A 115343-nucleotide genomic window follows, 5' to 3' on the forward strand; every position below is an offset into this window, starting at 1 on the left:
TCGGCTTTCTGCTGGCGCTGTGGTCCGGCTCCCGGGCGGTCAATGTCTTCATCGGCACCATCACCGTGATGTACGGGCTGGAGGGCTACCGCAATCCCGCGGTCACCCGGCTGCTGGCCTTCTGCCTCTACGTGGTGGCCCTGCTGGCCGGGGCGCTGGTGGTGCCGGCCCTGGTGGTGGGCCCGGAACTGGCGGTGCGGGTGCTGCCGTTCCTCCAGGACCCGCTGCGGGTCCTGTACTGGCCGCTGGTGCTGCTGATCTGTGTGGGCTTCCTGACCACCCTCTACCACGTCTCCGTACCGGTCCGCTCGCCCTGGCGGGAGGACGTCCCGGGCGCCCTGGTGGCCCTGGCGATCTGGGTGGCCTGCGCCTACGGGCTGCGGGTCTATCTGCGGACCACGGTGGAGGGGCAGAGCGTCTACGGCTCGCTGGCGGTGCCGGTGGCCATTCTGCTCTGGCTGGGTGTGTCCGCCTTCGCCGTGCTGGTGGGCGCCGCGCTGAACGCCGCCGTGGACCGGGTCTGGCCGACCGCCACCATCGCCGCCGCCCGTGCCGAGAACGACCGGGCCCGGGAGGCCGCGGCCAAGGCCATGCTGCGGGCGGTGGAGCAGCGCCGCAGCCGGGCGGAGAAATCCGGCGTCGCGGTCTCGGACTTCACCCAGGACGTGGTGCGGGTGGCGCGGAAGCTGGCCGGTACGCTGCGGCCGGGCGAGGTGCGCGCCCAGTTGCGCGCCGCCCGCAAGCGGCGGCGCGGCGAGGCCGGCAGGCGCCGGCGGGAGCGCCGCGGGAACGGCCCGGGGTCCCGGCGCGGGAGCAATCGGAAGGAGCGGTCCACGACGTGACATCCGGTCGTAATCTGGCCGCTGCCTGGGACGGAAGGTAGGCTGGGCACACTGCCGCCCATGCCGCTGTCAACTGCCCCCTACAGCGACCGTCTTGTCGGTGAGACGCGCGACAGCGGGCCGGGCCGGCCGCGAGGAGTGAGCGGTATTCAGCCCGCAGCGCCCCACCTGCCGGACTCACCCCAGGAGAAACGCCCGTGACCGAAGACGCGCCGACGGCCGACGCGAAGCCGCTGCCGGATACCGGCGGCACCGTTCCGCACTCCGCGCGGATATGGAACTACTGGCTCGGCGGCAAGGACAACTTCGAGACCGACCGGTTGGTGGGCGGCCGGTTCAGCGGTGCCTTCCCGGCGATTGCCGACGACGCCCCCGCGTACCGGCACTTCCCGGCCCGGGCGGGCATCCGGCAGTTCCCGGACCTCGGCGCGGGGCTGCCCACGGTGGGCAGCACCCATGAGCCGGAGCCGGGCCCGTTCCCGCCGGGGAATGCGCCTGCCCGCGGCGGAGCGGGGCGCACGGCATGAGCACACCGCAGGCGGTACGCATCACACCGGCGCCCGGGCCGGCGGCCACGCCGCTGGGCATGCCGTCCCGCGCGCCGGGCCCGACCGTGCCCCGCATGGTGCTGGGCGCCCAGTTGCGCCGCCTCCGGGAGACCTGCGGGGTCACCTGCGAGGAGGCCGGCGAGGTGATCCGTGCCTCGCACTCCAAGATCAGCCGCCTGGAGATGGGCCGCACCGGGTTCAAGCTCCGGGACGTGGAGGATCTGCTGACCCTCTACGGCGTCACCGAGGCGGCCGACCGCGACACCCTGGTGGCGCTCGCCGCCCAGGCCAACCGGCCCGGCTGGTGGCACGCCTACCACGATGTGGTGCCGCGTCATCTGCATCAGTATCTGGGCCTGGAGCAGGCGGCCGAGGTGATCCGCAGCTACCAGCTCCAGTTCGTGCCCGGCCTGCTGCAGACCGAGGACTACGCCCGCGCGGTGCTCCGGCTCGGCCCGGACGGCGGTCACCAGGGCCGCACCGAACGGCGCCTGGAGCTGCGCATGCAGCGCCAGGCGGTGCTGGAGGGCGGCGCCCCGCCCCGGCTGTGGACGGTGATCGACGAGGCCGCGCTGCGCCGCGCGATGGGCGGGCGGCAGGTGATGCGCGCCCAGCTCGCGCATCTCATCGAGATGTCCCGGCGGCCGAATGTGACCGTGCAGGTGATGCCGTTCGCCGCGGGCGGGCATCCGGCGCTGAGCGGGTCGCTGACCGTGCTCCGGCTGCCCGGCGGCGAACTGCCGGACGTGGTCTTCCTGGAGCACGCCATGGGCGGCCACTACCTCGACAAGGCGGCCGAGGTGGAGCGCCACCGGCACATCATGAACCAGGTGGTGGTCAAGTCCGCGCCGGCCACCGAGACGCGGCAGATGCTGGCCCGTATCCGCGCCGAGCTCTGACCGGCCGGCGCCTCACCACGCCCCGCACGCGGAGCGCGCGTATGACGCCGGGCGGGGCGCGGCCGGGAGACGGCCGGCGCCCCGCCCGCACCCGTATTCCGGGTCCGTCACACCCGGACGTGTGCCGGCGTGTGCGTGACCTCCTCTATCTCGCCCTCGGCCTTGTGCAGAAGCTGGTGTGCCAGGTCGTTGAGAAGCCTGGCCGCGGCTATCTCCTCGCCCACCCGGGGCTGGTCCGGGTCGTCCGGATGCCGGTCCGCGTGTCCGTGCGCCCGCAGTTCCCGGCCGTCCGGCAGCCGGAGCAGCGCCGCGGCGCGGGTCTCCGACCCGATCTCGTTGAATTCCAGCTCGATGTGCCATCCGACGACAGCGTTCATCATGCTCACCTCCCGGTCGCTACTTATAGGGTGCTACGTCCTGCTTCGCCCCGAAAGCGGGGATGGCACGCGGGCGGCGCGGGAAAACGGATTGCCCCGGCGGGAAGCGGGCGCCTAGGCTCCTGCCCGGTCCTGCGGGACCACGGAAGGTGAATGAAGCGAGAACGGAAGGAGGTGGGGGGTCATGACCGTCGTCCGCCCCGCGTGCGCCGTCCCCGCGCCGGTCGCCGGTGACCGCGCCCGTGCCCCGCGCGCCCCGCGCACCCCGCTTCTTCCGACCTCCGTGGCCCGCGGCTGAGCCTGCCGCGCGGCGTTCCGCGTCCTGCCGGGCGCCGGCGCCCGCGTGCCGGTCCGCCGGGGCCGCCCTCATCGAAGGGTTCACCCCAGTGACCGAGCACGCCCGCGACTCCCATCCGCTCCGGCCCTACGGCTGGGACGAGTACGCCGACGACGCCTTCGCCCCCTATGCCGGCCAGGGCGTGGTGCCCGGCCGGATCGTGCGGGTGCACCGCGCCCGCTGCGAGGTGGTCACCGCACACGGCCCGGTGCACGCCGGATGGCGCGCCGAGGACGCCGGCGACCCCACCCGGATTCCCTGCACCGGCGACTGGGCCGTCCTGGACCGGGACGCCGGCTGGTCGGTGCGGACGCTGCTGCCGCGCCGCACCGCCTTCCTCCGCTCCGGTTCCGGCACCTCCTCGCACGGCCAGGTGCTGGCCGCCAACATCGACCTGGCGCTGGTCGCCGTCTCGCTGGCCGAGGACCTGGTCCCCGGCCGCCTGGAGCGCTTCGTCTCCCTGGCCTGGGCGGGCGGCGCCCGGCCGGCCGTGGTGCTGACCAAGGCCGACCTGGCGCCGGACGCCCCGCACCTGCATGCCGAGGCCCGGTCGCTGGCCCCGGGCGCGGAGGTGTTCACGGTCAGCGCCTTCACCTCGGAGGGCCTGCCGGAACTGGCCGCCGCGCTGGCCGGGGTCACCTCGGTGCTGGTCGGGGTCTCGGGGGCCGGCAAGTCCACCCTGGTCAACGCGCTCACCGGCCGCACCGGGGAGGAGGCGCAGCGGGTCCGGGAGGTGCGCGGCACGGACGGCCGCGGCCGGCACACCACCACCACCCGCGATCTGCTGCCGCTGCCCGGCGGCGGGGTGCTGATCGACACCCCGGGGCTGCGCGGGGTGGGCCTGTGGGACGCGGGTGAGGGTGTGCACCGGGCCTTCGCCGACATCGAGGAACTGGCCGCCGGCTGCCGCTTCACCGACTGCGCGCACCGCACCGAGCCGGACTGCGCGGTCCTGGCCGCGGTGGCCGACGGCAGGCTCGGCGAACGGCGGCTGGAGAGCTACCGCAAGCTGCTGCGGGAGAACGCCCGGCTGGCGGCCCGTGCCGATGCGCGGCTGCGCGCCGGACAGCGCGCCGGGCAGAAGCTCCGGCACACCGCGATGCGGCAGGTCATGGACCAGAAGTACGGGCCCGGGCACCGGGGCCGCCGCCGCTGAGGCCCGGCTCCGCCGGTCCTTCCGCGGCGGAGCCGGCTGATCGCTCTGGGCGAACAGCCGGGCGGGCGGGGAACATCTTCCGCCCGCCGTGCATTGAGCATCGCAGACTCAAGTTAGCTGCGGATGGAGTGGTCATGACTGTTTCGCACGCCACGCTCACCCTACCGGTGCTGCCGCTCGACGGCGAAGTGGTGCTGCCCGGCATGGTGGTCTCCCTGGAGCTGTCCGACCGTGAGGTCCGCGCCGCCGTGGAAGCGGCGCAGGCCGCCGCCGGACCGGGCCGCAAGCCCGAGGTCCTGCTGGTCCCGAGAGTGGACGGCAGCTACCCCGGCATCGGCGTGCTGGCCCGCGTCGAGCAGGTCGGACGGCTGGCCGGCGGGGACCCCGGCGCCCTGGTCCGCGGCCTGCGCCGGGTCCGCATCGGCGCCGGCACCACCGGGCCGGGCGCCGCCCTGTGGGTGCGCGGCACGGTGGCCGAGGAAACCGTCCCCGACCCGCTGCCCGGCGCCCTGGCCGAGCTGGCCAAGGAGTACAAGGCCCTGGCCACCGACTGGCTGCGCAAGCGCGGCGCCTGGCAGGTCGTCGACCGCGTGCAGCAGATCGAGGACCTCGGCCTGCTCGCCGACAACGCCGGCTACTCGCCGTTCCTCTCCCTGGCCCAGCGGGTGAAGCTGCTGGAGACCACCGACCCGGCCGAGCGGCTGCGGCTGGCCACCGACCAGCTCAAGGAGCATCTCGCCGAGCAGGATGTCGCCGAGACGATCGCCAAGGACGTCCAGGACGGCGTGGAGAAGCAGCAGCGCGAGTTCCTGCTGCGCCGCCAGCTCGAAGCCGTCCGCAAGGAACTGGCCGAGCTGAACGGCGACCCGTCCGACGACGGCGAGGACTACCGGGCCCGGGTGGAGGCCGCCGCCCTGCCGGAGAAGGTCCGCGAGGCCGCGCTCAAGGAGGCCGGCAAGCTGGAGCGGTCCTCCGAGCAGTCCCCGGAGAGCGGCTGGATCAGGACCTGGCTGGACACCGTCCTGGAACTCCCCTGGAACACCGTCACCGAGGACGCCTACGACATCGCCGCCGCCAAGGCCGTGCTGGACGCCGACCACGCCGGTCTGGAGGACGTCAAGGACCGGATCGCCGAATATCTGGCGGTGCGCAAGCGGCGCGCCGAACGCGCCCCGGCCGCGGACGAGGGGAACGGCACCCGGCGCGACGGCGGCGCGGTACTGGCCCTGGTCGGCCCGCCGGGCGTCGGCAAGACCAGTCTCGGGCAGTCCGTGGCCCGGGCCATGGGCCGGAAGTTCGTCCGGGTGGCGCTCGGCGGCGTGCGCGACGAGGCCGAGATCCGGGGCCACCGGCGCACCTATGTCGGCGCCCTGCCCGGCCGCATCGTCCGGGCCGTCAAGGAGGCCGGTTCCATGAACCCGGTCATTCTGCTGGACGAGATCGACAAGGTCGGCAGCGACTTCCGCGGCGATCCGGCGGCGGCCCTGCTGGAGGTGCTGGACCCGGCCCAGAACCACACCTTCCGGGACCACTATCTGGAGGTGGAGCTGGACCTCAGCGATGTGGTCTTCCTGGCCACCGCCAACGCCATGGAGACCATCCCGCAGCCGCTGCTGGACCGGATGGAGCTGGTCCGGCTGGACGGCTACACCGAGGACGAGAAGGTCGCCATCGCCCGCGACCACCTGCTGCCCCGCCAGCTGCGCCGGGCCGGGCTGGCCGGCCCGTCCGGCGAGGGCACGGACGCGGACGGCGCCGGCGGGCCCGAGGTGCGGATGGCCGAGGCGGCGCTGCGCAAGCTGGCCGCCGAGTACACCCGGGAGGCCGGGGTGCGCTCCCTGGAACGGGCCATCGCCCGGGTGCTGCGCAAGGTCGCCGCCCGCAGCGAGCTGGGCGAGCAGCCGCTGCCGTACACCGTCACCGAGGAAAGCCTCCGCGACCTGCTGGGCCGGCCCCGGTTCGTGCCCGAGGCGGCCCAGGACCCGGCCGAGCGGCGCACCGCCGTGCCCGGGGTGTCCACCGGTCTGGCCGTCACCGGCACCGGCGGGGACGTGCTGTTCGTCGAGGCGTCGCTGGCCGATCCGGAGACCGGCGCCGCCGGGCTGACCCTGACCGGCCAGCTCGGCGAGGTGATGAAGGAGTCCGGCCAGATCGCCCTGTCCTATCTGCGCTCGCGCGGCGCCGAGCTGGAGCTGCCGGTCGGCGACCTCAAGGAGCGCGGCATCCATCTGCACGTCCCGGCGGGCGCGGTGCCCAAGGACGGGCCGAGCGCCGGCATCACCATGATCACCGCGCTGGCCTCCCTGCTCAGCGGGCGCCAGGTGCGGCCGGAGGTGGCGATGACCGGTGAGGTCTCGCTGACCGGCCGGGTGCTGCCGATCGGCGGGGTGAAGCAGAAACTGCTGGCCGCGCACCGGGCGGGGATCACCACCGTGATCATCCCCAAGCGCAACGAGCCGGATCTGGACGACGTCCCGCGGGAGGTGCTCCAGACGCTGCAGGTGCACCCGGTCACGGACGTCCGCCAGGTGCTGGAGCTGGCCCTGGAGCCCGCCCGCCGCAAGGTCGCGGTCGCCGCCCGAGCCGCCGCCTGAGCCGCCGCCTGAGCCGCCGCCCGCCCGGCCGCCGCCCCGCTTCCCCGGGGCGGCGGCCGGGCCGCGTGCCGCCCCGGCCGCCGCGGTGTCCGATTCCCGCCGGTCCGATGGCCGGGAAGCTGCCAGACTCGACCGGGTGATGGACGACAACACCAGGTACGAGGCGGTGCGCAGCCGGGACGGGCGCTTCGACGGGGTATTTTTCACCTGCGTCCTGTCCACCGGCATCTACTGCCGCCCGAGCTGCCCGGCGCGCACCCCGAAACGGGAGAATGTGCGCTTCCAGTCCTCGGCGGCGGCGGCCCAGGCGGCCGGCTTCCGGGCCTGCCGGCGGTGCCGCCCGGACGCGGTGCCCGGCTCGGCGGAGTGGAACGTCCGCGCCGACGCGGTGGGCCGGGCCATGCGGATGATCGCCGACGGGGTGGTGGACCGGGAGGGCGTCGCCGGGCTGGCGCGGCGGCTGGGCTACAGCGCCCGGCAGGTGCAGCGGCAGCTCACCGCCGAGCTGGGCGCGGGCGCCTCCGCGCTGGCCCGCGCCCAGCGGGCGCACACCGCCCGGCTGCTGCTCCAGACCACACAGCTGCCGATCACCGAGATCGCCTTCGCGGCCGGCTTCTCCAGCGTCCGCCAGTTCAACGACACCATGCGCGAGATCTACGCCCGCACCCCCCGTGAGCTGCGCCGGGAACACGCCTCCCGGACCCCCGTCCGCGCCGCCCGCGGTGCGGACGGCACCAGCACGCAGGGGCGGGTGGCGCTGCGGCTGGCCTACCGGGGGCCCTATGCGGCGCGGGAGATCTTCGACTTCCTGGCCCGGCGGGCCATCGCCGGGATCGAGGAGGTCACCGGCGAGCCGGGCGCCCGCACCTACCGCCGCACCCTGCGGCTGCCCTACGGCTGGGGCGTGACCGAGGTGGAGGAGCGCACTCCGCCCGGCGGCACCTGGCTGGACTGCCGGCTCACCCTCTCCGACCTGCGTGATCTGACCACCGCGGTGCAGCGCACCCGGCGCCTGTTCGATCTCGACGCCGATCCCGGCGCGGTCGCCGAACGCCTGGCCGCCGATCCGCTGGTCGGCCCGCTCGCCGCCCGCCGCCCCGGTCTGCGCTCGCCCGGTGCCGCCGAGCCCGGGGAACTGGCCGTGCGGGCCGTGCTCGGCCAGCAGGTCACCGTCTCCGCCGCCCGCACCCTCGGGGGCCTGCTGGTGGCGGCGCACGGCACCGCGCTGCCGGTGCGCGACGGCGGCCTGACACAGCTCTTCCCGGAGCCCGGGGAACTGGCCGAAGCCGCCCTGGCGGAGCTGCCCATGCCGGCCGCCCGGCGGGCCGCCGTGCGCACCCTGTGCGGCGCGCTGGCCGAGGGCGGTGTGGTGCTGGAACCCGGCGTGTGCCGGGACGAGACCGAGCGGGCGCTGCTGAACCTGCGCGGCATCGGTCCCTGGACCGCCGGCTACATCCGGATGCGCGCCCTGGGCGACCCGGACGTCTTCCTGTCCGGTGACGCCGGGGTCCGCCACGGCCTGCTGGCCGTGGCCGCGTCGGGCGCCTCCGATGCGGCGTGGCGTCCCTGGCGCAGCTACGCCGTGCACCACCTGTGGAACGCGCCCCCGGCCCCCGCACCGAACCGCGCACCGAACCCGGTGACGAACCCCGTGACTCACCCCATGACGGACCCCATGACGGACCCCATGACGAAGGAGCCCCGCCCATGACCACCCCGCTGCGGTACACCACGCACCCCAGCCCGCTCGGCGAGCTGCTGCTGGCCGGCCCCGAGCCCGGTGTGCTGGCGGGCGTCTGGTTCACCGGCCAGCGCTACGCCCCTCACGTCCGCCCCGACTGGCGCCGCGACGCCGCCGCCTTCCGCACGGCCGCCGGCCGGCTGGACGCCTATTTCGCGGGCGAGCTCAAGGAGTTCGGCCTGCCGTCCGCCGCCACCGGCACCGATTTCCAGCGGCGCGTCTGGGCCGCGCTGGACACCATCCCCTACGGCAGCACGGTCAGCTATGCCCGACTGGCCGTCATGGCCGGGCTGCCGGCCCGCGCCGCGCGGGCGGTGGGCGGGGCGGTCGGCCGCAATCCGCTCACCGTGGTCCGCCCCTGCCACCGGGTGATCGGCACCGGCGGGGCCCTGACCGGCTATGCCGGCGGCACCGAGCGCAAGCGCCGGCTGCTCACCCTGGAGGGCGTGCTGCGTCCGTCCGGCGGCTGAGCCGGAGCGGACAGGGCGGCGGCCCGGCGCCCCACCCCCGTCCGGGGTGGCGCCGGGCCGCCGCCCGATGCCCCTGGCCGGCCGCTGCCGGCCGGTCTCAGCCGAACTGCCGCTCTATGCGGGCCAGCTTCTCCTCCAGCGAGTCCAGCCGCGGTGCCTGGCTGTAGCCGCCGGCCGGGGAGGGGCCGGAGCCGAAGGAGGTGTCCGCCGTCGCGGCCCGCTGCCGCTCCACGGCCGCCCGGGCCGCCGCGCCCAGCCCCGATTCCAGCGCGGCCGGCTCGCCGCCGCCGGCCGGCTGCGCGCCGCCCGCCAGCTCCATCCGCTGCTGCCGTCCGCGCCCGAACAGCCGGTTCTGCCGGCGCAGCGCCGCGATCCGGGCCCGTTCGAGCTGGCGCTTCTCCCGCTCCCGCGACTTGGCGTCTTCCTTCTTGCGCTTCTCCTCGCGGACCTCGTCCACCGCCTCGTCCAGGGTGCGGACGTTCTCCAGCAGCATCAGCGACCAGGCGTTGTAGGTCTCACGCGGGGCGCGCAGCCAGCGCACGAACCGTATCTGCGGCAGCGGCCTGGGCACCAGGCCCTGCTCCCGCAGGGCGGCGCGGCGGGTCTGCTTCAGCGCCCGGTCGAACAGCACGGCCGCGGCCAGCGACATGCCCGCGAAGAACTGCGGCGCACCGGCGTGGCCGACACCGCGCGGCGCATGCACCCAGTTGAACCAGGCGGCGGCACCGGCGAAGACCCACACCAGCGTCCGGGAGGCGAGCGAGGCGTCGCCCTGGCTGGCCTCGCGCACCGCCATCACGGCGCAGAACATGGCGGCGCCGTCCAGACCGAACGGCACCAGGTACTCCCAGCCGCCGGTCAGGCCGAGGTTCTCGCGGCCGAAGCCCACCAGGCCGCGGAAGGACAGGGCGGCGGCCACGCCCGCACAGCAGAAGAGGAGGGCGTAGGCGGCGGTGGCATAGACCCGTTCCTTGCGGCGGCGTCTCTCCTCCATCCGCTCCCAGGAGTCCTCGCCCTCGTCATCGGTCTTCGCCTTCCGGCCGCGGGCCAGCAAGGCCACGGCCACGAGTGCACCGCCCAGCAGCACGGCGGCGGCCAGCACCCAGTTGAACTCTATGTCCGTCAGCGTCATCTCGGGATGTCCCCTGTCCGGCCAGCGCCGTAACTGTCCGTAACTGTTTGTGGTCTTTCGGCCGTGGTCTGTGGATCTGCGGAGCATCTTCGCCGAACGGCTTGCGTCATCCTGGTGATTCGGGCGAATGTCCCGCGAACGAGTGGTGTGCAGGGGATAGTAGAAGACTTTGTCGCGAAACTCCTAACGGATGCGGTTAAGTTGATCGATCCGTTGGCTGTCGCAGGTGCGCGGGCAGGTCGAACAGGTCTCGGCCGGCCGGAGCGTGTAGAAGAGACAGCAGGTCACCCGGTCCCGGGTGACGCCGTGTGACACCCCGTCGGAGCCGGTGAGTTCACGGAAACCGGCCCGGCCCGTATACGGCGCGGTGACGCCCGGCAGCAGCCGGCCGGCCGCGGCCACCGCCTCCCGTTCCCGGCCCAGAAGCTGCCCGAAGTACCACAGGCTGCCCGCCAGTTCATCGGTGGCCAGGCCCCACAGCGCGCGCCGGCCGCGCCGCAGATACGGACGGAACGCCTCCAGCAGCGGCTCCAGCAGGCCGGCCGCGGCGTCCCGCACGGCATCCCGCAGGGCCTCCTCGCCGGACACCGGCAGGGCCTTCGGCAACGCGCCCGCCGGGTCCCCGGGCAGGCAGTGGAAGGCGAGCCCGGGGCGGACCGTCACCCGGCCCCGTTCCGGGTGGACGGAGAGATCGGCGACGGTGATCCGGGGCACCCGGCGCAGCAGGAACCAGGGCACGGTGAACAGCGAGGCGGCCGGCCAGGCGTAGCGGTGCAGGGCGAAACCGGCCGCCACATCGGGGCGGGCCGGGGCGCCGTAGTCACGGTGGGCGCGCTCCTGCTCCCGGGCCAGGAATCCCTCCAGCGCCGCGCCGCCCGAGGCCAGTTCGTCCGCCCGCAGCCAGCCGTCGCCGTGGCGCGGGGCGCGCTCGGCGATCCGCAGGCCCGGCACCAGCGCGCCGGCCGTGTCGTACGCGGCGGTCAGCGGGGAGTCCGCGGGCGGGCCGGCGGGCAAGGCGGCGGGCGGGGCGGGGGCAGGCGTGGTCATCGGGCCACCGATCCTTGATCGTTAGCAGGCAAGCCTTACCTTACCTCCCCTCCGGGTCCGGCTATCGGGGGGTTTGATCTCGCGGCGGCAGGCCCTATGGTGCTCTGGGGCGGCGACGAGAGGGGCAGGAGGGGACAGGAACGGACGGATGGAACACACCCATATGGACGCGGCCATACGGTTCCCGGTGCGGACACCCCCGGCCACCGCGCCGTCCCGGCTGACCCCGCTGGCCACCGCCGCCACCGCAGTCCCCCCGGCCGCCACTCCGGCCGCGCCGGAGCCCGCCGCCGGGCCCGTCCGCTCCCTCCCCGCCCGGCACTCCGTCCGGGCCCAGATCCTTGAGGCGCTGCGGGGCGCGCTCGCCTCCGGCGAGCTGAAGCCGGGCGAGGTCTACTCGGCCCCGGTGCTGGCCGAGCGCTACGGCGTCTCACCGACCCCGGTGCGCGAGGCCATGCAGCAGCTCGCCAGCGAGGGGGCGGTCGAGGCGGTCCCCAACCGGGGCTTCCGGGTGGCCGGCATCAGCGCCCGTGACCTGGCCGAACTCGCCGAGGTACGGGCCGCGCTGGAGGTCCCGGCGGTGGGGCGGCTGGCCGGCGCGGTCCCGGAGGACGGCATCGCCGAGCTGCGGCTGCTGGCCCAGGACGCGGCCGAGGCCGCGGGCTACGGCTGCCGGGTCCGCTACGGGGAGGCGGATCTGCTCTTCCACCGGGCGCTGCTGGAGCTCAGCGGCAACCGGCAGTTGGTCACCGTCGCCACCGACCTGTTCCGGCGCGCCCAGCGTCCGGTCCCCGGCCGCCGGCCCCCGGGCACCGCCGAACTGCTGGCCGACGCGCTGGAGCATGTCGCCCTGATCGACGCCCTCGCCGCGGGTGACGCCGACACCGCCGCCCGCCTCACCCGCGAACACATCCGCTGACGGCGGACCCGCGCACCGCGCCCCACCGCGCCCCGCCGTGCCCGGCGCGGCGGCCATGGCACCGGCCGCCCTTCTCGCGGCGTGGCCGCCAGGCCCCGGCCGCGGGACCGGGCCGCCCGGGGTATCGGCCGGGAGGGCGCGCGGCAGCCGCGGGATGCGGCGGCCCGGCCGCCGGCGGCCTACGCGGCCAGGGCGGGGGCGAGCCAGTGCGGGACGTTGCCCAGGGTGCGGAAGAGCCGGCCGGCCTCCTCGCGCAGCCGCTGCGCCTCCGGCTCGGGCAGCGTCTCCGCCAGCGCGGTCAGCGCCGGCGCCAGTCCGACCAGAAACCCGGTCTGCTCCCGCAGCCGCAGCGACTCGGCGAAACTGTGCCGGGCCTCGGCCAGTTCGCCGTTGCGCAGCGCCAGCCCGCCCAGATGCCGCCAGGTGTAGGAGGCCAGCAGCAGATCGCCGCCGGCCAGCGCCGCCACATGGGCCCGGCGGTAGGCCGCCTCCGCGGCCTGCGGGCTGCCGCCCACATGCTCGGCCATCAGGCCGCGCCGGAAGTCCAGCCGGGCCCGCCACGGGCCCGCCGGGTCGAGCAGTGCCGCCGCCCGCCCCAGCGCCGCCCGCGCCTCGTCCGCGCGGTCCCGCACCTTCAGCCGGGTCGCGGCGTACGCCAGATAGCCCCGCCCGCAGGCGGCGGCCCCCCGTTCCTCGTCGTCCAGCGGCAGCGATTCCGCGGCACGCAGCGCCTCCTCCGCCCGTTCCCATCCCTCGGAGGTGAACAGGCAGCGTTCGACCAGCACTTCGGTGCGCAGCAGCGCCGCGCCGTGATCCCGGCCCGCGGCCGGTGCCAGCAGTTCCGCCGCCTCGTCCCAGCAGCCACGGGCCCGCAGCCGCCATACGGAGGCCGCCCGCGGGTCGTGGCCGTCCGGTCCTTCCGCACCACCCGGTCCGTGCGGACGGACGGTACGGGGTATGGCGGTCTCCGCCACGGTGCCCTCCTGTAGGCGCCTCGTCGAGCCATGGGAACCAAGGTCACTTTCTGCCGATGCATCTCAGCATGAACAGCACGGCCCGGCCAAGAGCCCTGCGTGAATGTATTCACAAGTGCGCGTGCCGGGTTGCCGCCGGCCGCCCGTCGTCCGGACAGCCCGTCTGAGGTGCCATGCCCCGGCGGCCCGGCCACCATGCGGGAGGGGGAGCCCTCCGGCCCGCTTCACCTCCCGCACGGCGAAAGGCAGCACAGATGTTCACGCAGACCGGGGAGAGACACACCACGGGGTCCGGCCGGGGCCCGGTGCTGCCGGAGGAGCCGGCCGGGGCGGTCCCGGTGCGGGCGGCGCTGCTGATCCTCGGTGTGCTGGCGCTCCAGCTCGGCTTCATCCTCTCCTGGACCGGGGCCCTCCACCGCCCCGAGCCCCGGCACATCCCGATCGCCGTGGTGGCGCCGGAGCAGATCAGAGCGCAGACGGCGGAACGGCTCGACGCGCTGCCGGGCGCACCGCTGGACACCGGGCACCGGGCCGCGGACCAGCGGGAGGCCCGCGCCCGGATCGAGAACCGGGAGATCGCGGGCGCCCTGATCGTGGACCCGGCCGCCACCACGGACACCCTGCTGCTGGCCTCCGGCGGCGGCGCCGTGCTCGCCGAGGCGCTCCGGGCGGCGGTCACCGGGGCCGCGGAGGCGGCCGGACGTGAGCTCCGGGTGGCGGATGTGGTCCCGGCCCGGGGCGGGGACAGCCGTGGGCCGGCACCGTTCTGCCTGGTGGCGGGGTGGTGCGTGGGCGGCTGTCTGGGTGCCGCGGCGCTGGCGGCCGGGGCCGGCGGCCGGCCCGCCGGTCCGCGGCGGGCCGGGCCCCGGCTGCTGGCGCTGGCGGCGTACGCGGTGGCCGGCGGGACCGGCGGCGCGCTGCTCGCCGGGCCGCTGCTGGGGGCGGTGCCGGGCGGTCTGCCGGCCCTGTCCGCGCTGGGCGCGCTGGTGGTGTTCGCCACCGGGGCGGCGACCCTGGCGCTCCACGGGCTGTTCGGCACGGCGGGCCTGGGACTGGCCGCCCTGCTGGTGGCGGTGCTGGGCGGTCCGAGCGCGGGCGGCCTCGCTCCGGGGCCGCTGCTGCCGCCGTTCTGGCAGGACATCGGCCCGGCGCTGATTCCGGGCGCCGGCGTCTGGTCGGTGCGGTCCGTCGCCTACTTCGACGGCCGGGCCATGGGCGGCCCGCTGCTGGTGCTGGCGCTGTGGGCGGTGGCCGGCACGCTGGTCGCCCTGCTGGCCGGGTCCGCCCGCCTCCGGGCCGCCGGCCGTGACCCCCTGGCCCGTGCCGTCCACGGCTGAGTCCCGCGCGGCCCGCGGTGGGCGGCGCCCTCGCCGGGCGGGGCGGCGTTCAGGTCAGGCGCAGGGCGAGGAAGAAGTCGACGCGGTCCTCCAGGCGGGTCAGGTCGCGGGCGGTGAGCTCCTCGATGCGGCCGATCCGGTAGCGCAGGGTGTTCACATGGACGTGCAGCCGCCCGGCGCAGCGGGTCCAGGAGCCGTCGCAGGCCAGGAACGCCTCCAGGGTGGGCATCAGTTCGGCCCGGTGGCGGCGGTCGTAGTCGCGCAGCGGGTCCAGCAGCCGGGCGGTGAACACCCGCCGCACCTCCTCCGGAACGAACGGCAGCAGCAGTACATGGGAGGCGAGTTCCTCGTCCCCCGCCCCGGCCACCCGCTCGCCGCGGGCCGCCGCCAGCCGCCGGGCGTGCCGGGCCTCCTCCAGCGCGCCCCGCAGTCCCTCGGCCGGGCCCACCGCCGCCGAGACCCCCACGGTCAGCCGTCCGTCCGGCGCCAGCCCCGCCTCCAGCGCGGCGCGCACCGGCTCCAGCAGGGCGCCGGCCCGCACCGGCGGCGCGCCCCCGGCCAGCGGCACCAGCGCCACCGCCTCCCCGGCGCCGTGCCCCACCGCCGCCCCTTCCGGCAGCAGCTCCTCCAGCAGCGACCGGGCCCCGGCGGCCGTCCCGGACGGTGCGTCCGGCCACTCCAGCCGGGCGCACACCACCTGCCAGGCCGACGGCCGGGACGGCGCCAGCACCCGCAGCCGGGCCGCCACCTCGGCCGCCGCCGCGCCCGCCGCCACCAGTTCCAGCACCTCCTGCGCCAGCCGCCGCCCCACCGTCCGGTCCGCCTCGGCGCGCAGCCGCTCGGCGGCGATCAGGCCGGCCACCCCGGTCAGCAGCGTGAGCCGCTGGGCGGGCCAGCCGGCCGGGTCGGAGGCCACCGCCAGCAGCCAGTCGGACAGCGCCGGGCGTTGTCGCACGTCGCCCGTTTCGCCGCGCACCGGCAGCAGCGCGTACACGGTGCCGTCCGGGCCGTCCGCCGGGACGCGCACCCGGTGGGGTCCCGGGCGTCCGGAGCGGGCCGTGGCGAGATGCCGCGCCAGCAGTTCGGCCGCCGCGCCGCGCGGCAGCGGCTCCGGCCCCGAGGCGGCGACCACCCGGCCGGACGGCGCCAGCAGCCAGGCCCGCAGATCGAGATCGGTGCCGAGGAGTTCCAGCACCGCCCGCGGGCCGCCGCCCGCCGGTCCGGCCGCCACCAGCCGCCGGTGCCGCTCCACGATGGCCGCCAGATCACCGGACCGTTCCCGGGAGACCCGGCGCACCACATACTCGGTGATCGCCGCGAAGCTCACCGCCTCGTCCACCGCGAACAGCGGCAGCCCGCTGCGGGCGCAGGCCGCCGCCAGATCGGGCGGCACCGCGCCCAGCTCCGCCTCACCCGCGGCCAGGCCCGCCACCCCCGCCCGGGCCAGGACGCGGACAAAGGGCTCGGAGTCGGCCGGGGAGCGGCGCCAGGCCAGGCCGGTCAGCACGAGTTCGCCGCCGGAGAGATAGCGGCTGGGATCGCGCAGATCGGTGGTCATCACCCCGCGCACCGGGCGGTCCAGCGCCTCCCTGTCACCGTGCAGCAGCCGCAGACCGAGACCGTCGGCGGCGAGCAGATCGTGCAGTCGCATGGGTGGTGGCACTCCGGTGCGGCGGGACGGGGGGCGAGCGGGACGGGCCGGGTGAGCGGGACGGACGGGGTGAGCGGGCTGAGGTGCCGCGACGCGCCGCGGCATGGAGGAACAGCCGGGGGCGGGGCGGCCGGTCATGCTCCCCTTTGGAGGAAACCACAACAACGGGCGCCGCCCGTAACCGGGGCTTCGGGCCTTCGGTGACTGTCCCGCGCCCCTGAGCGTCGCGTCTACTGGTAGGACAGCGGTCGGCCCGGCCCCGCTCCCGCACCCGGCCGTGCCACCCGGTCGCATCATCAGCCACGCCGGCGGGACGCCCGCCGCGCGCCAGACGGGAAGAGCACCGCGTATGGAATTCCTGCGCCCGGAATCCTGGGACGAGGCGCTGGCCGTCAAGGCCGAGCACCCCGCCGCCGTGCCGATCGCCGGCGGCACCGACGTCATGGTGGAGATCAACTTCGGCCGCCGCCGTCCCGGGCATCTGCTGGACCTGGGCCGGATCGCCGAGCTGTACACCTGGCAGCACCGGCCGGACGGCACCGTCCGGCTCGGGGCCGCCGTGCCGTACAGCCGGATCGTCTCCGGACTGGGCGCCGAACTCCCCGCCCTGGCCATGGCCGCCCGCACCGTGGGCTCCCCGCAGATCCGCAACCGCGGCAGCGTCGGCGGCAATCTCGGCGCGGCCTCCCCGGCCGGGGACGCCCATCCGGCGCTGCTCGCCGCGGGCGCCGAGGTGGAGGCCGAGTCGGTGCGCGGCCGGCGGCTGATCCCGGTGGAGGAGTTCTTCACCGGCGTCAAGCGCAATGCCCTGGCCCCGGACGAGCTGATCCGCGCCGTGCGCATCGCCCGGGCCACCGGTCCCCAGCAGTTCTCCAAGGCCGGCACCCGCAACGCCATGGTGATCGCGGTCTGCTCCTTCGCCGTGGCGCTGCATCCCGGCCGCCGCACGGTGCGCACCGGCATCGGCTCGGCCGCGCCCACCCCGGTGCGGGCCCGGGCCGCCGAGGACTTCCTGGCGGCGGCGCTGGCCGGCGGCGGCCACTGGGACGAGCCCGGCCGCCCGCTCGGCCCGGAGACGCTGCGGGAGTTCGGCGACCTGGCCGCGGCGGCCTGCGATCCCATCGACGACGTCCGTGCCACCGCGCGCTACCGCCGCCACGCGGTGGCCGTGATGGCGCGCCGCACCCTGGCCTGGAGCTGGCGGGCACACCGGGCGGCCGGGGCCGGGGAGGCGCCCGGGCCGGACAGCGCGATCGGACGAGACGACGACGAAGGAGACCTGGCGTGCGTGTGAGCTTCACCGTCAACGGCCGCCCGCAGCGGGCGGACAACGTCTGGGAGGGCGAGAGCCTGCTCCATGTGCTGCGCGAGCGGCTCGGCCTGCCCGGTTCGAAGAACGCCTGCGAGCAGGGCGAATGCGGCTCCTGCACGGTCCGGCTGGACGGCGTGCCGGTGTGCGCCTGCCTGGTCGCGGCCGGCCAGGCGGAGGGCCGCGAGGTGCTCACCGTGGAAGGGCTGGCGGAGTACGCCCGGCAGCGTGACCGGGCGCGGCCCGGGCCGGGCGGGCAGCCGCCGGGCACGGCACCCGGGCAGGCACCGGAGGAAGCACCCGCCGGGGAGGCGGGGGAGGCATCCGGGGAGGCATCCGCCCTGGCCCCCGTGCAGCAGGCGTTCCTGGACGCGGGCGCGGTGCAGTGCGGCTTCTGCACCCCAGGACTGCTGGTCGCCGCCGACGAACTGCTGGAGCGCAATCCGCAGCCCGCCGACGCCGATATCCGGGAGGCGCTGGCCGGCAACCTGTGCCGCTGCACCGGCTACGAGACCATCCTGGACGCCGTCCGGCTGGCCGCCGCCCGGACCACCCCCGCCGCCGCCCCGGCGGCGGCCGGCGACGGAACCGGGGAGCGGCCGTGCTGACCGGCGGCAGCGGGCCGGCCGGCGGCGGGCAGACCCCCGTGCGCACCGCGCCCGTCCGGGTGCCGACCCGGCTGACCCAGGGCTCGGACCCGGCCGCCCGCGGCGGCATCGGCGAATCCACCCCGCGCCCCGACGGCACCCTGAAGGTCACCGGCGAGTTCGCCTACTCCTCCGACCTGTGGCACGAGGACATGCTGTGGGGCGCCACCCTGCGCAGCCCGCACGCCCACGCCGGGATCCGCTCGCTGGACATCGCGGAGGCGCTGCGGGTCCCCGGGGTGCACGCCGTCCTCACCCATGACGACCTGCCCACCCCGGTCACCACCTACGGCCTGGAGATCTCCGACACGCCGGTGCTGGCCCGGGACCGGGTCCGTCACCACGGCGAGCCGGTCGCCCTGGTCGCCGCCGACCATCCCGAGACCGCCCGCCGCGCCGCCGCCCGTATCCGGGTCGAGTACGCCGCACTGCCGGTGGTGCACGACGAGGCCAGTGCGCTCGCCCCCGGCGCGCCGCTGCTCCATCCGGACCGCACCGACCACTACGCCCGCCGGGTCCCGCACCCCAACATCCTGCACCGCCAGCCGGTGCTGCGCGGCGATGTGGCCGCGGCCCGCGCCCGGGCCGATGTGATCGTCACCGGCGAGTACCGGATCGGCATGCAGGACCAGGCGTTTCTGGGCCCCGAGTCCGGCCTCGCCGTCCCGGCCGCCGACGGCGGCGTGGACCTCTACCTCGCCACCCAGTGGCTGCACGCCGATCTGCGGCAGATGGCTCCCGTGCTGGGCCTTCCCGAGGACCGGATCCGGCTGACGCTCTCCGGGGTCGGCGGCGCCTTCGGGGGCCGCGAGGACCTCTCCATGCAGATCCACGCCTGCCTGCTGGCCCTGCACACCGGCCGGCCGGTGAAGATGGTCTACCACCGCGAGGAGTCCTTCTTCGGCCATGTCCACCGCCACCCGGCCCGGCTGCGCTATGAGCACGGCGCCACCCGGGACGGCCGGCTCACCCATATGACCTGCCGGATCGTGCTGGACGGCGGCGCCTACGCGTCCACCTCGGCCGCCGTGGTGGGCAACGCCGCCTCGCTCTCCCTGGGCCCCTACGCCGTCGACAACGTCGAGATCGAGGCACTGGCCCTGTACACCAACAACCCGCCCTGCGGCGCCATGCGGGGCTTCGGCGCGGTCCAGGCCTGCTTCGCCTACGAGGCCCAGATGGACCGGGTGGCCGCCGCGCTCGGCCTGCATCCGGTGGAGTTCCGGCAGCGCAACGCCCTTTCCCGGGGCGCCCTGATGCCCACCGGGCAGCGGGTGGACGCCCCGGCCCCGGTGGCGGAGCTGCTGCGCCGGGTCCGCGACCGGCCGCTGCCGCCGGAACGCCCCTGGCAGACCGCCTCCGGCGGCGGGGAGGACGGCACCGGCGGCGTCGATCTGCGGGAGCTGCCCGGCGGGGTGTCCAACACCACACACGGCGAGGGCGTGGTGCGCGGCGTCGGTTATGCCGTGGGCATCAAGAACGTCGGCTTCTCGGAGGGCTTCGACGACTACTCCACGGCACGGGTCCGGCTGGAGGTGGCCGGCGGCGAGCCGGTCGCCGTGGTGCACACCGCCATGGCGGAGGTGGGGCAGGGCGGCGTCACCGTGCACGCCCAGATCGCCCGCACCGAACTCGGCGTCACCCAGGTGGCGCTGCACCCGGCCGACACCCGGGTCGGCTCGGCCGGCTCCACCTCGGCCTCCCGCCAGACCTATGTCACCGGCGGCGCCATCCGGCATGTCTGCGGCCTGGTGCGCGAACGGGTGCTGGAGCTGGGCCGGGAACGGTTCGGGGCCGCGCATCCCGGCTGGGCGGGCGACGGGCTGCGGCTGGCGGGGGGCAAGGTGGTCACGGCCGGCGGCGAGGTGCTGGCCGCGCTGGCCGATGTGCTGGGCGGGGAGGCGATCGAGCGGGAGAGCGAGTGGCGCCACCGGCCCACCCGGCCGTTCGACCCGCACACCGGGCAGGGCGACGGCCACGTCCAGTACTCCTTCGCCGCGCACCGCGCGGTGGTGGAGGTGGACACCGAGCTGGGCCTGGTCAAACTGGTGGAGCTGGCGTGCGCGCAGGACGTGGGCAGGGCGCTCAACCCGCTCTCGGTGACCGGCCAGATCCAGGGCGGCACGGTGCAGGGCATGGGGCTGGCGGTGATGGAGGAGATCCGCACCGACGCACAGGGCCTGGTGCGCAATCCGTCCTTCACCGACTATCTGATCCCGACCGTGCTGGACACCCCGGCGATCCCGGTGGAGATGCTGGAACTGGCGGACGAGCACGCCCCGTACGGACTGCGCGGGGTGGGCGAGGCGCCCACCCTGTCGGCCGGGCCGGCCGTGGTGGCGGCCATCCGGCAGGCCACCGGCCTGGCACTGCACCGGGTGCCGGTCCGCCCCGAGCACCTGACCGGCACGGACTGACGGCGGCGACGGCAGCGCGGCCGGCGCCGGAACCCACGGAACCCACGGAACCCATCACGGAGCAGGGGAGCAGGGTCATGCTGGACATCGCCGCCGAACTTGACCGGTGGTGCCGGGAGGGACGCGCCTTCGCGCTGGCGACGGTGGTGTCGGCCGGCGGCAGCGCGCCCCGGCAGCCCGGCGCGGCCCTGGCCGTGGACGCCGCCGGCACGGCCGTGGGCGGTGTCTCCGGCGGCTGCGTGGAGGGCGCGGTCTACGAGCTGTGCCGGCGCTCCCTGGAGCGGGGCACGGTGCAGCGCGAACGCTTCGGCTACGGCGACGCCGAGGGCCTGGCCATCGGTCTGACCTGCGGCGGCACCATCGAGGTGCTGGTCACGCCGTACCCCGCCGAGTCCTCTTGCGCCCGCGTCCTCGCCGCCGCCGCGGCGGGCGCCGCCGCCGGCCGGGCCGGCGCCTTCGTGCTGGCCACCGGCGGCCCGGCCGGGCTGCCCGGCCGGGCCCTGTACGTACCGGCGGACGCACCGCATCTGGGCACCCTCGGCGGGCCGCCGGAGCTGGACCGGGAGGCCGCCGCACAGGCCCGTGCCGAACTGGCGGCCGGCCGCACCGGCCCGGTGACCGTGGGCGCGGGGGGCGCGGCGGGCAGCCGCTGCGGCGAGCCGGTCACCCTGCTGGTGGAGAGCAGCCTGCCGCCGCCGCGCATGCTGGTCTTCGGCGCCGTGGACTTCGCCGCGGCACTCACCCGGGCCGGCCGCTTCCTGGGCCACCGGGTCACCGTCTGCGACGCCCGGCCGGTGTTCGCCACCGCGGACCGCTTCCCCGAGGCCGACGAGGTGCGCGTCGCCTGGCCGCACCGCTATCTGGACGAACAGTGGGCCGCCGGGCTGCTGGACCGCCGTACCGCGGTCTGTGTGCTCACCCACGACACCAAGTTCGACATCCCGCTGCTGCTGCGGGCGCTGCGGCTGCCGCTCGCCTATGTCGGCGCGATGGGCTCGCGCCGTACCCACCGGGACCGGATGCGCAGGCTGCGCGAGGCCGGGCTGGGCCGGCCGGAGCTGGCCCGGCTGCGCTCCCCGATCGGCCTGGACCTGGGTGCCCGCACTCCGGAGGAGACCGCGGTGTCCATCGCCGCCGAGATCGTCGCCCTCCGCCACGGCGGCACCGGCCGCCCCCTGACCACCCTCACCACCCCCGTGCACTCCCCCCAGCCCCAGCCCCGGCCCCGGTCCGCAGCCGCCGCCGGCCGGTGACCGGAGGCGCCGAGGCGCGCCGTCGCCCTGCGGACGGAAAGTGACCGCAATGCGGCCTAGGGTCGGGGCATGGCGACGAACACCGCGCCGGGCGGAGTACTGACGCTCCGCGAGCTGAACCGTGCCCTGCTCGCCCGGCAACTGCTGCTGCGCCGCTCGGAGCTGACCGCCGCGCAGGCCGTGCGGCACCTGGTGGCCCTGCAGACCCAGGTGCCGCACAACCACTACACCGCCCTCTTCAGCCGCCTCGCCGGCTTCGACCCCGAGGACTTCTCCCGCCGCTTCGCCGCCCGCGAGTTCGTCCGCATCGCCCTGCTGCGCAACACCATCCACACCGTCACCGCCGATGACTGCGTGGCGCTGCGCCCGCTGTTCCGGCCGATCATGGAACGCCCCATGCCCGGCACCTTCGCCCGGCACCTGGGCGGGGTGGACCAGGCGGCCGTCGCCGCCCGCGCCCGGGAGCTCGCCGAGCAGCAGCCGCGCACCTGGCAGGAGCTGGGCACCGCGCTGCTCCCTCAGTGGCCGCACAGCGATGCGCGGGCCCTGGGCATGGTGGCCCGGCAGCGGCTGCCCATGGTGCAGACCCCGCCGCGCGGCCTGTGGCGGCAGGGCGGCCTGCCCCGGCACACCACCGCCGAGCACTGGCTCGGCCGCCCCCTCGCCGCCCCGCCCGGCCTCGGCCCGGACGCCCTGGTGCTGCGCTACTTCGCCGCCTTCGGCCCGGCCTCGGTCAAGGACCTCCAGCTGTGGTGCGGCCTGACCCGGCTGCGTCCCGTGGTGGAGCGCAACCGGGACCGCCTGGTCGCCTTCCGGGACGAGTCGGGCACCGAGCTGTTCGATCTGCCCGACGCCCCGCGGCCGTCCGCCGGGACTCCCGCGCCGGTCCGCTTCCTGCCCGAGTTCGACAACATCTTCCTCGGCCACGCCGACCGCTCCCGGATCATCTCGCCCGCCGCCCGCAACCGCACCTGGAAGGGCAACCAGGCGTTCCCCGTGCTGCTGGTGGACGGCTTCGTCCGCGGCATCTGGCGCCTGGAGAGCGAGCGGAACCGGGCCACCCTCACCGCCACCGTCTTCGGCGACCCGCTCACCGCGGGGCAGCGCGCGGACGCCGGCCGGGAGGCCGCGCGCCTGCTCGCCTTCCACGCGCCCGGCGCCGCCGTCCACGACCAGCGCTGGCGGCGCGGCTGACCGGCGGCCGACCGCTCGCGCCCGGGGCCCGGCGGCCCTACGTTGGGAAGCGGACGCACAGCCCTCGGAAGGGAAGGCTGCCGTGGCCTCGCCGGTCGACTACGCCGCGGTCTTCGCCGCGGCTCCCAATCCGTATCTTCTCCTGGGCCCGGACCTCGTCGTGGTGGACGCCAATGACGCCTATCTCGCCGCGACCGGCCGGAGCCGGGCGGAGCTGACCGGAAAACATCTCTTCGAGGCCTTTCCGGACAACCCCGCCGATCCCGGGGCCTCGGGGGTGCGGAACCTCCGGGAATCGCTGGAACGGGTACTGGCGACCGGCCGCACCGACACCATCGCGCTGCAGAAGTACGACATTCCGGCCGAGCACGCGCCCGGCGGCTTCGAGGAACGCTGGTGGTCCCCGTCCAACACGCCGGTGCTGGGCCCGGACGGCAGGGTCCGGTGGATCATCCACCGGGCCGAGGACGTCACCGCCTTCACCGGCCGGCGGCCCGCCCCGCTGCCCGGCCCGGTCCCGGTGCCGGGGGACGGCGCGGGAAGCAATGCGGTGCGCGCCCTGGAGGCGGAGCTGTATGTGCGGGCCCGCGAGCTGATCCGGCTGAACGACGAGCTGTGCGAGTCCCACGACCGGGAGCGCGAGGTGGTGATGACCCTCCAGGAGTCCATGCTCCAGGCCCCCGACCTGGCCCGGCACCACAACATCGCGGTGCGCTATCTGCCGGCGGTCAGCTCGATGAACATCTGCGGCGACTGGTACGACGCGGTCGATCTGGGCGAGGACCGGTTCGCCGTGGCGGTCGGCGACGTGGTCGGCCACGGCCTGGAGGCCGCGGCCGTCATGGGCATGCTGCGCAGCGCGCTCAGCGCCGCCATCCGCGCGCTGGCCCGGCCCGCCCCGGCCCTGGAGGCGCTCGGCGGGTACGCGCGGTCGGTGGAGGGCGCGATGGGCACCACCGCCGTGCAGGTCCTGGTCGACACCGGCAACCGGCTGCTCACCTACAGCAGCGCCGGGCACCCGCCGCCGCTGCTGGGCCACCCGGACGGCAGCCTGGAACTTCTCGACGGGGCCACCGATCCGCCGCTGGCGGTCCGTCCGCAGCATGTTCCCCGGCCGCAGGCCAGCCTGCCGTACGCCCCGGGGGACACCCTGCTGCTCTACACCGACGGGCTGGTCGAACGGCGGGGCGAGGACATCGACGTGGGCGTGACCCGCCTCGGTGATGTGCTGGCCGGCTGTCACGGCCGGGCCCCCGGGGAGATGGCGGACACCCTGCTGGCCGGGCTGGGACTGTCCGGCGGCGGCCCGGACGATGTCGCCCTGGTCGTCGTCTGCCTGTGAGCTGCCCGCCGGGCCCGGCCGGTGCTGGGCGGACCGGTGCGGGGCGGAGCCGTCAGCGGCGGTCGCGCAGCAGGGTGTCGGCCGCGTCGTTCACCGGCTGCGGCGTGCCGGTCAGGTCGAGCACGAACAGCGGCAGCCGCAGTTCGTCCGCCCGGCTGCGGGCCTCCCGCTCGTAGCCGGCCAGCGAGAAGGCCACCGCGGTCAGCGACTCGGCCATGCCGTGCAGCCACAGCGTCTCGATCTCCCGCGGCCCGGTCGGCGAGGTGGCCGGGTTCACCTGGCCCACCACCTCGGGGCCGCGCAGATCGAGATCGGCCTCCCGGCGCGGCATGGCCGACCGCACGTCCGCGAAGCCCAGCCAGCGCAGGAACTGCTCGGCGCAGGCCACCGCGTCGCAGGCGGTGCGGATGGTCAGCGGCCGGAACGCGGAACGCTCCGCCCGGGGATCCTCCGCCGCGTCCGCCGCCTCCGCGTCCTCCCCGGTGCTGCCGTCCTGCCGCCCGGGCACGGCGGCCAGCCGTACCGTTGTCCCGCACGGGCAGCAGAACTCCGGCTGCGGCCACTGGCCGGGCCGCCCGCACGCCGGGCAGTCCACCTCCGTCCAGGAATCCGCCCAGGAGCGGTGGCGCACCCGCACCGGCACCGCGTCGCGCAGCGGCACGGCCACCGGCGCGCCGCAGCCGCACGGATACTCGGACGGGATGAAGGCGTGCTCCCGGCGGCACGCCGGACAGCGGACGGGCACGCTCTTGGCCATGGTGCGCTCCAGCTCCGGACCCGGCTCGGACGGCGGACGAGGGCGGTCGGCCCCCAGTGTGGCCGATTCCGCGGCGGGCGCGCAGCGGTTCCGATCACGGCAGGGGTAACTGTTCGGCCACGGAACGGAATCGGGGAACATCCCGGTGCGGGCGCCCGCCGTTTACCTGGATGTGACACAGATTTTTGCCCTCCGTGTGGCGGGATGCGCGGACAGTGATATTTACTGTTCTCGTCCGGCGCGCGGGGGCGCTGTGAGCACCGCATCGTTACGGCGCCCGGAAGGTCCGGGTGCCGCCGGGAGACGGCAGGGGAGGGCCGAGTGGCCGCCGGAATCGATCCTCGGCTGGATGAGCTCCGCGGCGCCGTGATCCGCACGCGCATCGCGCTGGAGGCGTACCGCTCACCGCTCACCGACCGCGCGGTCGCCGAACGCGAGCTGGCCGTCATGGAGTCACTGACGGACGGCATGCCGCGCACCGGTGCCGCCGCACGGGCCGCACAGGCCGCGGATCCGGAGGGGGCCGCGCTGCGGCACAGTCTGCTGATGATCTTCGGAGCGCTGGGCTCGGTCAGTGCCCTCACCCCCGAGCTGGGCGAACTCCGCCGCGCGGTGGACCGGTTCGGGGTGCCCGCGCAGCGCGTCCCGGCCGCCGGCCGGAGCTGAGCCGGTCCCGGGACGGCCGGCGCCGTCCGCGCTACGTTGGCCGCGTGCGACTGAGACTGGAATTCACCACCGAGCCGTTCGATCTGGACGAACTGCCCCGCCACGCCGAGGTGGCCCGCCGGGTGATACAGGACGCCCCGCTGGACGCCGTGGACGTCGGCCCGTTCGGCAACTCCGCGGAAGGGCCGGCCGAGGAGGTGCTGGCCGCCGTCCAGGCGCTGCTGCGCCGCTCCTTCGCGGCCGGCGCCACCCGGGTCTCGCTCCAGGTCAGCGGCCTGGCCGAGGACCGGCCGGGACCGGCGGAGGCGGCCGGGCGATGACCGTCGATCCGGACCGCCGGGCGTTTCTCGACGCGGTGCAGCCGCTGGTGGACGCGATCGGCGGCGAACTGCTTCCCCCGGACCGGGCCCGCGCGGACGACGTGGTGCTGAGCTGGGCGGGGCGGGAGGCGGCGGCGGTACGGCTGCCGCAGCTCTCGGAGTCGCTGGAGCATCTGCTGCACGACCTCCGGCGGCGGCACGGCCGGCCGCTGTCCCAGCTCGACCGCAAGGCCAAGCAGTCGGTGGTGCGGCAGCTCGAGGCGCGGGGCGCGTTCGCGCTGCGGCACTCGGTGGAGACCGCGGCGGCGGCCCTCGGGGTGAGCCGCTTCACCGTCTACAACTACCTCAACCGGGAACCGGCCGGCGGGCGGGACGGGGGCCGGGCCGGGGAGGGCACGCCGCCCTGACTTCAACAGATTGTTGACTCCGGCCCGGTCGGGTGGCTTAGCTGTACCCCGCGCGTGCGGCCGTCCGCGCGCCCCCAGCTCGCACCCGCCCGCGCCGGAGGTGCCCGCCCGTGACCCAGCGTCTCCCGACTCCGCCCGCCTCCGGGCTGTCCTGGCTCAACACGGCCGACGACGGCCCGGCACGGCGGGCCCTGCTGGACGTCTGCGCCTGTCGCGCCTGGGCCGGGACACTGCTGCGCGGCCGGCCCTACCCGGACCCGGAGGCCCTGCTGGCCGCCGCCGACGCGGCCGTGGCCGCGCTCACCGCCGAGGAGCTGGCCGAGGCCCTGGCCGGGCATCCGCCGATCGGCCGCCCGGCACCCGGCGACCCGCGCTCCGCCCGGGAACAGCGCGGCATGGCCGGCGCCGCCCCGGCACTCCGCGCCGAGATGCTCCGGCTCAACCTGGCCTACCAGGAGCGGTTCGGCCATGTCTTCCTGATCTGCGCCACCGGACTGACCGCGGGCCGGCTCCTGGACGCCGTCCGGGAGCGGCTGGGTAACCCGCCGGAGACGGAACGCGAGATCGTGCGCACCGAACTCGGCAGGATCAACCGCATCCGGCTCGGCCGGCTGCTGCGGGCCGCCGCTCCCGCGGCCCCGGCCGGCCCGGAGGAAGGACACCCCCGATGACCAGTGCCGTCCCCGCCGGCTCCCCGGCCACCGTCTCCACCCATGTGCTGGACACCGCCGCCGGACACCCGGCCCGCGGCCTCGCCGTCACCCTCGCGGTGCGGGAGAGCGACACGGGGGAGTGGCAGCCGCACGCCACCGCCGTCACCGACACGGACGGCCGCTGCACCGGCCTGCCGCCGCTGCCGCCCGCCGCCGGCCGGGCGCGGCTGGAGTTCGCGACCGGCTCCCACCCGGCCGGCGCCGGGTTCTTCCCCCGGGTCACCGTCGTCTTCGCGGTCACGCCCGGCGAGCACCACCATGTGCCGCTGCTGCTCAGCCCGTACGGCTACACCGTCTACCGGGGGAGCTGACCGCCGATGCCCGCCGACCTCCCGCCGCCCGGCCGCCCCGCGCTGCTCGGCCAGAACCAGTACGGCAAGGCCGAGACCCGGGTGGTGCGCGTCACCCGCGAGGGCCGCACCCACCACATACGCGATCTCAGCGTCTCGGTGGCGCTGTCCGGCGACCTGGACGACACGCACTACGCGGGCCGCAACGCCGCCGTGCTGCCCACCGACACCGCCAAGAACACCGTCTTCGCCTTTGCCAAGGAGTACGGCATCGACTCCGCCGAACAGTTCGGCATCCTGCTCGCCCGGCACTTCGTCACCGCCACCCGCACCGTCCGGCGGGCCCGCGTCCGGATCGAGGAGTACGCCTGGGACCGCATCGGACCCGCCGCTGGAGGCACCGCTGCCGGGGAGCCGGCGCGGCACTCCTTCGTCCGCCGCGGCGACGCCGTCCGCACGGCGCAGATCAGCTACGACGGGGACGGCTGGGAGGTGCTCGGCGGGCTGAAGCACCTCACCGTGCTCAACTCCACCGACTCCGAGTTCCACGGCTTTCTCAAGGACCGCTACACCACCCTGCGGGAGGCGTACGACCGCGTCCTGGCCACCGAGATCAGCGCCTGGTGGCGCCACCGGGGCACCCTCGGCGGTCCGACGCCCGGAGAGCCGGACCACCCGGCCGCCGAGGGCGCCGCACCGGACGACCGCGACTGGGACGCCTGCTGGCACCGGGCCCGGAGCAGCCTGCTGGACGCCTTCGCCACCACCTACTCCCACTCGCTCCAGCAGACCCTCTACCAGATGGGCGCCCGGGTGCTCGCCGACTGCCCCGGCATCGAGGAGATCCGGCTCTCCCTGCCCAACAAACACCACTTTCCGGTGGATCTGACCCCCTTCGGCCTGACCAACGACAACGAGGTCTACTTCGCGGCCGACCGCCCCTACGGCCTGATCGAGGCCACGGTGCTGCGGCCCGGCGCAGCCGCCCGCATCCCCGCCGACCTCACCAACCTGCCCTGAGGAGCGCCGCATGGCGGACCGTCTGGTCATCGAGAACTGCGCCGTCGCCACCGTGGACCCGGCCGGCACCGAGCATCCGGCCGGTCATGTCGTGGTCTCCGGCGGCCTGATCGAGGCGGTCGGCCCCGGACCGGCCCCGGACGCCCTGGCCCGCGGGGCGGCCCGCCGTATCGACGCCGCCGGCCATCTGGCCACCCCGGGCCTGGTCAACACCCACCACCACTTCTACCAGTGGCTGACCCGCGGGCTGGCCCAGGACCACAGCCTCTTCGACTGGCTGGTCGCCCTCTACCCCGTGTGGGCCCGCATCGACGAGGAGATGGTGCACGCCGCCGCCCGCGCCTCGCTCGCCATGATGGCCCGCGGCGGGGTCACCACGGCCATGGACCACCACTACATCCACCCGCGGGGCGGCGGGGACCTGCTGGCCGCCGGGATACGCGCCGCCCGCGAACTGGGCCTCCGCTTCACCGCCGCCCGCGGCTCCATGGACCGCGGCGAGTCGCAGGGCGGCCTGCCGCCCGACTTCGCCGTGGAGACCACCGAGCAGGCCCTGCTGGCCACCGAGGCGGCCATCGACACCCACCACGACCCCGGCTTCGGCGCCATGCTGCGCATCGCCGTCGCGCCCTGCTCCCCGTTCAGCGTCTCCACCGGACTGATGCGCCAGTCCGCGGCGCTGGCCCGCCGCCGCGGCGTGCGGCTGCACACCCACGGCTCGGAGACCGTGGAGGAGGAGAAGTACTGCCACGAACTGTTCGGCATGGGGCCGACCGCCTACTTCGAGACCACCGGCTGGCTGGGCGAGGACGTGTGGATGGCGCACTGCATACACCTCTCCGACTCCGACATCGCCGCCTTCGCCCGCACCGGGACGGGGGTGGCGCACTGCCCGTCCTCCAACGCCCGGCTGGCGGCGGGCATATCGCGGGTGCCGGATCTGCTGGCCGCCGGCGTGCCGGTCGGGCTGGGCGTGGACGGCACCGCCTCCAACGAGACCGGTGAGCTGCACACCGAGATGCGCAACGCCCTGCTGATGCAGCGGCTCGGCCCGCACCGGGAACACGCGCTGACCACCCGGGCCGCGCTGCGGCTGGGCACGGCCGGCGGCGCCCGGGTGCTGGGCCGGGAGCGGGAAACCGGCTCGCTGGAGCCGGGCAAACTGGCCGATCTGGTGCTGTGGAAGCTGGACGGACTGGGCCACTCGACCATCGGCGACCCGGTGGCCGCGCTGGTGCTCGGGCCTCCGGCACCGGTGACGCTCTCCCTGGTCGGCGGACGCCCGGTGGTCGAGCACGGCAGGCTGGTCACCGCCGACGAGGACGGGATAGCCCGCGCCGCCCGCACCGAGGCGCACCGCCTCGCCGCCCTGGCCGGCCTCGCCTCCTGAGCCCGCCGCCCGCCCGCCTGCCCGGGGACGTCCGCGCACCGGCGCACCGCACGGCCGGCGTACGTCACGAAACCGCTGCGGGTTTCCGGTCGGCGGTCCCGCTCCGGGGCCGCTCCGGGACGATGTACGCCGGCGGTGGCCACGGAAGGGTGAGCAATGGCGGGATTCGAGGAACTGTCGGCGGGCGACCCCCGGCAGGTGGGGCGGTACCGGCTGGTGGCGCGGCTCGGCGCGGGCGGCATGGGCCGGGTCTATCTCGGCCGCTCGCCCGGCGGCCGGGCCGTCGCGGTCAAGGTGATCCGTCCCGAACTGGGCGAGGACCCGCAGTTCCGGGCCCGGTTCGCCCGGGAGGTCTCCGCCGCCCGCCGGGTCAACGGCGTCTTCACCGCCGGGGTGCTGGACGCCGATCCGGAGGCCACCCCGGCCTGGCTGGCCACCGCCTATGTGCCCGGCATGCCGCTGGGCGAGGCGGTGAGCGCACACGGCCCCTGGCCCGTCCCGTCGGTGCTGGCGCTGGGCGCCGGTCTGGCCGAGGCGCTGGAGGTGATCCACGCCGCCGAGGTGGTGCACCGCGATCTCAAGCCGTCCAATGTCCTGCTGGCCCCGGACGGACCGCGCGTCATCGACTTCGGCATCTCGCTCGCCGCCGCCGAGACCACCGTCGCCACCCAGGCCGGGGTGGTGGTGGGAACGCCCGGCTTCATGGCCCCCGAGCAGGTCGCCGGCCACCGGGTGGGGCCGCCCGCGGACGTCTTCTCGTTCGGCGTGGTGCTGGCGTACACCGCCACCGGACGGCAGCCGTTCGGCAGCGGCTCGGCCCACTCGGTCAACTTCCGGGCCGTCTACGAGCAGCCGGACCTGCGGGCACTGCCCGCCGCGCTGCGCCCGGTGGTGGAACCGTGCCTGGCCAAGGAGCCGCGGCAGCGGCCCACCGTGCCGCAGCTGCTGGCGCGGCTCGGCAGCATGACCGGCATGACCGGCATGACCGGCGGGGCGGCCGGCGGTGACGGCCGCGGCCGGGTGGACGTGCTCACCGGCGCGGGCTGGCTGCCCGAGCCGGTCGCCGCGGCGGTCCGGGCGCGCAGCGCGGACGCCGAGGACCGGCCCGCCACCGCCGCGCCGCCGCCCACCCGGGCCGCCCGCCCGGCACCCGGCCCCGGCGGGCGGGTGCCGCCGCCGGCCGGGGAGTTCGGGCCGCCGCTGGTGGCCCCGCCCGGCCCGGCCGAGGGCCCGGCCCGGACCGGGCAGGGCGACCGGACCGACCGGGCCGGACGCCCGGGCGGCCCCCGGCGCCGGGTGCTGCTCGGGCTCGGCGGCGCGGTCCTCGCGGCGGGCGCCGGCTGGTACGGCCTGCGGGCCCTGGACGGGCTGCCGGCGGGCGGCGGCGAGGAGGTCACCCGCCGGCCCGCGCCCGGCACCCGGCTGTGGGCCTTTCCCACCGGCGGCCCCGCCCACACCGCCGCGGTGGCCGCCGGGGTCGCCTACTTCGGCAGCGACGACGGCCGGCTCTATGCCGTCGGCATCGCCGACGCCACGGAACGCTGGCGGTTCCCGACCGGGGGCGCGGTGGTCTCCCCGCCGCGCGTCGCGGACGGCATCGCCTACACCGGCAGCGACGACAGCCGGCTGTACGCGGTGGACATCCGGACCGGCGCGGAGGTCTGGCGGGTGCAGACCGAAGGCCCGGTCCGCACCCCGGCGGTGACCAGCGGCATCGTCTGCGCCGGCAGCCACGACGGCCGGCTGCGGGCCCTGCGGGCCGACAACGGCGAGGAACTGTGGACCTTCACCGCGGACAGCGCGGTCCGCTCGGCGGCCGTGGTGGGCGGCGGACTGGTCTACGCGGGCACCGCCGGCGGTGTGCTGTACGCCCGTGACCACCGGTCCGGCGAAGCGCGCTGGGAGTACGCGGCCGGCGGCGAGGTGTTCTCCACCCCGGTGCTGGCCGACGGCCGGATCTTCTTCGGCAGCGACGACATGAATCTCTACGCGCTGGACGCGGCCACCGGCGAGCGGCTGTGGTCCTACGCGGCCGACGACAAGGTGCGGGCCGACCCGGTGGTGGCGGGCGGCACGGTGTACGTGGGCAGCTCGGACGACCGGCTGCACGCGGTGGACGCGGCCACCGGCGACCGGCGGTGGGTCTACCCCGCCAACGCCGCGGTGCGCTCCCCGGCGGTGGCGGACGGCGCGGTCTACATCGGCACCTCCGACGCCCACGTCTATGCCCTGGACGCGGCCGACGGCGGCCTGCTGTGGCAGTTCCGGGGCGGCGGCGAGGTGTTCTCCTCGGCCGCGGTGGCCGGCGGCATCGTCTTCGCCGGCAACTCCGACGGCGCCCTCTACGCCCTCCAGGGCTGAGCGGGCCCTCCCGCCGCGGTTCGGGGAAGCCGGAGAAGGGTGGCCTGGGCGCACCCGGCACAGATCGGCCCGGTTGGCGCCGGTGCCGATGCCCGTGCAGTGCTCCACCACCGAGCCGGGCACGAAGTGGTCCACCGCCCCGCAAGAGGCCGCCGTCTCCCGCGCCGAGCCGGCCGGGCAGCAGCGGACAGCTGTCCAGCAGCCCCTGCTGGGCGCCGATCTGCCAGTCCCACCAGTTGCCGAACGGCTCCCGGCCGGCGTGGTGGACGGTCCGGTGCAGATGCGCCAGGCCGGCGCGCCTCAGTCCAGCAGCTCGTAGGCCGGGAGGGTGAGGAAGTCCGGGTACTGCTCGGCCAGGGCGATGCGCAGCAGCAGTTCGTGCGCCCGCTGCCAGCCGCCCGCCGCGAACTCCGCTTCTCCCGTCTCGGCGCGGATGGCCGCCAGTTCCTCGGCCGCCGTCCGCTCCACCAGTTCCCGGGTCACGGCCGTGCCGTCCGCCAGCTTCACCCCGGCGTTGACCCACTGCCAGATCTGCGAACGGGAGATCTCCGCGGTCGCCACATCCTCCATCAGGTCGAACACGGCGACCGCGCCCTGCCCGGCCAGCCAGGCCCGCAGATAGCGGGTGCCGACCTGGACGGCGTTGCGCAGCCCCGCCATGGTGGGCCGGGCGTCCAGGGAGTCCACCGCGAGCAGGTCGGCGGCGCCGACCCGGACGTCCTCGCGCAGCCGCTCCTTCTGGTGCGGCCGTTCCCCCAGCACCGCGTCGAAGGCGGCCCGGGCCACCGGCACCAGGGCGGGGTGGGCCACCCAGGAGCCGTCGAAGCCGTCGCCCGCCTCGCGCTCCTTGTCGGCCCTGACCTTCTCCAGGGCGGCCGCGTTGACCCGCTCGTCGCGGGAGGGGATGAACGCCGACATGCCGCCGATGGCGTGTGCCCCGCGCTTGTGGCAGGTGCGGACCAGGAGTTCGGTGTAGGCGCGCATGAAGGGCGCGGTCATGGTCACCGCGTTGCGGTCGGGGAGGACGAACCGGGGGCCGGCGTCCCGGAAGTTCTTGATCAGGGAGAACAGATAGTCCCAGCGGCCCGCGTTCAGCCCGGCGGCGTGGTCGCGCAGTTCGTAGAGGATCTCCTCCATCTCGAAGGCGGCGGTGATGGTCTCGATCAGCACGGTGGCCCGGACGGTGCCGGCCGGCAGGCCGAGATACTCCTGGGCGAAGCGGAACACCTCGTCCCACAGCCGCGCCTCCAGATGGGACTCCAGCTTGGCCAGGTAGAAGTACGGGCCGCGGCGCTGCTTGCCGAGCAGCCGGGCGTTGTGGAAGAAGTAGAGGCCGAAGTCGGCCAGCGCGCCGGGGACGGCCCGCCCGTCCACGGTCAGGTGGCGCTCGTCCAGATGCCAGCCGCGCGGGCGCATCACCACCACGGCCAGCTCGCCGTCCGGGCGGAGCGCGTAGTGCTTGCCGCTGCCGGGGTCGGTGAAGTCGATCCGGCGGCGGAAGGCGTCGGCCATGTGCACCTGGCCGCCGATGACGTTGCGCCAGGCGGGGGAGGAGGCGTCCTCGAAGTCGGCGAGCCAGATCCGGGCGCCGGAGTTGAGGGCGTTGACGGTCATCCGGCGCTCGGCCGGGCCGGTGATCTCCACCCGCCGGTCCTGGAGGGCCTCGGGGGCCGGGGCGACCCGCCAGTCGCCCTCCCGGATGTGCCGGGTCCCGGGGAGGAAGTCCAGGCCGCCGGTGCGGGCGATCTCCGCCCGGCGGACGGCGCGGCGGGCCAGCAGCTCGTCGCGGCGCGGGGTGAAACGGCGGTGCAGCTCGGCCAGGAAGGTGAGGGCCTCCCGGGTCAGCACCTCCTCCTGGCGGGCGACGGGCGGCCCGGACACCACGGCGGCCGGTCCGCCTCCGGACGCCGGTTCGGATACGGTCATGATGCGCTCACTCCTTCGGCGACGGCGACGGCCCCGGGACTACCGACCGGTGCACACAGGGGCGGACACTAGTTTCCTCATCGTGGAACCACAAGGCCGGTCCGGTGACCGGGGCGGCCCTGTCCGCGGCGGCGGGACGGCGCTATTCCGCCGCGGGCCCCGGCTCCAGGTCCCCGGGGGTGTCGATGTCCTCGGGGCGGGCCACGTCCCCGCACTCCACCAGGACGATCTCGCTCTCCCGGGCCCGCAGATAGTCGCGGGCGCCCCGGTCGCCGGCCGCGGCGCGGGCCGCCCCGGCCAGATGGTCCCGGCCCAGCAGCACCGGATGTCCCCGCTCGCCGCCGTAGGCGGCGGCGGCCAGGGTCCGCGGCGAGCGGTACGCGGCCCTCACCCGGGCCACGGCCGCGGCGCCCACCCCCGGCTGGTCCACCAGCAGCACCACCACGCCGTCCACGCCGTCCACGCCGTCCGGCGGCTCCATGACGGCGGCCAGGCCGGCCCGCAGCGACGAGCCCATCCCCGTCGGCCACTGCGGGTTCTCCACCACCGTGCACCCGGCCAGCCGCCGGGCCCGTTCCCGCACCCGCCCCGCCTCGGCGCCGAGCACCACCAGCACCGGCGCGCAGCCGCCCGCCCGCAGCGCGTCCACCGCGCGGTCCACCAGCAGTTCGCCGCCGGTCACCAGCAGCGCCTTGGCCCGTCCCCCGAGCCGCCGGCCGCCGCCGGCCGCCAGCACCAGTCCCGCGATCCGCCCCGCCATGCCGTGACTCTAGGCCCGTGTACAGGCCCGTGTAACGTCTCCCTCCGGGGCGACACGACCGGGCCCCGGGTCGGAGGAGGACATCAGGTGCCGGCGGGATTGCGGGTGTCGACGCGGAACGCGCGGTTCCAGCAGTGGGAGTCGTATCTGGGGAACCGGACCAAGCGGCAGCGGGCCGGTGAGTTCCTGGTGCAGGGCGTGCGGCCGATCTCGCTGGCGGTGGAGCACGGCTGGACCATCCGGGCGCTGATCCACGACGCCGGCCGGCGGCCGTCCCGCTGGGCCGCGGAACTGCTGCGCACGGTGCCCGGCGCGGACCGGGTCGCCATGTCGCCGGAGCTGATCGCCGAACTCGGCGACCGCAACGAGGGGCCGCCGGAGCTGCTCGCCATCGCCGCCATGCCGCCGGACGACCTGGCCCGCATCCCGGTCCGGGACGACTTCCTGGGGGTGGTCTTCGACCGCCCGGCCGGACCGGGGAACATCGGCTCCATCATCCGCTCGGCCGATGCCTTCGGCGCCCACGGAGTGATCGTCACCGGCCATGCCGCCGATGTCTACGACCCCAAGTCGGTGCGTGCCAGCACCGGTTCCCTGTTCGCCCTGCCCGCCGTCCGGGTCCCCTCCCACCGGGAGGTGCTGTCCTGGGTGCGGGAGCGCCGGGCGGCCGGAGTGCCGCTGCTGGCCGTCGGCACCGACGAGCACGGCGAGCGCGACATCTTCGACATCGACCTCACCGGCCCGGTGCTGCTGGTCATCGGCAACGAGACCGGCGGGCTCAGCCGGGCCTGGCGCCAGGAGTGCGACCATATGGTCCGCATCCCGATCGGCGGCTCCGCCAGCTCCCTCAACGCCGCCAACGCCGCGACCACCGTCCTCTACGAGGCCACCCGTCAGCGGCGCCCGCCCGGCGCCGCACCGCCGTCCCGGTGATCTGCTCCGACCGGGTGATGCGATCATGGGTGCCGTGCCGGTGAGCGGTCATGAGGCAGGGGTGAGCGGCGTGCTGCGGGTGGTGCGGGTGGAGTCGGCGGACGGGGTCCGCGGGTGCGCCAAGGAGCTGGCCGAGGTGCTTGTGGAGTCGGTGGCCGACGGCGCCTCGGTGGGCTTCCTGGAGGGGCTGGACGTGGACACCGCCGCCCGGTGGTGGGAGAGCCTGGCCCCGGCGGTGGCGGAGGGCCGGATTCTGCTGTGGGTGGCCCGGGACGCCGGGGAGCGGCTGCTCGGGACGGTGCAGCTGCATCCCGCGCCGATGCCCAACGGCCGGCACCGTGCGGACCTCGCCAAGATGCTGGTGCGGCCCGGGGCCCGCCGCCGCGGGGTCGCCCGCGGGCTGCTGGCGGCGGCCGAGGGGGCGGCCCTGGCGGCCGGGCGGACGCTGCTGGTGCTGGACACCGAGACCGGCAGTGACGCCGAGCACCTGTACCGCTCGGCGGGCTGGACGGCGGCCGGTTCGGTGCCCGGCTATGCCACCGATCCGCGCGGCGTGCCGCGGGCCACCACCTACTACTACAAGAACCTGGGCTGACCGGCCAGGCCGGGTCGCACCGGGTCAGGCCGGCGGCCCGGACTGCCCGGACTGCCCGGACTGGGTGGTGTTGAGGGAGTCGGAGAGGGCGCGGGCCACGTCCTGAAGCAGCGGCACCAGCTTCTCGGTGGCGGCCTCCGTGACCCGCCCGGCCGGCCCGGAGACGGAGATCGCGGCCGGCGTCGGGGAGCCCGGCACCGACACCGCGATGCACCGCACACCGATCTCCTGCTCGTTGTCGTCCACCGCGTAGCCCTCGGCGCGGACCTCGGCCAGCGCGCCCATGAAGACGTCCGGATCGGTGATGGTCTTCTCGGTCAGGGCGGGCATGCCGGTGCGGGCCAGCAGCGCCCGCACCTCCTCCTCCGGCCGCTGGGCCAGCAGCGACTTGCCCACCGCCGTGGTGTGCGGCAGCACCCGCCGGCCCACTTCGGTGAACATCCGCATGGCATGCCGGGACGGCACCTGGGCCACATAGACCACCTCGTCGCCGTCCAGCAGCGCCATGTTGGAGGTCTCGCCGCTGCCGTCCACCAGCCGGGCCAGATGGGGACGCGCCCAGGTGGACAGCGGCCGGGCCGCCGCCTCGCCCAGCCGGATCAGCCGCGGCCCCAGGGCGTACCGGCGGTTCGCCTGCTGGCGCACATAGCCGCAGGCCACCAGGGTGCGCATCAGCCGGTGGATGGTGGGCAGCGGCAGACCGCTGCTGGCGGCCAGCTCGCTCAGCCCGGTCTCCCCACCGGCGTCGGCCATGTTCTCCAGCAGGGCGAAGGCACGCTCCAGGGACTGGACGCCGCCTGTACTGGCGGCCGGCTTGGTCTCGTCGGACGACGGCACGTCGCGTTCCTTTCCGGACGGGTATCCGCAGCCTACCGGCCCGTCGCCCCAGACCATGCTTTCCATGTGATGAAAGGATGATTCTGATTTATGGAAGCGGGGTTGAGGTTGACGGAGGGTGGGTCGCGGGGAAGACTCCCGGCAGGGTTTCAACAAACCGTTGAAAGGTGCTGCTGCCGCCCGTGCGGCGGGTGGGGAGGAGGAGAACCGGGGTGACTGCCACCGATGTCCTGCTGCGGTCGACCCGCGTGGTGACCCCCGAGGGGGAGCGCCCCGCCGCGGTCGCCGTCGCGGATGGCCGGATCACAGCGGTGCTCCCGCACCACACCGACCCGTCCGGCCTGCCCGGCCCGCCCCGGCTGCACGACTACGGGGACGCGGTGCTGCTGCCCGGACTGGTCGACACCCACGTCCATGTCAACGACCCCGGCCGGGAGAGCTGGGAGGGCTTCGCCACCGCCACCCGGGCCGCCGCCGCCGGAGGCATCACCACCCTGCTCGACATGCCGCTCAACAGCCTGCCGCCCACCACCACCCCGGACCATCTGCGGACCAAGCGGCGGGCGGCGGCCGGCCGGGCCCACATCGACGTCGGCTTCTGGGGCGGCGCCGTGCCCGGCAACACCCCCCGGCTGCGCGCCCTGCACGACGCCGGGGTCTTCGGCTTCAAATGCTTTCTCTCCCCCTCCGGCGTGGAGGAGTTCCCCGAACTGGACGACGCCGCCCTGACCGAGGCCATGACGGAGATCACCGGCTTCGGCGGGCTGCTGATCGTGCACGCCGAGGACCCGGCCGAACTGGGCACCGCACCCGGCTGCCAGGGCTCCCCCCGCTACACCGACTTCCTCGCCTCCCGCCCGCCCGAGGCCGAGCACCGGGCCGTCGCCCGCCTGCTCGCGACCGCCGGCCGGCTCGGCGCCCGGGTCCACATCCTGCATCTGTCCTCGGCCGGCGCCCTGCCGCTGATCGCCGGGGCCCGCGCCGCCGGGGTCCGCGTCACCGCCGAGACCTGCCCGCACTTCCTCACCCTCACCGCCGAGGAGGTCCCGGACGGCGCCACCGCCTTCAAGTGCTGCCCGCCCATCCGGGAGGCGGCCAACCAGGACGCGCTGTGGGCCGCGCTCGCCGACGGGACCCTGGACTGCGTGGTCTCCGACCACTCGCCCTGCACCCCCGACCTCAAGGTCCCGGACTTCGGCGCCGCCTGGGGCGGGATCTCCTCCCTCCAGCTCGGCCTGCCGGTCGTCTGGACCGCCGCCCGGCGGCGCGGCTTCACCCCGGACGACCTGGCCCGCTGGATGTCCGCCGGGCCGGCCGCGCTGGCCGGGCTGGACGGGCCGGCCGGCCGCAAGGGCGCCATCGCCCCCGGCCGGGACGCCGACTTCGCCGTCTTCGACCCGGACGCCGTCTTCACCGTGGACCCGGCCGGGCTGCACCACCGCAACCCGGTCACCGCCTACGCCGGGCGCACCCTGCACGGCGTGGTCCGCGCCACCTGGCTGCGCGGCGAGCCGATCGCCGACCACGGCCGCCCGCTGGCCCGCACCGGCCGGCTGCTGGACCGCCCCGGCCGGCCGCAACCGGAGCGGCCATGACGACCGCGCCCGGGACGACCCCGCCCGAGCCCGCCGCCCGCCCGCACCCCGGCCCCCGCCCGCTGCCCGCCGGGCAGTTCACCGGCCCGGCGGCCCCGTACCGCGGCGGCGACCCCTACGCCGACCACCGCGCCGCCGACCACCCCTTCACCGCCCTGCCCGACCTCGCCGACCGCCGCCTCGGCGGCACCGTCCTGGCCGCCGGCGACGAGTACTTCGCCGAACGCGAGCATCTGCTCACCCCCGGCCCGGCCCGCTTCGACCCGGACGCCTACGGCCCCCGCGGCAAGATCATGGACGGCTGGGAGACCCGGCGCCGCCGCGGCGCCGCCGCCGGCGCCCCGCACCCCGGCGGCGACGAGCACGACTGGGCGCTGATCCGCCTCGGGACCCCCGGCACCGTGCACGGCGTCGTCGTGGACACCGCCCACTTCCGCGGCAACCACCCGGACTCGGTGCGCCTGGAGGGCACCGCCCTGGACGGCGCCCCCGGCCCCGCCGAACTGCTGGACCCGGCCGTCCGCTGGACCGCGCTGGTGCCCCGCACCCGGATCGGCGGCCACGCCGCCAACGGCTTCGCCACCCCGGCCGGCACCCGGCGCCGCCTCACCCACCTGCGGCTGTGCCAGTACCCGGACGGCGGCATCGCCCGGCTGCGGGTGCACGGCGAGCCGCTGCCCGACCCGGCCTGGCTGGCCGCCCTGGGCGGCTTCGACCTGGCCGCCCTGGAACACGGCGGCCGGGTGCAGGAGGCCTCCGACCGCTTCTTCTCCCCGCCCGGCAACACCATCCTGCCCGGCCGCGCCCACCGGATGGACGACGGCTGGGAGACCCGCCGCCGCCGCGACCGCGGACACGACTGGATCCGCTACGCCCTGGCCGGTCACTGCCTGCCCCGCGCCGTGGAGATCGACACCGGCTGCTTCCGCGGCAACGCCCCCGGCTGGGCGTCGGTGCACGTGCTCGACGCGACCCGGCCCGGCGCCGGGGACCCGGCCGACCACACCGCGCCGGGCTGGACCGAAATCCTGCCGCCCGCCCGGCTCCGGCCCGACACCGTGCACCGCTTCCTGCTGCGGGCCCCGGCCGAGGCCACCCACGCCCGGCTCACCATCCACCCGGACGGCGGCATCGCCCGGTTCCGGCTGCACGGCTCGCTCACCGCGCGCGGCGCGGCCCGGCTCGCCGCCCGCCACCGCGCCCTGGGCGGCCGCCCCGGCGGCTGAAATCCCGCGCCGGACCGGTCCGTTTCCGCCCGATCCTCCCGGCGGGGGCGCATCCGTCCCGGTCCGCGCGTAGCCTCGCCGCATGACGGAGCAGACGGCAACAGCGGCCCAGCGGTCGGCAGCCTCCGGCCCGCCACAGCTCTCCGGGCCGGTCATCGACCTCACCCTGTACGGCGAATCGGTGATCCGCGACCCCTACCCCTTCTACGCGGAACTCCGCCGGCGCGGACCGGCGCACCTGGTGCGCATGGCCGACGGCGTACCGGTCTGGCTGGTCGTGGGCCACGACCAGGCCCGCGCGGTCCTGGCCGACCCGCGCTTCAGCAAGGTCTGGGCCAACGCCGCCCTGCCCGAATTCCTGGGCGAGCGCGCCGACTTCACCGCCCACATGCTGAACAGCGACCCGCCGCGCCACACCCGGCTGCGCAGGCTGGTCTCCCGGGAGTTCACCCCGCGCCGGATCGCCGGCCTCCAGCCGCGGGTGCGGCAGCTCACCGACACCCTGCTGGACGCCATGCTGGCCCGCCCCGGCCGGCGCGCCGACCTGGTCGCCGCGCTGTCCTTCCCGCTGCCCATCAGCGTCATCTGCGAACTCCTGGGCGTGCCCGGGCTGGACCGGGAGAAGTTCCGCCGCTGGACCGCCGCCCTGCTCGGCGACACCACCGCGCCCCCCGGCGCCGCCGCCCCCGACCTCGCCGCCGCGCAGCCGGCCGGGGACGACCCCGGCGAGCCCGCCCCGCAGGCCATGAACCGCTATCTGACCGAGCTGGTGGCCGCCAAGCGCGAACGGCCCGGCGAGGACCTGATGAGCGCCCTGATCCGCACCCACGACGAGGACGGCGACCGGCTCTCGCCCGCCGAACTCGTCGGCATGGCCTTCCTGCTGCTGGTGGCCGGCCACGAGACCACCGTCAACCTGATCACCAACGCGGTGCTGGCCCTGCTCACCCACCCCGAGCAGCTCGCCGCGCTGCGCGCCGATCCGGACGGCCTGCTGGACGCCGCCATCGAGGAGACCCTGCGCTGGGACGGCCCGGTGGAGCGCGCCACCTACCGCTTCCCCACCGAGCCGGTGGACCTGGGGGGCACCCGCATCCCGGCCGGCCATCCCGTACTGGTGGTCCTGGCCTCCGCGGGCCGCGACCCGGGCCAGTATCCCGACGCCGACCGCTTCGACATCCACCGCCCCGCCCGGCCCCATCTGGCCTTCGGCCACGGCATCCACTACTGCCTGGGCGCGCCGCTGGCCCGGCTGGAGGCCCGGGTGGCGCTGCGCGCCCTGCTGGACCGCTGCCCCGGCCTGGCCCTGGACACCGAGCGGGCCGCCGGGCCGGAGGAACTGCCCTGGCGGCCCGGTCTCATTATGCGGGGGCCCTCCGCGCTGCCGGTGCGGTACTGAGATCATCCCCTCATGACCAGCGTGCCGATCCCCGGATCGAAGTCACTGACCGCCCGCGCCCTGTTCCTGGCCGCGGCGGCCGAGGGAACCACCATTCTGCGGCGGCCCCTGCTCGCCGACGACACCGAGGCGTTCGCCGAAGGACTGGAGCGGCTCGGCTACCCCGTGGAGCGCGGGCCGGAGCACTGGCGCATCACCGGACGCCGCGGCGGCCCGGCCGCCGGCTCGGCCGACATCTACTGCCGGGACGGCGCCACCGTGGCCCGCTTCCTGCCCGGCCTGGCCGCCACCGGCCGCGGCACCTACCGCTTCGACGCCTCCGAGCAGTTGCGCCGGCGCCCGCTCGGCCCGCTCACCGAGGCGCTGCGGCAGCTCGGCGTCTCCGTACGGCACCAGGGTGCCGAGGGCCATCTGCCGATGGAACTCGTGGCCGACGGGGTCAAGGGCGGGGAGATCGTGCTGGACGCCGGGCTGTCCTCGCAGTATCTGACCGCCCTGCTGCTGCTCGGCCCGCTCACCGCCGAAGGGCTGCGGATCACCGTCACCGGCCTGGTCTCGGTGCCGTATGTCGAGATCACCATGGCCATGATGCGGTCCTTCGGCGCGGAGGTGACCCGGGACGGCGATGTCTTCACCGTCGCCCCCGGCGGCTACCGGGCCACCGAGTACGCCATCGAGCCGGACGCCTCCACCGCTTCCTACTTCTTCGCCGCCGCCGCCCTCACCGGCCGGGAGATCACCGTCCCCGGGCTGGGGCGCGGCGCGCTCCAGGGCGATCTGCGGTTCGCCGAGGTGCTCGGCGAGATGGGCGCCCGGATACGGATGACGGACGACGACACCACCGTCACCGGCACGGGCGTGCTGCGCGGCATCACCGTCAACATGCGCGACATCTCCGACACCATGCCCACCCTGGCCGCCATCGCGCCCTTCGCGAGCGGCCCGGTGCGGATCGAGGACGTCTACAACACCCGGATCAAGGAGTGCGACCGGCTGGAGGCCGCCGCCGGGAATCTGCGGCGCCTCGGTGTGGAGGTCGCCACCGGCCGCGACTGGATCGAGATCCGGCCCGGCGCCGCGCCGGTGGCCGCCGAGATCGCCTGCCACCGCGACCACCGGATGGCGATGTCCTTCTCCGTCACCGGGCTGCGCACCCCCGGCATCACCCTGGACGACCCGGGGTGTGTGAAGAAGACCTTCCCGCAGTTCCACCAGGTCTTCCGCGAGCTGCGCACCGCCTGGCGGCTCTGACCCCCGGCGAGTACCCGGCGACCGGCCGGGGCGGTGTCCCTGCCGGGACACCGCCGCCGGGACTCGCGCGCTCAGCGACGGCGGTGGAACTCCAGGACCGCGGTATTGAGGACCACCACAACGGTGAATACCACCGCGAAGGCCGTGCTGCCCACGGAGAACAGAGCGGCGGCGCTGCCCAGCAGCACCAGGGCCTTGACGGCCAGCACACCGGCCGCGCCGACCTGGAACCGGGCCCGGGGAGCGGCGAACAGCCCCCAGAGCGTGATCGCGGCGCCCAGCAGCACCGCTCCCAGCACGGCGCCGGGAAAACCCCCGTCCGCCCATGCCCAGCCCGCCCAGGCCAGGATGCCGAAGGCCATCATCTCGACCACGAAGGCCAGCAGTTCGTTGGCGGCGATCAGCGGGTTCCCGGAGAGCCGGGCCATCGGGTCGGTCCTGTCGTTCATCGGCAACCTCGCGGTGATCGGCGGGTGGGGCGCCTGCCCGGTCCGGGCCCGGGGAGGGCCGGTGCCCGCCCCGTTGACAGCCCCCGATCCTGTCGCTGCCCCGCCAGAACAGCAACCCCGCCTCAAGCCCCGCTCGAATCCGCCCGGTTGTCAGTGGCGGCGGCGAGACCGGCGGGCATCTGCAAGCCGCGCTGGACGCGCTGCACGCCGCCGCCGTTGCCCACGGTGCCGAACGGCCCGCGCCGGCGGCCCGGGTGCGTGCCGGGTTCCCGCTGCCGCCACCGGCCGGCTGACGCCGGAAACCGTGCGTTCCCGGCCCCGGCCCCGGGCGGCCCGTTACGCCGCCTCCGCGGCCAGGGCGAGCAGCAGGGCCTCGGCGCCGTGCGCGGCGACGAGTTGCAGGCCGACCGGCTCCCCGGCCGGGGTGAAACCGGCGGGGATGCTGATCGCGGGATGGCCGCTGAGGTTGAAGGCCCAGGTCAGTGCCGTGCTGTAGCGCTTTCCCGGGCCGTCGTGGCCATGCGGCGGGTTGGGGGTGGTGGGGGTGGCGAGCAGGTCGGCGGCGGCGAAGAGGCGGGCCAGGCGGGAGTCGTTGAGGGCGCGTGCCGCCCGGCCGCCGCCGGAGCGCAGCGCGGCCCAGGCGGGGGCCGGGTCGAGCAGCCGGACGGGGGAGCCGGCGTCGGCCCGGACGACGGGGAGGCGGGCCAGGGCCTGTCCGGCGACGGCGGCGATCTCCGGGTCGGTGTCGGCGAAGCCGAGATCGGGGGACCAGACCGCGCGTGCCGGACGGCCGGCAGCGGCGGCCCGGAGCGGGCGGTCCGGAGCGACGGCCGCCAGGTAGGCGGCGGCGTCCCCGGGGTGGCGGACCAGCGGGCCGCCGGTGGTCAGGCCCGCCCGGTCCCGGGCCGGCAGCAGGCCGGTGGTGGGCTTCAGGCCGATGACCCCGCACCAGGCGGCCGGGATGCGCAGTGAGCCCGCGCCGTCGCTGCCGGAGGCCAGCGGCACCATGCCGGTCGCCACGGCGACCGCCGAACCGGCCGAGGAGCCGCCGGGGGAGCGGTCCGGCAGCAGGGGATTGCGGGTGGGGCCGCGCGGTGTGCTGCCCCAGGTCCGCCAGACCGTACCGGGCCCGGGCACGGAGCCCGCGCCCACCGGGACGCAGCCGGCCGCCAGCAGCCGCGCGGACTGTACGGAGGTGCGGCCCTCGGTGGCCTTCACGGCGACCGGGACCCCGGCCAGCGGCAGCGGACGGTCGCCGCCACCGCCCCGGCCGGCCCGGACGGCCGCGTCGACGGCCCGGGCGCGGGCCGCCGCCCACTCCGGCCAGACCTCGGTGAACGCCCGCACCGCCCCGTCCGCCGCCTCGATCCGCCGCAGCGCGGCGGCGGTCACCTCGGCGGCCGAGAGAGTGCCGCCCCGCACCGCCGCGGCGATCCCGGCGGCGCTCAGCGCCCGGTACTCCGCCTCGCCCAGCACCTGCCCGTCTCCCCCTGCCGCCTCGCCGCCTCGCCGCCGCGCCGCCGCGCCGTCCCGGCACGACGATAGCGGCGGGGCTCACGGCCCGGCGGGCGGGGCGGAACGCTCGATCAGGCGCAGCAGCTCGATGGGGACGGGGAAGATCAGCGTGGAGTTCCGTTCACTGGCGACCTCGGTGAGCGTGGAGAGCAGCCGGAGCTGCATGGCCGCGGGGTGCGCCTCCAGGGTCCCGGCGGCCTGCCCCAGCGTCTCCGCGGCCTCCAGCTCGCCGTGCGCGTGGATCACCTTGGCCCGCCGGTCGCGCTCCGACTCCGCCTGCCGGGCCATGGCCCTCCGCATGGCCTGGGGCAGCTCCACGTCCTTGACCTCCACCAGGCTCACCTTGACGCCCCACGGGTCGGTGACCTTGTCGATGATCTCCTGGAGGTGCTGGTTGATCTCGTCCCGCTTGCCCAGCAGATCGTCCAGGTCGGTCTGGCCGAGCACGCTGCGCAGCGTGGTCTGGGCGATCTGGGAGGTGGCCGCGTAATGGTTCTCGACGGCGATCACCGACCGCACCGGATCGGTGATGTGGAAGTAGGTCACCGCGTTCACCCGGACCGTGACATTGTCCCGGGTGATCACATCCTGCGCGGGGATGTCCATGGTGACGGTGCGCAGCGATACCCGGACCATGCGGTCCACCACCGGGATCAGGAAGAACAGGCCGGGCCCCTTGGCCCCGATCACCCGGCCCAGCCGGAAGATCACCCCGCGTTCGTACTCCTTGGCGATCCGCAGCGAGGCGGCGAGCAGGATCAGCAGCACCAGGGCGGCCAGCACCAGGGCCAGCACGGCAGTGGACATGGGGATCAGTCCTTTGCTGAAGGATCGGTGGGCCCGCCGGAGCCGGGGGAGTCCGGCAGGGTTTCGACGAGCAGGGTCAGGCCGTCCAGGCCGACCACCCGGGCGGGCTGCCCGGGCCGCATCGGCGCGCCGTCCCGGTGGCGCACCCGCCACCAGGCGCCGTCCAGCAGGGCCCGCCCCTCCGGCCCGGCCTCCGGGGCGGTCACGGACTCGACGGTCAGCTCCCGGCCGGTATACGCCTCGGCGCCGCTGGCCGGTCTCCGGCGGCGGGCCCGCCAGGCGAGCCGCCCGGCCACCGCGGCCCCCGCGCCGAGCAGGACCGAGGCCGGCACCAGCACCCAGGGGCTGACCCGCATCGACCCCTCGAACAGGAACAGCCCGCCGAACAGCAGGGCGATGGCCCCGCCGGCCGCGAAAATCCCGATGCCCGGGGTGAACAGCTCGGCCGCCAGCAGCGCGGCGGCCAGCACCAGCAGCGCCAGCCCGGCAATGTGCACCGGCAGCACGGAGAGCGCGAAGAAGCCGGTGACCAGCAGGATCACCCCGATCACCCCGCCCAGTCCGATGCCCGGCACGGCCAGCTCGTACAGCAGCGCCAGCGCGCCGACGGAGAGGAAGAGAAAGGCCAGGTTGGGGTCGGCCAGGCTCTGCAGCAGGGCGCTGAAGAAACCCATGGGGTGCTCGGTGACGGGTGCGTCCGCGGTGTGCAGGACGGCCGGCGGGCCGCCGCCGGCCACCGGGATCTCCCGGCCGTCCAGCTCGTCCAGCAGGCCGGCCCGGTCACCGGCCACCAGATCGACCGCGTTCAGCTCCAGGGCGGTGGCGGCGGTGACCGACCGGCCGTCCCGGACGGTCTGGGCGGCGAACTCGGCGTTGCGCCCGCGTTCCCCGGCGATCGCCTCGGCATAGGCGGCGGCGTCGTTGAGCACCTTGTCCGAGATCTCGCCGCCCTGGAGGTCCACCGGGGTGGCCGCGCCGATGGTGGTGCCGGGGGCCATGGCGGCCACATGGGCGGAGAAGGTGATCAGCGCCCCGGCGGAGGCGGCGCGCGCCCCGGAGGGAGTGACATGGACGATCACCGGCACCCGGGCGTCCAGAAAGTCCTGGATGATCTCCCGCATCGAGGCGTCCAGCCCGCCCGGGGTGTCCAGCTCCACCAGCAGTGCCTGGTGGCCGCCCTCCTCGGCGGCCTGCACGGCGGAGTCCAGATAGTCCGCGATGACCGGGGTGATGGTGCCGTCCACCTCGGCCAGCAGCACCGCGGCGGGCTCCTCCTCCTGCTGCTGCTGGGCGCGGGCGGTTCCGCCGCCGGACAGGGCGGGCAGCAGCACCGCGGCGAGGGCGACGGCGGCAGCGGCGGCCAGGGCCGCCAGGGCGGTCAGCCGGGCCGCGGCCCGGGCCGCGGGCGGGCGGCTGCCGCCGGGCGGCGGCAGCGGGGCGCTGCCGCCGCCCGGCCGGCCGGGCCGGGAGGGTCCCGTCGGTCCGCGCATGCCGGTCGCCTCGGTCGCGTCGGTCGCTTCGCACCACGGCCGCCGCTCCGCCGGGCGGCGGGGTGCCGGGACGTTACGGATCCCTCACCGGCGACGCTTCAAACCACCGGCCGGGCCCGGGCCCCGGCCCGGGCGGGCGCCCGGCGGGCTCAGCCCGGGCCGTCGAGCCGCAGCACGGCCACGCCGTGCGGCTCCAGGGTCACCTTCCCGGCCGGGGCGCCGTCCAGGGTGAGCAGCGTGCGGCCGTCCCGCACCACCGGCTCCACGGTGATCTCCTCCCGGCTCTGGCCGACCAGCCAGACGAACACCCGGCCGTCCGGGTGTTCCAGCCGGTCCACCGCCACCCGGGTGTCCGGCACCAGGACCGGCCGCCGTACCCCGGCCGCTTCCGCCAGCGCCCCGTAGAGCACCGCGGTGTCCTCCGGATTGATCCGCGGGGTGAGGGCCGCCAGATACTCCAGCGGGTAGGTGCACAGCACCAGCGCCCCGGCGCCCACGGCGCGGCGCAGCAGCGCCGGGCGGCCGTGCGCGTCCACCGCCAGTACCTCGGCGGGGTCGGGCCCGGCCGGTTCCACCGGCAGGAAGGCGCGCCCGCTCGCCGTGCCGTGGCGGGCCGGGAAGCGCAGCCGGCCGCCCTCGGCCAGGTCGCCCAGCGGGGCGCGCAGGGTGAACACCACCTCGTCGTCCTCGATCCGGTCCACCAGCCCGTACTCCAGGCCGTGCGCCACCCCGAACAGCTCGTCCAGCCGGGCGTACCAGGGGCCGCGCTGCTCGTCGTGGAAGCCGGGGCAGTAGGAGACATAGACCGTGCTGCCCAGCCGGGCCAGCTCCTCCAGCCGGTACCAGGTCGCCGAGCGCAACTGCTTCACCGAGGGCACCAGCAGCAGCCGGGCCCGCCCGCCGGCGGCGCCGTCCAGGCCGTCGCTCTCCCGCAGCACCGCGGCCGGGGCGTCGGCCAGCCGGGCGGCGATCCAGGCCTGCCGGCCGGTCTGCGCCACCTGCGTCCGGTCCTCGGGCCGGGTGAACGGATGGACGGTGTCCAGATAGGACGGGACCAGCAGCGCGGTGTCGGTGTCCGCGCGGCGCAGCGCGCCGAAGCCGATCCGCTCCAGCAGCGCGCCGAAGGACGCCAGTTCCTTCAGCGGCGCCTTGGGCCGCCCGGCCGAGTCGGTGACCCCGAAGTACATCTCGAAGGCGTGGTGCGAGTACGGCGGCTGCTCGCGCAGGTGCTCGTAGTCGGTGTTGTTCCAGGCCACCCAGCCGGTGGCGCCGGCCAGCAGCGAGTTGTGCAGGGCCTGGCGGTAGTAGCGGGCGGAGGAGCCGGCCGAGGCGAAGGCCGAGCTGAGGCCGAACTCCTCCAGGATCACCGGGCGGCCGAAGGTGCCGGTCAGCTCGCACAGCCAGGCGGCGGCGTAGTGCTGGCGCACCGGGTCGTCGCCCATGGGGTAGACATGCGGCCCGAGGAAGTCGCAGAGCCCGGCCGCGTCCCGCAGCCGGAAGCCGTTGTCGTGGCCGGTGTTCTCCAGCCCCCAGGCGCCGTCGCCCAGCGAGACGGGCTGGGCCGCGCCGCCGGCCCGTACCGCGTCGGTGAGGAGCTGCGCCCAGGCGGCCACCGCTTCCCGGCCGGCCTCCGGCTCGCCGGGCGGCGAGCCGTAGATGGGCATCTCGTTGGAGATCAGCCAGCCGGCCACCGCCGGATGGGAGCCGAACCGGCCCGCCATCTCCCGGGCGAACCAGGCCTGCCGGGCCACCATCCAGACATCGGTGTACAGATCACGCCCCTGCCGCCAGGGCGGGTCCCAGTTCTCGCCGGACATGTGTCCGACGATGAAGGTGGGCACGGTGGTCATGCCCAGTGCGCGGTGGCGGTCGAGAAAGTCCCGGTAACGGGCGCACATCTGCTCGTCGATCCGGTCCGGCTCTGGGTGGAAGTCCGGCCAGTAGAAGAACGAGCGGGTCATGTTCAGGCCGTGGTCGCGCAGGGTGCGCAGTTCGCCGGTGACCAGGTCGCCGTCGTAGTTCCGCCACATCAGCGGACCGCCGGAGCGGGACCAGAAGTTGACGCCGAGCCAGGTGACGGGGTGGCCGCCGGCGGCCAGGCGAGGAGAAGGGCGCTGCATTCGGCTCTCCCGTGAAAAGCCAGAAGGGCAGGGGCACGGAGCACCGGCGGGCGGGATTCGGCCAGGAATCCGGGAATTGGTGCCGGGACCCGCCGGTACTCCGGTGGTAATGCGACATGTGAACAGGAGGAGGACCACATGGTCCGCTGTGCGGGGACGGATGGACCGCGCAGCCAGAAGTGAACAGCTATACCGGTTCAGCGTCAAGAGGGCGGGCCCGCCGCCACGGCATGCGGAAGATGGCCGGATAAACCGGTTTACCGACGCGGCGGGAGCCAGCGCGGCACAGCAGAGCACAGCACAGCAGGCGGTACGGCGCGGCGCGGCACCGCGCCGTCCGGTCAGGCCGGGGCGGGCGCCGGGCCGGTGGAGCCGCGCAGGGTCAGCGCGGGCGCCCGGTCCTCCAGATCGTCCGGCGCGGCGGAGCCGGCCGCCTGCCGCAGCAGCCGTGCCGCATGGCCGCCGTACGCCTGGATGTCCCGGCTCAGCGCGGTCAGCGGCGGATGCACCAGCTCGCACAGGGCCGAGTCGTCCCAGGCCAGCACCGACAGATCGGCCGGCACCGCCAGCCCCATCCCCTGCGCGGCGGTGCATCCGGAGACCGCCATCACATCGTTGTCGTAGAGGATCGCGGTCGGCCGCGAGTCCGGACCGGCGGCCAGCAGCGACCGGGTGGCGGCGGCTCCCCGCTCGCCGCTGTAGTCCGCCTCCACGATCCGCCCCAGCAGCCCCAGCTCGGCGACGACCCGCTCGAACGCCTCGCTCCGAATCCGGGTGTGGCGCAGCCGGGCCGGCCCGGAGACCCGGGCCAGCCGCCGGTGCCCCAGCCCGGCGAGATGGCACACGGCGGTGCGCACCGCCGCCGCGTCGTCGCTCCACACCGCGGGCAGCGCGCCGGTGCCCACCGGATGGCCGATCACCACCGCCGGCATGCCCAGCTCCTCCAGCACCGGCACCCGGGCGTCCGTCACCTGGAGATCCACCAGGAAGACCCCGTCCACCTGGCGGCGCGCCCACCAGCTGCGGTAGAGGGCGATCTCCGCGGCCTGGTCCTCGGCCATGGTGAGCAGCAGCGGTGTGGTGTCGCGGGTGAGTTCGGCCTGGATGCCGGAGAGCAGTTGCATGAAGAACGGCTCCAGCCCCAGGGTGGCCGCCGGACGGTCGATGACCAGGCCGAAGGCCCCGGCCCTGCCGTCCGACAGGGCCCGGGCGGCGCTGCTGGGCTGCCAGCCCAGTTCCTCGGCGATCTCCAGGATGCGGCGGCGGGTCGGCTCCGAGACGCCGGGGCGGCCGTTCAGGGCGAAGGACACCGCGGCCTTGGTCACTCCCGCCCGCCGGGCGATGTCCTGCATCGTGGGGCGCTTCACTGGCTCTCCTCGCACTCCTGCCGGCGCCGCCGCCGCCTTTTCCGCCGGCCGTGCGCACCGCACGGGCCGGGAATCCGCTTTACCGGTAAAGCCCTCATGGGCCGGGAACGCCTCATCGTGCGCGATACGGCGGGGGAAAGGCAATGCGGCGGCGGCCGGTCCGCCGCGTCGCCCGCCGGGCCGGGCCCGCCGCGCGCCCCCGCCGCCGGGCCGGGCCGGTGCCCGGCCGGTGCCGGGCCGGTGGCGGCCCGGCCGGGCGGGGCGGGAGCGGTGCCGCGGAGTGAGGCACAATCGAGCCGATGAGTACCTATCGTGAGCGCATGGGGCGGACGACCGCGCGGGCCGCCGTGCTGCGCACCATCGCCACCCGCGAGCGGCGCTCACACCTCTCCGCGCCCAGGGTCCCCACCGTCGGGATCGACATCGGCGGCACCAAGGTGATGGCCGGGGTGGTGGACGCGGACGGCCTGATCCTGGAGCGCATCCGCGCCGAGACGCCGGACCGGTCCAAGAGCCCGCAGGTGGTGGAGGACGTGATCACCGAGCTGGTGCTGGATCTCTCCGACCGGCACGATGTGCACGCGGTGGGCATCGGCGCGGCCGGCTGGGTGGACCGGGACCGCTCCCGCGTCCTGTTCGCCCCGCATCTGGCCTGGCGCAACGAACCGCTCCGGGAGCGGCTCGCGGCCCGGCTCGCCGTCCCGATCCTGGTGGACAACGACGCCAACGCCGCCGCCTGGGCGGAGTGGCGGTTCGGCGCCGGCCGGGCCGACGATCATCTTGTGATGATCACCCTGGGCACCGGAATCGGTGGCGGCATCCTGGAGGAGGGCCGGCTCAAGCGCGGCGCCTACGGGGTGTCGGGCGAATTCGGCCATATGCAGGTGGTGCCCGGCGGCCACCGCTGCCCGTGCGGGAACCGCGGCTGCTGGGAGCAGTACAGCTCCGGCAACGCCCTGGTGCGCGAGGCGCGCGAGCTGGCCGCCGCCGACTCGCCCACCGCGCACCGGCTGCTGGACCGGGTCGGCGGCCGGATCGGTGACATCACCGGGCCGCTGGTCACCCGGCTCGCCCGGGAGGGCGACCCGATGTGCGTGGAGCTGCTGGAGGACATCGGCCGCTGGCTGGGCGTCGGACTGGCCAATCTGGCCGCCGCCCTGGACCCCTCCTGCTTCGTGATCGGCGGCGGGGTCTCCGACGCCGACGATCTGCTCATCGCACCCGCCCGGGACGCCTTCCGCCGCCAGCTGACCGGCCGCGGCTACCGTCCCGAGGCACGGATCGTACGGGCGCGGCTCGGCGCGGACGCCGGCATGGTCGGCGCCGCCGACCTGGCCCGCCTGGTCGCCCGCCGGTTCGTGCGGGCCAACCGGCGTCGCGCCGAGCGCGTCCTGCGGGGCGGAGCGGGTGCTCCGCCGCCCGGACGGCCGGCCCCGAGAGCAGGAGCGGCCGACCGATGACCCAGGCCCCCGAGTCCAGGACCACGGCGACCGCGCCGGCCACGGCGACGCCGGCCGGGACGGCCGGGCGGCGGCCCGGCCTGCTGCCGCGCGCCGTCCGGGCGCTGCGCCGGCTCGGCCGCTACCGCCCCTACATCCCCCCGCACCCGCCGCGCGTCCCGCGCCGGCGGTGGCCGGTCGCCGTGGTGATCTTTCTGCTGATCGCGGTGCCCAGCGGCTATGTCGTGCTCTCCGGCTGGCAGAGCCGCAGCAGCGGCGAGGACAAGGCGTACGCCGCGGCGCCGCGCACCCTGGTCTACGAGTGGCCCAGCAAGGTGCAGCGCCGGATCTACGACGTTCCCGTCCCCAAGGGCTCCACCTATGTGGGGCACTACGAGACCAACGCCTGGGAGCGCAGCACCCTGTTCGTGCAGTTCCGCACCTCACCGCAGGGGCTGAGCGCCTTTCTGGAGGAGCTCGGGGCGCAGCGTCCGCAGCTCAGCGAACGCACCGTCACCATCTCCCGGGACCAGGCCGCCGCGGTGGGCTGGGACTTCGCCGATCCGGAGCGGTCCTACGCGGGCATCACCGTCCAGCAGTCCGAGGCCGAGCCGGTGGTGGCGATCACCGTGGACGTCACCAAGCCCGAACGCCCGCGGGTCTACGTGGTCTCCACCACCGAGCCCTGAGGGCTCCGCAGCTCGAACCAGACGCTCTTGCCGGTGGCCCCCGAGCCGCCGCCGCTGCCGCCGTGCAGGGCGAAACCCCAGGCCGAGGCGAGTTCCTGGACCAGCCGCAGGCCGCGCCCGCCCTCCTCCTCGGCCGGCACCCGGCGCATCATCGGCACGGCCCGCGGTGAGGTGTCGTGCACCGCGACCATCACCGCCTCGGGGCGTATGGTCGTGGTGACGGTGACCAGTTGGACGGCGGTGTGCCGGTACACATTGGTCACGATCTCCGACACCAGCAGCCGCGCCACCTCGGCGGCCGGTCCGGGGCGGCCGGCATGGCTGAGCAGACCGGCCACATGGTCCCGCGCCACCTTGGCGGTGTCGGCGGCGTTCGGGGCCGTCAGCCGGTAGGAGCGCGCCGTCCGCCCCGCCTGTCCCTCCCGTCCCTCGCGCTGTTCCTCCTGTCCGTCGGCCTGCGGAACTGCGACAGCCATGCCATCTCCCCTGTCACGTCACTTGTCACGTCACTGTTGGGCACTGAACGCCACGCTTATGGGTCGGCTTCCCGCCCTTCACTGCGGTAAGCGCCCATCCGGGCGTTAAATCCCTTCTGACCGGATTTAAGGGGAGGGCGGCCGGACGCGGCGGGGCGACCCGCGCCGCGTCCGGGTGCCTCAGAGGTGGTTCTCGGCCAACTGGCGGGCGGCACGGCGGAGCAGCGGGGCGGCGTGCGCGATGCAGACGGCCGGGTCCGGCTCCAGATCGGTGAGCGGATAGGCGCGCTGGATGCCGGCCGCCCGGAGGCTTTCCGCGGACAGCGCGAGCCGCCCGCAGACCGCGACCACCGGCTTGCCCGCGGCGCGGGCCGCGCCGGCCACCCCGGCCGGGGCCTTGCCGTGCAGGGTCTGCTCGTCCAGCGAACCCTCGCCGGTGACCACCAGATCGGCCCCGGCCAGCGCGGCCGGGAAACCGAGCAGGTCGAGGAAGACCTCGATGCCCGGGCGGAAGACGGCGTGCAGAGCGAGCAGCGCGGCATAGCCGACCCCGCCCGCCGCACCCGCCCCGGGGGCGTGCGACAGTTCGCGGGCGCGCGGCCCCAGCGCCCGCGCCAGCACGGTGACATAGTGCCCGAGCGCCGCGTCCAGCATCTGCACGTCGTCCGCGGTGGCGCCCTTCTGCGGGGCGTAGACCGGAGCCGCGCCCTTGGGCCCGGTGAGCGGATTGTCCACATCGCCCGCCAGCACCACCCGGGTCTCGGCCAGCCGGCCGTCCAGGCCGGACAGATCCGCGGTGGCCAGGGTGGCCAGCGGGCCGCCGCCCAGCGGCACCGGCCGCCCGTCGGTGCCCAGCAGCCGGGCGCCCAGGGCGGCCAGCATGCCCGCCCCGCCGTCCGTGGTGGCCGAGCCGCCGACGCCCAGCACCACCGTCCGCGCACCGGCGTCCAGCGCGGCCAGGATCAGCTCCCCGGTGCCGTAGGTGGTGGCGGTGAGCGGGGCGAAGGTGTCCGGCGGCAACTGCATCAGGCCGGAGGACTGGGCCATTTCGACGACGGCGGTGTCGCCGCGCAGCGCATAGCGGGCGGTGACCGGGGAGCCCAGCGGACCGGTGACCTCCACCCGGTGCGGGGTGAATCCGCCCGCCACCGCGGCGGCCACCGTGCCGTCCCCGCCGTCCGCCACCGGCAGCGCGGTGATCCCGGTCTCCGGCCGGACCTCCCGGATGCCGGCGGCGACCTCCTCGGCGACCTGAGCGGCCGTCAGCGAACCCTTGAACTTGTCGGCGGCGATCAGCACGCGCCCCGTATTGCCCATGTGCCATTCCCGTGGTGTCGGTGAACAGTTCCCGTCCGGTGCCCTGCCGGGTACCCGCGCCGCCGACCGGCACCCTATCCCGGACCGGTACCCCGCCGCGGACAGGGTCCGGAGGGTGTGTCACTCCGCCGGGTGCCCGGCCGTCACGCGCCCGGCGCACCCGGCGGGCGGACCCGGCACCCGGCGTCCACAGTGGCGGTATGAGCACCGAAGCCGGAGCGGAAGCCGGCGCCGACACCGGCGACGGAGTTCCCGCGGAGCACCGGCAGCCGCCGGACCCGCGGGTGATCGCCATCGGGGTGGCCGTGGTGCTGGCCGTGGTGGCCTGGGCCGCCATCGGCACCGACGGCTTCGCCGACGCCGCCGACGCGGCCCTGGACCGGGTGCTGCGCAACTTCGCCTGGCTGTTCGTGGTGGCCGCGGACGTGTTCCTGGTGCTGGCCGTGGTGGTGGCGTTCAGCCGCTTCGGCCGGATCCGGCTCGGCCGGGACACCGACGAACCCGAGTTCACCAATCTGGCCTGGATCGCCATGATGTTCAGCGCCGGCATGGGCATCGGGCTGATGTTCTTCGGGGTCGGCGAACCCCTGTTGCACTACGCCTCCCCGCCGCCGTTCACCGGCGCGGCGCCCCAGAGCGACAGCGCCGCCCGCGTCGCGCTGGAGTTCTCCTTCTTCCACTGGACGCTGCATCCCTGGGCCATCTACGCCGTCACCGGACTCGGCCTGGCCTACGCCACCTTCCGCAAGGGCCGGGGCAACCAGATCAGCTCGGTGTTCGTGCCGCTTCTCGGCTCGGCACGGGCGGCGGGCTGGCCCGGCCGCCTGGTCAACCTGCTGGCCGTCTTCGCCACCGTCTTCGGCACCGCCACCTCACTGGGCCTGGGCGCCCTCCAGGTGTCCATCGGGCTGGAGCTGACCACCCCGCTCCAGGACAGCCGCACCCTGGAACTGATCATCATCGCCGCGCTGGGCAGCGCCTTCGTGGTCTCCGCCTTCTCCGGCCTGCACAAGGGCATCAAATGGCTGAGCAGCATGAACGTGGTGCTCGCGGCCGGGCTGATGACCTTTGTGTTCCTGCTCGGACCGACCGTGTGGATCCTGGACGCCATCCCCTCCGGCATCGGCGTCTACCTCCAGGACCTGCTGGTGCTCTCCACCCGCACCGGGGTGTTCGGCGACGAGGCCTGGATGGGCGACTGGACCATCTTCTACTGGGCCTGGTGGATCTCCTGGGCGCCCTTCGTCGGCACCTTCATCGCCCGCATCTCGCACGGCCGCACGGTACGGGAGTTCCTGATCGGGGTGCTGCTGGTGCCCAGCGGCGCCTCGGTGGTGTGGTTCTCCACCATGGGCGGCAGCGCGCTGCGCATCGACGCCGCCGGCGAGGCCGACCTGACCGGCGAGGTCACCGAGAACGGTGTGGAGGCGGCCATGTTCGGGCTGCTGGACGCGCTGCCGCTGGGCACCCTCACCTCCTTCGTGGCCATGATCCTGGTCATGACCTACTTCGTGACCAGCGCCGACTCCGCCTCCCTGGTGATGGGTTCGCTCACCACCGGCGGCTCGCTGCATCCGCCGCGCTGGCTGGTGGTGCTCTGGGGCGTGCTGATGGCGTCGGTGGCGGCGGTGCTGCTGGTGGCCGGCGGGCTGGACGCGCTGAAGACCGCGACCATCCTGGTGGCGCTGCCGTTCGTGGTGGTGATGCTGGGCATGTGCCTGGCCCTGGTGCGGGAACTGCGCACCGACCCCGGCGCCGGACCGCCCCGCCATCATCCGCTGCACGGGGTGCGCGACGCCATGCGGGCCATGATCGGCGAGGCCGTGGCCGAGCAGCGCCCCCGGCACCAGCATCCCCGGCTGCGCCGTGCGGCCGAGGCCGTCCGCAAGGGAGCCGGCCGCGGTGAGCGGGGCGCGGGCGGCGACGGCCCCGGTCCGGCCTGAGTCCCGGCCTAGCCGGCGCCGAGCGGGCCGCGCAGCCGCTGCCAGACGGCGCGGGCCGCGTTGTGCCCGGACATCCCGTGCACCCCCGGGCCCGGCCAGGTGGCCGAGGAGCACAGGAACACCGCCGGATGCCCGGTGGCGTAGGGGTTCCAGGCCGGACGCGGCCGGAACAGGGTCTGCAGCCCCCGGTACGCCCCGCAGGCGATGTCCCCGCCCACATAGTTGGCGTTCCGCCGGGCCAGCTCGGCCGGGCCGGCCACCGCGCGGGCCAGCACCAGATCCCGGAAGCCGGGCGCGAAGCGTTCGATCTGCCGCTCGATGGCCCCGGTCAGATCGCCGTCCCAGCCGTTGGGCACATGCCCGTAGGCCCAGAACACATGCTTGCCCTCGGGAGCCCGGCCGGGATCGAACACCGTCGGCTGACAGGTGATCAGAAAGGGCCGGTCCGGGGCCCGGCCCGCGATCGAGGCGTCGTGCAGCGCCGTCCCGATCTCCTCCGCGGAGGCCCCCACATGCACCGTGCCGGCCCGCCGCAGATCGGGGTCCCGCCACGGCACCGGTCCGCTCAGCGCATAGTCGATCTTGAACGAGGCGGCGCCGTAGCGGAAGTTGCGGAAGGCCCGGCCCAGCCCGGCGATCCGGGCCAGCGCGGTGGGCGAGGTGTCGAAGACATAGGCGCGGGCCGGCGGCAGATCGTCCAGCCGCTTCACCTCGAAACCGGTGTGCACCGTGCCGCCGCACTCCGCCAGCAGTCCGGCCAGCGCGTCCGAGACGGCCTGCGAGCCGCCGCGTGCGACGGGCCAGCCCTTGTCGTGCGCGGCCAGCGCGAAGGTCAGCGCGATACCGCTGCTCGCCGGGGTGGACAGCGGGGCCATCACATGCGCGGCCAGCCCGGCCAGCAGGGCCCGGGCCCGGGTGTCGCGGAAGCGGCGGATCAGCCAGGAGACCGGCTGCACTCCCGCCAGCCCGAACCGGGCCAGCGTCACCGGGCCGCGCGGCGGCAGGCTCCGCCAGGGCACCGAGAGGAAATCCGCCGCCAGGGTGTCCCACCGGCCGGTGAACGGCTCCATCAGCCGCCGGTAGGCGCCGGCGTCCCGGGCCCCCAGCGAGGCCGCGGTCACCCCGACCGACCGGGACAGCACCACCGGCGGGCCGCCGTCCGCCATCGGCTGCGCCATCGGGATCTCCGGGTGCACCCACTCCAGGCCGTGGGCCCGCAGCGGCATGGCCGCGAAGGCGGGCGAGCCGATGCCCATCGGATGCGCGGCCGAGCAGGGGTCATGGCGGAACCCGGGCAGCGTCAGCTCCTCGGTGCGGGCGCCGCCGCCCACCGTCTCCCGGGCCTCGAACACCTCCACCGAGAAGCCGCGCCGGGCCAGTTCCACCGCGGCGGTCAGCCCGTTCGGTCCGGCTCCGACCACCACCACATCACGGATCGACGGCACGGTCAGGCTCTCCCCTCGCCGGTGAGGCTTCGGTAGCGGTGCGCGGGCGGCGGGCCCCGCCGGTCAGGCGGAATCCGGCCGGGCCGCGGCCAGGACTGTGAGGATACGCCGCGCCGTGTGCTCGTCACGCGCCGCGGTGAACGGCAGGGCGTTGCCGCCGGTGATCCGGTACGGCGAGCCGTCCGCGGCCAGCGCCACCCCGCCCGCCTCGGCCACCAGCAGCAGGCCCGCGGCATGGTCCCACGCCTTCTCCCAGGTGTAGACCAGGGCGTCCAGATGGCCGCGGGCGACCCGCAGATACTCCACCCCCACGCTGCCGCTGGGCCGCGGTTCGAAGCCCGGCGTGTACAGCGCCGCCATGATCTTCTGGTGCTCCTCGGTGGCGAAGTCCGGATGGGTCAGGGCGATGTCCAGGGATGCGCCGGGCGCGGGCGAACCGGCCCGCAGACGCTCGCCGTTGAGCCAGGCCCCGGCACCACGGCGGGCGGTGGCCATCAGGTCCTGGGCCGGGAGGTAGGTCCAGGAGGCCAGGAGCCGGCCGTGCTGGGCGAGGGTGAGCAGGGTGCAGAACCCCGGCCCGCCGCGCACGAACTGCCGGGTGCCGTCCACCGGATCGATGATCCACACCGGGGCGCCGCCGCGCAGCGCGTCATAGCTGGCCGGGTCCTCGTACACCCCCTCCTCGCCGACCACCAGGGAGCCGGGCAGCAGCGCGGTGAGCGCGTCGGTGAGCAGCCGCTCGGCCTGCCGGTCGGCGACGGTGACCACGTCGTGCGGGCCGGATTTGCTCGACACCTCGTCCTCGGCGAGCTGCCGCCAGCGCGGCATGATCTCCACGGCGGCGGCGCGCCGTACCGCGTCCTCGGCTCTGGCTGCCAGCTCTTCGTCGATCATGTGACCATCGAAACACGCCGCGGCTCACGATGCGGCATGGAATGCCGAACGCGCCCAGGATTCCGGCCCCGCGCCGCGCCGGCCACCGGCGGCCGGCGGCGGGGTCAGGCGACGCCGGCGCGGCGGAGTTCGGTGGTGAGGGCGTGATGGTGCAGGGGGGAGACCTGCCGGGCCGCGTCCAGCAGCAGCGGGGTGACGACCGAGGGGGCGTCCAGCGCCGCGCCGACCGCCTCCTGCGCGGTCTTGGACCGCACCACGGCGGTGAGCAGGGTGACCGCCTCCGCGGCCAGCCCGGCGTTCGTCAGCTCCGCGGCGATGGTGCCCGCCTCCCCGGCGGGCCGGGCCGCGCTCTGCCGCAGCAGCCGGCCGCACTCCCGCGCCCGGCCCGCCGCGGCCAGCGACTCGGCCACGGCGGCCAGCCGGTCCACAGGCAGCGCCGCGGCCTCCCACAGCAGGGTGTCGATCTCCGGCTCCAGGCCCGCCCCGGCCATGCCGTCCAGCACCAGCGGCAGGCGGCGGCCGGGGCCGCCGAGCACCTCGCACAGGGCGGCGTAGAACTGTCCGCCGCTGCCCTCCCGGCGCAGCCGGACCAGCCGGGCGGTCAGCTCGGCCGCCAGGCGCCGGTCCTCCTCGCCGGGCGGCTCGGGCCGCGGGCGGAGGGGACTCTCCGGTGCCGCGCCGGCGAACCGGGAGCCGGTGGGCCGGGCACCGCCCGGACGGTCCGGGGCCGCCGGCGCCGGGACGGGCCGCGGCGCCGGCGGTGCCGGGGCCTCCTCGGCGGCGCCGGCGAACCGCGCCCCGCGCGGCCTGGCCTTCTTCGCGCTCCGGGCCCGTGTGCCGCCTCCGGCGCTCCCGGCGCTCCCGGCGCTCCCGGAGGCTGCCGGGTTTCCGGTGCCGGGGACGGCGCGCAGCCTCGGTGCGGGCAGGGCGGCGATGCGCTGCTCCAGTTCGGCCAGCCGGGCCCGGGCCCGGTGCTCGTCGTCCCGGGCCCACAGCCGCAGCGCCGCGAACCGCTCGGCCTCCCGGTGGCGGCCGTCCGTCCCGGCCTGCCGGGCGGCCTCGGCGAGCTGCTGCTCCTGGCGGACCGCCTCGCGCCGCTCCCGCTCCGCCCGGGCGCGCTGCCGCAGCAGCAGCTCCCTGGCGTCCGGCCGCCGGTCCTCGTCGCGCAGCGCGGCGTCGTACCAGTGGCGCAGCGAGCGGGCCCGCGGCTCGGCTGCCCCGGTGCCGTGCCGGGCCGAGAAGTCGTGCAGCAGATCCGTCACCACGTCCCAGGGCGGCAGAACGCGGCCGGACAGCCAGGCCGCCAGCTCCTCCGGCGCGCGGGCGGCGAAGGCCGCATACCATCCGCTCGCCGGATCGAGGGCCCGGACGATCAGGCGCAGTTCGGCGTGGAACGCCGCCTCGGGTTCCTCCGGCTTCGACATCTCGGCCATGACGATACTCAACCGAAGATGTGTTACGGGAAGCGTTTCCGCTTTGCTACAGCGGCTTTTCGGCCTCTTCCCGGTTTCCCGCCCCGGCTGCCGTCCCGCCGGCCGGACGGGACGTCAGCGGCCGACCGCGTAGCCCTGCATGCCGCGCGGGTTGGCGGCGGCCGAGAGCACCCCCGTCTCCGGGTCGCGGGCCACCGCGCACAGCCGTCCCTCGGTCCAGGGCGCGGCCACCGTCACCCGGTGTCCGCGCCGCCGGAGCTCCTCGATCACCCGCTCGCCGGCCCGCGACTCCACGGTCACACTGCCCGGCCGCGTTGCGCGCGGGAAGAACGAACTGGGGAAGCTGTCCTGGTGCCAGCCGGGCGCGTCGATGGCGCCCTGGAGGTCCGGCCCGCCGCGCACCGGCCGCCCGCGCAGCGCCACGTCCAGGAAGAAATGCGTCTGCCACTGGTCCTGCTGGTCGCCGCCCGGGGTGCCGAAGGCCAGCACCGGCTCGCCGTCGCGCAGCGCCAGCGAGGGGGTCAGCGTGGTGCGTGGCCGGCGGCCGGGAGTCAGCGAGGACGGCAGGCCGGGCTCCAGCCAGGTCATCTGCAGCCGGGTGCCCAGCGGAAAGCCCAGACCGGGCACGACCGGGCTGGAGTGCACCCAGCCGCCGCTGGGGGTGGCGCTGACCATGTTGCCCCAGCGGTCCACCACATCGACATGGCAGGTGTCGCCGCGCATCTCGCCGGTGGGGGCCACGGTCGGCTCGCCGGTGCCCGGGGGCGCCCCCGCGGCGGTCGAGCCGATGCCCATGGCGTCGTAGCCGGGGTCGCCCGCCGGCGTCGTCCGCCCGGCGTGCGTGGCCAGCACCGGGGTCCGGCCGTCCGGTGATCCCGGGCGCAGGGCGGGGTCGGCCCGGTCGCCGATCAGCGCCCGCCGGGCGGCGTTGTACTCCGGCGACAGCAGGGCGGCCAGCGGCACCTCGGCGGCGTCGCCGTACCAGGCCTCGCGGTCGGCCATGGCCAGCTTGCTCGCCTCGATCAGGGCGTGCAGATACTCCGGCGAGCCGAGGCCCTCGGGGCTGATCACCCCGCTCAGCGCGCCCGGCAGCCCGCCGTCCAGCAGGGCGAGCTGCTGGAGCAGCACCGGGCCCTGGCTCCACGGGCCGGCCTTGCAGACCGTCCAGCCGCGCCAGTCGTAGGTCACCGGCTCCTCGTAGCCGGCCGACCAGCCGGCCAGGTCGTCGCCGGTCAGCACCCCGGCGTGGCGCTCGCCGCTGGAGTCCATGGCCGGCCGGGCGGCGTGCGCGGCGATCGCCTCGCCGATGAAGCCCTCCCGCCAGGTCCGCCGGGCGGCCTCGATCTGCGCCTCGCGGTCCGGGCCGGCGGCTTCTGCCTCGGCGAGCAGCCGGCGCCAGGTGGCGGCCAGATCCGGGTTGCGCAGCAGCGAGCCGGGGGCCGGGGCGGCGCCGCCGGGCAGCCAGACCGCGGCCGAGGCGGTCCACTCGGTCTCGAACAGTTCGCGGACGGCCTCGATGGTGCCGGTGATGCGCTCCACCGCGGGGTGGCCGTGCTCGGCGTAGCCGATGGCGTATTTCAGCACCTCGGCCGGGGTCCGGGTGCCGTGGTCGCGCAGCAGCACCATCCAGGCGTCGAAGGCACCGGGGATCACCGCGGCCAGCGGGCCGGTGCCGGGCACCAGGTCCAGACCCAGCGAGCGGTAGTGCGCGATGGTGGCCCCGGCCGGCGCCGGGCCCTGGCCGCACAGCACCCGGACCCGGCCGCCCGCCGGGGCCAGGATGACCGGCACGTCCCCGGCCGGGCCGTTGAGGTGCGGCTCCACCACGTGCAGCACAAAGCCGGCCGCGACCGCCGCGTCGAAGGCGTTGCCGCCGTCCTCCAGCACCGCCATGGCGGACTGGGAGGCCAGCCAGTGGGTGGAGGAGACCATTCCGAAGGTGCCCTGAAGGGTCGGCCGGGTGGTAAACATGCCGGTGATCGTAAGCTTTTCCTATGAACGCTGACGAGGGGCGGCGTCGGCCCATGGTGGCGATTCTCAGCGGGGCGGGGATCTCCACCGACTCCGGCATCCCCGACTACCGCGGTCCGAACGGCCTGTGGCGCCGTGATCCCGGCGCCGGGAAGCTGGTCAGCCACGAGGCCTATATGAGCGATCCGGAGGTCCGCCGCCGGGCCTGGCGGGTCCGGCTGGACAGTCCCGCGCTGCGCGCCGAGCCCAATGCCGCGCACCGCGCCGTGGCCGGGCTGGAGCGCTCCGGGACCCCGGTGCGGGTGCTCACCCAGAATGTGGACGGGCTGCACCAGAAGGCCGGCATGCCGGAGCGCAAGGTGCTGGAGCTGCACGGCAACGCGCACACCGTGGAGTGCACCGGCTGCGGCGTACGCGGTCCGATGAGCGAGGCGCTGGAGCGGGTGGCGGCGGGCGAGGAGGACCCGGACTGCCGGTCCTGCGGTGCGGTGCTGAAGTCGGCCACGGTGATGTTCGGGCAGCGGCTCGACCCCGGGGTGCTGGCCGATGCCGTGGCCATCGCGCGGGCCTGCGAGATCTTTCTCGCGGTGGGCACCAGCCTCCAGGTCCAGCCGGCCGCCTCGCTGGCCGGGCTGGCCGCCGGGCAGGGCGCCCGGCTGATCATCGTCAACGCCCAGCCCACGCCCTATGACGAGCTGGCCGACGAGGTGATCCGCACCCCGATCGGCGAGTCGCTGCCGCCGCTGCTGGCCGCGCTGGCGCGCTGACGGGGGCGGGCGCCCGGGCGGAGGGCGGCGCGCGCCGCACATCTGGCGCGCCGGCGCACAAGAGCGCACGATGGCGGTGTGACCGTGCCCAGGATCGTTGTCTACCCGCCCACCCCGGGCGGGGGCCGCCGGGTACGGGTGGACCGGGAGATCCTCGGCATCGCCCGGTCGACCGGGGAACTGGTGGAGTTCCTGCGCCGCGCGGGGGCCGATCCGGAGAGCATCGACATCACCGATCCCGCGGTGGTGGAGTGGCGCGGGCCGGGGCCGGAGGTCTGGGCGGAATAGCCGCGGCCGGCCGCGCCGCGGCGCGGCCGGCCCGTTGCGTCGCGCCGGCGGGGTCAGCCGGTGACGTCGAACCTGTACTTGTCGCCGAGCCTGGTCAGCGAGGTGCGGCCGGGGATGCCGTCCGCGTCCGAGCCGCTGAAGCCCAGACGGCGCTGCCAGGCGGCATAGGCCGACACGGTCGCCGTGCCGAAGTGCCCGTCCGCGTAGCGCGAGGCCAGCAGGCCCTCCTTCACCAGGGCGGCCTCCACCGTCTTGACCCCGGAGTACGAGACCGGGGTACCGGACCTGGGCGGGTCGTTGCGCGCCGCCGCGACCAGCTTGGCCAGCGAGACCGAGGGTCTGCCGGGCGAGGAGCCGCCGCCGGGCCGGGGCATGCCGTCCCGCACCCAGTCGTACAGCGGGTCGCCCGGGCACTGGGTCGAGATACCGTCCCGGTGGCCCTTCTTCGCCAGCGTTCTGCCGGTGCGGCGGCATGCCTCGTCGTAGACGTCGCGGGCCGCGCGCAGCGCGGCGTCGCTGGGCTTCTGGCTGCCGCCGATGGCGACATAGACGCCGAAGCCGGTGCGGTTGTAGCCGGGGCAGTGGGCGCCGACCAGGCCCCAGCCGCGGCCCTCGTAGACGGCGCCGTCCTGGTCGACCAGGAAGTGGTAGCCGACCCCGGACCAGCCGTTGGCGAGATGGATCGCCTCCACCTCGCGGGGCACCCGGACGCCCGTGGAGTAGGGGGGCGGGTCGCCGTGGTAGTGCATCATCACCGTCGTCCGCTCCGAAAGGGACACCGAGCGCGGTGTGCCCTGCCAGGGTTTGGCGCCCCAGTCGGCGCGGGTGATCAGTTCCATGGTGGTGCTCCTAGGGGCAGGGAAGGGGATGCCGGAGGGGGCCACGCCGGCCCCGTCACGGGCACGGCGGACAAGGGCCGGAACGTTCAACTGGTCCGGCCCGTTCATGAGTTGTCCGCCTTGACAGTCTGTTGCCCACAATATGGCGAAACAGACCGCACCCGTGGGTGAATATGTGAACTCTCCGGGGGTGTTCACCCCGCCCGGCCGCCCCGGACGGGGGCGGGATCAGGCCGTGCCGCGCGGCTCCGCCGTCACCGGCATCCTGTTGGGGTGGATGCCGGCCCGGACCACCGGCCTGATCTCCACCCCCGGCAGCGGGCGCAGCCGCCACCGCCGGCAGATCATGGCCACCGCGATGGTCATCTCGGTGATCGCGAAGGCATCCCCGATGCACTTGTGCGCACCGACGCTGAAGGCCATCCAGGCGGCCCGGGGCACCTGCGGGGGCGGCTCGGCGAGCCAGCGGTCCGGGTCGAACCGGTACGGGTCCGGATACCAGCGGGCGTCGTGGTGCACCATGTGCGGGCTGTAGAGGATCTCCGCCCCCTCGGGGACGGTGACCCCGCCCAGCCGGATGTCGTTCCTGGCCCGCCGCATCAGGATCCAGGGGGCGTGCACCCGCAGGGTCTCCTTGACGACGCGGCCGGTGTACGCCAGTTTCGCCAGGTCCTCGTGGTCCGGATCGCGGTCGCCGAGCACCTCGTCGATCTCGGCCAGCACCCGGGCCTCCACCTCCGGATGGCGGCTGAGCTCGTAGAACAGCCAGGCCAGGGTGGCGCCGGTGGTCTCCATGCCGGCGATCCCGAAGTTGATGACGTTGTCCCGCACCTGGCGGTCGGTCAGCGTCTCGCCGTCCTCGCCCCCGGACTGCGCCATCATGGCCAGCAGGCTGTTGTCGTCCTCGGCGGCGTCGGCCCGGTAGGCGGCCACCGCCTGGCTGGCGGCGGCCCTGAGATCGCGCAGCGCCCGGTCGAAGCGGCGGTTGCCGGGCGTCGGCACCCGGCCCCACTGATCGGGCGTGGCGGCCCGGACGATGAAGCCGCGGGAGACGATGGGCAGGGTGCGCCGGAACTCGGCGGCGATGGAGGAGGGCAGACTGCCGGCGAACAGGCATCCGGTGACGCTGTCCAGCGAATACCGGTCCATCTCCTTGTCGAGGGCGATCACCCGGCCGGGCCGCCAGTCCGCCATCAGCTCCTTGGCCACCTGCCGTATCGCCACGCTGTAGCCGGGTATCCGGGAGTGGTGGAACGCGGGCTGGAGCTTGCGCCGCAGCCGCCGGTGGGTCTGGCCGGAGGTGCTCAGGATGCCCTCGCCCATGACGAGCGACATCTTCTTGAAGAAGCGTCCCCGCTCGAACTCGTGCTGCTTCTCCACCAGGGCGAGCTGGAGCAGTTCCGGATGGTTCACCGCATAGACGGACATGGGGCCGAACCGGATCTTCAGGACATCACCATGGGCCGGCAGCGAGGTGATGAAGTCGAGCGGGCGGCGGATCATGGCGGGCATGTGCCCGATCAGTGGCCAGGCTCCCGGCGCCAGGGGCGCGCGGCCGGACTGCCGGCCGGGGCCCGGCACCGTTCTCTCTGCCGTCTCGGCCATCTGTGGTCCCTTCTCTCCGGGTGTTCCGGTGCGGTGTGACGGAGTGATCTGTTCCCCCGTGAGTGAACTCACATTCGCCGAAATCTGTCGATTAACGCCATGTTCATGGCTTGAAGATTTCGGATTTCTTTCCCCTCTTGAGCGTTTCCCCAGGTCGGCTCGGTGCTGCCCGGTTGCGCTGGGGAGGGTGGGCTCGGGGAGGATGGGGTGAGAAGCGTGGCGGTGGGGCGTGGCCGGGGATGTTGCGATGTAAGGGCGTTTTGCGACAGAAAGACTTTTGCTTGTGACTGTTTGGTGATTTCTCTTGATGAGTGCTGGGTAGTGATGGCGTGGTCACGACATGTACCCATGGTCTATGCGGGAGGAATGTTGATGGACGGCACCCAATCCCCGTCCTCGGCAACGGCGGTCGCTGCCCCGGCCGCCGGGCCGGGCCCGGTGCCCGCCTACTACTCGGCGAAAACCGAAGAGATCATCCGCAAGTACGGCAATGGGGGAAGAGGCGCCCCGCACTACCACCTCGGTCTGTTCGACGGCCCCCTGCCCACCTCACAGATCGGCCCGGAGGCCATCCGGGAACGCATCTGCCGGGCCCAGGAGGCCATGCTGGAACGCGCCGCACGGCGCTGGGGGGTGTTCGCCGCACCGCCCGGCTCCCTGCTGGACATCGGCTGCGGACTCGGCGGCGGCTCCCTCTACTGGGCACAGGAGCACGGCGCGCGGGTCACCGCACTCACCAACACCGCGGCGCACATACCCCACCTGTGGGAGTTCTCCCGGGCCGCCGGGGTGGCCGACCGGATCTCCCCGGTCCTGATGGATGTCCACGACCTGAGCACGGAGCGCGCCTACGACGCCGCGGTCGCCTTCGAGAGCACCAACCATATGGAGCGGTACCGGCTCTTCGAGGTGGTCGCCCGGGCGCTGCGGCCCGGCGGCTGGTTCGGCATCGAAGACCACTTCCTCACCGGGGACCGGGCGGCGGAATACCTCAACGACTACTACACGACACGGCTGGGCACCTTCGACGAGTACCTCTCCGCGGCCCGCGCCGCCGGCCTGGAACTCGCCGACAACGACGATGTGACCGCCGGTGTCACGGAGTTCTGGGTACAGAGCATGGCCTGGTCGGCCACCGAACTGGAGCGGGCGATGCAGTCGGGCGACGCCGGCGAGACCACCGAACGGACCGGTTTCACCACCGCCCGGCTCGCCGAATCGGCCCGGAAGCACGGGATCTTCTTCCGCCTCTGGCGCGACCGCGAGGTGGAGACCCGGCTGCTGCTGTTCCGCCTGCCGCCCCGCTGACCGCCTGCGGCGGGACGCCGCCGCGGACTTGGAGACCCAGCATGCGCACCGCGCCCACCACACCCACAGCACCGGAAACCCGCACCGCACCGGCAGGCTCCGCGGCGGTGGCGCCGGGATGGACCCCGCCGCCGTTCTGGTGCCCCATCGAGCCCGCCGACCCGCCCGTCCACCCCGACGCCCCCGGGATCGAGCGCCGCGCCCGGGAATGGGTGATCAACTCCGGCATCGTCCGGGACGAAACCGCGCTCGCCTGGAACCTGGCGACCCGCTGCACCGATGTGAGCTGCCGGGTGATCCCCGAGGGAGACGCGGAGAAGGCCTTTCTCTTCACCATCTGGAACCACTGGGCCTGCGCCCTCGACGACGCGGTCGACGACGGGCCGGCCGCCACCACCACCGGCGCGGCCGTCATCGACATCGCCGCCCGGGTCTGCCGCGCGCTGGAGCTGCCCGGCTCCGGGATGCTCGGCCCGGACCACCCCTTTGCCCCGGCCCTCCAGGACCTGGTGCACCGCACCCGGGCGGTCCTCACCCCGGTCCAGCTCCACCGGGTGGCCCACGGGCTGCGGGACTGGCTGTGGGGAACGGCCTGGCTGGTCTCCGCACAGGAGCGCGGAGTGCTGCCCGCCATCGGCGACTACGCCGCGATGCGCCCCTCCGCCATCGGCACCCGGTTCTCCCTCGCCTGGGGCGAACTGGCCCCCGGCATCGCGGTGCCCGCCGAGGAGCTGTACTCCCCGCCCGTACAGGCGGTGACCGACGCCGCCGCCTTTGTCTTCGGCTGCGACAACGACCTGTGCTCCTGGGGCAAGGACCAGGGCACCGAACGCACCTACCCCAGCCTGCTCACCATTCTGGCGCGGGACGCGGGATGCTCCCCCGAGGAGGCGGTGCCCGCCGCGGTGGCGCTGCGGGACCGGGTCATGACCCTCTATCTGCGGCTGCGCGACCGGATCGCCCGGGACGCCGGACCGGACCTGCGCCGCTATCTGCGGGTGACGGACCACTACCTCGTGGGCTGCCTGCACTGGATGGACGCCGCCCCCCGCTTCGCCAGCCCGGCCGGCCGCCATCCGCTGCCGGTGGCGGGCGCCCGGCTCGGCATCACCTGGCGCGACACCCCGGCCGACGACACCCTGGAACCGCCGCCCGGCCTGGAGCAGGTCGCCTGGTGGTGGCGGCAGCTCGACGGCTGACCGCGCCCCCGCACCCCACCGCACTCACCGCCCGGCACCGCACGCACGCATGGCGCCGCGGGCCCCGGACGGCCGGCGATCGCCGGCCGTCCGGGGCCCGCCCGGGGACAGGCGCCGGGTCAGAGGGCCGCCGGCTCGGCGGCGGCCGGCACCTGCCGGGTGTCCGCCTCCCAGGCCCGGCCCACCCGGGGCCGCGGCGTGAACTGCACCGGCAGCCTGGTCAGCGTCCGCAGCAGCAGCGAGGTCTGCCACTCCAGTTCGCCGTCGGAGGCCGCGAGCTCCAGGTCCGGCAGCCGGGTCAGCAGCGTACCGATGCCGACCGAGGCGATGGCGCGCGCGATGTGCGAGCCCGGACAGATGTGGTCGCCGGCCCCGAAGGACAGATGCGAGCGGTTCCCGATCACCAGCGCCCGCAGATCCGGACGGACCGCGGGGTCGGTGTTCGCCGCGGCCAGGCCGAGGATGAGCATGTCGCCCTTGCGGATCTGCTGGTCCGCCAGCATGGTGTCGGTGGTCGCCCACCGGCCCACCACCGTGACGAACGGCGGGTAGTCCCACAGCACCTGCTCGATGGCGTCCGGCAGCCGCATGTGACCGCCCCGCAGATTGGCCCGGAACCGCTCGTCGGAGAGCAGCACCCGGACCGCGTCGGAGAGCAGGCACGAGGTGCTGGCGGCGCTGACCAGCACCAGCCGCAGATGCTCCCGCACCGAGTCGGCGTCCAGCCCGGCCTCGTGCCGGAACATCACGCTGGCCAGGTCGTGTCCCGGCTCCCGGGACTTGCGGGCGATCACCTCGCTGAGCAGCTCGGTGACGAAGTCATTGCTGGCCGGGGCGGTCGGGGAGCCCTTGAGCAGATCCCAGACCGCCACACCCAGCCGCGGCGCCTGGTCCTCCGGCAGGTCCATCATCTTCGCCAGCACCAGCATCGGCAGATGCTCGCTGAAGAGGCCCACCAGCTCGGCCCGGCCGTGCTCGCAGAACTCGTCGATCAGCGCGTGCGCCGACTGCGTGATGTAGCGGCGCAGCCCGCGGTGGTGGAAGCGCGACAGGCTGTCCGCCAGGCTGCCCCGCAGCCGCTTGTGCTCCTTGCCGTCCACCAGGTTGCACAGCGGCTGCCAGGCGGTGATCGGCGCCATCGGGTGGTCCGGGGTGATCCGGCCGTCCTGGATCTCCCGCCAGTTCCGGGAGTCCCGGGAGAACAGGTAGTGGTTGCGCGCCACTTCCACGTTCTCCCGGTAGCCCAGGACCAGCCAGGCCGGCAGCTCACCGGGCAGCAGCACCGGGGCCACCGCGCCGTGCCGGGCCCGCAGCTCGGAGTACCAGCTCATCGGGTCGTTCTCGTACTGGGGGCCGAACAGCGGACGGCGGCCGTCGTGCGCGGCGTGTGCCGGGCAGCCCGGCGGCGGCTCGGGGAAGGCCCCGTCCGCGAGGGTGGAGTGAGGATCGGTCACGGGAGCTCCGAGGCGTCGGCAAGTTTCTGCAGGTGGTGCATGAGGGTGAGCAGGGCGTCCCGGCTGGAGTCCCGGCGACGGGCGTCGCACTCCACGATGGGCACGCCGGGCGGCAGGTCGAGGGCCTGCCGCACCTCGTCGGTGGAGTAGGACACCGAATCCGGGAAGGTGTTGATGGCGACGATGAAGGGCGTGCCGCTCTCCTCCAGCTTCTCCAATATGCCGAAGCTTTCCTCCAGCCGCCGGGTGTCCACCAGCACCACGGCGCCCAGCGCACCCTCGAACAGGCCGTTCCACAGGAACCAGAAGCGTTCCTGGCCGGGGGTGCCGAAGAGGTAGAGGATCATCTCCTCGTCCACCGTGATCCGGCCGAAGTCCATGGCCACCGTGGTGGTGGTCTTGGTCTCCACCCCCGCGGTGCTGTCCACTCCGAGGCTGGCCTGGGTCATGGTCTCCTCGGTGACCAGCGGCCGGATCTCGCTGACCGAGCGGACCATGGTGGTCTTGCCGACGCCGAAGGCGCCCGCGACCACCAGCTTGACGCCCAGCCGGGCGGTGTCCGGCAGTGCGTCCTCGCCGATCGGGTCATCGGCGGTGCCGGCCAACTGGCCGCCGCCGACCGGGTCAGAGACTTTGGAGTGCACCGATGACCCTCCGGAGGATGTCGCGATCGGGCATGGCGGACTTGGGGATCGGGGCGGGCGAGCGGGCTTCCACATTGCCCTCCGACAGCAGATCCATCAGCAGCACCGTCACCACGCTGAACGGGAGCTTCAGATGCGCGGTGATCTCGGCCACCGACAGCGGGGAGCGGCACAGCCGCAGCACGCTCGCCTGCTCCAGCGACATCCCCGGCTTGGGGGCCGCCTTGGAGAGGATCAGCGTGACCAGGCCCAGGGCGGCGTGCTCCACATGACCGGCCCGGCCGCCGGTGATCATGAAGAACCGCTCGGGGGAGTCCTCGTGCCAGTCGGGGGCGTCGCTCATGGCAGTTGCCCGTCGCTGCGTGGCCTGCTCTTGAGATGCTCGCCGAGCCGGACCACCAGATCCCGCATCCGCTGCGCGATCAGTCCGGTGTCCACCCCCCGGTCGGTCAGCACGGCGAGATGCGACCCCTCACTGGCGTCCATCACGAAGATGAAGCCGGCCGGCAGTTCGATGGCGGCCATCCGCAGCCGCCGGTCCTCGTGCGGGGGCAGTTCCTCGGAGAGCGCGGCGGCGAGACTGCGCACTCCGGAGCAGCCGGCGGCGATCCGCTCGGCGGTCTCCTGGTCGGTGTTCCACTTGGCCTTGCACAGGCCGTCCGCTGTCACGACCACCACATGACGGGTCTGCGGAACGCTCTTGGCGATGTCCTGGAGAAGCCAGTCCAGATTCCACGGTGCGAACTGCTCAGTCGTCGTCACGGCCATCCTTGCTTGACGCGTCGTCGTTCTTCGGACTGCTGGAGTCGGACTCCAGGCCCCGGGAGAAGGCGGCCAGCCAGTCCCCGGGCTCCCCGGCGTCGTAGTCCTGGGCACCGCCGCCCCCGGTTCCGGCCCGGGCGGCCGGTGCGGCGGGGGACGGGGAGGTGCCGCCGGCGGCCGGCTTCTTCCGGCGCCGCTGCGGCAGCCCGTTGGCGGTCCGCTCGGTCACCACCGGTGAGGAGCCGGCGCCGTCGTCCAGGGTGGCGCGCGCGGCGGGCAGCGTGGCGGTGGCCGTGCCGGACGCGGCGAGGCTCCGGCCGCCGGAGGGCGAGGCAGCCACCGGGGCCGCGGGCGCCGTCGCCTCGGTGGCCGGACGGTAGGAAGCGCGGCCGTAGTCGCTGGGGGCGGCGGTGATCAGCTCCTTGGGCACCAGCACCACCGCGCTCACGCCGCCGTAGGGAGAGGCGCCCAGCGAGATCTGGAGATTGAGCCGGTGGGCCAGGGTGCCGACCACGGCGAGACCGAGCTGCGGGGTCTCCCCGAGGTCCTCCAGGCCCATCCCGGCGTGCGCCCGTCGCAGGATGTCCTCACACGTCTCACGGGTCTCCTCGTTCATACCGAGGCCGCCGTCGTGAATCCCGACGGCGATGCCGTTGGCCACCTGCTCCATGGTGATCCGCACCAGGGTGCCGGGCGGGGAGTAGGTGGTGGCGTTGTCCAGCAGTTCGGCCAGGGTGTGCATCACCGACTCGGACGCATGGCCGGTGACCGCGAAGGGGGAGGGGTCCGGCAGCGAGAGACGGTTGTAGCCCTTGATCCGGGAGGCGGCGCCGCGCAGGGCGTCGTAGAGCGGGACCGGGCGGGTGCGCTGCGGGCCCGGCTGACCGCCGTTCAGCACGCTGATGGAGTCGCCGAGGCGGCCCATCTGCGCGTTCATGTGGTCGACCCGCATCAGGCCGCGGACCACATCGGGCAGTTCCCCGTGCTCGCGCTGGAGTTCGCGCAGCACGGTGGCCTGCTGGTTGGTGAGGCTCTGGAGCCGGTAGGCGAGGTCGAGGAAGGTCCGCTGGCCGGCGTCGCGCCGGCTCTCGGCCGTCTGCACGATCTCCAGAGTGTGACTGAGCAGGGTCTGGAAGACCTGGTGGAAGCGGGGCGGCAGCCCTTCGGCCGTCGCCTCGGTGAGCACGGTCTCGGCGAATTCGCCGCGGCGGATGCGGCGCACCGCCTCGGGCAGGAGGTCGTGCGCCAGCCGGTTGACCGCGGCGTTCTGGCCGCTCACCTGCTCGCGCAGATCGGCGATCTCGGCTTCCAGCGCGGCACGCCGGGCACCGGCGTCGGCCTGCTGCCGGGCGTACCGCCCGTCGCGGCGGGTGAGCAGGACCGCCATGACGGCGACCAGTACGGTCGCGGTCACTCCGGTCCACAGCACCCAGGCGCGGGCGTCGGAGGGGGCGGCCAGTGTGGTGATCGCCGTTCCGGCCGCCGGCAGGAGGGGACTCACCAGGCCCACGAACCGGACGGCGCGTTGGCCGCCGGGCGATGATCCAGCACGCACCATGAGCATCCTCAAAGTACCGCCAAAGGCGTGAATCGGGCATGTTTGGGCGGCTTCAGCGCGGACCGCCGGCGGGCACCGGCGCTCGGTGGCCGGTCCCCTCGGCAACCCACCGCAAACTGACCGGGGTTGTGTACCTGGGGGGCGGAGGTGATCACTCCCGGTGATCAATGGGATACGCTGAGCCTGGCAGGCAGCATAGCGCTCTCGTGTGACTGGTACGCGCCGGAAAGGACTTGTGGCACGCTAATTTCCGAACCTCAAACCTGCATTCAACAGGCTTATATGCACAGGGATTTGTCGATCTGTCAGCCAAGGACGGCGCTGACCAGCGAGGTTGTCGACGGCGGTGCATGCGGAAGCTGTCTGGCATGGGCCAGGGGCATAATCGTGCAGAAGATGTGAAGATCGTTGCCTCTCGGCAAGGCGTCCGGAAGCTGGTATGGTGCCCGGTTCGGCAGGTTGCCGGTTTTTCACCTTCGGTGCACTCTCGGTGACTTCGGGGTGATCGTCCGGTCCGCTGCGGAGCAGACCGGACGATCATCTGTTCCTTCCGGGGCCCGTAAGGGGCCGGCTGTTCGGTGTTCGCCTGCTCGGTGCTCGGTGTCCGCGGGACTGCCCGGCGGTCAGCGCCGGTACGGGATCATCGGGAGCGGGCCGGTCACCAGGGCGGCCTTGGGCAGCGGCCGGATCACCGTGCCCGGCGCCGGCTCCAGCCGCCATCGCGAGGCCACCGCGGCCAGGGTCAGGGTCGCCTCGGTCATGCCCAGCTCGTCCCCGGGACACTTCCGGTTGCCCGAGCCGAACGGGATCATGGCCCCCCTCGGCACCTCCCCGGCCCGCTCCGGCAGCCAGCGGTCCGGATCGAACCGGTCCGGCTCGGCGAACAGCGCCGGGTTCCGCCCCAGCTGATACGGACTGAACAGCATGACGGCGCCCGCGGGCAGAGCCGCCCCGCCCAGTTCCGCGGCCTCCGTCGTGGTCCGGGTGAGCAGCCAGGCGGGCGGGTAGCGGCGCAGCACCTCGGTCAGGAAGCGCCGGGTGTAGGAGAGCCGGGGCAGGTCGGGCAGGCCCGGCGGCCGGCCGGCGGCCCCGCCCAGAACCTCGTCCAGCTCGGCGCGCAGCCGGCCCGCGGCCCCGGGCTGGACCGAGAGTTCGTGAAACGCCCAGGACAGCACGCCGGCGGTGGTCTCGGTCCCGGCGATCAGCAGCGTCATGGCCTGGTCGTGCAGTTCCCCGAGGGTGGGCCGGTAGCCCTGCCCGGCCGGCCCGGGCTCGGGCCCGGGCTCCCCGGTTCCGCCGCGGTGGGCATCGAGCAGCAGGGACAGCAGGCCGGCGCCGTCCCCGCCCGTCCCCGAGGCGTCCCGGGCGGCGTTGCCGACGGTCTGCTCGATGACCTGCGACAGCCGCCTGCGGGCCTGCGCGAAGCGCCGGTTGCCGGGGGTGGGCAGCTTCTCCGCCACGCCCAGCGGCGCGGTCATCCGCCGGTATATCCCGTCCAGCAGAACGGGCAGGCAGCGCTGGACCTCGGTCACATGCGCGGCCGTGATCCGGGTGGCGAACACCGCGCGGATGGTCACCCGGGCGGTCAGCGCGGTGAGCGCGTCGCCGAGGTCCACCGGACGGCCCTCGCGCAGCGAGCCGGCGAACCGCTCGATCTCCTCGGACATCACCTCGGCGTAGCGCGGCATCCGGGAGGGGTGGAAGGCGGGCTGCACCAGCAGCCGCTGCCGGCGGTGCTCCTGCCAGCCGGAGGTGAACAGGCCATCGCCCACCAGCGGGCGCACCTTGTCGAACAGCGGGCCGCCCTTGTCGAAGACCCGGGGACTGAGCAGCATCCGGCGCACCAGCTCGGGGTGGCAGACCACATGCGCCCGCTGCGGGCCGAGCCGGATGTCCACCACGTCGCCGAGCGCGGGCAGCGAGCGGAGAAAGCCGAGCGGGTCGCGCTTGAGGAGAAGGGCGTGGCCCAGGACGGGCAGGCCGCCCGGCGCCAGGGCGCGGGAGCGGCGCCGGCCGCCGGCCGCCGGGGCTTCTGTTCGGTGCACCTGGGGGCTCCTTGGAGGGCTGGTGAGTGCGCGTCCGGTCCTGGACATCCCTCAGGTGCTCTCCGGATGGTGGGGCACGTCCCGGAAGCGGGTGACCGGCGCGGTGAGGCTGAGCCAGCCGGAGGTGGCGCCGTCCCAGACATAGCCGTCGCCGAAATAACGGGGCGTGAGATATTCGAACTCCTGGCTGCCGCCGATCAGATGGTCCAGCCCCGAGAGATAGGCCCGGACATCGGCGCGGTCGCCGAGCGGCCCGGCCAGCACCGCGTCACGGGCGGCGACATAGGCCCGCTCGTGATGCCCGACCATGCCGCACAGCCGGTCGACCGCCTCCTGGAGCGGCAGCCGTCGGTGGTCGCACAGGACCCTGACCGCGTTCATGGTGTCCCGCAGCGCATGCTCCTTGCGCCAGGAGATCAGATCGTTGACCAGGATCAGCTGGCGCATGGCGTGCCGGTGCGCCTCCTTCAGCGCCTCGGCGCAGTCGCCGGTGTCCACGGCCATGGCGTACTCGGTGAGCAGGATCAGGAACGCACAGCCGAAGCTGTCCGTGCGGACCGTCATATAGGTGTCGAGATCCGGGACTCGTCCCTCGTGCAGATAGGGCACCTCGGTGGCGCACCCGCGCAGAAAGGCCAGCAGGCTGCCGCGCAGCCGCTCCTGCTGCGCCGGGGAGAGTCCCCGGCTTATCCGCCGCCACAGATCGGTGGCCGCCGTTGCGAAGGGGGTGCGGCCTGCCGTGTCCGGGCCGGGACCGAAGCCCGCCATGATCTCGGTGAACACCCGCCGGGCCCCGTGCTGGCTGGCGCCCAGCGCGGTGCGGTCACCGGTCAGGGTGTCGATGACGGTGACGTACTGGTAGAAGTCGGCTATCGCCCGGGCCCGGTCGAACTCGGCGGCCGGGGCCACCAGCGCGCCGTAGAGCCCGTTGCGCTGGCGCAGGAAGCGCAGCAACCGGTTCTCGTCCGCGAAGCATGCGCCGAGCCGTTCGCGCACCCAGCCGTTGGAGAGGATCTCGATCCTGGCGGCGTGCGGATGATAGGCGACGGGCAGCAGCCGGGGAAGCTCCGGCAGATGGAACTCCCGGGGCGTCGTGGACGGGCCGGGGTCCGTCCGGTCGGTATGCGGCGCCTGGTGCACGGGGGTGGTGTTCACCGGAGATCTCCTTCTGCGGCTTCGCTGGATCGCTGACGCGTCTCGCTGATGCGTGCGTTTCGCCGGGCGGCGGCGGCTGCGGCGGCGGCGGTGATGGGCGTCTCGGGGGCGGCCCGGGCGGACGGCGGCCGGGCCCGGGGCTGCGCGCGGATCACGCCGGACGGGTGGTGGCGGCCCGGGCGATCCGCCGCAGGGCCTCCGCGACGGCCGGCGGGAACGCGGCACCGTGCAGGGCCTGCAGCGCCGCCCGGTAGCGGTCCCTGATCATGCGCTCCACCTCGGCGCGGGCGCCGGTGTCGGTGAGCATCCCGCGGATGGTATCGGCCTCCCGCTCGCCGAGGTCGGGGCGGCCCACCAACTGGCGGAGCCGGCCGCGCTGCGCGGGGGTGGCGAGCCGGAAGGCCAGGGCGAGCAGCACCGTGGCCTTGCCGTCGCGCAGGTCGTCGGTGGCGGGCTTGCCGGTCTTGGCGGGGTCGCCGAACACCCCGAGCAGATCGTCGCGGAGCTGGAACGCCTCGCCGACCGGCAGGGCGTAGGCGGTGCAGGCGTCGAGGACGGGGCGGCCGGCCCCGGCCAGCAGGGCGCCCAGGTGCAGGGGCCGTTCGACGGTGTACTTGGCCGTTTTCAGCCGGGCGACTTCCAGTGCCCGGCCCGGCTCCGCCGACGGGCAGCCGGTGACCAGCAGATCCAGGTACTGGCCCTGCATGACCTCGTTCCGCATGGTGTCGACCAGGGCGAGCGCGCCGGGCAGCCGGTCGGCGGGCAGCCCGGCGCGGTGCAGCAGCTCGTCGGACCAGGACAGCAGCAGATCACCGGCGAGCAGGGCGGCGCCCGTGCCGAACCGGTCGGGGTCGGCCGCGCCGCCGGGGGCGAGGTGATCGCGGTGCCGGAGCGCCAGCGTGCGGTGCAGGCTGGGCCGGCCGCGGCGAAGGGCGCTGCCGTCCATCAGGTCGTCGTGGACCAGGGCGAAGGCATGGAACAGTTCGAGCGAGGCGGCGGCCCGCAGCACCGGTGCGGAGGCGCCGTGTCCGCCGGCCGCCTGCCAGCCGGAGAGGCAGAGCAGGGGCCGCAGCCGCTTTCCCCCGCTGAACAGAAAGCCGCGGACGGTCTCCAGCAGGGGCCGCAGCCGCGGTGCCGCGGCATGGATCTTCTCGTCGACGAAGGCGGCGAGTTCGGTGTCCACCGCTCTCCGGGCCGCCGCCGGACCGCCGGGTCCGGGTTCGCCCGGATCGGGCGCGGGCCCGGTCTCCTCCGGGCCCGCGGGGCGGGTGGTCGGGGTGGGTGTGACGATGCTCATGTGCCCTGGCCTCCTCCACGTCTGGCACCTCAGGGTGAGGCGGAGGGCCGACCGCGGGACAGACGGGCGGCCACTCTGAGCAGCACAGAAAGGCACTATCCGGCCAGGGCCCGGGACAATCCTGGGGATGCCCCTGAGTTACACCTTTGGCCACAACTTGGCGCGCCGCGGGGCGCATGGTGCTGCGCCCGCACCGTGAGAGACGGCGGACGGCGGTCTACCGCACAACGCGCAGCCGCCGCGGTCGCAGCCCCGCGCCGAGGAGTTCGCCCCGCGCCTTGGCCAGCACCGCCTCCGCTCCGCACCGAGTGGCCAGCTCAACGCCCTGATAGAGGTGGTCGGCGGCCAGATGCGGCCGGCCGGAACGGCGCAGCGCGGCGCCCAGCTCCACCTGTGCGTCCGCGAATTCGTGCTCCGCCGGGGACCGTTCGAATTCGGCCACCGAACTCCGCAGCAGATCGACCCGCTCCCGCGGATCGTCGGACATCCGTGCCGCCATGAGCAGCGCCTCTCCCTTGGCGGTGGCGGTTCCGAACCGCTGGGCGCGGCGCAGGGCGTCCTCGGCCAGCTCCCGTGCGCGGACCTCGTCGGTGGCCTTGGTCGCCAGCGCCAGAGCGGGCAGCCAGGGACACCAGACGGTGTTGTGCATGCCACGGGTGTCCAGCCGCCGGCCCACCTCGGCCAGATCCTCGGCCGCTTCCTTGTGCATGCCCTGGGCCAGCAGCAGCTCCCCGTGCACGGTGCGCGCGTCGGGGATGGTGACCGCCGAGGGGAACGGCCCGCAGAACCCGTGACGGACGCCGAGCTCTCCCGCGGTGGCGATCCGGCCGCGGGCGATGAGGATCTCGATCAGCGCGCCGACCGCGTACCAGTGGGCGTGCGTCCTGGTCCCGGTGCGGTCGGCCAGCCGGAGACCGGCGCGCACGAAGTCCTCGCCGTCGGCCAGCCGCCCCCGGCGGAACCGGATGTATCCCAGCAGGGTGTAGCCCAGGGACAGATGGACGCCGCGCCAGCCCTGCCGCTCGTACTCCGCTATCCCGTCCGAGTACATCTGCTCGGCGGTGTCGACCCGGTCGCAGTAGAGGAAGGTGAGGGCCACCAGCGACGGGACCTCGAAACCCCAGTCCTGGTCGGTCCACCGCAGTCCGCTGCCGAGCGCCCGCTCGGCAAAGTCCACGGCCACCTCCGCGGGTTCGCCGCGGACCATGGCGTCCCAGGCACGCAGCCCGAACAGATACCGTTCGGTGCGGTCGCGGCCGGGCAGCCGGTGTGCCAGCTGGGCCAGCCACCGGGAGCGGGCCGGGGCCTTCTCGTCGTCCGAGGTGAACACCGCCTGCATGAAGTGCTCGGTGTGCAGCCGCAGCCGGATCCGGGAATCCGTGGCGTCCCGGGCCTCCTCCGCCATCAGCCGGGCGGCCTCGGCCGGCATGTCGCAGTGCGACAGGGCCCGGGCCAGCCGGATGACGATCCGCACCCGCAGATCCGGGTCCAGGCCCGGCTCGGCCAGCGCGTTCCGCAGATGATTGACGGTGACCACCGGGTCGCGGAGCAGCGCCGGGGCGCCCAGCTCGTAGAGCACCACGGCGCGCAGCGGCGGCGGCGGGTCCTCGCGCAGGGCGCGCTCCAGGCAGCGGCGGGCCGATTCGGGCGCGCCCGCCCGGACGTACTCCCGGGCCGCCTCCAGCAACTGGCCGGCCACCCACTCGTCGCCCTCCGGCTGGGTCTCCAGCAGATGCCGGGCGGCGGAGGTGGCGCCGTGCCCGGCCGCCACCAGCTCCCAGGCGGCCTCGCCGTGCATGGCCACCTGCATCCCGGCGGGAATGGCCCGGTAGACCGCGGTGGCCACCAGCGGGTGCTGGAACTCCAGGGTCTCGGCGTGCTTGAGGATGCGTCCGGTGCGCAGCTCCTCGACGGCCCCGGGCACATCGGCCGGGCCCAGCCCGGCCAGCGAGGCGGCCAGCTCCTCCGGCGCCTCGGTGCCCAGCACGGCCACCGCCCAGGCCAGCCGGGCGGCCTGGGAGCTCATCCGCTGGAGCTGGTCGGCCAGGCCGCTGTCCTGGAGGGCGGCGGCCATGTCCCGCAGCACCGGGATGTTCTCCTCCCGGGGCACCAGCCTGCGGTCGCGCACCTTGGCCGCCAGCTCCACGGCGCGGAACGGCAGTCCGGCGGTGACCACCCATGCCTCGCGGCAGAACTCGTCGTCCGGCTCGACGTCCGCCTGCGAGCCGGTCAGCGCCTCCCGCATCACCTGGGCGATGCCGACCGGGGTGAGCGGCGCCAGGTCCATCGGGCGCTGCGGGGTGCGTTCCAGCACCTCGCCCAGGGCGGCGGCCTGCTCCGGGAGTTCGTCCTGCCGGTAGGCCACCGCGATCAGCAGGGTCAGATCCTCCGTCCGGGAGGCGAACCCGGACAGCCAGCCCAGCGATTCGGCATCCGCCCAGTGGGCGTCGTCGACCAGCAGCACCAGGGGTCCGCGCCGGCTGGCGAGATGGGTGACCACCCAGTCCAGGCCGTCCCGCACACCCTGCGGGTCGGGCGCCGGGCCGGCGCCGGAGGGCAGCAGGCCGAGCGTGGGGCCGACGATCTCGTACCAGTCGCCCAGCAGGGCCCTGCGCTCCTGGAGCGAGCAGCGGGCCAGCAGCGGCTGGAAGAGCTGGCGCAGCACATGGAAGGCCATGTGCTGCTCCCGCTCGCCGCCACGGGCGGAGAGGGTGACGCAGCCGCGCTCGTCGGCCAGCGAGCGGACATGCGCGAGCATGGTGGTCTTGCCCACGCCGGCGGGGCCGGTGAAGGCGAGCAGGCCGCCGCGGCGCGGCCCGCTCGGGACCGGGCCCTGGCCGGGCGGTCCGGTCAGTTCCGCCAGCGCGGCGCGCACCGCAAGAAGCTCGTTCTCCCGTTCCAGGGTGCGCACGGGCGTGCGTGCGTCCCGCGCGGTGCCGTCCGGGACCGCTTGTCGGCCCGTCCGGTCCGGATCTGTCACTGGGCGAACCCCTTTCGGCGCTCTACGGCTCGCTGCCCGGTTGATCCATGGTGCGGTCAATGACGGTATGGCTGGGTGTGGCGGGGGTGTGGCTGGGACGGCCGGGTGTGGAATGTGACCGTACGACCGTTTTACGGCAGGACGGCGGGGGCTGGCCAGGCCCCGCCGGGGAAAGCGCGGCGGCCACCTCCCCGTAGCGTATAGCCGGGGAGTTGACAGTTGGGACGGCTTTGCCTGTCCTTCTGCCATGAGAGGCGGTGGAGCTCTATACTGCCCCGCCTTCCGGGCGGTAATGCGGCGCCGGGCGCATCCGTGCAGGCCGGCGGCGTGCGGCCGGGCCGGGCCGGCGCCGGCAGGCCGCGGGCGCGGTGAGGTTGATCACGTGAGCGGGGCCGGTTCCCCTTGGTGTGAGTGGGGTGGCCGGGGCGCGCGGGCCGGCCGCGGGCGCCGGGTGCGCCATCGCCGTCCGCCGAGGCGCCGCATCTCGGCACCGGCCGCCCCGGGGCGGCCGGAACAGGGGGGCGCGGAGCGCATGCGGGTGGGGGAACGTGGTGGAACGGTGACCGAACCAGGACCGTTCAGGACTCGTATCCGCACGCGGGCCGCCGGTAGGGTCACCCGCCATGGAAGACGCCTCCACTCTTGTGATCGCCGTCGCCGCGACCGCCGCGGCCTCCGCAGTGCTGGGCTGGTTCCTGCGGTCCTGGGCCACCGACCGCGCGCTCCGCCGCAACCAGCGCTTCTACGGCCTGCCGGACAACTCCGAATGCCTGCTGGTGGTGAGCCGGGACTCCGGCGCGGACGCCGCCGTGGCCCGCAACGACGTCTTCGCCCTGCTGGAGCTGGCCGCGGTGGTGAAGAACTGTCACGCGCACGCCCAGGTGATATCGGGTGAGGCCGCCCGCCAGGGCTTCGGCGAACGCACCGAGTTCTGCATCGGCGGGCCGATGGCCAACCGCCGGATGGCGGCCCATCTGCACTCGCTGCTGCCGGGCATCTCCGTCAACACCGACACCTCACCCGGACCGGACCGGGGCGCCTTCCTGATCGGCACCGAGCGCTACCGGCTGGAGAACGGCTCGGTGGAGCATGTGCTGCTGGCCCGGCTCACCGCCGGGCAGGAGGCGCGGCCGGTCTTCCTGATCTGCGGCCAGCGGTCGGTCACCCACCAGGCGGCCTCCCGCTATCTGGCGAAGCACCACACCCGGCTGGCCCGCCGGCACGGCAACGGCGGCAATTTCGTGCTGCTGCTGCGGGTGGTCAACTCCCAGGCCTACGGGCCCGATGTGGTGGAGCTGGTCGGGGATGTCACCCGGCAGGCCACCGCCGCCCGTCCCAGGACCGCCGCCCCGGCGGGCAAGGGCGCGGGCGCGGTCAAGGGCGCCGGCAAGGACTGAGCGGGCCCGGCCGGTTCAGATCTCCGCGGCCTCGGCGTAGACCCGGGACAGCTCGGGGCTGCCGTCGTCGGCCCACTGGTGCCCGGCGCCGACCGCGTCCACCGCCCGGCCGGAGGCCAGTTCCACCACCGGGCCGCCGTCCGGGCCGCGCGCCCAGTGCGCCCCCGGCAGGGTGCGCACCAGGACCGTCCCCAGATACAGCCCGGCGTCATTGCCCAGCCAGGGCAGCTCCTCCGGATCGTCCCGCCAGCGGGGCAGCAGCTGGTCCAGCTCCTCCAGGGAACCGGGGGAGTCGTCCAGCAGCACCCCGGCCGATCCCGAGCGGGCGCGCAGCAGTTCGCACTCGGCGAGCAGCTCCGCCACCCCCTCCGGATCCGCCCAGGCGTCCGTGGGCGCGGGAAGGAGGCCGCCACGCCGGCGGTCCGGGCGCCAGATGTCCAGAAACGGGAGCTTCATACCTCTCAGGGTGGCACTCCCCGGGGTCGAGCGGTACACAGGCGCGTCGCTGTCCGGGGACAGTTGTGTGCTTTTTCCGGCAGGCACGCCCCCGGCGCACTCAGCGGTCCAGATCGACCACCACCGGGGCATGGTCCGAGGCACCCTTGCCCTTGCGCTCCTCGCGGTCCACATAGGCGTCCTTGACCGCGCCCCGGAACGCCGCGTTGGCATAGACCAGATCGATCCGCATGCCGCGGTTCTTGGGGAAGCAGAGCCGGCGGTAGTCCCAGTAGGTGAAGGGGCGGTCGTACTTCAGCGGGCGCGGCATCAGATCCGACAGGCCCGTGCGCTGCAGCTCCGTCAGTGCCGCGCGCTCGGCCGGGGTGATGTGCGTGGCGCCCTCGAAGGCGGCGATGTCGTACACATCGGCGTCCTCCGGGGCGATGTTGAAGTCGCCCAGCACCGCGAACGGGGTCTCGCCGGCCGCGTCCGCCGCCACCGCGTCCCGCAGGGCGGCGAGCCATTCCAGCTTGTAGGCGTAGTGCGGATGACCCACCTCGCGGCCGTTGGGCACATAGACGGACCACACCTTGACCCCGCCGCACACCGCGCTGACCGCCCGCGGCTCGACCGCGCCCTCGAAGGAGGGGCCGCCCGGCAGGCCCGGCACCACCTCGCTCAGGCCCACCCGGGAGAAGACGGCCACGCCGTTCCACCGGCCGCCGGCGTTGACCGCGGACTCATACCCCAGATCGCGCAGCGCGGCGCCGGGAAAGGTCTCCGGCCCGCACTTCAGCTCCTGCACGCAGAGCACATCGGTGCCGCTGCTCTCCAGCCAGGCCAGCAGCCTGGGCAGCCGCACAGTGATCGAGTTGACGTTCCAGGTGGCGATGCGCATGGGACTCTCCGGCGGCTCGCGGCTCGGTGGTGGCGGGGCAGGCGGGGTGACGGGAGGGAGGACGGGGCGGGCGGTCAGAGGGCCAGGGACTCGCCGGGCGCCAGCCGGGCGTACTCGGCGCCGCCGGTGCCCGGGCCCTGGGGGCCGAAGTTGCGCCCGTAGATGAGCAGGCCCGTCTCGCTGAGCAGGCCGTCGTGCACGGCCAGCGCCCGCCGCGGGGCCACCTCCCGCACATACTCCACAACCTCGGAGAACTTGTTCCACGGCGCGTGCACCGGCAGCAGCAGGGTGTCCACCGGGCGGCCGGGCACGGTCAGCGCGTCCCCGGGGTGGAACACCGGCCCGGCGGGGCTTCCCGGGGACCGCACCACATAACCGACATTGGTGATCCGGGGCAGATCCGGGTGGATCACGGCGTGCAGCTCGCCGTGCACCTCCACCTCGAAGCCGGCCGCGGTGAAGGTGTCCCCCCGGCCCACCGTGTGCACCCGGCCGGGGAAGGCCGGGGCCATCCGCTCGGCCACGCTGCGCAGCGTCCACAGCTCGGTGCCCGGGCGGGCCTCCAGCGCGGCGCGCAGCCGGCCCTCGTCGAAGTGGTCCGGGTGCTCGTGGGTCACCAGCAGCACGTCCGCCCCGGCCGCCGCGTCCGGCTCGCCGAACGCGCCGGGGTCGATCACCAGGGTGCGCCCGCCCTCGGAGATCCGGACGCAGGCGTGTCCCTTCTTCGTCAGCTCCATGCCGCCCATTGTGCTACGCCCGACTGACACCGCTCCCGGCGGCCACACCCCCGGCGGCGGGCGGCCCGGTGGTGCGCTGCGCACAAAGCGGGCGCTCAGTCCAGAGCCCCGCGGCCGGCCCCGGCCGCGCCCGGCGCGGCCCCCGGGCGGGCCGCGGAGGGCCTTGTGACCTTGTGCCCTGCGGCCCGCCCGGGACGGCGGTGTCCGCCCGCCGCGCGGGCGGCCGGCTGTGCAGCGGCACTGCCCGCTGTGCCGCTGCACAGTGCCGCTCATTACTCATTGGTCATCCGCAGCGATTCGGCGGCCGGGCATGGACCGGGGGGCGGCGGCGGTGCTGGGGTGTGGCGCACAGCAGGTCGAGGGCGCCGACGCGGGCGCCCCGTGAACGCTCATGGAAGGGGGTGCCGATGGGAGCCGCCGCACTGCGCGTGCAAGGGCTGAGCGCCGGATACGGCCCGGTGCGCGCGCTGTCCGGAGTCACCGTGGAGGTGCCCGAGGGCGCCGTGACCGCCGTCCTCGGCGGCAACGGAGCCGGTAAGTCGACACTGCTCCGCGCGATATCCGGGACCCTGCGGTTCCACGGCGGCGCGATCACGGCCGGCACCGTCGAATTCGGCGGGCGGCGGCTGGACGGCCGGGCCCCCGCCCGCATCGTGGCCGCCGGGATTGTGCAGGTGCCCGAGGGCAGGCAGGTCTTCGCCCGGATGACCGTGGCGGACAATCTGCGCGCCGGATCGCTCGGCGCCGCCGGCGGCCGGGCCGCCGAACGCCGGGCCAGGGAACGCGTGCTGGAGCTCTTCCCGGTGCTGGCCGAACGCGCCCGGCAGCGGGCCGGGCTGCTGTCCGGCGGCGAGCAGCAGATGCTGGCCATGGGCAGGGCGCTGATGGCCGCGCCCCGGCTGCTGCTGCTGGACGAGCCCTCGCTCGGCCTGGCGCCGATGATGGCCGCCCGGATCGCGGACACCGTCCGCGAGATCAACTCCCAGGGCACCTCGGTGCTCCTGGTGGAACAGAACGCCGCGCTGGCGCTGAAGGTGGCCACCCACGCGGTGGTGCTGGAGAACGGCGCGGTGGCGCTGTCCGGCACCGCCTCCGAACTGGCCGCCAGCGACGAGGTGCGCCGCCGCTATCTGGGCGTCGGCCACGAGGCCGGCAGCGAGGACACCGCGGCCGGGGCCGCGGTCTTCGCGGCACATGCCGACGGCGCCCCGCCGACCCTGCGCAGGTGGTCCGCATGACCGGTACCCACAGCACCCCGGATGCCGCCCCGGAGGCCCGGGCGAAGACCGCCCGGGCGGCCGGCTCCGGCCCGCCGCCGCTGACGGTGAGCGGGCTGACCGTGCGGTTCGCCGGCCTGACCGCCCTGGACAAGGTCTCCTTCACCGTCGAACCCGGCTCCATCCACGCCGTCATCGGCCCCAACGGGGCCGGCAAGTCGACCTGCTTCAACGTGCTCTCCGGTGTCTACCGGGCCACCGAGGGCAGCGTCCGGCTCGGCACGCACGAGCTGACCCGGATGGCACCGGAGCGGATCGCCGCGCTGGGCGTGGCCCGCACCTTCCAGAATCTGGCGCTCTCCGAGCACAGCAGCGTGGCCGACACCCTGATGGTCGGCCGGCACCGGCTCACCCGCACCGGATTCCTCGGCGCCGGGCTGCGGCTGCCCGCGGCCCGCCGCGAGGAGGCCCGGCACCGGGAGCGGATGCGGGAGATCGCCGCCTTCCTGGGGCTGGAGAAGCACCTCGGCTTCCCGGCCGGAGTGCTGCCCTACGGCCTGCAGAAGCTCGTCGAGCTGGGCCGGGCGCTGTGCATGGAGCCGGAGGTGCTGCTGCTGGACGAGCCGATCGCCGGCATGACGCCGGAGGAGCGGCGCCACGCCGCCGCGGTCATCTCCTCGGTCCGGGAGAACCTCGGCATCTCGGTGCTGCTGGTGGAACACGACATGGGAGTGGTGATGCGGCTCGCGGACAGCGTGACCGTCCTGGACTTCGGCCGGAAGATCGCCGAGGGCACCCCGGAAGACGTCCAGAACGACCCCGAAGTGGCCCGCGCCTACCTGGGCTCCGACGGGGACGGCGACCCCGCGTCCTCATTCGGCGGCCCCTCCGCCGGCCCGAACGACACAGGAGCGGCCTGATGACCGTCTTCTCCGAACTGCTGATCATCGGAGTCTCGCTGGGGTCGGTGTACGCGCTGATCGCCCTCGGCTTTGTGATCATCTTCAAGTCCACCGAGGTGGTGAACTTCGCCCACGCCTCGCTGCTGCTGGCCGGCGGCTACGCGGCCGTGCAGGCCCGCGAGCACATGCCGTTCTGGCTCGCCCTGCTGGCCGGCGTGGTGGCCGCCGCGCTGCTCGGCGTGGCACTGGAGTTCCTGGTCATCCGGCGTTACCGGGGCCGGGACCACAGTGTGCTGGCGATCGTCACCATCGGCCTGGACATCGTGCTGCTCACCGAACTGGCCCGGCAGATCGGGCCGGACATCTTCAGCTACCGGGACCCCTGGGGCAGCAGGCTGATCGAACTCGGCTCGCTCACCATCCCGCAGACCCGGGTGGCCGCCCTGATCACCGCGGCGGCGCTGATCGGCATCTTCCTGCTGGCCTTCCGCTTCACCTCCTGGGGGGTGTCCATGCGGGCCGCCGCCGAGCACCGGGAGACCGCCGCGCTGATGGGCATCCGGCTGGGCTGGGTCTCGGCCTCCGCCTGGGCGGTGGCCGGCGCGCTGGCCGCGGTGGCGGCGCTGTTCCTGTCCGTCTTCCCCACCACCGGCCTGGACCGGGACACCGGACTGGTCGCCCTGAAGGCGTTCCCGGCCGCCATCATCGGCGGTCTGGACTCCACCACCGGCGCGCTGGTCGGCGGACTGGTGGTGGGCATCACCGAGGCCATGGCCACCGGCTACCAGAACGACCTGTCCTTCCTGGGCAGCGGCATCGGCGAGCTCGCCCCCTACCTGGTGATGGTGCTGGTGCTGCTGGCCCGCCCGGCGGGCCTGTTCGGAACGAGGGAGCTGTCCCGTGTCTGAACCGCTGACCAAGACCGGAAACCCGCCGCCCTCGGCACCCGCCGCACCGCCCTCCGCCGCCCCGTCCGGCGGCCCCGCCCCGGCCGGCTCCGGCCGCGGCCGGCTGCACCGCCGGCTGCGCCGGCTGCTGCCGGCCGCCGGGGCGCTGATCCTGCTGGCGCTGCCGTTCTACGCGGAGGCGTTCTGGCTGCGCGCCGGGCTGTTCGCCATGGCCGCCGCCATCGGCGCCATCGGGCTCAACCTGCTGACCGGCTCCACCGGCCAGCTCTCCCTCGGCCACTCGTTCTTCCTGGCCGTGGGCGCGTACGGCTACTGCCTCTTCGCGGGCGATCCGGACGGCACCACCACGGGCTGGGGCCTGCCGCCGCTGCTGGCCATGGTCCTGGCGGTGGCGCTGGCGGGCGTCGCGGGCGGCCTGTTCTCCCCGATCGCCGGCCGGCTCCGCGGCGCCTACCTGGGCATCGCCACCCTGGCGCTGATCTTCATCGGCCAGCATGTGCTGTTCAACGCCAAGGACCTCACCGGCGGGTTCAACGGCCGCCCGGTCCCGGTGCTGGAGTTCCTGGGCCTGTCCTTCGACAACGAGAAGACGCTGGTCGCCGGGGTGCCGTTCACCGCCGTGGAGAAGCTCTGGTATCTGGGCCTGGTGCTGCTGGCCGCCGGCGCGCTGTTCGCCGTCGGGGTGCTGAAGTCCCGCCCCGGCCGGGCCATGAACGCCATCCGGGACCACCGGATCGCCGCCGGTGTGATGGGCATCCCGGTGGCCCGCTACCGGGGAGCGGTCTTCGTCCTCTCCTCGATGTACGCGGGGCTGGCCGGGGTGCTGTTGGCGCTGGTCTTCCAGCGGACCGTGCCGGGCTACTTCGGCATCAGCCTGGCCCTGACCTACCTGGCCATGATCGTCATCGGCGGTCTGGGCTCGGTCGGCGGAGCGGTGCTGGGCGCCGCCTTCGTCACCCTCATCCCGCAGATCCTGACCCGCTACAGCGAGTCCCTGCCGCTGATCTCCGCACCCGGAACCGGCGGTGTCGCACCGGGTGAGGCCTCCGAACTGCTCTACGGAGCGGCAGTGGTGGCCGCGGTGCTGTTCCTCCCGGGGGGTCTGGTCCGGCTCCCCCTGGTCCTGCGCATGCGCCGGCAGGCGCGGCGCCGGACCAAGACCTCTTGAACCCCTCAACTTGTCCTCAGGAACATGGAGGTTCCGACATGAGCAGAATCCGCAGACTTCCCGCCTCGGCGGTGGCCGCGGCCACGGCCCTCGCGCTGGCCCTGACGGCGTGCAGCAGCAAGGCCGAGGACGACGGCGGCGACAACGGCTCCGGCGGGGGCGACGGGGCAAGCGGCGAGCTCGAAACCGGGGCGGGGGTCACCGACACCACCATCACCCTCGGCGCGCTGACCGACATGACCGGCCCCTACGCCACGCTGGGCGCCAGCATCACCCAGGTCCAGCAGATGTATGTCGAGGAGATCAACGGGGCCGGCGGCATCTGCGAGCGCGAGCTCGCCCTGGAGGTCCGGGACCACGGCTACGACCCGGAGAAGGCGATCTCCGCCTACAACGAGCTCCAGCCGAACGTCCTCGCCTTCCCGCAGTTCATCGGCTCGCCGTATGTCACCGCCGTCAAGGACCAAGTGGACAGCACCGACATGGTGCCGATCGTGGCCCAGGCGTGGACCGCCTCCCTGCTGGGCAGCCCGTACATCCAGATGGTCGGCGCCACCTACGACGTGGAGACCATCAACGCGATCGACTTCCTGGTCAGCGAGCACGGGCTGGCCGAGGGCGACAAGATCGGCCAGATCTACTTCGAGGGCGACTACGGCGAGAACGCCCTGGAGGGCGCCGAGTACGCGGCCGAGCAGCTCGGCATGAGCGTGGTCGGACAGATGATCAAGCCGACCGACGAGGACATGACCGCGCAGGTCAGCGCGCTGGCCCAGGAGGGCGTGTCGGCGATCGTGATCAGCGCGGGCCCGCGCCAGGCCGCCTCCATCGCGGGCGTCGCCGCGGCGGCCGGCCTGAATGTGCCGATCATCGGCAACAACTCGGCCTTCGCCCCGCAGCTCCTGGCCACCGAGGCGGCCCCGGCCCTGCTGAACAACTTCTACATCGCGGCCTCCACCCTGCCGATCGGCGACGAGGCGGCGAAGGACATCGCCGACAGCTATCTGGCCGCCTACCCGGACGCCACCCTGGACAACGGTGTGCTGGCGGGCTACAACGCCATCGAGATCATCACCGAGGCCGCCCGCCTCGCCTGTGACAACGGCAAGCTGACCCGGGAGGGCCTGACCGAGGCCCTGCGCACCATGTCCGGCTTCCCCGGTCTGGGAGTCACCCACGACTTCTCCGACCCGGCGAACCCCTCCACCCTGGAGACGGTGATCCTCAAGCCGGACGCGGACGCCCCGGGCGGCATGGTCGTGCACCGCGAGGCCGCCGTCTCCGACATCGCCGGCTCCTTCCCCCGCGAGTAACGACGGAAGCCCCCCGGCCGCAGCGCCGTGGCCCGGTGCCCCGCCCCTGATGGCGGAGCACCGGGCCACGGCCTCTGGCGTGCCGGGGATCCTCGTCCGCCGGGACGGGCCGCCGTTCCGGCGCGTGTGCGCAGCGCGTGTCGACGGGCCGCGGGCGGCAGGCGCGGGACAGGACGGCCCGGCCGGGACGTCCGCCCGGCGTGCCGAGGGCCGCTCAGCGGGTCACGGCGGCCAGGAGCACGGCGATGAGCAGCGCCAGGGCGCCGAGGGTGGCGCCGATGAGGGAGGCGGCGAAGTTCGTCGCCACGCCCCGCTCACTGTGCCTGACGCCCACCGCGCCGAGGATGACGGCGAGAAGCCCGGCCGGTGCGGCGACGAAGTCTCCGACAACCGGTACCACGGAGGCCACCAGCGCGATGATTCCCATGGGCAGGGAGGCGTCCCCCGGGCCGTTGCGGGGCGCGGTCCCGGGCGGGCCTTCGTTCTGCTGTGGCGGCATGCCGTCCTCTCGGGCCGGAGGATGAAGCGCTGCCGCGGCAGGCGGCAGAAGGCGGGAACCGTACCCGCGCAGCATACGCACGACGATCGCGGGCCGGGCAGCGACGAGGACGGGACAAGGGGCCACTGACTGCCGCTCCGGCGCATGGGCGTACTTCCGCCGGAGCCTCACGGGCCGGCGTCATGGGCCGTTGCCGCCGCTGTACTCGGCCAGCAGGGCGAAGCCGTGCCGGTCGACGGACGCGGCGGTGGCGGAGAGGATGACCAGGCCGGTGCCGGCCTCGCGGTCGAGGCCGAGCCAGGACCGGAAGCCACCGGTGCCGCCGTTGTGCCAGGTGACCGACCGGTCCCTGACCTTGATCGTGATCCAGGCGGCGCCGATCCGGGTGACCGTGCGGTACCGGGCGACCGGATCGAGCGCGGCGACGCCCGGGGCGCTGCCGTCGAGCAGCGCCGCGGTGAGGCGGGCCATGCTGCCGATGGTCGCCCGGATGCCGCCGGCCGGTCCCAGCCCTTCGCCGGTCCAGGGCTGCATCGGCCGTCCCCGTCGGCCGGTGCCGGTGAGCGCGCCGGGCCGGAGCTGGTCCGGCGCGGCCGGGACGTAGCAGCAGTCGAGCTCCAGCGGGATGGCGATGCGCCGCCGGACCAGCTCCGCGTAGGTCGTTCCGGCGGCCCGGGCGAGGGCGTGGCCGAGCAGTTCGAACCCGAGGTTGGAGTAGCGGGGGCGCGGCCTGCGGAGCGGCACCTCCCGGGCCTGGCCGAGGAGCTGTCCGAGGTCCTCGCGGTAGGGGTTGGTGCCGTGCCGCCACAGGGCGATGCTGCGCCGCAGGGGCTGTGCGGACCTGGGCAGCCCGGGCAGGCCGGACCGGTGGGTGGCCAGCGACTCCAGCGTCACCCGCGCGGCGGGGGCGCCGTCCAGCGGCAGCACCTCGCCGAGCGTCGTGCCCGGGCCGATCTCGCCCCGCGCGAGCGCGTCGGCGTACAGCAGTCCGGTGACGCCCTTGGAGACCGAACCGATCTCGAAGTCGCTGCCGGGATCCGCGCCGCGCACCGCCGTCGTGGTGCCCCGGGGGGTGACCAGGGCCGCCGCGGCGACCGGATGGCGCCGGCCCAGCAGTTCGCCGAGCCGGGCGGCGAGCCGTTCGTCGCCGTGGAACGCCTCGGCGGTCATGACCGGCCGCCGTGCCGTGCGAGGGCTGCCGGCGCCGCGGGTGTCTGGTATCTGTCCATGCGTCAACGGTAGTTGACGTCCGTGGCACCGCCTCGGGGGAACCGCCTTGCCGGTGTGCACGGCCCGGGACATGGCAGGGGGCCTGCCCGGAGTCGGGCAGGCCCCCTGGCGGGCGGCGCCCGGCGCGCTCAGGAGCGGGAGGGGGAGGGGGCCTCGGCGGTTTCGGTGCGGGATTCGCGGATCCCGCGGCGGTGGTCGCGGAAGGCGTGGACCCGGCGGGCGGTGGCGAAGAGCGGGATCACCGCGCCCAGCACCACCTGCATCGAGCAGCCGGTCTGCAGCATCAGCTCGCCGCCCGGGGCGTCGAAGGCCCAGGCCGTCAGCATTCCCATGCCCAGCACGATCCAGCCCAGCATGGCCACGGCCAGCGGGCCGCGCGGCTTGGGGTACTCGACCCGGCTCACCATCAGCCAGGCCACGCCCAGGATGGCCAGCAGGGTCGGGAAGAAGGGGAGCTCCAGCAGGACGATGGAGACCACCGTCAGGGCGCCGAAGGGGCTGGGCATGCCCTGGAAGATGCCGCTGGGCACGGAGACGCAGGAGAACCGCGCCAGGCGGAGCACCACCGCGAGCAGCACGACGGTGGCGGCCAGGGCGGAGAGCGGTTCGTGGGCGTCGCCCACCACCATCCCCCAGACCAGTACGAAGTAGGCCGGCGCCAGGCCGAAGCTGACCAGGTCGGAGAGGTTGTCCAGCTCCGCGCCCATGGCCGAGCTGCGCAGCTTGCGGGCCACCAGGCCGTCGAACAGGTCGAAGACCGAGGCGCACAGCATCAGCAGTACGGCGGTGGCCGCGTTGTTCCGGACCACGCCCACATCGCCGCTGTTGGTGAGGTGGGGGATGAGCACGCCGGTGGTGGTGAAGTAGACGGCGAGAAAGCCGCAGGTGGCGTTGGCCAGGGTCAGCGCGTCGGCGATGGACAGCCGCAGGGACAGCGGCATGTCGTCGTCGTCCTCGTCGTCGGCGACGGCCTCCGGGACCCAGACCGACGGATCCGGGGCGCGGCCGGCGGTCGCCTTGGGGTCAGTCACGGTCAAGGCGCGTCACCCCCGCGGTGGTGCGCTCACGGAGGGAGACGGCCGGTTCGACGCCCTCCGGCAGGTAGACGTCGACCCGGGAGCCGAACCGGATCAGGCCGATCCGCTCGCCCTGCTCCACCTTGCTGCCCCGGGGAACGTAGGGGACGATCCGCCGGGCCACGGTGCCCGCGATCTGGATCATCTCGATGTCCCCGAGCTCGCTGTCGAAGTGCCAGACGACCCGCTCGTTGAACTCGCTCTCCTTGTTGAAGGCGGGCACATAGCCCCCGGGGATGTGCTCCACCGAGGTGACCGTGCCGGCCACCGGGGCGCGGTTGACATGCACATTGAGCGGGCTCATAAAGATCGCCACCCGGGTGCGGCCGTCCGGCCAGGGGGTGATCGACTGCACCACGCCGTCGGCGGGGGAGATCACCCGGCCCGGGGCGATCTCGCGCTCCGGGTCGCGGAAGAACCACAGCATGCCGGCGGCGAGCGCCGTCGCGGGTACGGCGGCGGCGGCCCAGCGGGGGGAGCGCCGGGACCGGGCGAGGGAGACGGCTGCGGTGACGACGGTCGGCAGCAGCCACGGAGAGGCACCACGCGCGAGGCGCACACGGCCGCGGGGCTCGGGGAGGGAGCGGTGGGGCATGGAAGACCTTCGTAGCGGGGGAAGCCGGACCCTGAAAGACGGTGCGGCCATCCGAATGCTATCGGCACAAGACGGTGGCCCGGCAAGCTGATCGGCCGGTCAAGGTCCTAAGTCCTGGCCGAGCTGTGATCATTCCGTCATCGGTCCCGGGCCGGACGGCCCGGGACCGATGACCGCGGCGGCGGCCGAGGGTGCGGAGGGCTCAGCCCGCGGAGCGGTACTCCTCCAGCAGCCGGCGGCCGATGATCATCTTCTGGATCTCGGCCGTGCCCTCGCCGATGAGCAGCATGGGCGCCTCGCGGTAGAGCCGCTCGATCTCGTACTCCTTGGAGTAGCCGTAGCCGCCGTGGATCCGGAAGGCGCTCTCCACGACCTCCTTGCAGTACTCGGAGGCGAGATATTTGGCCATGCCGGCCTCCAGGTCGTTGCGCTGCCCGGAGTCCTTCTTCCGGGCGGCGCCGACCATCAGCGCGTGCGCGGCCTCCACCTGGACCGCCATCTCGGCCAGCCGGAACTGGACGGCCTGGTGCTGGGCGATCGGCTTGCCGAAGGTGTGGCGCTGCTGGGCGTAGTCCACGGCCAGCTCGAAGGCGCGCTGCGCCACACCGCAGCCGCGGGCCGCGACATTGACCCGGCCGACCTCGACGCCGTCCATCATCTGGTAGAAGCCGCGGCCCCGGCCGTGTTCCGGGCCGCCGAGCACCCGGTCGGCGGGGATGCGCAGGCCGTCCATGATCAGCTCGGTGGTGTCGACGCCCTTGTAGCCCATCTTGTCGATCTTGCCGGGGATGGTCAGACCGGGCCGGACCTCGCCGAAGCCGGGCTCCTTCTCCACCAGGAAGGTGGTCATCGACTTGTGCGGCGCGGCGGACTCGGGGTGGCCCTCGTCGGTGCGGCAGAGCACCGCGACCAGATTGGCCGAGCCGCCGTTGGTCAGCCACATCTTCTGGCCGGTGAGCAGGAAGTCGCCGGTCGCCGGGTCGAGCACCCCCTTGGAGGTGATGGCGGAGACGTCCGAGCCCAGCGCGGGCTCGGACATGGAGAAGGCGCCGCGGATCTCCCCGGTGGCCATCCTGGGCAGAAAGTGGTTCTTCTGCTCCTCGGTGCCGTGCTGCCGCAGCAGGTAGGCGACGATGAAGTGGGTGTTGATGATGCCGGAGACCGACATCCAGCCGCGGGCTATCTCCTCCACGCACAGCGCGTAGGTGAGCAGCGACTCGCCCAGCCCGCCGTACTCCTCGGGGATCATCAGGCCGAAGACGCCCAGCTCCTTCAGGCCCGCCACGATGTCGCCGGGGTATTCGTCCCGGTGCTCCAGCTCGGTGGCGACCGGAATGATCTCCTTGTCGACAAAGGACCGGACGGTGGCCAGGATCTCCCGCTGGATCCCGGTCAGGCCCTCGGTCTGTGCCAGACGCCCCATCTCACTGCGCTCCCTTCGGCGCCGGGCGGCCGGGCTGCTCGCCGCCGCGTTCCCTGAGGTACGCGGCGGTGGGCACCATCACCCGGCGGCGGAAGACGCACACCAGGGTGGAGTCCTGCTTGTAGCCGCGGGTCTCGACGTGGACGATGCCGCGGTCCGGCTTGGACCGCGACGGCGTCTTGTCGAGCACGGTGGTCTCGCCGTAGACGGTGTCGCCGTGGAAGGTCGGGGCCACATGCCGGAGCGACTCGATCTCCAGATTGGCGATCGCCTTGCCGGAGACGTCCGGCACGGACATGCCCAGCAGCAGGGAGTAGATGTAGTTGCCGACCACCACATTGCGGCCGAAGTCCGTGCTGGACTCCGCGTAGTGCGCGTCCAGGTGCAGCGGGTGGTGGTTCATGGTGAGCAGACAGAACAGGTGGTCGTCGTACTCGGTGACGGTCTTGCCGGGCCAGTGCCTGTACACGTCCCCGACGGTGAACTCTTCGTAGGTGCGGCCGAACTGCATGGCGGGCTCCATGGGTGGGAAGGCGGCGGGGTCAGGCGGCGGGGGGCTCGAACGTCGAGGTGCGGGCCAGGCCGGCGGCCCGGCCCTTGCCCGCGACGACCAGGGCCATCTTGCGGCTGGCCTCGTCGATCATCTCGTCGCCGAGCATCGCCGAGCCCTTCTTGCCGCCCTCCTCGGAGGTGAAGTACGCGTAGGCGTCGAGGATCAGCTCGGCGTGGTCGTAGTCCTCCTGGGAGGGCGAGTAGACCTCGTTGGCGATGTCGATCTGGCCGGGGTGCAGCACCCACTTGCCGTCGAAGCCCAGCGCCGCGGCCCGCCCGGCCACCGCCCGGAAGCCGTCGGTGTTGCGGATCTGGAGGTAGGGGCCGTCGATGGCCTGGAGGCCGTGCGCCCGGGCGGCCATCAGGATGCGCATCAGGATGTAGTGGTAGGCGTCGGCCGGGTAGCCGGGCGGCTGCTCGCCCACCACCAGTGACTTCATGCTGATGGAGGCCATGAAGTCGGCGGGGCCGAAGATGATGGTCTCCAGCCGGGGCGAGGCGGCGGCGATGGCGTCCACGTTCACCAGGCCGCGGGCGTTCTCGATCTGCGCCTCGATGCCGATCCGGCCCACCTCGAATCCCATGGTCTTCTCGATCTGGGTGAGCAGCAGGTCCAGGGCGGTGATCTGCCGGTCGTCCTGCACCTTGGGCAGCATGATGCAGTCCAGGTTCTGGCCCGCGCCCTCGACCACCGTGATCACGTCCCGGTAGGTCCAGTGGGTGGTCCAGTCGTTGACCCGCACCACCCGGGTTCTGCCCGTCCAGTCGCCCTCGTTGAGCGCCTTGACCACGGTGTGCCGGGCGCCCTCCTTGGCCAGCGGCGCGCAGGCGTCCTCCAGGTCCAGGAAGACCTGGTCGGCGGGCAGCCCCTGGGCCTTCTCCAGGAAACGCGGATTGCTGCCCGGCACGGCCAGGCAGGAGCGGCGCGGGCGCAGCCGGTTCGGCGCGGCGGCGGGCAGGTCGGCGGCGGTCATGCGGGTTCCTCCAGGAACGGCTGAGGGGACGGGGGAGCGGCCGGCCGACGACGCCGCCGGTCCGGCGGGGCCGGCCGGGCCGCGCGGGGCGGTGTTCTCCGCGGTCATGCGGGAACCTCCAGCGGGTCGAGCCGGTGCGCGGACCGGATCGCGTCGACGATACGGCCGATGATCCCGGTGATACCGAAGTCCTTGGGGGTGAACACGGCCGCCACTCCGGCGTCCCGCAGTTCCCTGGCGTCGGCCGCCGGGATGATGCCGCCCACGACCACCGGGATGTCGCCGGCGCCCGCGTCCCGCAGCCGGCGCAGGATCTCCGGGACCAGCTCGCCGTGCGAGCCGGAGAGGATGGACAGCCCCACGCAGTGCACGTCCTCGTCCACGGCCGCGGACACGATCTGGCCGGGAGTGAGCCGGATGCCCTGGTAGACCACCTCCAGCCCGCAGTCCCGGGCGCGGACCGCGATCTGCTCGGCGCCGTTGCTGTGGCCGTCCAGGCCGGGCTTGCCGACCAGCAGCCGCAGCTTGCCGACGCCCAGCTCCCGGGCGGTCAGCTCCGCCTTGCGGCGCACCGCGGCCAGCGCCGGGCCGTCCGCGGCGGCGACCGCGAGCGGCGCGCCGCCGACCCCGGTGGGCGCCCGGTACTCGCCGAACACCTCGCGCAGCGCCCAGGCCCATTCGCCGGTGGTGACCCCGGCGCGGGCGCATTCCAGGGTGGCCGGCATCAGATTGCCGGTGCCGGCCGCGGTCTGCTTCAGCGCGCCCAGCGCCCGCCGGACCCGCTGCTCGTCCCGCTCGTCCCGCCAGCGGCCGAGCGCCGCCACCACCCGGGCCTCGTTGTCCGGGTCCACGGTCATGATCGCGGTGTCCAGGTCGGCGGTGAGCGGGGAGGGCTCGGTGGCCTGGTGGCAGTTCACCCCCACGATCCGCTCCTCGCCCGCCTCGATCCGGGCCCGGCGGCGGGCGTGCGAGGCCACGAGCTGGGACTTGAGATAGCCGGATGCCACCGCCTCCAGGGCGCCGCCCATCTCCTCGATCCGGGCCATCTCGGCCAGCGCGGCGTCGGTCAGCTCGGCGGTCTTGCCCTCCACCACATGGGAGCCGGCGAACAGGTCGTCGTACTCCAGCAGATCGCTCTCCTCGGCCAGCACCTGCTGGATGCGCAGCGACCACTGCTGGTCCCAGGGGCGGGGCAGGCCCAGGGCCTCGTTCCAGGCCGGCAGCTGCACGGCGCGGGCCCGGGCGTCCCGGGAGAGGGTGACGGCCAGCATCTCCAGCACGATCCGCTGGACGTTGTTCTCCGGCTGGGCCTCGGTCAGCCCGAGGGAGTTGACCTGCACCCCGTAGCGGAAGCGGCGCTGCCGGGGATCGGTGATGCCGTAGCGCTTGGCGGTGAGGTGGTCCCAGATGCGGGTGAAGGCCCGCATCTTGCACATCTCCTCGACGAAGCGGACGCCCGCGTTGACGAAGAAGGAGATCCGGCCCACCACCTCGCCCATCCGCTCCGGCGCCACCTGGCCGCAGTCGCGTACCGCGTCCAGCACCGCCACGGCGGTGGCCATGGCGTAGGCGATCTCCTGGACCGGGGTGGCCCCGGCCTCCTGGAGGTGGTAGCTGCAGATGTTGATCGGGTTCCAGCGCGGCAGACGCGCCACCGTGTAGGCGATGGTGTCGGTGGTCAGCCGCAGCGAGGGCCCGGGCGGGAAGACATGGGTGCCGCGGGAGAGGTACTCCTTGACGATGTCGTTCTGGGTGGTGCCGGACAGCTTCGCCGCCTCGGCGCCCTGCTCCTCGGCGACCACCTGGTAGAGGGCCAGCAGCCACATGGCCGTGGCGTTGATGGTCATCGAGGTGTTCATCCGCTCCAGCGGGATGCCGTGGAAGAGCCTGCGCATGTCGCCGAGGTGGGCGACCGGCACCCCGACCCGGCCGACCTCGCCGCGGGCCAGCACATGGTCCGGGTCGTAGCCGGTCTGGGTGGGCAGGTCGAAGGCGACCGAGAGACCGGTCTGGCCCTTGGCCAGATTGCGCCGGTAGAGCTCGTTGGACGCCTCCGCGCTGGAGTGGCCGGCATAGGTGCGCATCAGCCAGGGCCGGTCCTTGCCGCGCGGGGCCGGCGGCTGCGGGGCCCGCGGCCGGTGGCTGTCTGGGGTCTGGGACGTCATGGATGGACTCCGGCCGGTGTCGTCAGACGTTGCGGAAGCGGTTGATGGCCTCGGCGTGCCGCTCGCGCAGCTCCGGGTCGGTGACGCCCAGTCCCTCCTCGGGCGCCAGACAGAGCACGCCGACCTTGCCCTGATGCAGATTGCGGTGCACGTCGTAGGCGGCCTGCCCGGTCTCCTGAAGCGGGTAGCACTTCGACAGCGTGGGGTGGATCTTCCCCTTGGCGATCAGACGGTTGGACTCGTACGCCTCGCGGTAGTTGGCGAAGTGGGTGCCGATGATCCGCTTCAGGTTCATCCACAGGTAGCGGTTGTCGTACTGGTGCAGGTACCCGGAGGTGGAGGCGCAGGTGACGATGGTGCCGCCCTTGCGGGTGACGTAGACCGAGGCGCCGAAGGTCTCCCGTCCGGGGTGCTCGAAGACGATGTCGATGTCTTCGCCGCCGGTCAGTTCGCGGATGCGGCTGCCGAACCGCTTCCACTCCCTGGGGTCCTGGGTGTGCTCGTCCTTCCAGAAGCGGTAGCCCTCGGCATTGCGGTCGATGACCGCCTCGGCGCCCATCCGCCGGCAGATCTCCGCCTTCTCCGGGCTGGAGACCACGCAGACCGGGTTGGCGCCGCCGGCCAGCGCGTACTGGGTGGCGTAGGAGCCCAGGCCGCCGCTGGCGCCCCAGATCAGCACGTTGTCGCCCTGCTTCATGCCGGCGCCGTTGCGGGAGACCAGCTGCCGGTAGGCGGTGGAGTTGACCAGTCCAGGGCAGGCGGCCTCCTCCCAGGACAGGTGCCGGGGCTTGGGCATGAGCTGGTTGGACTTCACCAGCGCGATCTCGGCCAGGCCGCCGAAGTTGGTCTCGAAGCCCCAGATCCGCTGCTCGGGGTCGAGCATGGTGTCGTTGTGGCCGTCCGGGGACTCCAGCTCCACCGACAGGCAGTGCGCGACGACCTGGTCGCCGGGGCGCCAGGCGTTGACCCCCGGGCCGGTGCGCAGCACCACACCGGCCAGGTCGGAGCCGATGATGTGGTACGGCAGGTCGTGGCGGGCGGCCAGCGGCGAGAGCCGTCCGTAGCGCTCCAGGAAGGAAAAGGTGGAGACGGGCTCGAAGATCGAGGTCCACACCGAGTTGTAGTTCACGGCGCTGGCCATGACCGCCACCAGCGCCTCGCCCGGGCCGAGCTCCGGCACCGGCACCTCGTCCAGGTGCAGTGCCCGGCGCGGGTCCTTCTCCCGGGTGGACAGGCCCTCGAACATGCCGGTCTCGTCCTTGTGGACGGTGATGGCGCGGTACGACTCGGGCAGGGGAAGCGCGGCGAAGTCCTCGGGCGCGGCGTCGGCCGCGAGGATCGCGTTGAGGATGTCCTTCACGTCTGGAGCCTCCGGGGAGTGCGCCCCGCGCCGCTCGCGCGGGCGGGGAGGGACGGCCGGGCGGCCGTCCGCGGTCGGACGACAAGTGGGGCAAGGGAACTGCTGTCTGCCGTCGGTCCGGCGGCGGGTTCTCGGCTCCGCGCGGTAGCGCTGTGCCTGGTGACGCAGGCGTCCCACGGCGCCCGCAGCATCGGGACAGCGCCGTTGGATGACCACACCGTATGGCACGGCGTGCCAGCTTTCAAGACACTGAGTGCCAACAAATTCGCTCAGATGTCATCTGTGGGTTACGGATGAGCGTCATCTCACACGACAGGGCCGCTCCCCTGTCGGGGGAGCGGCCCTGCGGTGTCCGCCGGCGCGGCGCGCGGCCGGCCGGTCACGGAGGGGAAGGCGCCTCCTCGCGCCGCGCCAGCGCCTGCTCGATCAGCCGCATCACCTCGGGCAGCGAGGCATCCGTGCGGGTCACCGTGACCAGCACCTCGCCCTCGGCCGGACCGGCCGGGCGCGGCGGCCGGCCGGAGATCACCGGCAGATCCCCGAAGGCCCGCCGCACCACCGCGAACGCCCGGTCCAGCGCGCCCTCCACATCGCCCTGGCCGCCGGCGCGCAGCCAGCGCCGCAGCACATGGTTGTGCGCGGTGACCACCGCCGAGGCGGCCACCTCGGCCAGCAGCGGCTCGTCGATCTCGCCGTCCGCGCCGGGCGCCGACTCGTCGAAGTGGCCCAGCAGATACCGGGTGAACAGCCGCTCGTAGCGGGCCACCGAGGCGATCTCCCGCTCCCGCAGCGCCGGTACCTCACGGGTGAGCTGGTAGCGCTCCACCGAGACCTTGGGGGAGGAGGCGTACATCTTCATGACCTCCTTGATCCCCCGGCAGACCGTGTCCAGCGGATTCTCGTGCGCCGGTGCGGCGTCCAGTACGGCCTTGGCGCGCTCCAGGGTGTCGTCGTGGTCCGGGAAGATCGCCTCCTCCTTGGACCGGAAGTGGCGGAAGAACGTCCTGCGGGCGACGCCGGCGGTCGCGGCGATCTCGTCCACGGTGGTGGCCGCGTACCCCTTGGTGGCGAACAGTTCCATGGCCGCCGCCGCCAACTGGCGGCGTACCTTCAGGCGCTGCGACGCGGGCTGCGAGCGTGGAGTCGACTTGACGGGCTGGACCATGATGCGAACGTACTGTATCCGGCCGTCCTCCCGCGTGGTGTCCGTTCCCCGGGAGGACGGCGCGGACCGCGGCGGCTCAGGCGCGGGCATACTCACGGAACCCGCGCCCGGTCTTGCGTCCCAGGCAGCCCGCCGCCACCAACTGCCGCAGCAGCGGGGCCGGGGCGAGCGAGGGGTCGCGGAACTCCCGGTGCAGCACCTCCTCGATGGCCAGCGAGACGTCCAGGCCCACCACGTCCAGCAGTTCGAAGGGTCCCATCGGGTAACCGCCGCCCAGCTTCATCGCGGTGTCGATGGCATCCGGTGTGGCGTAGTGCTCCTGCACCATCTTCACGGCGTTGTTGAGATACGGGAACAGCAGGGCGTTGACGATGAAACCGGCCCGGTCGCCGCAGTCCACCGGATGCTTGCGGATGCGTTCGCAGACCTGGAGCACGGTGGCGTGCGCCTCGTCGCCGGTGAGCACCGTGCGCACCACCTCCACCAGCTTCATGGCCGGGGCGGGGTTGAAGAAGTGCATGCCGATCACCTCCCGGGGGCGGGAGGTGGCCCGGGCGCAGGCGATCACCGGCAGCGAGGAGGTGGTGGTGGCCAGCACCGCGTCCGCCTGGCACACCCGGTCCAGGGCGGCGAACAGCTCCTGCTTCACCGCCAGATCCTCGGCCACCGCCTCCACCACCAGACCGGCGGTGGCGAAGGACTCCAGGGAGTCGGCGGGGACGATCCGGGCCAGGGCGGCGTCCCGGTCGCCCTCGGAGAGCCGGCCCTTCTTCACCGACCGCTCCAGTGACGCGGCGATCCGGGCCCGTGCGGTCTCCGCCTTGGCCAGGCTGCGGGCGGCCAGCACGACCTGGTAGCCGGCCCCCGCGAACACCTGGGCGATGCCGGAGGCCATGGTGCCCGAGCCCGCCACCCCGACGGTGGTTACCGGGCGGGGCCGGGTGCGGCGTTCGGCCTGGCCGGGCGTGAGCGGGTCGGGGACCACGGTGGCGTTCTGCGGCGGGGCGGACCCGGCGTAGGTGTAGAAGCCGCGGCCCGCCTTGCGGCCGGTCATGCCCGCTGCGGTGAGCTGTTTCAGGACCGGGGCCGGGGCGTGCAGCCGGTCGCCGGAGGCGGCGTACATCGCCTCCAGCACGGTCCGCGCGGTGTCGATGCCGATCAGGTCGAGAAGTTCCAGCGGGCCCATGGGCAGGCCGCAGCCCAGCCGCATGGCCGCGTCGATGTCCTCCCGGGTGGCGTAGCGCGCCTCGTACATGGCGGCGGCCTGGTTGAGATAGCCGAACAGCAGGCCGTCGGCGATGAAGCCGGGGCGGTCGCCGGTGAGCAGCGGCTCCTTGCCGAGGTCCGCGGCGAGTTCGGTGACCCGGCCGGTCACCTCCGGGGAGGTGAGCACCGAGGAGACCACCTCCACCAGCTTCATCACCGGGACGGGATGGAAGAAGTGCAGCCCGATCACCCGCTCCGGGCGGGCGGTGTCGGCGGCCAGCCTGGTGACGGGCAGCGCGTTGGTGCCGGTGGCCAGGATGGCGTCCGGGCGGACGATGCCGTCCAGCGCGGTGAAGACCTCCAGCTTCAGCGCGTAGTCCTCGGGCACCACCTCGATGACCAGGCCGGCCCCGGCGGCGTCCTTGAGATCGGCGGAGGTGCGGAAACGGCCGAGCACGTCCCGGCGCTGCTGCTCGGTGATCTTCCGGCGCGCCACGGCATGTGCGGTGGACGCCTCCAGGGCCGCGACCGCGCGGCGGGCGGCGGCCGGGCTGATGTCGATGCCGGTCACCTCGCGGCCGGAGCGGGCCAGCACTTCGGCGATGCCGGTGCCCATGGTGCCCAGGCCCACCACGGCGACCGTGGCGAGGGCGGGAGGCGGGGCCGGGCGGGAGACGGAACGGTCCATCACGGGACTCCTCAGCGGTCCGGAAAACGACGAGGGGGAGGGCGCGGCTGCGGCCCGGCTGCGATGCGTGCAGCGCGGTGCCGTGCCGCGCGGCGATGCCGTGCAGGCTGCGGCGCGGGTGCGCGATGCCGTGCCGTGCCACGGGCACGGATGCGGCGGGCGCGCGCCGGGGAACACCGGCGGACCCTGTCCCGGGGGCCGTACAGAGGGGAGTGCCGGACCGATGGCACTCCGGGCGGCTGCGTCACCAAACCGCCTGAGCGTGGTATCGCTCTGATGAGCAGGCTAACCGGTCGGTAACCCCAGGGCCAGCCCCCGGCCCCGGCTTTTGCTGTGGCCCGCGCCACGCTCCCCGCCCGCCCGCCGGCCGGGCCCCGGGCGCGGCCCCTTTCCGCCGCGGTTTCCCCGGCGGCACGGCCGCCCGGTACATTCGGCCGGGTCCGGCAACACCCACCAGCGCGAATGAGGAACGGTGACTGCACCGACCAGCACAGCTGCGGCGCCCGGCACGGCGGCCGGGGAGGCCGCCCGGCGGCGCACCTTCGCGGTGATCTCCCACCCCGACGCGGGCAAGTCCACCCTCACCGAGGCGCTCGCGCTGCACGCCCGCGCCATCACCTCGGCCGGCGCGGTGCACGGCAAGGGCGACCGCCGGGGCGTGACCTCCGACTGGATGGAGATGGAACGCGCCCGGGGCATCTCGGTCACCTCCGCGGTCCTCCAGTTCGACTACCGCGGCCGGGTGCTCAATCTGCTGGACACCCCGGGCCACGCGGACTTCTCCGAGGACACCTACCGGGTGCTGGCCGCGGTGGACTGCGCGGTGATGCTGATCGACGCCGCCAAGGGCCTGGAGGAGCAGACCCGCAAGCTGTTCGACGTCTGCCGGCACCGCGGAATCCCGGTGATCACCTTCATCAACAAGTGGGACCGGCCCGGCCGGGACGCCCTGGAACTGCTGGACGAGATCGAGCGCGAGTTCCGGCTCCGGCCCACCCCGGTCACCTGGCCGGTCGGCATCGCCGGGCACATGCGCGGGCTGGCCGACGCCCGGGAGCCCGGCACCATGCTGCGCTGCACCCGCGCCCCGGGCGGCGAGAAGGCCGCGATCGAGGAGGCCCTGACCGCCGCCGTGGCCGAGGCGGAGTTCGGCGAGGAGTGGCGGACCGCCACCGAGGAGCTGGAGCTGCTGGCCGGCACCGGCGCCGCGCACGACCAGGCCGATTTCCTGGCCGGCCGCTCCACCCCGGTGTTCTTCGGCGCGGCGCTCACCAACATCGGCGTGCGGCTGCTGCTGGACGCCGTGGTGGACCTGGCCCCGGCGCCCGCGCCCCGGGAGCAGGCGGGCGGCGCCGCGCCGCGCCCGCTGGACGGGGAGTTCTCCGGCCTGGTGTTCAAGGTGCAGGCCAACATGGACCGGGCCCACCGGGACCGGATCGCCTTTCTGCGGGTCTGCTCCGGCGTCTTCGAACGCGGCATGACCGTGACCCGGGCCGCCTCCGGCCGCCCGTTCTCCACCAAGTACGCGCACAGCGTCTTCGGCCAGGACCGCACCTCGGTGGAGCGGGCCTACCCGGGCGATGTGGTCGGCCTGGTCAACGCCACCGCGCTGCGGGTGGGCGACACCCTCTACACCGGGCGGAAGGCGGAGTTCCCGCCCATGCCCACCTTCGCGCCGGAGCACTTCGCCATCGTCCGCCCGGCGGACATCGCCAAGTCCAAGCAGTTCCGCCGCGGCATCGCCCAGCTCGACGAGGAGGGCGTGGTGCAGGTGCTGGTCTCCGACGCCCGCGGCGAGCAGGCCCCGGTGCTGGCGGCGGTCGGCCCCATGCAGTTCGACGTGGTGCGGCACCGCATGGAGCACGAGTTCTCGGCCGCCGTGAAGCTGGAGCCGCTGGCCTACACCTGCGCCCGGCGCACCGACGCCGAGGGCGGCGCCGCGCTCAACCGCTCGCGGCTGGTGCACGGCGAGGCCATGACCCGGGTCAAGGACGGCGAGATTCTCGCCCTCTTCCCCAGCCGCTGGCATGTCGGCTCCTTCGAGCGCGAGTTCCCCCGTTCCCCCCTGGAGCCGCTGATCGCCGCCCACGAGCAGTCCGGGGACTGAGCCCCGGCAGACGCCCGCGCATGACGGCGAGCGGCCGGGACATGGACCCGGCGGGCCGCGGCTGCTGTGCTGGTGGCATGAACCCGGACGGCACCGTCCTCGCGGCGGCAACCCTGCTCACCGGCCTGATGGCCGGCCTGTTCTTCGCCTTCTCCTGCGCCGTGATGCCCGGGCTCGCCCGCACCGGCGACCGGGCCTTTGTCAGCGCCATGCAGTGGATCAATGTCAGGATCCTCAACCCCTGGTTCGGGCCGGCCTTCGCGGGCGCGCCGGTGCTCACCGCCGTGGCGGCGCTGCTGCATCTGGACGACGGGCAGCGGGCCGAGCTCGGCTGGACCGTAGCCGGATTCCTGTGCTACGCGGTCCAGCTGGCGATCACCGGCCGGATCAATGTGCCGCTGAACAACCGGCTGGCCGGGGCCGGCGAGCCGGCGGACGCCGCCGCTGCCGCCGCCGTGCGGCAGGAGTTCGAGGCCCGCTGGGTGCGCTGGAACCTGGTCCGCACCGTGGCCGTGATCGCCGCCTTCGGCTGCCTGCTGGCCGCCCTGCTCGCCCGCGGCTGAACCGGCCGCGCCCATCCGGCGCGGTCAGTCCTCCGGGGCGACGGCGAGATCGGCGAACACCGCCATGTGGTCGGAGGCCCAGACCCCGTCCACCGGGCCGTCGCCCGCCCGGCCCACCGACCGCACCCCGAAGCTGCTGGCCAGCCCGGGCAGGCCGAGATGGATGTAGTCGATCCGGGCGCTGACCGCCGCCGGATGGGTCAGGTAGCCGTTGGCCCGGTCCCAGGTCGCGGAGGGCTGGTGCGGATCGGCGTACCGCCAGACGTCGATCAGGGTCTGGCCGGGCACCGCCGGTGCCGTCTTGGCCCCGGCGAACAGCCGCATCTCGTCGGAGTCCGGCTCGGCGTTGAAGTCGCCGGTGACCACCGGCGGGAAGGTTCCCGTGCCGTGCCGCTCGGCCACGAACCGGGCCAGCTCCGTCACCTGGGCGCAGCGCACCGCGGAACCGGACGGCGCCGAGTGCAGATGGGTGGTGAAGAACGGCAGCCGCACCCGTTCCGCCTCCACCAGCGCGAACAGCGCCACCCGGCCCTCTGGTGGGCCGTCCCCGCTGGGCAGCGCGCGCACCTGGTGCTCGCTGATCGGCCAGCGGCTCAGCACCGCGTTGCCCACCGTCTCGCCGAGCTCGGTGACAAAGGGGCGCCAGTGCGGCGGCAGCCCGGCCGGGGCCCAGGCCCAGTGCATGTCCAGCTCCCCGGCCAGCCATCCGGCGAGGTTCTCGCCGCCGGCCTCCCAGACCTCCTGGAGGCCGACCACGTCCGGACGGGCCTCCCGCAGCACCGAAAGGATCGCCTTCCGCCGCTGCTCCCAGGGCCCGAACCGCCACCACAGATTCCATGTGAGGATGCGCACGCCCCGATCGTACGGTCCGGCCAGGACAGCCCCCGCGGCCGTGGCGGTGAACACCGTGCGAGAGCTTTCAACCGCACAGGGTGACCGGGTGCGGTTGTCCGCCGGTGTGCGCGGGGAGGCTGGCTGCGGCCGGTAGCGGCGGGTGGTCCGCCGGCCGGCCGGGGGAGAATCATGAAGAAGATCAGGTACGCGTCCGTCGCCGCACTGCTGGCCCTGGGGCTTGCCGCCGGTTCGGCGGGAAGCGCCGGCGCGGCACCGGCCGGCTCCGAGCGTCCGGGGCTGCGTGCCGGGGAGCGCGCGCTGCCGGGGGAGGTGTCCGCGCAGCGGACCTTCACCACCTGGGCGACCAAGGTCAATGTCCGGCACAACAACGCGGACTGGGGCGCGTGCAACACCTCGCCGTCGGTCGCCAACTGCCCCGATGTGCAGGGGCGGGTCAATCCGGGGGACTACTTCGAGGCATGGTGCCAGAAGGAGGGCAGCCAGACCGTCGGCGGCAATCCCTACTGGGTGTATGTGATCATGCCCTCCTTCGAGGGCTGGATGGCAAGCTACTACGTGGACCATCCGGACAATGTGCTGCCGGATGTGGCCTGGTGCGGCTGAGCCGCCGACGGCCCGCCGTGCCCCCGGTCCCGTCCGGGGGCACGGCGCCGCCTCACAGCAGGGTGAGCTGGGTGCCGGCCGGGCCGCCGGTGGCCGCCGCGGTCCCCGCCGGGTCCGTGGCGTCCGGCGGCTCCGGGCGGCGGACACCGCGGTGCGCGCCCGGCTCCAGCGGCCCGATGCCGTACTCCGCGGCCAGCTCGTGCACCTGCCGGGTGATCTTCCGCTGGTACCAGGTGGGCGCGTACGGGCCGGCGCCGTACATCGCCCGGTACCGGCCCGTCAGCCGGGGGTGGGTGGCGGCCAGCCACTCCATGAACCACTCCCGCGCCCCGGGCCGCAGATGCAGCACCAGCGGGGTGACGGAGGACGCCCCGGCCTGCGCGACCGCCCGCACCGTGGCGCGCAACTGCTCGGGGGAGTCGGAGAGGAAGGGGATCACCGGCGCCATCAGCACCCCGCACGGGATGCCGTGCGCGGCCAGGGTGCGCACCACCTCCAGCCGCCGCGGCGGGGCCGGGGTGCCCGGCTCCACGGTGCGCCACAGCTCCTGGTCCATAAAGCCCACGGAGACCGAGACGCCGACCCTGGTGCGTCCGGCGGCCTGCCGCAGCAGTTCCAGGTCGCGCAGGATCAGGGTGCCCTTGGTCAGGATGGAGAACGGATTGGCGTGGTCGCGCAGCGCCGCCAGAATGCCCGGCATCAGCCGGTAGCGGCCCTCGGCGCGCTGGTAGCAGTCCACATTGGTGCCCATGGCGATGTGCTCGCCCTGCCAGCGCGGTCCCGCCAGTTCCCGGCGCAGCAGCCCGGGGGCGTTCACCTTGACCACGATCTGGGTGTCGAAGCCGATGCCGGTGTCCAGGTCCAGATAGCCATGGGTGCGGCGGGCGAAGCAGTAGACACAGGCGTGGCTGCAGCCGCGGTACGGGTTGACCGTCCATTCGAACGGCATCCGTGAGGCGCCGGGCACCCGGTTGAGCACCGACCGGGCGCGCACCTCGTGGAAGGTGATGCCGCGGAACTCCGGGGTGTCCACGGTCCGGACCACCGCGTCGGTGCCGAAGAGGGCGGGCGTGGCGGTGGTGTCGCGGTCGCTCAGATGCTGCCAGCGCATGGGTGCCTCCTGGGCCGGGCGGGCCGGTGCCGCATGTCGTCGTCCCGGCCAGAATAGAACACTTGTTCGTTCGAGGGTGCTAGGCTCTCCGGCGAGGCGCCGCGAGGCCGTCGTTTCCGGGACTTCCCCGTGACGGAGCGCACCCCGGGAACGGCGGCGCCCCGCCCGCGGCCGGGACCCGCCCCAGGGGGTGCGGGTGTCCGGTGGGGCGCGTGCAGCGCGGGCGCACCACCTTCTTGACCATTGGCTCTCCCCGGGGCGGCGGAGCGGCGTACGGTGGATTCGCTCCCCGTTCGGGAAGGAGAAGAAGTGGCCGACGAGCCCGCGCTCCCCGAGGGCGGAACGCCTCCCCGGCATCCGGAGGAACCGGCCGGGGCCCCGCCCTCGGGACGGCTTCCCCTGGCCGTCGTCGTGGTCGATCTCTATGGACTGGTCTCGCACTGGAGTACCGGCGCCCGCCGGCTGTTCGGCCTGTCACGGGAGGAGGCGCTGGGCCGGTCCGCCGCCGATCTGCTGCCCATCTCCGGCGTGCTGGACGACGTGGGCACCCCGGTGGAGACCGCCGGCGGCGTCGCCTACCCGACCGACATCGTGCACACCACGGTCCGCCTCACCGGCGACGAGAACGACCGGACCACGGTGTTCGGCACCGAGGAGCAGCCGCCGCTGCGCCTCGCCGAGCCCACCACCGGCCGCTTCTACACCTCCGGCCCGCCCGCCGCCCCGGGAGCGGGCGCGGCGCCGCCGAGCCGGCTGGACATCCTCTACTGGGCCGTCCCGCTCACCGGTCCCGGCCCGCTGCGCCTGCTGGTGCTGGCCGCCGACGCCACCGGGCCGGCCCGCGGACTGGCCGCCCGGGAAGGGGGCCACGGCTCCGAGGCGTCCGCCGGCGCCCGGATCGCGGCCGGCTTCGCCCCGCCCGGCACCCTGCCCGGCGGCGCGGAACTCGCCCGCCGGCTGCCCGAGATCATGCCCAGCATGAACCCCCGGGAGAGCGGCGACATCACCGAGCAGTTGCTGGCCACCGGCTATCCGGTGCTGGAGATCAGCCACCGGGACCGCGTCCCCCTGGTGCCCGACTGGGGCGTGCCGCGCCGGGTCGAGCGCCGCAGCAGGCTGCTGCGCGCCGCCGCCCGGGCCCGTGCCGCCGAGGACGAGGAGACCGCCGGGGCCGCCGAGGCGGAGCTCGGTTCCGAACTGGAGTACGCCGCGGTCCGCGAGCGCCTGGAGTTCTTCAACGAGGTCAGCGCCGCCATCGGCACCTCCCTGGACCTGGGCCGCACCATCACCGAGGTCAGCCGCGCCGTGGTGCCCCGCTTCACCGATGTGGCCGGCACCTACCTGCGCGAACAGGTGGTGGCCGGCGAGGGCTTCCCGGACGGCCCGCCCGACGCCGCCACCCTCTGGCACCGGGTGGCCGTCGAGCACAACGACGAACCCGGCCGCTGGGACGATGTGGTCCCGGTCGGGGAATCCATGCCCTTCCCCGTGCACACCCCGTTCTTCCGGTGCATGACCACCGGTCAGCCGGTGCTGGTGGAGCGGATCGCCGAGCCGGCGGCCCGGCAGATCGCCGCCCAGTTCGAGAAGCGGGACATCTTTCCGCTGATCAACGGCCGTTCCATGCTGGTCGTGCCGCTCAAGGCCCGGCAGGTGGTGCTCGGCTTCATGATCCTGCTGCGCCACCGCTCCCGGGCGCCGTTCAACGACATGGACCGGGTCACCGGCGCCGAACTCGCCGCCCGGGCCGGACTGGTGCTGGACAACGCCCGCATCTACACCCACCAGGAGAACGTCGCCGAGACCCTCCAGGACAGCATGCTGCCCCGGGTACGGCCGCGGATGGCCGGCTGCGACATCGCCACCCGCTATCTGCCCGGCACCCGGCTCGGCCGGATCGGCGGCGACTGGTTCGACACCATCCGGCTGCCCGGCTCCCGCACCGCCCTGGTGGTCGGCGACGTGATGGGCCACGGCCTGCACGCCGCCGCCATGATGGGCCAGTTGCGCACCGCCGTGCAGACCATGGCCGCCATGGACACCGAGCCCGCCCAGTTGCTGCGCGGTCTGGACGACCTGGCCCAGCGGCTCGGCGAGCATTACCTGGCCACCTGCCTGTACGCGGTCTACGACCCGGTGCGCGGCGAGCTGCGGATCGCCAACGCCGGCCACATCCCGCCCGTTGTGGTGCGCGCCGCGGACGGCGGCAGCGCACTGCTGGAGCTGCCCACCGGCGCCCCGATCGGCGTCGGCCGGGTCGCCTTCGAGACGGTCACCGTGCCGGTGGAGCCGGGCGACCGCCTGGTGATGTGCACCGACGGCCTGGTGGAGGTGCGCGGCCAGGACATCGGCACCGGCCTGGCGGCCCTGTGCGAGTCCGCGGCCCATCCGGCCGCCGCCATGGACGAGGCCTGCGACACCGTCATCAGGGCCCTGGCCGCGGCGGACCGCAAGGACGACGTGGCCCTGCTGATGGCCCGGCTGAACGGCATCCCGGCCGGGGACGTGGCCCGCTGGCCGCTGGAGCGCACCGCCCGGGAGGTGCCGCGCGCCCGCCGCCTGGTCCGGGAACGGCTCGCCCGCTGGGACCTGGCCGGCGCGCTCGGCGACACCGCCGCGCTGCTGGTCAGCGAGATCCTGACCAATGCCGTCCGGCATGCCCGCGGCGGCACGGTGGCGCTGCGCCTGGTGCGCGCCGACGCCCTGCTGTGCGAGATCTCCGACGAGGACCCGGAGCTGCCCAAGCTGGCCGAGGCCGGGGCGGCGGACGAACACGGCCGGGGCCTGGCGGTGGTCAGCGCCCTGGCCCGGAGCTGGGGGACCAGCCGCACCGCGCGCGGCAAGACGGTCTGGTTCGAACTGGCGTTGCCGGCGCGGCGGCGGCACCCCCGTCCCGCCCGGTAGGCCACGGCTCCCGAACCGATCGGACGATAACCGGGACATCTCCCGGCTTCGACCGGTACGGTACCGAACTCTCCCCGTAACCCCGGGAGTTGCCGCCCTACTGTCGCCACCACGCACCATCGTCCCGGAACACCGCGACGCAACTGAGCACGCAGCTTGAGCACGCACAGACATCGGCATTGAGTCAGCAGGCTTGTCACGACACGGCCAGTGCCCGCGGCCCGGGAACAGCGGAGGCCACCTCCGGCGGCGGCACTGGGCCCCACTGGGGAGGACTGATGGACGCCACACGCACGCCGTCCGACTGGGAAGGCTTCTGGCGCAACGCGCCGCACGGCGCCAAGGAGGTGTTCTGGGACGCGCCCGCCGACCGGGTCGCCGACCGGCATCTGCCCGTGCTGGAAACCCACTTCGCCGCCCGGCTGCCCATGATCGACCTCGGGTGCGGCAATGGCACCCAGACCATAAGCCTGGCCGACCGCTTCCGGCCGGTGCTGGGCATCGACATCTCCGCGGCGGCCATAGACCGCGCCCGCCGCCAGGTGGACGGCCGGGGCGAGCGCCCGCCGGTGGAGTTCCGCACCGGCGATGCCGCGGACACCGCCCTGGCCGCCCGGCTGCAGGAGGAGCTGGGCGACTGCAATGTCTACATCCGCGGCCTGCTGCACCAGTTGCCGCCCGCCCTGCGGCCCGGTGTGGCCGATGCGGTGGCCACCCTGGTCGGCCGGCGCGGCCGGGCCTTCATAGCCGAGCCGGCCGAGGCGGCCCGGGGAATGCTGGCGGGCCTGCTGCGCCGTTCCGAGGGGCCGCCGCCCGGGCTGGCCGCGGTACTGGCCTACGGCGTGACGCCGCTGGAGATGCCGGACGAGGTCCTGCCCGGGCTGTTCCGTGCCGCCGGGCTGACCGTGCTGGCCTCCGGCACCCTGCCGCTGGCCACCACCGAACGGGACCCGGACGGCAAGGTCCTGGAGCTGCCCTCCAACTGGCTGGTGACGGGCCGCCCCGCCCCCTGAGCGGCCCGCGACGGGCCTGTCGTTCTTCCGCCGGGCCGCGCCGAGCGCGTAGCGTGACCCGGCATGAAGGTGTTGATCAGCGCCGACATGGAGGGGGCCACCGGCGTCACCTGTCCCGCCGACTGTCTGCCCGGCACCCCCCAGTGGGAGCGCTGCCGGGTGATGTTCACCTCCGACGTCAACGCCGCCATCGCCGGGTTCCACGACGGGGGAGCCGAGCGGGTGCTGGTCAACGAGGCCCATATGAGCATGCGCAACCTGCTGCTGGAGCGGCTCGACGACCGGGCCGAGATGCTCACCGGCCGGCACAAGGACCTCTCCATGGTGGAGGGCGTCCAGCAGGGCGACGTGGACGGCATCGCCTTCCTCGGCTACCACACCGGCGCCGGGGACGAGGGGGTGCTCGCCCACACCTACCTCGGCAACTCCATCACCGGCGTGTTCGTGGACGGGGTACGCGCCAGCGAGGGACTGCTCAACGCCCTGGTCTGCGCCGAGTACGGCACCCCGGTGGTGCTGGTCACCGGCGACGACCGCGCCTGCCGGGACGCCCGCGGCTATGCGCCGGGGGCGGAGACCGTCGCCGTCAAGGACTACGTCTCCCGCTACGCCGCGGTCTGCCGGCCCCCGGGCCGCACCGCCGGCCAGATCCGGGACGCCGCGCGCCGCGCCCTGCGTCTGGCGCACCGGCACGAGCCGGCCCCGCCGCGCCCCCGCAAGGTGGAGGTGGAGTTCGACGCCGGACACCTGGCCGGGGCCGCCGCCCTGGTGCCCGGCGTGGTCCAGACCGGTGACCGGCGGGTCGGCTACACCGCCCCCGACATGTACCAGGGCATCCGCTGCTTCAAGGCGGTCACCACCATGGTCTCGGCCGCGGTGGAGGAGTGGTATGGCTGACCCGGACGGGCGAACCGCCGCAGGTCTGTACCTGTGCAGCCCCTCACGGGGCCTGTTGCCGGGTCGGCGCGGAGCGTAACGTGACGGGCCATGAAGATCTTCGGGCCGGGCGCCGGCCCCCGGGACGCCCTGGGAGCGCTGCCATGACTGAACCCGCGGCCGTCGGCGCCATGGTGCAGCCGGAGGACGAGGCGCATCTGGACGGGCGCGCCCTGGACGAGTCGGTCGCCTTCACCTCCGACCTGATCCGCTTCGACACCACCAACCGAGGGCTCGGCGAGGGCCATGAACGCCCGGCCGCCGAGTACGCCGCGGAACGGCTGGCCGAGGCCGGGCTGGCACCGCATGTGCTGGAGAAGGCCCCCGGCCGCACCAATGTCGTCGCCCGCATCGCCGGGCACGACCCGGGCGCGCCCGCCCTGCTGGTGCACGGCCATCTGGACGTGGTCCCCGCCCAGCCCGCCGACTGGACCGTGCACCCCTTCTCCGGCGAGATCCGGGACGGCGTGGTCTGGGGGCGCGGCGCGGTGGACATGAAGAACGCCGACGCCATGGTGCTGGCCGTGGTCCGCGCCTGGGCGCGGGCCGGGGTCCGCCCGCGCCGCGACATCGTGCTCGCCTTCACCGCCGACGAGGAGGACAGCGCCGCCTACGGCTCCGGCTTCCTGGTCCAGGAGCACGCCGTGCTGTTCGAGGGCTGCACCGAGGCCATCGGCGAGTCCGGGGCCTTCACCTTCCACCCCGGCGACGGCAACCGGGTCTATCCGGTGGCGGCCGGCGAACGCGGCACCGCCTGGATGCGGCTGACCGCCCACGGCCGCGCCGGGCACGGCTCCAAGCGCAACGCGGAGAACGCGGTCAGCCGGCTGGCCGCCGCCGTGCACCGGATCGGCGAGCACCGCTGGCCGGTGCGGCTCACCCCGGTCACCCGGGCCGCCCTGCTGGCCCTGTGCGAGCTGCGCGGCCTGCCCTGCCCCGATCTGGACGCGGTGGCCCGGATCGGCGAGGCCCATCTGGACCAGGAGATCGACTCCCTGCTGGACGAACTCGGCCCGTACGCCGAACTCATCGCCGCCACCGTCCGCAACAGCGCCAACCCCACCATGCTGGACGCCGGCTACAAGGTGAACGTCATCCCCGGCAGCGCCACCGCCCATGTGGACGGCCGGACCCTGCCGGGCACCGAGGAGGAGTTCGCCGCCACCCTGGACGAACTCACCGGCCCGGATGTCGAGTGGTCCTACCAGCACCACCAGATCCCGCTGCTGGCGCCGGTGAACTCGCGGAGTTTCGCGGTGCTGCGCGACGCCCTGGAGCACTTCGACCCGGGGGCGAAGGTGGTGCCGTACTGCATGTCCGGCGGCACCGACGCCAAGCAGTTCTCCCGGCTCGGCGTGCAGAGCTACGGTTTCACCCCGCTGCGGCTGCCGGAGGGCTTCGACTACGGGCGGATGTTCCACGGGGTGGACGAACGGGTGCCGGTGCAGGCCCTGCACTTCGGCACCCGGGTCCTGGACCGGGCCCTGCGCAGCCTGTGAGCCCGCCGGGGGAGCTGCGGGAGCCGGGGGGAGCCGAGGGAGCCGAGGGAGAGGTGACGATGTCCGAGCCGCTGATCCGCGCCGGGGCGGTGCCCGCCCCGTACGGCAGCTGGCCGTCCCCGGTGGACGCCGCCCTGGTCGCCGCGCACGACGGGCGGCCCGAGTACGCGGGGCAGGTCGGCGCCGAAGTGTGGTGGACCGAGCCCCGCCCGGCCGAGGGCGGGCGCCGCGCCCTGATGCGGCTGCGCCCCGAGGACGGCACCCCGCAAGAGGTGCTGCCCGCGCCCTGGAACGTCCGCAACCGGGTGCACGAGTACGGCGGCACCCCCTTCGCCGGTGCGCCCCGCCGGCGCGGCGGCCCGCTGGTGGTCTTCACCCACTTCGCCGACCAGCGGCTCTACGCCCTGGAACCGGACGCCGCGGCCGGGGCCGCCGGACCGCGCCCGCTCACCCCGGTCTCGGCCGTCGGCGGCGGGCTGCGCTGGTGCGATCCGGTGGTCCTGCCGGAGCGCGGCGAGGTGTGGTGCGTGCTGGAGGAGTTCACCGGGGAGCGGCCCACCGAGGTGCGGCGGCTCGCGGCGGCCGTGCCGCTGGACGGCTCGGCGGCGCGGGACCGCTCCGCGGTCCGGGAGCTCACCACCGACGCCCACCGTTTTGTCACCGGCCCCCGGCTGTCGCCGGACGGCACCCGGGCCGTCTGGCTGGCCTGGGACCATCCCCGGATGCCCTGGGACGGCACCGAGCTGAAGCTGGCCCGGGTCACCGGCGGTGCCCTGACCGGGGTGCGCACCGTGGCGGGCGGCCCGGAGGAGTCCCTGGTCCAGGCCGACTGGGCACCGGACGGCGGCCTGCTGTTCGTCAGCGACCGCACCGGCTGGTGGAACCTCTACCGCGCCGCGCCGGAGGACCTGCCGGAGGCCGCGGCCCGGGCCCGCCCGCTCTGCCCCCGGCAGGAGGAGTTCGGCGACGCCCTGTGGCGGATCGGGCTGCGCTGGTTCGCCCCGCTGGAGGACGGGCTGATCGCGGTGCTGCACGGCCGCGGCGGGCTGCGCCTGGGCATACTCGACCCGGCCACCGGCGAACTCACCGACGTCCCCGGCCCGTGGACCGAGTGGTCGGCGGCGCTGGCCGTGACCGGCACCCGGGTCACCGGCATCGCGGCCGGCCCGCGCCGCGGCTGGGAGCTGGTCGAACTCGACACCCGCACCGGCCGCGCCCGGGCGGTCGCCGCGCACCACCGGGACCCGGTGGACCCGGGCTTCCTGCCCGAGCCGGAGCCGCTGACCGTCACCGGCCCCGGCGGCCGGGAGGTGCACGCCCAGCTCTATCCGCCGCGCAACCCGGACCGTACCGGGCCGCCCGGGGAACTGCCGCCCTGTGTGATCTGGGCGCACGGCGGTCCCACCGGCCGCGCCCCGGTCGTGCTGGATCTGGAGATCGCCTACTTCACCTCGCGCGGGATCGGCGTCGCCGAGGTGAACTACGGCGGCTCCACCGGATACGGGCGGGCCTACCGCAACCGGCTGCGCGGGCAGTGGGGCGTGGTGGACGTGCAGGACTGCGCGGCCGTGGCCGCGGCGCTGGCCGAGGGCGGCGTCGCCGATCCGGCCCGGCTCGCCGTCCGCGGCGGCAGCGCCGGCGGCTGGACCGCCGCCGCCGCGCTCACCGCCGGGCCGCGGAACGGCACGGACGGCGCGGACGGCATGAACGGCGCGGACGGCCGGTTCGCCTGCGCCGCCATCCGCTACCCCATCCTGGATCTGACCGGCTGGCGGGGCGACGAGACCCACGACTTCGAGTCGCACTACCTGCACACCCTGGTCGGGCCCTGGGCCCAGGTGCCCGAGCGCTGCCGGGAACGCTCCCCGGTGCACCGCGCCGACCGGGTGCGGGTCCCGTTTCTGCTGCTCCAGGGGCTGGACGATGTGATCTGCCCGCCCGCGCAGTGCGAAC

Annotated in this window: 98 protein-coding genes and 1 pseudogene (2 of these 99 running past the window's edge); 50 read left to right on the forward strand and 49 right to left on the reverse strand. The window is 74.5% G+C overall.

The genetic code is table 11. The annotated features are described in order from the left end of the window. The 3 genes from BM242_RS07980 to BM242_RS07990 all read left to right on the forward strand — a co-directional run. Positions 1 to 842 carry the 3' portion of a YihY/virulence factor BrkB family protein gene (locus BM242_RS07980; RefSeq protein WP_425443819.1) on the forward strand. 451 nt of this gene lie to the left of the window's left edge, so 842 of the gene's 1293 nt are visible here — the last part of the coding sequence; its start codon lies beyond the left edge, outside the window; the stop codon is at positions 840 to 842. Positions 843 to 1039: 197 nt separating this feature from the next. Beyond that, on the forward strand, positions 1040 to 1369 hold the full coding sequence (locus BM242_RS07985) for an SAM-dependent methyltransferase (protein ID WP_093837991.1): 330 nt from the start codon (positions 1040 to 1042) through the stop codon (positions 1367 to 1369). After that, positions 1366 to 2289, forward strand: a complete 924-nt coding sequence (locus BM242_RS07990) for a helix-turn-helix domain-containing protein (RefSeq protein WP_093837992.1) — start codon at positions 1366 to 1368, stop codon at positions 2287 to 2289. Before BM242_RS07985 ends, BM242_RS07990 begins: the two co-directional genes overlap by 4 nt. 107 nt (positions 2290 to 2396) lie before the next feature. Here the strand turns inward: BM242_RS07990 and BM242_RS07995 are convergent, their stop codons facing one another. Further along, positions 2397 to 2669 (reverse strand): DUF1876 domain-containing protein, encoded by a 273-nt coding sequence (locus BM242_RS07995; RefSeq protein ID WP_175541326.1) that lies wholly within the window; start codon positions 2667 to 2669, stop codon positions 2397 to 2399. 383 nt (positions 2670 to 3052) lie between these two features. Here BM242_RS07995 and rsgA point away from each other — a divergent pair, with 383 nt between their 5' ends. From rsgA to BM242_RS08015, 4 genes are all read left to right on the forward strand, one after another. Further along, positions 3053 to 4159, forward strand: coding sequence for a ribosome small subunit-dependent GTPase A (gene rsgA, locus BM242_RS08000; protein WP_093837993.1), 1107 nt, complete (start codon positions 3053 to 3055; stop codon positions 4157 to 4159). A 134-nt stretch (positions 4160 to 4293) separates the two neighbouring features. Continuing rightward, positions 4294 to 6753 carry an endopeptidase La gene (gene lon, locus BM242_RS08005; RefSeq protein ID WP_093837994.1) on the forward strand — a complete coding sequence of 820 codons (2460 nt, stop codon included), beginning with the start codon at positions 4294 to 4296 and terminating at the stop codon, positions 6751 to 6753. 139 nt (positions 6754 to 6892) lie between these two features. Further along, on the forward strand, positions 6893 to 8464 hold the full coding sequence (locus tag BM242_RS08010; protein ID WP_093837995.1) for an AlkA N-terminal domain-containing protein: 1572 nt from the start codon (positions 6893 to 6895) through the stop codon (positions 8462 to 8464). Next, on the forward strand, positions 8461 to 8964 hold the full coding sequence (locus BM242_RS08015) for a methylated-DNA--[protein]-cysteine S-methyltransferase (protein WP_093837996.1): 504 nt from the start codon (positions 8461 to 8463) through the stop codon (positions 8962 to 8964). Before BM242_RS08010 ends, BM242_RS08015 begins: the two co-directional genes overlap by 4 nt. A 97-nt stretch (positions 8965 to 9061) precedes the next feature. On the opposite strand, the gene BM242_RS08020 is transcribed toward BM242_RS08015, so the two are convergent. Together BM242_RS08020 and BM242_RS08025 are read right to left on the reverse strand one after the other, a co-directional pair. After that, a complete protein-coding gene (locus BM242_RS08020) occupies positions 9062 to 10096 on the reverse strand; it encodes a DUF2637 domain-containing protein (RefSeq protein WP_093837997.1) in 1035 nt (344 codons plus the stop codon). A gap of 183 nt (positions 10097 to 10279) precedes the next feature. Then, positions 10280 to 11143, reverse strand: coding sequence for a (2Fe-2S)-binding protein (locus tag BM242_RS08025; RefSeq protein ID WP_093837998.1), 864 nt, complete (start codon positions 11141 to 11143; stop codon positions 10280 to 10282). A gap of 148 nt (positions 11144 to 11291) precedes the next feature. Here BM242_RS08025 and BM242_RS08030 point away from each other — a divergent pair, with 148 nt between their 5' ends. Then, positions 11292 to 12062: a GntR family transcriptional regulator gene (locus BM242_RS08030; protein WP_093837999.1), complete on the forward strand. Its 771-nt coding sequence runs from the start codon at positions 11292 to 11294 to the stop codon at positions 12060 to 12062. Positions 12063 to 12241: 179 nt separating this feature from the next. Here the strand turns inward: BM242_RS08030 and BM242_RS08035 are convergent, their stop codons facing one another. Continuing rightward, the gene (locus BM242_RS08035; protein ID WP_425443820.1) at positions 12242 to 13036 is read right to left on the reverse strand and encodes a hypothetical protein; all 795 of its coding nucleotides are present in this window, start codon (positions 13034 to 13036) and stop codon (positions 12242 to 12244) included. A gap of 254 nt (positions 13037 to 13290) precedes the next feature. Here BM242_RS08035 and BM242_RS08040 point away from each other — a divergent pair, with 254 nt between their 5' ends. Further along, entirely contained in the window at positions 13291 to 14373 is a 1083-nt protein-coding gene (locus BM242_RS08040) for a DUF3533 domain-containing protein (protein ID WP_245833907.1), read from the forward strand. A 49-nt stretch (positions 14374 to 14422) separates the two neighbouring features. Here the strand turns inward: BM242_RS08040 and BM242_RS08045 are convergent, their stop codons facing one another. Further along, positions 14423 to 16024: a PucR family transcriptional regulator gene (locus tag BM242_RS08045; protein WP_093838000.1), complete on the reverse strand. Its 1602-nt coding sequence runs from the start codon at positions 16022 to 16024 to the stop codon at positions 14423 to 14425. 349 nt (positions 16025 to 16373) lie between these two features. Here BM242_RS08045 and BM242_RS08050 point away from each other — a divergent pair, with 349 nt between their 5' ends. The 6 genes from BM242_RS08050 to BM242_RS08075 all read left to right on the forward strand — a co-directional run bounded on the left by BM242_RS08050 (position 16374) and on the right by BM242_RS08075 (position 24186). Further along, positions 16374 to 17318 carry an FAD binding domain-containing protein gene (locus tag BM242_RS08050; protein ID WP_093838001.1) on the forward strand — a complete coding sequence of 315 codons (945 nt, stop codon included), beginning with the start codon at positions 16374 to 16376 and terminating at the stop codon, positions 17316 to 17318. After that, complete coding sequence (locus BM242_RS08055; protein WP_093838002.1) at positions 17309 to 17941, forward strand: (2Fe-2S)-binding protein; 633 nt, start codon at positions 17309 to 17311, stop codon at positions 17939 to 17941. Before BM242_RS08050 ends, BM242_RS08055 begins: the two co-directional genes overlap by 10 nt. A gap of 38 nt (positions 17942 to 17979) precedes the next feature. Further along, entirely contained in the window at positions 17980 to 20397 is a 2418-nt protein-coding gene (locus BM242_RS08060) for a xanthine dehydrogenase family protein molybdopterin-binding subunit (protein ID WP_175541327.1), read from the forward strand. Between the two features lie 77 nt (positions 20398 to 20474). After that, positions 20475 to 21650 (forward strand): XdhC family protein, encoded by a 1176-nt coding sequence (locus BM242_RS08065; RefSeq protein ID WP_093838003.1) that lies wholly within the window; start codon positions 20475 to 20477, stop codon positions 21648 to 21650. Between the two features lie 69 nt (positions 21651 to 21719). Next, positions 21720 to 22844 carry a winged helix DNA-binding domain-containing protein gene (locus BM242_RS08070; RefSeq protein ID WP_093838004.1) on the forward strand — a complete coding sequence of 375 codons (1125 nt, stop codon included), beginning with the start codon at positions 21720 to 21722 and terminating at the stop codon, positions 22842 to 22844. 82 nt (positions 22845 to 22926) lie between these two features. After that, on the forward strand, positions 22927 to 24186 hold the full coding sequence (locus BM242_RS08075; protein ID WP_093838005.1) for a PP2C family protein-serine/threonine phosphatase: 1260 nt from the start codon (positions 22927 to 22929) through the stop codon (positions 24184 to 24186). A gap of 52 nt (positions 24187 to 24238) precedes the next feature. Here the strand turns inward: BM242_RS08075 and BM242_RS08080 are convergent, their stop codons facing one another. Next, the gene (locus BM242_RS08080) at positions 24239 to 24943 is read right to left on the reverse strand and encodes a hypothetical protein (RefSeq protein ID WP_093838006.1); all 705 of its coding nucleotides are present in this window, start codon (positions 24941 to 24943) and stop codon (positions 24239 to 24241) included. A gap of 321 nt (positions 24944 to 25264) precedes the next feature. Here BM242_RS08080 and BM242_RS08085 point away from each other — a divergent pair, with 321 nt between their 5' ends. The 8 genes from BM242_RS08085 to BM242_RS08120 all read left to right on the forward strand — a co-directional run bounded on the left by BM242_RS08085 (position 25265) and on the right by BM242_RS08120 (position 32110). Beyond that, complete coding sequence (locus tag BM242_RS08085) at positions 25265 to 25609, forward strand: DUF5955 family protein (protein ID WP_093838007.1); 345 nt, start codon at positions 25265 to 25267, stop codon at positions 25607 to 25609. A 44-nt stretch (positions 25610 to 25653) separates the two neighbouring features. Further along, positions 25654 to 25929 (forward strand): hypothetical protein, encoded by a 276-nt coding sequence (locus tag BM242_RS08090; RefSeq protein WP_093838008.1) that lies wholly within the window; start codon positions 25654 to 25656, stop codon positions 25927 to 25929. Further along, complete coding sequence (locus BM242_RS08095) at positions 25926 to 26336, forward strand: helix-turn-helix domain-containing protein (RefSeq protein ID WP_093838009.1); 411 nt, start codon at positions 25926 to 25928, stop codon at positions 26334 to 26336. The genes BM242_RS08090 and BM242_RS08095 overlap by 4 nt, the downstream gene beginning before the upstream one ends. A gap of 110 nt (positions 26337 to 26446) precedes the next feature. Next, complete coding sequence (uraD, locus tag BM242_RS08100; protein WP_093838010.1) at positions 26447 to 27007, forward strand: 2-oxo-4-hydroxy-4-carboxy-5-ureidoimidazoline decarboxylase; 561 nt, start codon at positions 26447 to 26449, stop codon at positions 27005 to 27007. Continuing rightward, entirely contained in the window at positions 27004 to 27360 is a 357-nt protein-coding gene (gene uraH, locus BM242_RS08105) for a hydroxyisourate hydrolase (RefSeq protein ID WP_093838011.1), read from the forward strand. The genes uraD and uraH overlap by 4 nt, the downstream gene beginning before the upstream one ends. 6 nt (positions 27361 to 27366) lie before the next feature. Next, entirely contained in the window at positions 27367 to 28359 is a 993-nt protein-coding gene (gene pucL, locus BM242_RS08110) for a factor-independent urate hydroxylase (protein ID WP_093838012.1), read from the forward strand. Positions 28360 to 28369: 10 nt separating this feature from the next. Beyond that, positions 28370 to 29749: an 8-oxoguanine deaminase gene (locus BM242_RS08115; RefSeq protein WP_093838013.1), complete on the forward strand. Its 1380-nt coding sequence runs from the start codon at positions 28370 to 28372 to the stop codon at positions 29747 to 29749. Between the two features lie 156 nt (positions 29750 to 29905). Then, positions 29906 to 32110 (forward strand): serine/threonine-protein kinase, encoded by a 2205-nt coding sequence (locus BM242_RS08120; protein WP_093838014.1) that lies wholly within the window; start codon positions 29906 to 29908, stop codon positions 32108 to 32110. Between the two features lie 238 nt (positions 32111 to 32348). Here the strand turns inward: BM242_RS08120 and BM242_RS31125 are convergent. The 3 genes and pseudogenes from BM242_RS31125 to BM242_RS08135 all read right to left on the reverse strand — a co-directional run. Next, positions 32349 to 32414: pseudogene (locus tag BM242_RS31125) on the reverse strand (hypothetical protein); the annotation flags it as partial. Beyond that, entirely contained in the window at positions 32411 to 34036 is a 1626-nt protein-coding gene (gene aceB / locus BM242_RS08130; RefSeq protein ID WP_093838016.1) for a malate synthase A, read from the reverse strand. The gene aceB and the pseudogene BM242_RS31125, both read right to left, overlap by 4 nt. A gap of 142 nt (positions 34037 to 34178) precedes the next feature. Further along, complete coding sequence (locus BM242_RS08135; protein ID WP_093838017.1) at positions 34179 to 34796, reverse strand: nucleotidyltransferase family protein; 618 nt, start codon at positions 34794 to 34796, stop codon at positions 34179 to 34181. Between the two features lie 87 nt (positions 34797 to 34883). Here BM242_RS08135 and BM242_RS08140 point away from each other — a divergent pair, with 87 nt between their 5' ends. Beyond that, complete coding sequence (locus tag BM242_RS08140; RefSeq protein ID WP_093838018.1) at positions 34884 to 35729, forward strand: TrmH family RNA methyltransferase; 846 nt, start codon at positions 34884 to 34886, stop codon at positions 35727 to 35729. A 70-nt stretch (positions 35730 to 35799) separates the two neighbouring features. Next, a complete protein-coding gene (locus BM242_RS08145; protein ID WP_245833939.1) occupies positions 35800 to 36324 on the forward strand; it encodes a GNAT family N-acetyltransferase in 525 nt (174 codons plus the stop codon). 24 nt (positions 36325 to 36348) lie between these two features. Here the strand turns inward: BM242_RS08145 and BM242_RS08150 are convergent, their stop codons facing one another. Next, positions 36349 to 37161: an IclR family transcriptional regulator gene (locus BM242_RS08150; protein WP_245833910.1), complete on the reverse strand. Its 813-nt coding sequence runs from the start codon at positions 37159 to 37161 to the stop codon at positions 36349 to 36351. A 212-nt stretch (positions 37162 to 37373) separates the two neighbouring features. Between BM242_RS08150 and allB the strand changes: the two genes are divergently transcribed. The 4 genes from allB (at position 37374) to aroA (ending at position 42632) form a co-directional block, all read left to right on the forward strand. Then, complete coding sequence (allB, locus tag BM242_RS08155) at positions 37374 to 38756, forward strand: allantoinase AllB (protein ID WP_093838021.1); 1383 nt, start codon at positions 37374 to 37376, stop codon at positions 38754 to 38756. Further along, positions 38753 to 39982, forward strand: a complete 1230-nt coding sequence (gene alc, locus BM242_RS08160) for an allantoicase (protein ID WP_093838022.1) — start codon at positions 38753 to 38755, stop codon at positions 39980 to 39982. The genes allB and alc overlap by 4 nt, the downstream gene beginning before the upstream one ends. An 82-nt stretch (positions 39983 to 40064) precedes the next feature. Then, complete coding sequence (locus tag BM242_RS08165; RefSeq protein WP_093838023.1) at positions 40065 to 41381, forward strand: cytochrome P450 family protein; 1317 nt, start codon at positions 40065 to 40067, stop codon at positions 41379 to 41381. A gap of 12 nt (positions 41382 to 41393) precedes the next feature. Next, the gene (gene aroA, locus BM242_RS08170) at positions 41394 to 42632 is read left to right on the forward strand and encodes a 3-phosphoshikimate 1-carboxyvinyltransferase (RefSeq protein WP_093838024.1); all 1239 of its coding nucleotides are present in this window, start codon (positions 41394 to 41396) and stop codon (positions 42630 to 42632) included. Between the two features lie 71 nt (positions 42633 to 42703). Here aroA and BM242_RS08175 read toward each other — a convergent pair whose 3' ends face one another. From BM242_RS08175 to BM242_RS08200, 6 genes are all read right to left on the reverse strand, one after another. Continuing rightward, positions 42704 to 43081, reverse strand: coding sequence for a YrdB family protein (locus tag BM242_RS08175; protein WP_093838025.1), 378 nt, complete (start codon positions 43079 to 43081; stop codon positions 42704 to 42706). Positions 43082 to 43417: 336 nt separating this feature from the next. Beyond that, on the reverse strand, positions 43418 to 44557 hold the full coding sequence (locus tag BM242_RS08180) for an amidase (protein WP_093838026.1): 1140 nt from the start codon (positions 44555 to 44557) through the stop codon (positions 43418 to 43420). Positions 44558 to 44635: 78 nt separating this feature from the next. Next, a complete protein-coding gene (locus tag BM242_RS08185; protein ID WP_093838027.1) occupies positions 44636 to 45403 on the reverse strand; it encodes a slipin family protein in 768 nt (255 codons plus the stop codon). A gap of 5 nt (positions 45404 to 45408) precedes the next feature. Beyond that, positions 45409 to 46893: an NfeD family protein gene (locus BM242_RS08190; protein WP_175541311.1), complete on the reverse strand. Its 1485-nt coding sequence runs from the start codon at positions 46891 to 46893 to the stop codon at positions 45409 to 45411. Positions 46894 to 47042: 149 nt separating this feature from the next. Further along, positions 47043 to 49013: a cellulase family glycosylhydrolase gene (locus BM242_RS08195; RefSeq protein ID WP_093838028.1), complete on the reverse strand. Its 1971-nt coding sequence runs from the start codon at positions 49011 to 49013 to the stop codon at positions 47043 to 47045. Between the two features lie 341 nt (positions 49014 to 49354). After that, on the reverse strand, positions 49355 to 50380 hold the full coding sequence (locus BM242_RS08200) for a LacI family DNA-binding transcriptional regulator (RefSeq protein ID WP_093838029.1): 1026 nt from the start codon (positions 50378 to 50380) through the stop codon (positions 49355 to 49357). Positions 50381 to 50679: 299 nt separating this feature from the next. Here BM242_RS08200 and BM242_RS08205 point away from each other — a divergent pair, with 299 nt between their 5' ends. After that, on the forward strand, positions 50680 to 51840 hold the full coding sequence (locus BM242_RS08205; RefSeq protein ID WP_093838030.1) for an ROK family glucokinase: 1161 nt from the start codon (positions 50680 to 50682) through the stop codon (positions 51838 to 51840). Continuing rightward, positions 51837 to 52508, forward strand: a complete 672-nt coding sequence (locus BM242_RS08210; RefSeq protein WP_245833911.1) for a hypothetical protein — start codon at positions 51837 to 51839, stop codon at positions 52506 to 52508. The genes BM242_RS08205 and BM242_RS08210 overlap by 4 nt, the downstream gene beginning before the upstream one ends. Here the strand turns inward: BM242_RS08210 and BM242_RS08215 are convergent. Together BM242_RS08215 and BM242_RS08220 are read right to left on the reverse strand one after the other, a co-directional pair. Then, positions 52481 to 52984, reverse strand: a complete 504-nt coding sequence (locus tag BM242_RS08215; RefSeq protein WP_093838031.1) for an ATP-binding protein — start codon at positions 52982 to 52984, stop codon at positions 52481 to 52483. The two genes, BM242_RS08210 and BM242_RS08215, sit on opposite strands and share 28 nt — an antisense overlap. 180 nt (positions 52985 to 53164) lie before the next feature. After that, positions 53165 to 54301, reverse strand: coding sequence for a glycerate kinase (locus BM242_RS08220; protein WP_093838032.1), 1137 nt, complete (start codon positions 54299 to 54301; stop codon positions 53165 to 53167). Between the two features lie 200 nt (positions 54302 to 54501). Between BM242_RS08220 and BM242_RS08225 the strand changes: the two genes are divergently transcribed. Continuing rightward, complete coding sequence (locus tag BM242_RS08225) at positions 54502 to 56244, forward strand: BCCT family transporter (protein ID WP_093838033.1); 1743 nt, start codon at positions 54502 to 54504, stop codon at positions 56242 to 56244. A gap of 8 nt (positions 56245 to 56252) precedes the next feature. Here BM242_RS08225 and BM242_RS08230 read toward each other — a convergent pair whose 3' ends face one another. The 4 genes from BM242_RS08230 to BM242_RS08245 form a co-directional block, all read right to left on the reverse strand. Next, the gene (locus tag BM242_RS08230) at positions 56253 to 57689 is read right to left on the reverse strand and encodes a phytoene desaturase family protein (protein WP_175541312.1); all 1437 of its coding nucleotides are present in this window, start codon (positions 57687 to 57689) and stop codon (positions 56253 to 56255) included. 63 nt (positions 57690 to 57752) lie between these two features. Continuing rightward, positions 57753 to 58583 carry an inositol monophosphatase family protein gene (locus tag BM242_RS08235; protein ID WP_093838034.1) on the reverse strand — a complete coding sequence of 277 codons (831 nt, stop codon included), beginning with the start codon at positions 58581 to 58583 and terminating at the stop codon, positions 57753 to 57755. Between the two features lie 104 nt (positions 58584 to 58687). Beyond that, positions 58688 to 60016: a hypothetical protein gene (locus BM242_RS08240; RefSeq protein ID WP_093838035.1), complete on the reverse strand. Its 1329-nt coding sequence runs from the start codon at positions 60014 to 60016 to the stop codon at positions 58688 to 58690. Between the two features lie 114 nt (positions 60017 to 60130). After that, on the reverse strand, positions 60131 to 61987 hold the full coding sequence (locus tag BM242_RS08245; protein WP_093838036.1) for a gamma-glutamyltransferase family protein: 1857 nt from the start codon (positions 61985 to 61987) through the stop codon (positions 60131 to 60133). Positions 61988 to 62010: 23 nt separating this feature from the next. On the opposite strand from BM242_RS08245, the gene BM242_RS08250 reads away from it, so the two are divergent. Then, positions 62011 to 62754, forward strand: a complete 744-nt coding sequence (locus tag BM242_RS08250; protein ID WP_093838037.1) for an SIR2 family NAD-dependent protein deacylase — start codon at positions 62011 to 62013, stop codon at positions 62752 to 62754. A 78-nt stretch (positions 62755 to 62832) separates the two neighbouring features. After that, positions 62833 to 63042, forward strand: a complete 210-nt coding sequence (locus BM242_RS08255) for a hypothetical protein (protein ID WP_093838038.1) — start codon at positions 62833 to 62835, stop codon at positions 63040 to 63042. A 53-nt stretch (positions 63043 to 63095) separates the two neighbouring features. On the opposite strand, the gene BM242_RS08260 is transcribed toward BM242_RS08255, so the two are convergent. Further along, positions 63096 to 63881, reverse strand: coding sequence for an N-acetylmuramoyl-L-alanine amidase (locus BM242_RS08260; RefSeq protein WP_175541313.1), 786 nt, complete (start codon positions 63879 to 63881; stop codon positions 63096 to 63098). Positions 63882 to 64109: 228 nt separating this feature from the next. After that, the gene (locus tag BM242_RS08265; protein ID WP_093838040.1) at positions 64110 to 65486 is read right to left on the reverse strand and encodes a cytochrome P450; all 1377 of its coding nucleotides are present in this window, start codon (positions 65484 to 65486) and stop codon (positions 64110 to 64112) included. Positions 65487 to 65858: 372 nt separating this feature from the next. On the opposite strand from BM242_RS08265, the gene BM242_RS08270 reads away from it, so the two are divergent. Next, positions 65859 to 66794: an SAM-dependent methyltransferase gene (locus tag BM242_RS08270; protein WP_093838041.1), complete on the forward strand. Its 936-nt coding sequence runs from the start codon at positions 65859 to 65861 to the stop codon at positions 66792 to 66794. A gap of 41 nt (positions 66795 to 66835) precedes the next feature. Next, the gene (locus BM242_RS29270) at positions 66836 to 67993 is read left to right on the forward strand and encodes a terpene synthase family protein (RefSeq protein ID WP_175541315.1); all 1158 of its coding nucleotides are present in this window, start codon (positions 66836 to 66838) and stop codon (positions 67991 to 67993) included. A gap of 119 nt (positions 67994 to 68112) precedes the next feature. Here the strand turns inward: BM242_RS29270 and BM242_RS08280 are convergent, their stop codons facing one another. The 9 genes from BM242_RS08280 to BM242_RS08320 all read right to left on the reverse strand — a co-directional run bounded on the left by BM242_RS08280 (position 68113) and on the right by BM242_RS08320 (position 79888). Further along, on the reverse strand, positions 68113 to 69447 hold the full coding sequence (locus tag BM242_RS08280; RefSeq protein ID WP_093838043.1) for a cytochrome P450: 1335 nt from the start codon (positions 69445 to 69447) through the stop codon (positions 68113 to 68115). Next, positions 69444 to 70091, reverse strand: a complete 648-nt coding sequence (locus tag BM242_RS08285; protein ID WP_425443821.1) for a GTP-binding protein — start codon at positions 70089 to 70091, stop codon at positions 69444 to 69446. The genes BM242_RS08280 and BM242_RS08285 overlap by 4 nt, the downstream gene beginning before the upstream one ends. Then, positions 70072 to 70434 (reverse strand): DUF742 domain-containing protein, encoded by a 363-nt coding sequence (locus tag BM242_RS08290; protein WP_093838045.1) that lies wholly within the window; start codon positions 70432 to 70434, stop codon positions 70072 to 70074. Before BM242_RS08290 ends, BM242_RS08285 begins: the two co-directional genes overlap by 20 nt. Beyond that, entirely contained in the window at positions 70431 to 70853 is a 423-nt protein-coding gene (locus tag BM242_RS08295) for a roadblock/LC7 domain-containing protein (protein WP_245833912.1), read from the reverse strand. Before BM242_RS08295 ends, BM242_RS08290 begins: the two co-directional genes overlap by 4 nt. After that, positions 70840 to 72354 carry a sensor histidine kinase gene (locus BM242_RS08300; RefSeq protein ID WP_139238290.1) on the reverse strand — a complete coding sequence of 505 codons (1515 nt, stop codon included), beginning with the start codon at positions 72352 to 72354 and terminating at the stop codon, positions 70840 to 70842. Before BM242_RS08300 ends, BM242_RS08295 begins: the two co-directional genes overlap by 14 nt. Positions 72355 to 73034: 680 nt before the next feature. Then, positions 73035 to 74456 carry a cytochrome P450 gene (locus BM242_RS08305; RefSeq protein WP_245833913.1) on the reverse strand — a complete coding sequence of 474 codons (1422 nt, stop codon included), beginning with the start codon at positions 74454 to 74456 and terminating at the stop codon, positions 73035 to 73037. Between the two features lie 51 nt (positions 74457 to 74507). After that, a complete protein-coding gene (locus tag BM242_RS08310) occupies positions 74508 to 75611 on the reverse strand; it encodes a terpene synthase family protein (RefSeq protein WP_093838049.1) in 1104 nt (367 codons plus the stop codon). Between the two features lie 151 nt (positions 75612 to 75762). Further along, positions 75763 to 76908 carry a polyprenyl synthetase family protein gene (locus BM242_RS08315; protein WP_093838050.1) on the reverse strand — a complete coding sequence of 382 codons (1146 nt, stop codon included), beginning with the start codon at positions 76906 to 76908 and terminating at the stop codon, positions 75763 to 75765. A gap of 217 nt (positions 76909 to 77125) precedes the next feature. Then, on the reverse strand, positions 77126 to 79888 hold the full coding sequence (locus BM242_RS08320) for an ATP-binding protein (protein ID WP_175541316.1): 2763 nt from the start codon (positions 79886 to 79888) through the stop codon (positions 77126 to 77128). Between the two features lie 623 nt (positions 79889 to 80511). On the opposite strand from BM242_RS08320, the gene BM242_RS08325 reads away from it, so the two are divergent. Further along, on the forward strand, positions 80512 to 81285 hold the full coding sequence (locus BM242_RS08325) for a hypothetical protein (protein ID WP_093838052.1): 774 nt from the start codon (positions 80512 to 80514) through the stop codon (positions 81283 to 81285). Positions 81286 to 81300: 15 nt separating this feature from the next. Here the strand turns inward: BM242_RS08325 and BM242_RS08330 are convergent, their stop codons facing one another. From BM242_RS08330 to BM242_RS08340, 3 genes are all read right to left on the reverse strand, one after another. Continuing rightward, complete coding sequence (locus tag BM242_RS08330) at positions 81301 to 81741, reverse strand: DUF6278 family protein (RefSeq protein ID WP_093838053.1); 441 nt, start codon at positions 81739 to 81741, stop codon at positions 81301 to 81303. Between the two features lie 100 nt (positions 81742 to 81841). Continuing rightward, positions 81842 to 82621, reverse strand: a complete 780-nt coding sequence (locus BM242_RS08335) for an exodeoxyribonuclease III (RefSeq protein ID WP_093838054.1) — start codon at positions 82619 to 82621, stop codon at positions 81842 to 81844. 74 nt (positions 82622 to 82695) lie between these two features. Further along, positions 82696 to 83358, reverse strand: coding sequence for an MBL fold metallo-hydrolase (locus tag BM242_RS08340; RefSeq protein ID WP_093838263.1), 663 nt, complete (start codon positions 83356 to 83358; stop codon positions 82696 to 82698). 407 nt (positions 83359 to 83765) lie between these two features. Here BM242_RS08340 and BM242_RS08345 point away from each other — a divergent pair, with 407 nt between their 5' ends. The 5 genes from BM242_RS08345 to BM242_RS08365 are packed head-to-tail and all read left to right on the forward strand — an operon-like array spanning position 83766 to position 88866. Further along, positions 83766 to 84596: an ABC transporter ATP-binding protein gene (locus tag BM242_RS08345; RefSeq protein WP_093838055.1), complete on the forward strand. Its 831-nt coding sequence runs from the start codon at positions 83766 to 83768 to the stop codon at positions 84594 to 84596. Next, positions 84593 to 85495, forward strand: coding sequence for an ABC transporter ATP-binding protein (locus tag BM242_RS08350; RefSeq protein WP_093838056.1), 903 nt, complete (start codon positions 84593 to 84595; stop codon positions 85493 to 85495). The genes BM242_RS08345 and BM242_RS08350 overlap by 4 nt, the downstream gene beginning before the upstream one ends. Next, on the forward strand, positions 85495 to 86385 hold the full coding sequence (locus tag BM242_RS08355) for a branched-chain amino acid ABC transporter permease (protein ID WP_093838057.1): 891 nt from the start codon (positions 85495 to 85497) through the stop codon (positions 86383 to 86385). Before BM242_RS08350 ends, BM242_RS08355 begins: the two co-directional genes overlap by 1 nt. Continuing rightward, complete coding sequence (locus tag BM242_RS08360; protein ID WP_425443822.1) at positions 86378 to 87553, forward strand: branched-chain amino acid ABC transporter permease; 1176 nt, start codon at positions 86378 to 86380, stop codon at positions 87551 to 87553. The genes BM242_RS08355 and BM242_RS08360 overlap by 8 nt, the downstream gene beginning before the upstream one ends. A 38-nt stretch (positions 87554 to 87591) precedes the next feature. Beyond that, complete coding sequence (locus tag BM242_RS08365) at positions 87592 to 88866, forward strand: ABC transporter substrate-binding protein (protein WP_093838058.1); 1275 nt, start codon at positions 87592 to 87594, stop codon at positions 88864 to 88866. A gap of 214 nt (positions 88867 to 89080) precedes the next feature. On the opposite strand, the gene BM242_RS08370 is transcribed toward BM242_RS08365, so the two are convergent. The 11 genes from BM242_RS08370 to BM242_RS08420 all read right to left on the reverse strand — a co-directional run bounded on the left by BM242_RS08370 (position 89081) and on the right by BM242_RS08420 (position 101799). Next, on the reverse strand, positions 89081 to 89365 hold the full coding sequence (locus BM242_RS08370) for a hypothetical protein (protein WP_093838059.1): 285 nt from the start codon (positions 89363 to 89365) through the stop codon (positions 89081 to 89083). Positions 89366 to 89545: 180 nt separating this feature from the next. Beyond that, positions 89546 to 90535: a serine hydrolase domain-containing protein gene (locus tag BM242_RS08375; protein ID WP_093838060.1), complete on the reverse strand. Its 990-nt coding sequence runs from the start codon at positions 90533 to 90535 to the stop codon at positions 89546 to 89548. Between the two features lie 188 nt (positions 90536 to 90723). Next, positions 90724 to 91632 (reverse strand): CDP-alcohol phosphatidyltransferase family protein, encoded by a 909-nt coding sequence (locus BM242_RS08380; RefSeq protein WP_245833914.1) that lies wholly within the window; start codon positions 91630 to 91632, stop codon positions 90724 to 90726. Then, entirely contained in the window at positions 91619 to 92266 is a 648-nt protein-coding gene (locus BM242_RS08385; RefSeq protein ID WP_093838061.1) for a phosphatidylserine decarboxylase, read from the reverse strand. Before BM242_RS08385 ends, BM242_RS08380 begins: the two co-directional genes overlap by 14 nt. A 202-nt stretch (positions 92267 to 92468) precedes the next feature. Beyond that, positions 92469 to 93689 carry an acyl-CoA dehydrogenase family protein gene (locus BM242_RS08390; protein ID WP_093838062.1) on the reverse strand — a complete coding sequence of 407 codons (1221 nt, stop codon included), beginning with the start codon at positions 93687 to 93689 and terminating at the stop codon, positions 92469 to 92471. 1 nt (position 93690) lies between these two features. Then, a complete protein-coding gene (locus BM242_RS08395; protein ID WP_093838063.1) occupies positions 93691 to 94200 on the reverse strand; it encodes a MaoC family dehydratase in 510 nt (169 codons plus the stop codon). A 31-nt stretch (positions 94201 to 94231) separates the two neighbouring features. Next, entirely contained in the window at positions 94232 to 95215 is a 984-nt protein-coding gene (locus BM242_RS08400) for an HpcH/HpaI aldolase/citrate lyase family protein (RefSeq protein ID WP_093838064.1), read from the reverse strand. Between the two features lie 104 nt (positions 95216 to 95319). Further along, entirely contained in the window at positions 95320 to 97380 is a 2061-nt protein-coding gene (locus tag BM242_RS08405) for a protein meaA (protein WP_093838065.1), read from the reverse strand. A gap of 22 nt (positions 97381 to 97402) precedes the next feature. Continuing rightward, on the reverse strand, positions 97403 to 98740 hold the full coding sequence (gene ccrA / locus BM242_RS08410) for a crotonyl-CoA carboxylase/reductase (protein WP_093838066.1): 1338 nt from the start codon (positions 98738 to 98740) through the stop codon (positions 97403 to 97405). A gap of 379 nt (positions 98741 to 99119) precedes the next feature. Beyond that, a complete protein-coding gene (locus tag BM242_RS08415; RefSeq protein WP_217652401.1) occupies positions 99120 to 99905 on the reverse strand; it encodes a TetR family transcriptional regulator in 786 nt (261 codons plus the stop codon). A gap of 76 nt (positions 99906 to 99981) precedes the next feature. Then, positions 99982 to 101799 carry a 3-hydroxyacyl-CoA dehydrogenase family protein gene (locus BM242_RS08420; protein WP_093838068.1) on the reverse strand — a complete coding sequence of 606 codons (1818 nt, stop codon included), beginning with the start codon at positions 101797 to 101799 and terminating at the stop codon, positions 99982 to 99984. A 472-nt stretch (positions 101800 to 102271) separates the two neighbouring features. Between BM242_RS08420 and BM242_RS08425 the strand changes: the two genes are divergently transcribed. Both BM242_RS08425 and BM242_RS08430 read left to right on the forward strand, forming a co-directional pair. Further along, positions 102272 to 103906 (forward strand): peptide chain release factor 3, encoded by a 1635-nt coding sequence (locus tag BM242_RS08425; RefSeq protein ID WP_093838069.1) that lies wholly within the window; start codon positions 102272 to 102274, stop codon positions 103904 to 103906. 77 nt (positions 103907 to 103983) lie between these two features. Beyond that, positions 103984 to 104469 carry an anthrone oxygenase family protein gene (locus BM242_RS08430; protein ID WP_093838070.1) on the forward strand — a complete coding sequence of 162 codons (486 nt, stop codon included), beginning with the start codon at positions 103984 to 103986 and terminating at the stop codon, positions 104467 to 104469. 24 nt (positions 104470 to 104493) lie between these two features. Here BM242_RS08430 and BM242_RS08435 read toward each other — a convergent pair whose 3' ends face one another. Next, the gene (locus BM242_RS08435; protein WP_093838266.1) at positions 104494 to 105321 is read right to left on the reverse strand and encodes an endonuclease/exonuclease/phosphatase family protein; all 828 of its coding nucleotides are present in this window, start codon (positions 105319 to 105321) and stop codon (positions 104494 to 104496) included. A gap of 171 nt (positions 105322 to 105492) precedes the next feature. Here BM242_RS08435 and BM242_RS08440 point away from each other — a divergent pair, with 171 nt between their 5' ends. Continuing rightward, positions 105493 to 105927 carry a hypothetical protein gene (locus BM242_RS08440; RefSeq protein ID WP_093838071.1) on the forward strand — a complete coding sequence of 145 codons (435 nt, stop codon included), beginning with the start codon at positions 105493 to 105495 and terminating at the stop codon, positions 105925 to 105927. A 52-nt stretch (positions 105928 to 105979) separates the two neighbouring features. Here the strand turns inward: BM242_RS08440 and BM242_RS08445 are convergent, their stop codons facing one another. Further along, the gene (locus tag BM242_RS08445) at positions 105980 to 107038 is read right to left on the reverse strand and encodes an Rv2578c family radical SAM protein (RefSeq protein WP_093838072.1); all 1059 of its coding nucleotides are present in this window, start codon (positions 107036 to 107038) and stop codon (positions 105980 to 105982) included. A 309-nt stretch (positions 107039 to 107347) separates the two neighbouring features. Here BM242_RS08445 and BM242_RS08450 point away from each other — a divergent pair, with 309 nt between their 5' ends. The 5 genes from BM242_RS08450 to BM242_RS08470 form a co-directional block, all read left to right on the forward strand. Next, positions 107348 to 109942 carry a SpoIIE family protein phosphatase gene (locus BM242_RS08450; RefSeq protein WP_093838073.1) on the forward strand — a complete coding sequence of 865 codons (2595 nt, stop codon included), beginning with the start codon at positions 107348 to 107350 and terminating at the stop codon, positions 109940 to 109942. A 278-nt stretch (positions 109943 to 110220) separates the two neighbouring features. Next, entirely contained in the window at positions 110221 to 110955 is a 735-nt protein-coding gene (locus BM242_RS08455) for a class I SAM-dependent methyltransferase (protein ID WP_093838074.1), read from the forward strand. Positions 110956 to 111018: 63 nt separating this feature from the next. Then, the gene (locus tag BM242_RS08460; protein ID WP_093838075.1) at positions 111019 to 111852 is read left to right on the forward strand and encodes a M55 family metallopeptidase; all 834 of its coding nucleotides are present in this window, start codon (positions 111019 to 111021) and stop codon (positions 111850 to 111852) included. A 170-nt stretch (positions 111853 to 112022) separates the two neighbouring features. After that, complete coding sequence (locus BM242_RS08465) at positions 112023 to 113390, forward strand: M20/M25/M40 family metallo-hydrolase (protein WP_093838267.1); 1368 nt, start codon at positions 112023 to 112025, stop codon at positions 113388 to 113390. Positions 113391 to 113449: 59 nt separating this feature from the next. Further along, on the forward strand, positions 113450 to 115343 hold the 5' portion of the coding sequence (locus BM242_RS08470) for a prolyl oligopeptidase family serine peptidase (protein ID WP_093838076.1). 182 nt of this gene lie beyond the right edge of the window; only the first 1894 of its 2076 coding nucleotides appear in the window; the start codon lies at positions 113450 to 113452; its stop codon lies off the right edge, out of view.

It is taken from the genome of Streptomyces aidingensis (assembly GCF_900112355.1).
Taxonomy (GTDB): domain Bacteria; phylum Actinomycetota; class Actinomycetes; order Streptomycetales; family Streptomycetaceae; genus Streptomyces; species Streptomyces aidingensis.

Bases quoted from the DNA above. Each gene is read 5' to 3' on its own strand.
- BM242_RS07990 (WP_093837992.1), top strand. From the start codon at position 1,366: ATGAGCACACCGCAGGCGGTACGCATCACACCGGCGCCCGGGCCGGCG.
- BM242_RS07995 (WP_175541326.1), bottom strand. From the start codon at position 2,669: ATGATGAACGCTGTCGTCGGATGGCACATCGAGCTGGAATTCAACGAG.
- lon (WP_093837994.1), top strand. From the start codon at position 4,294: ATGACTGTTTCGCACGCCACGCTCACCCTACCGGTGCTGCCGCTCGAC.
- BM242_RS08010 (WP_093837995.1), top strand. From the start codon at position 6,893: ATGGACGACAACACCAGGTACGAGGCGGTGCGCAGCCGGGACGGGCGC.
- BM242_RS08015 (WP_093837996.1), top strand. From the start codon at position 8,461: ATGACCACCCCGCTGCGGTACACCACGCACCCCAGCCCGCTCGGCGAG.
- BM242_RS08020 (WP_093837997.1), bottom strand. From the start codon at position 10,096: ATGACGCTGACGGACATAGAGTTCAACTGGGTGCTGGCCGCCGCCGTG.
- BM242_RS08025 (WP_093837998.1), bottom strand. From the start codon at position 11,143: ATGACCACGCCTGCCCCCGCCCCGCCCGCCGCCTTGCCCGCCGGCCCG.
- BM242_RS08030 (WP_093837999.1), top strand. From the start codon at position 11,292: ATGGAACACACCCATATGGACGCGGCCATACGGTTCCCGGTGCGGACA.
- BM242_RS08040 (WP_245833907.1), top strand. From the start codon at position 13,291: ATGTTCACGCAGACCGGGGAGAGACACACCACGGGGTCCGGCCGGGGC.
- BM242_RS08045 (WP_093838000.1), bottom strand. From the start codon at position 16,024: ATGCGACTGCACGATCTGCTCGCCGCCGACGGTCTCGGTCTGCGGCTG.
- BM242_RS08050 (WP_093838001.1), top strand. From the start codon at position 16,374: ATGGAATTCCTGCGCCCGGAATCCTGGGACGAGGCGCTGGCCGTCAAG.
- BM242_RS08065 (WP_093838003.1), top strand. From the start codon at position 20,475: ATGCTGGACATCGCCGCCGAACTTGACCGGTGGTGCCGGGAGGGACGC.
- BM242_RS08070 (WP_093838004.1), top strand. From the start codon at position 21,720: ATGGCGACGAACACCGCGCCGGGCGGAGTACTGACGCTCCGCGAGCTG.
- BM242_RS08080 (WP_093838006.1), bottom strand. From the start codon at position 24,943: ATGGCCAAGAGCGTGCCCGTCCGCTGTCCGGCGTGCCGCCGGGAGCAC.
- BM242_RS08095 (WP_093838009.1), top strand. From the start codon at position 25,926: ATGACCGTCGATCCGGACCGCCGGGCGTTTCTCGACGCGGTGCAGCCG.
- uraH (WP_093838011.1), top strand. From the start codon at position 27,004: ATGACCAGTGCCGTCCCCGCCGGCTCCCCGGCCACCGTCTCCACCCAT.
- pucL (WP_093838012.1), top strand. From the start codon at position 27,367: ATGCCCGCCGACCTCCCGCCGCCCGGCCGCCCCGCGCTGCTCGGCCAG.
- BM242_RS08115 (WP_093838013.1), top strand. From the start codon at position 28,370: ATGGCGGACCGTCTGGTCATCGAGAACTGCGCCGTCGCCACCGTGGAC.
- BM242_RS08120 (WP_093838014.1), top strand. From the start codon at position 29,906: ATGGCGGGATTCGAGGAACTGTCGGCGGGCGACCCCCGGCAGGTGGGG.
- aceB (WP_093838016.1), bottom strand. From the start codon at position 34,036: ATGACCGTATCCGAACCGGCGTCCGGAGGCGGACCGGCCGCCGTGGTG.
- BM242_RS08135 (WP_093838017.1), bottom strand. From the start codon at position 34,796: ATGGCGGGGCGGATCGCGGGACTGGTGCTGGCGGCCGGCGGCGGCCGG.
- alc (WP_093838022.1), top strand. From the start codon at position 38,753: ATGACGACCGCGCCCGGGACGACCCCGCCCGAGCCCGCCGCCCGCCCG.
- BM242_RS08165 (WP_093838023.1), top strand. From the start codon at position 40,065: ATGACGGAGCAGACGGCAACAGCGGCCCAGCGGTCGGCAGCCTCCGGC.
- aroA (WP_093838024.1), top strand. From the start codon at position 41,394: ATGACCAGCGTGCCGATCCCCGGATCGAAGTCACTGACCGCCCGCGCC.
- BM242_RS08175 (WP_093838025.1), bottom strand. From the start codon at position 43,081: ATGAACGACAGGACCGACCCGATGGCCCGGCTCTCCGGGAACCCGCTG.
- BM242_RS08185 (WP_093838027.1), bottom strand. From the start codon at position 45,403: ATGTCCACTGCCGTGCTGGCCCTGGTGCTGGCCGCCCTGGTGCTGCTG.
- BM242_RS08190 (WP_175541311.1), bottom strand. From the start codon at position 46,893: ATGCGCGGACCGACGGGACCCTCCCGGCCCGGCCGGCCGGGCGGCGGC.
- BM242_RS08195 (WP_093838028.1), bottom strand. From the start codon at position 49,013: ATGCAGCGCCCTTCTCCTCGCCTGGCCGCCGGCGGCCACCCCGTCACC.
- BM242_RS08205 (WP_093838030.1), top strand. From the start codon at position 50,680: ATGAGTACCTATCGTGAGCGCATGGGGCGGACGACCGCGCGGGCCGCC.
- BM242_RS08210 (WP_245833911.1), top strand. From the start codon at position 51,837: ATGACCCAGGCCCCCGAGTCCAGGACCACGGCGACCGCGCCGGCCACG.
- BM242_RS08215 (WP_093838031.1), bottom strand. From the start codon at position 52,984: ATGGCTGTCGCAGTTCCGCAGGCCGACGGACAGGAGGAACAGCGCGAG.
- BM242_RS08220 (WP_093838032.1), bottom strand. From the start codon at position 54,301: ATGGGCAATACGGGGCGCGTGCTGATCGCCGCCGACAAGTTCAAGGGT.
- BM242_RS08225 (WP_093838033.1), top strand. From the start codon at position 54,502: ATGAGCACCGAAGCCGGAGCGGAAGCCGGCGCCGACACCGGCGACGGA.
- BM242_RS08235 (WP_093838034.1), bottom strand. From the start codon at position 58,583: ATGATCGACGAAGAGCTGGCAGCCAGAGCCGAGGACGCGGTACGGCGC.
- BM242_RS08240 (WP_093838035.1), bottom strand. From the start codon at position 60,016: ATGGCCGAGATGTCGAAGCCGGAGGAACCCGAGGCGGCGTTCCACGCC.
- BM242_RS08245 (WP_093838036.1), bottom strand. From the start codon at position 61,987: ATGTTTACCACCCGGCCGACCCTTCAGGGCACCTTCGGAATGGTCTCC.
- BM242_RS08250 (WP_093838037.1), top strand. From the start codon at position 62,011: ATGAACGCTGACGAGGGGCGGCGTCGGCCCATGGTGGCGATTCTCAGC.
- BM242_RS08260 (WP_175541313.1), bottom strand. From the start codon at position 63,881: ATGGAACTGATCACCCGCGCCGACTGGGGCGCCAAACCCTGGCAGGGC.
- BM242_RS08265 (WP_093838040.1), bottom strand. From the start codon at position 65,486: ATGGCCGAGACGGCAGAGAGAACGGTGCCGGGCCCCGGCCGGCAGTCC.
- BM242_RS08270 (WP_093838041.1), top strand. From the start codon at position 65,859: ATGGACGGCACCCAATCCCCGTCCTCGGCAACGGCGGTCGCTGCCCCG.
- BM242_RS29270 (WP_175541315.1), top strand. From the start codon at position 66,836: ATGCGCACCGCGCCCACCACACCCACAGCACCGGAAACCCGCACCGCA.
- BM242_RS08290 (WP_093838045.1), bottom strand. From the start codon at position 70,434: ATGAGCGACGCCCCCGACTGGCACGAGGACTCCCCCGAGCGGTTCTTC.
- BM242_RS08315 (WP_093838050.1), bottom strand. From the start codon at position 76,908: ATGAGCATCGTCACACCCACCCCGACCACCCGCCCCGCGGGCCCGGAG.
- BM242_RS08325 (WP_093838052.1), top strand. From the start codon at position 80,512: ATGGAAGACGCCTCCACTCTTGTGATCGCCGTCGCCGCGACCGCCGCG.
- BM242_RS08330 (WP_093838053.1), bottom strand. From the start codon at position 81,741: ATGAAGCTCCCGTTTCTGGACATCTGGCGCCCGGACCGCCGGCGTGGC.
- BM242_RS08335 (WP_093838054.1), bottom strand. From the start codon at position 82,621: ATGCGCATCGCCACCTGGAACGTCAACTCGATCACTGTGCGGCTGCCC.
- BM242_RS08340 (WP_093838263.1), bottom strand. From the start codon at position 83,358: ATGGAGCTGACGAAGAAGGGACACGCCTGCGTCCGGATCTCCGAGGGC.
- BM242_RS08345 (WP_093838055.1), top strand. From the start codon at position 83,766: ATGGGAGCCGCCGCACTGCGCGTGCAAGGGCTGAGCGCCGGATACGGC.
- BM242_RS08350 (WP_093838056.1), top strand. From the start codon at position 84,593: ATGACCGGTACCCACAGCACCCCGGATGCCGCCCCGGAGGCCCGGGCG.
- BM242_RS08355 (WP_093838057.1), top strand. From the start codon at position 85,495: ATGACCGTCTTCTCCGAACTGCTGATCATCGGAGTCTCGCTGGGGTCG.
- BM242_RS08365 (WP_093838058.1), top strand. From the start codon at position 87,592: ATGAGCAGAATCCGCAGACTTCCCGCCTCGGCGGTGGCCGCGGCCACG.
- BM242_RS08370 (WP_093838059.1), bottom strand. From the start codon at position 89,365: ATGCCGCCACAGCAGAACGAAGGCCCGCCCGGGACCGCGCCCCGCAAC.
- BM242_RS08375 (WP_093838060.1), bottom strand. From the start codon at position 90,535: ATGACCGCCGAGGCGTTCCACGGCGACGAACGGCTCGCCGCCCGGCTC.
- BM242_RS08385 (WP_093838061.1), bottom strand. From the start codon at position 92,266: ATGCCCCACCGCTCCCTCCCCGAGCCCCGCGGCCGTGTGCGCCTCGCG.
- BM242_RS08390 (WP_093838062.1), bottom strand. From the start codon at position 93,689: ATGGGGCGTCTGGCACAGACCGAGGGCCTGACCGGGATCCAGCGGGAG.
- BM242_RS08395 (WP_093838063.1), bottom strand. From the start codon at position 94,200: ATGCAGTTCGGCCGCACCTACGAAGAGTTCACCGTCGGGGACGTGTAC.
- BM242_RS08400 (WP_093838064.1), bottom strand. From the start codon at position 95,215: ATGACCGCCGCCGACCTGCCCGCCGCCGCGCCGAACCGGCTGCGCCCG.
- BM242_RS08405 (WP_093838065.1), bottom strand. From the start codon at position 97,380: ATGACGTCCCAGACCCCAGACAGCCACCGGCCGCGGGCCCCGCAGCCG.
- BM242_RS08415 (WP_217652401.1), bottom strand. From the start codon at position 99,905: ATGGTCCAGCCCGTCAAGTCGACTCCACGCTCGCAGCCCGCGTCGCAG.
- BM242_RS08420 (WP_093838068.1), bottom strand. From the start codon at position 101,799: ATGGACCGTTCCGTCTCCCGCCCGGCCCCGCCTCCCGCCCTCGCCACG.
- BM242_RS08430 (WP_093838070.1), top strand. From the start codon at position 103,984: ATGAACCCGGACGGCACCGTCCTCGCGGCGGCAACCCTGCTCACCGGC.
- BM242_RS08440 (WP_093838071.1), top strand. From the start codon at position 105,493: ATGAAGAAGATCAGGTACGCGTCCGTCGCCGCACTGCTGGCCCTGGGG.
- BM242_RS08445 (WP_093838072.1), bottom strand. From the start codon at position 107,038: ATGCGCTGGCAGCATCTGAGCGACCGCGACACCACCGCCACGCCCGCC.
- BM242_RS08455 (WP_093838074.1), top strand. From the start codon at position 110,221: ATGGACGCCACACGCACGCCGTCCGACTGGGAAGGCTTCTGGCGCAAC.
- BM242_RS08460 (WP_093838075.1), top strand. From the start codon at position 111,019: ATGAAGGTGTTGATCAGCGCCGACATGGAGGGGGCCACCGGCGTCACC.
- BM242_RS08465 (WP_093838267.1), top strand. From the start codon at position 112,023: ATGGTGCAGCCGGAGGACGAGGCGCATCTGGACGGGCGCGCCCTGGAC.